Source organism: Brevundimonas sp. TWP1-3 (genome assembly GCF_049896085.1).
GTDB lineage: Bacteria > Pseudomonadota > Alphaproteobacteria > Caulobacterales > Caulobacteraceae > Brevundimonas.
In genome coordinates this window covers 1-113,337 of the sequence record NZ_JAFCTP010000003.1, presented here as the reverse complement: position 1 = coordinate 113,337, position 113,337 = coordinate 1, and the positions used below count along the sequence as shown (strand labels likewise).

The 113,337-nt window shown below is 66.2% G+C and carries 108 protein-coding genes, 2 tRNA genes and 1 riboswitch (1 of these 111 only partly in view); of the genes, 59 read left to right on the top strand and 51 right to left on the bottom strand.

Translation table 11 applies throughout. From position 1 onward, the window contains the following. The 4 genes from ACP693_RS16945 to topA all read right to left on the bottom strand — a co-directional run. A protein-coding gene (locus tag ACP693_RS16945; protein ID WP_426016480.1) for a low molecular weight protein-tyrosine-phosphatase crosses the window boundary here: on the bottom strand, positions 1–158 show its 5' end (the start). Its footprint begins 304 nt before the window's first position; the window shows 158 of its 462 coding nt (coding positions 1–158); its start codon is at positions 156–158; the stop codon falls past the left edge of the window. Positions 159–195: 37 nt separating this feature from the next. Continuing rightward, the gene (locus tag ACP693_RS16940) at positions 196–786 is read right to left on the bottom strand and encodes a hypothetical protein (protein WP_426016482.1); all 591 of its coding nucleotides are present in this window, start codon (positions 784–786) and stop codon (positions 196–198) included. Positions 787–832: 46 nt separating this feature from the next. Then, entirely contained in the window at positions 833–2,725 is a 1,893-nt protein-coding gene (gene mutL / locus ACP693_RS16935) for a DNA mismatch repair endonuclease MutL (protein WP_426019562.1), read from the bottom strand. Between the two features lie 198 nt (positions 2,726–2,923). Then, a complete protein-coding gene (gene topA / locus ACP693_RS16930) occupies positions 2,924–5,560 on the bottom strand; it encodes a type I DNA topoisomerase (RefSeq protein ID WP_426016484.1) in 2,637 nt (878 codons plus the stop codon). A 138-nt stretch (positions 5,561–5,698) separates the two neighbouring features. Here topA and ACP693_RS16925 point away from each other — a divergent pair, with 138 nt between their 5' ends. Next, a complete protein-coding gene (locus tag ACP693_RS16925; protein WP_426016486.1) occupies positions 5,699–5,893 on the top strand; it encodes a hypothetical protein in 195 nt (64 codons plus the stop codon). Here the strand turns inward: ACP693_RS16925 and dprA are convergent. After that, complete coding sequence (gene dprA, locus ACP693_RS16920; protein WP_426016488.1) at positions 5,890–6,963, bottom strand: DNA-processing protein DprA; 1,074 nt, start codon at positions 6,961–6,963, stop codon at positions 5,890–5,892. The genes ACP693_RS16925 and dprA overlap by 4 nt on opposite strands. Beyond that, positions 6,960–7,598: a glycerol-3-phosphate 1-O-acyltransferase PlsY gene (gene plsY / locus ACP693_RS16915; protein ID WP_426016490.1), complete on the bottom strand. Its 639-nt coding sequence runs from the start codon at positions 7,596–7,598 to the stop codon at positions 6,960–6,962. Before plsY ends, dprA begins: the two co-directional genes overlap by 4 nt. Positions 7,599–7,725: 127 nt before the next feature. On the opposite strand from plsY, the gene ACP693_RS16910 reads away from it, so the two are divergent. Continuing rightward, complete coding sequence (locus tag ACP693_RS16910; RefSeq protein WP_426016492.1) at positions 7,726–8,658, top strand: glycerophosphodiester phosphodiesterase family protein; 933 nt, start codon at positions 7,726–7,728, stop codon at positions 8,656–8,658. A 3-nt stretch (positions 8,659–8,661) separates the two neighbouring features. On the opposite strand, the gene ACP693_RS16905 is transcribed toward ACP693_RS16910, so the two are convergent. From ACP693_RS16905 to ACP693_RS16875, 7 genes are all read right to left on the bottom strand, one after another. Continuing rightward, positions 8,662–9,576, bottom strand: a complete 915-nt coding sequence (locus tag ACP693_RS16905) for an alpha/beta hydrolase (RefSeq protein WP_426016494.1) — start codon at positions 9,574–9,576, stop codon at positions 8,662–8,664. A gap of 137 nt (positions 9,577–9,713) precedes the next feature. Then, entirely contained in the window at positions 9,714–10,037 is a 324-nt protein-coding gene (locus ACP693_RS16900; protein ID WP_426016496.1) for a GIY-YIG nuclease family protein, read from the bottom strand. Between the two features lie 63 nt (positions 10,038–10,100). Next, positions 10,101–11,372 (bottom strand): dihydroorotase, encoded by a 1,272-nt coding sequence (pyrC, locus tag ACP693_RS16895; RefSeq protein ID WP_426016498.1) that lies wholly within the window; start codon positions 11,370–11,372, stop codon positions 10,101–10,103. 145 nt (positions 11,373–11,517) lie between these two features. Continuing rightward, entirely contained in the window at positions 11,518–12,498 is a 981-nt protein-coding gene (locus tag ACP693_RS16890; protein WP_426016499.1) for an aspartate carbamoyltransferase catalytic subunit, read from the bottom strand. A gap of 52 nt (positions 12,499–12,550) precedes the next feature. Next, positions 12,551–13,474, bottom strand: coding sequence for an AEC family transporter (locus ACP693_RS16885; RefSeq protein ID WP_426016501.1), 924 nt, complete (start codon positions 13,472–13,474; stop codon positions 12,551–12,553). Beyond that, the gene (gene ruvX, locus ACP693_RS16880) at positions 13,471–13,950 is read right to left on the bottom strand and encodes a Holliday junction resolvase RuvX (protein WP_183195670.1); all 480 of its coding nucleotides are present in this window, start codon (positions 13,948–13,950) and stop codon (positions 13,471–13,473) included. The genes ACP693_RS16885 and ruvX overlap by 4 nt, the downstream gene beginning before the upstream one ends. A gap of 59 nt (positions 13,951–14,009) precedes the next feature. Continuing rightward, positions 14,010–14,588 (bottom strand): hypothetical protein, encoded by a 579-nt coding sequence (locus ACP693_RS16875; RefSeq protein ID WP_426016503.1) that lies wholly within the window; start codon positions 14,586–14,588, stop codon positions 14,010–14,012. A gap of 430 nt (positions 14,589–15,018) precedes the next feature. On the opposite strand from ACP693_RS16875, the gene gatC reads away from it, so the two are divergent. Both gatC and gatA read left to right on the top strand, forming a co-directional pair. Further along, entirely contained in the window at positions 15,019–15,306 is a 288-nt protein-coding gene (gene gatC / locus ACP693_RS16870; RefSeq protein WP_426016505.1) for an Asp-tRNA(Asn)/Glu-tRNA(Gln) amidotransferase subunit GatC, read from the top strand. Between the two features lie 2 nt (positions 15,307–15,308). Then, positions 15,309–16,787, top strand: coding sequence for an Asp-tRNA(Asn)/Glu-tRNA(Gln) amidotransferase subunit GatA (gene gatA / locus ACP693_RS16865; RefSeq protein WP_426016507.1), 1,479 nt, complete (start codon positions 15,309–15,311; stop codon positions 16,785–16,787). 44 nt (positions 16,788–16,831) lie between these two features. Here gatA and ACP693_RS16860 read toward each other — a convergent pair whose 3' ends face one another. Further along, complete coding sequence (locus tag ACP693_RS16860) at positions 16,832–17,164, bottom strand: hypothetical protein (protein ID WP_426016509.1); 333 nt, start codon at positions 17,162–17,164, stop codon at positions 16,832–16,834. 97 nt (positions 17,165–17,261) lie between these two features. Here ACP693_RS16860 and gatB point away from each other — a divergent pair, with 97 nt between their 5' ends. Continuing rightward, on the top strand, positions 17,262–18,764 hold the full coding sequence (gene gatB / locus ACP693_RS16855) for an Asp-tRNA(Asn)/Glu-tRNA(Gln) amidotransferase subunit GatB (RefSeq protein WP_426016511.1): 1,503 nt from the start codon (positions 17,262–17,264) through the stop codon (positions 18,762–18,764). A gap of 132 nt (positions 18,765–18,896) precedes the next feature. On the opposite strand, the gene ACP693_RS16850 is transcribed toward gatB, so the two are convergent. From ACP693_RS16850 to ACP693_RS16840, 3 genes are all read right to left on the bottom strand, one after another. Then, positions 18,897–19,199: a hypothetical protein gene (locus ACP693_RS16850; protein WP_426016513.1), complete on the bottom strand. Its 303-nt coding sequence runs from the start codon at positions 19,197–19,199 to the stop codon at positions 18,897–18,899. 334 nt (positions 19,200–19,533) lie between these two features. After that, the gene (locus ACP693_RS16845) at positions 19,534–20,637 is read right to left on the bottom strand and encodes an RcnB family protein (RefSeq protein WP_426016514.1); all 1,104 of its coding nucleotides are present in this window, start codon (positions 20,635–20,637) and stop codon (positions 19,534–19,536) included. A 162-nt stretch (positions 20,638–20,799) separates the two neighbouring features. Continuing rightward, positions 20,800–21,384 carry an RcnB family protein gene (locus ACP693_RS16840; RefSeq protein ID WP_426016516.1) on the bottom strand — a complete coding sequence of 195 codons (585 nt, stop codon included), beginning with the start codon at positions 21,382–21,384 and terminating at the stop codon, positions 20,800–20,802. Positions 21,385–21,712: 328 nt separating this feature from the next. Here ACP693_RS16840 and ACP693_RS16835 point away from each other — a divergent pair, with 328 nt between their 5' ends. Further along, positions 21,713–22,018, top strand: coding sequence for a sel1 repeat family protein (locus ACP693_RS16835; protein ID WP_135195394.1), 306 nt, complete (start codon positions 21,713–21,715; stop codon positions 22,016–22,018). 10 nt (positions 22,019–22,028) lie between these two features. On the opposite strand, the gene ACP693_RS16830 is transcribed toward ACP693_RS16835, so the two are convergent. After that, positions 22,029–22,763 carry a polysaccharide biosynthesis/export family protein gene (locus ACP693_RS16830; RefSeq protein WP_426016518.1) on the bottom strand — a complete coding sequence of 245 codons (735 nt, stop codon included), beginning with the start codon at positions 22,761–22,763 and terminating at the stop codon, positions 22,029–22,031. Between the two features lie 122 nt (positions 22,764–22,885). On the opposite strand from ACP693_RS16830, the gene ACP693_RS16825 reads away from it, so the two are divergent. From ACP693_RS16825 to ACP693_RS16810, 4 genes are all read left to right on the top strand, one after another. Continuing rightward, entirely contained in the window at positions 22,886–24,325 is a 1,440-nt protein-coding gene (locus ACP693_RS16825; protein ID WP_426016520.1) for a GumC family protein, read from the top strand. 47 nt (positions 24,326–24,372) lie between these two features. After that, a complete protein-coding gene (locus ACP693_RS16820) occupies positions 24,373–25,074 on the top strand; it encodes a hfsB (RefSeq protein ID WP_425984167.1) in 702 nt (233 codons plus the stop codon). Between the two features lie 99 nt (positions 25,075–25,173). Next, a complete protein-coding gene (locus tag ACP693_RS16815) occupies positions 25,174–26,838 on the top strand; it encodes an FAD/NAD(P)-binding protein (protein ID WP_426016522.1) in 1,665 nt (554 codons plus the stop codon). 11 nt (positions 26,839–26,849) lie between these two features. Beyond that, complete coding sequence (locus ACP693_RS16810) at positions 26,850–27,353, top strand: DUF1543 domain-containing protein (protein WP_426016524.1); 504 nt, start codon at positions 26,850–26,852, stop codon at positions 27,351–27,353. Between the two features lie 9 nt (positions 27,354–27,362). Here ACP693_RS16810 and ACP693_RS16805 read toward each other — a convergent pair whose 3' ends face one another. From ACP693_RS16805 to ACP693_RS16790, 4 genes are read right to left on the bottom strand one after another with little or no spacing between them, the layout of a single operon-like run. Next, on the bottom strand, positions 27,363–28,295 hold the full coding sequence (locus ACP693_RS16805) for a glycosyltransferase family 2 protein (RefSeq protein WP_426016526.1): 933 nt from the start codon (positions 28,293–28,295) through the stop codon (positions 27,363–27,365). Between the two features lie 2 nt (positions 28,296–28,297). Next, on the bottom strand, positions 28,298–29,230 hold the full coding sequence (locus ACP693_RS16800) for a glycosyltransferase family 2 protein (protein WP_426016528.1): 933 nt from the start codon (positions 29,228–29,230) through the stop codon (positions 28,298–28,300). After that, positions 29,227–30,687 carry a lipopolysaccharide biosynthesis protein gene (locus ACP693_RS16795; protein ID WP_426016530.1) on the bottom strand — a complete coding sequence of 487 codons (1,461 nt, stop codon included), beginning with the start codon at positions 30,685–30,687 and terminating at the stop codon, positions 29,227–29,229. The genes ACP693_RS16800 and ACP693_RS16795 overlap by 4 nt, the downstream gene beginning before the upstream one ends. Next, positions 30,684–32,168: an exopolysaccharide biosynthesis polyprenyl glycosylphosphotransferase gene (locus tag ACP693_RS16790; RefSeq protein WP_426016532.1), complete on the bottom strand. Its 1,485-nt coding sequence runs from the start codon at positions 32,166–32,168 to the stop codon at positions 30,684–30,686. The genes ACP693_RS16795 and ACP693_RS16790 overlap by 4 nt, the downstream gene beginning before the upstream one ends. 126 nt (positions 32,169–32,294) lie before the next feature. Between ACP693_RS16790 and ACP693_RS16785 the strand changes: the two genes are divergently transcribed. Further along, positions 32,295–32,386, top strand: a tRNA-Ser gene (locus ACP693_RS16785). A gap of 81 nt (positions 32,387–32,467) precedes the next feature. Here the strand turns inward: ACP693_RS16785 and ACP693_RS16780 are convergent. Next, the gene (locus ACP693_RS16780) at positions 32,468–33,139 is read right to left on the bottom strand and encodes a hypothetical protein (protein WP_426016534.1); all 672 of its coding nucleotides are present in this window, start codon (positions 33,137–33,139) and stop codon (positions 32,468–32,470) included. A gap of 339 nt (positions 33,140–33,478) precedes the next feature. Between ACP693_RS16780 and ACP693_RS16775 the strand changes: the two genes are divergently transcribed. Then, positions 33,479–34,012 (top strand): hypothetical protein, encoded by a 534-nt coding sequence (locus tag ACP693_RS16775; RefSeq protein ID WP_426016536.1) that lies wholly within the window; start codon positions 33,479–33,481, stop codon positions 34,010–34,012. Between the two features lie 118 nt (positions 34,013–34,130). Here ACP693_RS16775 and ACP693_RS16770 read toward each other — a convergent pair whose 3' ends face one another. The 3 genes from ACP693_RS16770 to ACP693_RS16760 form a co-directional block, all read right to left on the bottom strand. After that, positions 34,131–34,352 (bottom strand): hypothetical protein, encoded by a 222-nt coding sequence (locus tag ACP693_RS16770; RefSeq protein WP_426016538.1) that lies wholly within the window; start codon positions 34,350–34,352, stop codon positions 34,131–34,133. A 539-nt stretch (positions 34,353–34,891) separates the two neighbouring features. Then, the gene (locus ACP693_RS16765) at positions 34,892–36,268 is read right to left on the bottom strand and encodes a sensor histidine kinase N-terminal domain-containing protein (RefSeq protein WP_426016540.1); all 1,377 of its coding nucleotides are present in this window, start codon (positions 36,266–36,268) and stop codon (positions 34,892–34,894) included. Continuing rightward, positions 36,265–36,927: a response regulator transcription factor gene (locus ACP693_RS16760; protein WP_346497299.1), complete on the bottom strand. Its 663-nt coding sequence runs from the start codon at positions 36,925–36,927 to the stop codon at positions 36,265–36,267. The genes ACP693_RS16765 and ACP693_RS16760 overlap by 4 nt, the downstream gene beginning before the upstream one ends. Before the next feature lie 83 nt (positions 36,928–37,010). On the opposite strand from ACP693_RS16760, the gene ACP693_RS16755 reads away from it, so the two are divergent. The 8 genes from ACP693_RS16755 (at position 37,011) to ACP693_RS16720 (ending at position 50,241) form a co-directional block, all read left to right on the top strand. Then, positions 37,011–38,087 carry an ABC transporter substrate-binding protein gene (locus ACP693_RS16755; RefSeq protein ID WP_426016542.1) on the top strand — a complete coding sequence of 359 codons (1,077 nt, stop codon included), beginning with the start codon at positions 37,011–37,013 and terminating at the stop codon, positions 38,085–38,087. A 207-nt stretch (positions 38,088–38,294) separates the two neighbouring features. Then, positions 38,295–38,382, top strand: a riboswitch (glycine riboswitch). A 174-nt stretch (positions 38,383–38,556) separates the two neighbouring features. Continuing rightward, complete coding sequence (locus ACP693_RS16750; RefSeq protein ID WP_426016544.1) at positions 38,557–41,256, top strand: TonB-dependent receptor domain-containing protein; 2,700 nt, start codon at positions 38,557–38,559, stop codon at positions 41,254–41,256. Between the two features lie 90 nt (positions 41,257–41,346). Further along, positions 41,347–43,287: a S9 family peptidase gene (locus ACP693_RS16745; protein WP_426016546.1), complete on the top strand. Its 1,941-nt coding sequence runs from the start codon at positions 41,347–41,349 to the stop codon at positions 43,285–43,287. A gap of 30 nt (positions 43,288–43,317) precedes the next feature. Then, positions 43,318–44,313 (top strand): amidohydrolase family protein, encoded by a 996-nt coding sequence (locus ACP693_RS16740; RefSeq protein WP_426016548.1) that lies wholly within the window; start codon positions 43,318–43,320, stop codon positions 44,311–44,313. A gap of 127 nt (positions 44,314–44,440) precedes the next feature. Then, positions 44,441–44,968 carry an RNA polymerase sigma factor gene (locus ACP693_RS16735; RefSeq protein ID WP_426016550.1) on the top strand — a complete coding sequence of 176 codons (528 nt, stop codon included), beginning with the start codon at positions 44,441–44,443 and terminating at the stop codon, positions 44,966–44,968. Further along, entirely contained in the window at positions 44,965–45,909 is a 945-nt protein-coding gene (locus tag ACP693_RS16730) for a FecR family protein (protein ID WP_426016552.1), read from the top strand. The genes ACP693_RS16735 and ACP693_RS16730 overlap by 4 nt, the downstream gene beginning before the upstream one ends. Before the next feature lie 104 nt (positions 45,910–46,013). Then, entirely contained in the window at positions 46,014–49,043 is a 3,030-nt protein-coding gene (locus tag ACP693_RS16725) for a TonB-dependent receptor (RefSeq protein ID WP_426016554.1), read from the top strand. Positions 49,044–49,122: 79 nt separating this feature from the next. After that, positions 49,123–50,241: a pectinesterase family protein gene (locus ACP693_RS16720; RefSeq protein ID WP_426016555.1), complete on the top strand. Its 1,119-nt coding sequence runs from the start codon at positions 49,123–49,125 to the stop codon at positions 50,239–50,241. Between the two features lie 37 nt (positions 50,242–50,278). Here the strand turns inward: ACP693_RS16720 and ACP693_RS16715 are convergent, their stop codons facing one another. Together ACP693_RS16715 and ACP693_RS16710 are read right to left on the bottom strand one after the other, a co-directional pair. Further along, positions 50,279–51,022, bottom strand: coding sequence for an IS6 family transposase (locus ACP693_RS16715; RefSeq protein ID WP_426016557.1), 744 nt, complete (start codon positions 51,020–51,022; stop codon positions 50,279–50,281). Between the two features lie 174 nt (positions 51,023–51,196). Then, the gene (locus ACP693_RS16710; RefSeq protein ID WP_426016559.1) at positions 51,197–51,922 is read right to left on the bottom strand and encodes a fatty acid desaturase; all 726 of its coding nucleotides are present in this window, start codon (positions 51,920–51,922) and stop codon (positions 51,197–51,199) included. A 79-nt stretch (positions 51,923–52,001) separates the two neighbouring features. Here ACP693_RS16710 and crtY point away from each other — a divergent pair, with 79 nt between their 5' ends. The 3 genes from crtY to ACP693_RS16695 are packed head-to-tail and all read left to right on the top strand — an operon-like array spanning position 52,002 to position 55,590. Further along, positions 52,002–53,180 carry a lycopene beta-cyclase CrtY gene (gene crtY / locus ACP693_RS16705; protein WP_426016561.1) on the top strand — a complete coding sequence of 393 codons (1,179 nt, stop codon included), beginning with the start codon at positions 52,002–52,004 and terminating at the stop codon, positions 53,178–53,180. Further along, complete coding sequence (locus ACP693_RS16700; protein WP_426016563.1) at positions 53,180–54,661, top strand: phytoene desaturase; 1,482 nt, start codon at positions 53,180–53,182, stop codon at positions 54,659–54,661. Before crtY ends, ACP693_RS16700 begins: the two co-directional genes overlap by 1 nt. Then, positions 54,658–55,590, top strand: a complete 933-nt coding sequence (locus tag ACP693_RS16695) for a phytoene/squalene synthase family protein (RefSeq protein WP_426016565.1) — start codon at positions 54,658–54,660, stop codon at positions 55,588–55,590. Before ACP693_RS16700 ends, ACP693_RS16695 begins: the two co-directional genes overlap by 4 nt. A gap of 4 nt (positions 55,591–55,594) precedes the next feature. On the opposite strand, the gene ACP693_RS16690 is transcribed toward ACP693_RS16695, so the two are convergent. The 4 genes from ACP693_RS16690 to ACP693_RS16675 form a co-directional block, all read right to left on the bottom strand. Next, positions 55,595–56,662 (bottom strand): ABC transporter permease, encoded by a 1,068-nt coding sequence (locus tag ACP693_RS16690; RefSeq protein ID WP_426016567.1) that lies wholly within the window; start codon positions 56,660–56,662, stop codon positions 55,595–55,597. Next, positions 56,659–57,576 carry an ABC transporter ATP-binding protein gene (locus tag ACP693_RS16685; protein WP_426016568.1) on the bottom strand — a complete coding sequence of 306 codons (918 nt, stop codon included), beginning with the start codon at positions 57,574–57,576 and terminating at the stop codon, positions 56,659–56,661. Before ACP693_RS16685 ends, ACP693_RS16690 begins: the two co-directional genes overlap by 4 nt. Further along, positions 57,566–58,462 carry a polyprenyl synthetase family protein gene (locus ACP693_RS16680; protein WP_426016569.1) on the bottom strand — a complete coding sequence of 299 codons (897 nt, stop codon included), beginning with the start codon at positions 58,460–58,462 and terminating at the stop codon, positions 57,566–57,568. Before ACP693_RS16680 ends, ACP693_RS16685 begins: the two co-directional genes overlap by 11 nt. Before the next feature lie 142 nt (positions 58,463–58,604). Beyond that, a complete protein-coding gene (locus ACP693_RS16675) occupies positions 58,605–59,126 on the bottom strand; it encodes a sterol desaturase family protein (RefSeq protein WP_426050122.1) in 522 nt (173 codons plus the stop codon). Positions 59,127–59,170: 44 nt separating this feature from the next. Between ACP693_RS16675 and ACP693_RS16670 the strand changes: the two genes are divergently transcribed. Beyond that, complete coding sequence (locus tag ACP693_RS16670) at positions 59,171–59,911, top strand: sterol desaturase family protein (protein ID WP_426016572.1); 741 nt, start codon at positions 59,171–59,173, stop codon at positions 59,909–59,911. A 7-nt stretch (positions 59,912–59,918) separates the two neighbouring features. Here the strand turns inward: ACP693_RS16670 and ACP693_RS16665 are convergent, their stop codons facing one another. Together ACP693_RS16665 and ACP693_RS16660 are read right to left on the bottom strand one after the other, a co-directional pair. Continuing rightward, complete coding sequence (locus ACP693_RS16665; protein ID WP_426016573.1) at positions 59,919–61,250, bottom strand: sigma-54-dependent transcriptional regulator; 1,332 nt, start codon at positions 61,248–61,250, stop codon at positions 59,919–59,921. After that, positions 61,250–63,004: a sensor histidine kinase gene (locus tag ACP693_RS16660; protein ID WP_426016575.1), complete on the bottom strand. Its 1,755-nt coding sequence runs from the start codon at positions 63,002–63,004 to the stop codon at positions 61,250–61,252. Before ACP693_RS16660 ends, ACP693_RS16665 begins: the two co-directional genes overlap by 1 nt. A 319-nt stretch (positions 63,005–63,323) precedes the next feature. On the opposite strand from ACP693_RS16660, the gene ACP693_RS16655 reads away from it, so the two are divergent. From ACP693_RS16655 to ACP693_RS16640, 4 genes are all read left to right on the top strand, one after another. Further along, the gene (locus tag ACP693_RS16655) at positions 63,324–64,676 is read left to right on the top strand and encodes a dicarboxylate/amino acid:cation symporter (protein ID WP_426019564.1); all 1,353 of its coding nucleotides are present in this window, start codon (positions 63,324–63,326) and stop codon (positions 64,674–64,676) included. A gap of 102 nt (positions 64,677–64,778) precedes the next feature. Continuing rightward, complete coding sequence (locus ACP693_RS16650) at positions 64,779–66,176, top strand: OprO/OprP family phosphate-selective porin (RefSeq protein WP_426016576.1); 1,398 nt, start codon at positions 64,779–64,781, stop codon at positions 66,174–66,176. 137 nt (positions 66,177–66,313) lie between these two features. After that, a complete protein-coding gene (locus ACP693_RS16645) occupies positions 66,314–68,827 on the top strand; it encodes a TonB-dependent receptor (protein WP_426016577.1) in 2,514 nt (837 codons plus the stop codon). A 10-nt stretch (positions 68,828–68,837) separates the two neighbouring features. Further along, complete coding sequence (locus ACP693_RS16640; RefSeq protein WP_426016578.1) at positions 68,838–70,508, top strand: alkaline phosphatase D family protein; 1,671 nt, start codon at positions 68,838–68,840, stop codon at positions 70,506–70,508. Between the two features lie 77 nt (positions 70,509–70,585). On the opposite strand, the gene ACP693_RS16635 is transcribed toward ACP693_RS16640, so the two are convergent. Next, a complete protein-coding gene (locus ACP693_RS16635) occupies positions 70,586–71,941 on the bottom strand; it encodes an MFS transporter (protein WP_426016580.1) in 1,356 nt (451 codons plus the stop codon). A gap of 210 nt (positions 71,942–72,151) precedes the next feature. On the opposite strand from ACP693_RS16635, the gene cyoA reads away from it, so the two are divergent. From cyoA to ACP693_RS16600, 7 genes are all read left to right on the top strand, one after another. After that, positions 72,152–73,381 carry a ubiquinol oxidase subunit II gene (gene cyoA / locus ACP693_RS16630; protein WP_426016581.1) on the top strand — a complete coding sequence of 410 codons (1,230 nt, stop codon included), beginning with the start codon at positions 72,152–72,154 and terminating at the stop codon, positions 73,379–73,381. Between the two features lie 13 nt (positions 73,382–73,394). After that, positions 73,395–75,398, top strand: a complete 2,004-nt coding sequence (gene cyoB, locus ACP693_RS16625; protein WP_426016583.1) for a cytochrome o ubiquinol oxidase subunit I — start codon at positions 73,395–73,397, stop codon at positions 75,396–75,398. A 3-nt stretch (positions 75,399–75,401) separates the two neighbouring features. Further along, positions 75,402–76,028 (top strand): cytochrome o ubiquinol oxidase subunit III, encoded by a 627-nt coding sequence (gene cyoC, locus ACP693_RS16620; protein WP_426016584.1) that lies wholly within the window; start codon positions 75,402–75,404, stop codon positions 76,026–76,028. Further along, positions 76,025–76,420: a cytochrome o ubiquinol oxidase subunit IV gene (cyoD, locus tag ACP693_RS16615; protein WP_135195410.1), complete on the top strand. Its 396-nt coding sequence runs from the start codon at positions 76,025–76,027 to the stop codon at positions 76,418–76,420. Before cyoC ends, cyoD begins: the two co-directional genes overlap by 4 nt. 82 nt (positions 76,421–76,502) lie before the next feature. Further along, positions 76,503–77,186 (top strand): SURF1 family protein, encoded by a 684-nt coding sequence (locus ACP693_RS16610; RefSeq protein ID WP_426016586.1) that lies wholly within the window; start codon positions 76,503–76,505, stop codon positions 77,184–77,186. Continuing rightward, positions 77,183–78,505 carry an ATP-binding protein gene (locus ACP693_RS16605; RefSeq protein ID WP_426016588.1) on the top strand — a complete coding sequence of 441 codons (1,323 nt, stop codon included), beginning with the start codon at positions 77,183–77,185 and terminating at the stop codon, positions 78,503–78,505. Before ACP693_RS16610 ends, ACP693_RS16605 begins: the two co-directional genes overlap by 4 nt. Beyond that, positions 78,502–79,038, top strand: a complete 537-nt coding sequence (locus tag ACP693_RS16600; RefSeq protein ID WP_426016590.1) for a response regulator transcription factor — start codon at positions 78,502–78,504, stop codon at positions 79,036–79,038. Before ACP693_RS16605 ends, ACP693_RS16600 begins: the two co-directional genes overlap by 4 nt. Here the strand turns inward: ACP693_RS16600 and ACP693_RS16595 are convergent. After that, positions 79,035–79,472, bottom strand: coding sequence for an HIT family protein (locus ACP693_RS16595; RefSeq protein WP_426016591.1), 438 nt, complete (start codon positions 79,470–79,472; stop codon positions 79,035–79,037). The genes ACP693_RS16600 and ACP693_RS16595 overlap by 4 nt on opposite strands. A 108-nt stretch (positions 79,473–79,580) precedes the next feature. Between ACP693_RS16595 and ACP693_RS16590 the strand changes: the two genes are divergently transcribed. After that, positions 79,581–79,940, top strand: coding sequence for a phage holin family protein (locus ACP693_RS16590; RefSeq protein WP_425984096.1), 360 nt, complete (start codon positions 79,581–79,583; stop codon positions 79,938–79,940). On the opposite strand, the gene ACP693_RS16585 is transcribed toward ACP693_RS16590, so the two are convergent. The 3 genes from ACP693_RS16585 to ACP693_RS16575 all read right to left on the bottom strand — a co-directional run bounded on the left by ACP693_RS16585 (position 79,937) and on the right by ACP693_RS16575 (position 83,266). Beyond that, positions 79,937–81,703 (bottom strand): response regulator, encoded by a 1,767-nt coding sequence (locus ACP693_RS16585; RefSeq protein WP_426016593.1) that lies wholly within the window; start codon positions 81,701–81,703, stop codon positions 79,937–79,939. The genes ACP693_RS16590 and ACP693_RS16585 overlap by 4 nt on opposite strands. A 70-nt stretch (positions 81,704–81,773) precedes the next feature. Further along, the gene (gene cobS / locus ACP693_RS16580; protein ID WP_409715214.1) at positions 81,774–82,778 is read right to left on the bottom strand and encodes a cobaltochelatase subunit CobS; all 1,005 of its coding nucleotides are present in this window, start codon (positions 82,776–82,778) and stop codon (positions 81,774–81,776) included. A 59-nt stretch (positions 82,779–82,837) separates the two neighbouring features. Continuing rightward, a complete protein-coding gene (locus ACP693_RS16575) occupies positions 82,838–83,266 on the bottom strand; it encodes an organic hydroperoxide resistance protein (RefSeq protein WP_425984091.1) in 429 nt (142 codons plus the stop codon). 136 nt (positions 83,267–83,402) lie between these two features. Here ACP693_RS16575 and ACP693_RS16570 point away from each other — a divergent pair, with 136 nt between their 5' ends. Then, positions 83,403–85,817: a penicillin-binding protein 1A gene (locus ACP693_RS16570; protein ID WP_426016595.1), complete on the top strand. Its 2,415-nt coding sequence runs from the start codon at positions 83,403–83,405 to the stop codon at positions 85,815–85,817. Between the two features lie 94 nt (positions 85,818–85,911). Then, a protein-coding gene (prfB, locus tag ACP693_RS16565) for a peptide chain release factor 2 (RefSeq protein WP_346496077.1) occupies positions 85,912–87,034 on the top strand; the annotation gives its coding sequence in 2 pieces (ribosomal slippage) (positions 85,912–85,980 and positions 85,982–87,034; 1,122 coding nt in all). A gap of 66 nt (positions 87,035–87,100) precedes the next feature. Here prfB and ACP693_RS16560 read toward each other — a convergent pair. The 5 genes from ACP693_RS16560 to ACP693_RS16540 form a co-directional block, all read right to left on the bottom strand. Continuing rightward, positions 87,101–87,640, bottom strand: coding sequence for a bactofilin family protein (locus ACP693_RS16560; RefSeq protein WP_426016597.1), 540 nt, complete (start codon positions 87,638–87,640; stop codon positions 87,101–87,103). Positions 87,641–87,754: 114 nt separating this feature from the next. After that, positions 87,755–88,219: a peroxiredoxin gene (locus ACP693_RS16555; protein ID WP_426016599.1), complete on the bottom strand. Its 465-nt coding sequence runs from the start codon at positions 88,217–88,219 to the stop codon at positions 87,755–87,757. A 126-nt stretch (positions 88,220–88,345) separates the two neighbouring features. After that, complete coding sequence (tyrS, locus tag ACP693_RS16550) at positions 88,346–89,599, bottom strand: tyrosine--tRNA ligase (protein WP_426016601.1); 1,254 nt, start codon at positions 89,597–89,599, stop codon at positions 88,346–88,348. Between the two features lie 337 nt (positions 89,600–89,936). Further along, complete coding sequence (locus ACP693_RS16545; protein ID WP_426016603.1) at positions 89,937–90,152, bottom strand: DUF4287 domain-containing protein; 216 nt, start codon at positions 90,150–90,152, stop codon at positions 89,937–89,939. Beyond that, complete coding sequence (locus tag ACP693_RS16540; RefSeq protein ID WP_426016605.1) at positions 90,149–90,565, bottom strand: VOC family protein; 417 nt, start codon at positions 90,563–90,565, stop codon at positions 90,149–90,151. The genes ACP693_RS16545 and ACP693_RS16540 overlap by 4 nt, the downstream gene beginning before the upstream one ends. 105 nt (positions 90,566–90,670) lie before the next feature. Here ACP693_RS16540 and ACP693_RS16535 point away from each other — a divergent pair, with 105 nt between their 5' ends. From ACP693_RS16535 to ahpF, 4 genes are all read left to right on the top strand, one after another. Continuing rightward, the gene (locus ACP693_RS16535) at positions 90,671–91,177 is read left to right on the top strand and encodes a DOMON-like domain-containing protein (RefSeq protein WP_426016606.1); all 507 of its coding nucleotides are present in this window, start codon (positions 90,671–90,673) and stop codon (positions 91,175–91,177) included. Next, the gene (locus tag ACP693_RS16530; RefSeq protein ID WP_426016608.1) at positions 91,174–92,376 is read left to right on the top strand and encodes an exo-beta-N-acetylmuramidase NamZ family protein; all 1,203 of its coding nucleotides are present in this window, start codon (positions 91,174–91,176) and stop codon (positions 92,374–92,376) included. The genes ACP693_RS16535 and ACP693_RS16530 overlap by 4 nt, the downstream gene beginning before the upstream one ends. Before the next feature lie 265 nt (positions 92,377–92,641). Continuing rightward, positions 92,642–93,205 (top strand): alkyl hydroperoxide reductase subunit C, encoded by a 564-nt coding sequence (ahpC, locus tag ACP693_RS16525; RefSeq protein WP_426016609.1) that lies wholly within the window; start codon positions 92,642–92,644, stop codon positions 93,203–93,205. A gap of 147 nt (positions 93,206–93,352) precedes the next feature. Continuing rightward, entirely contained in the window at positions 93,353–94,939 is a 1,587-nt protein-coding gene (ahpF, locus tag ACP693_RS16520) for an alkyl hydroperoxide reductase subunit F (RefSeq protein WP_426016610.1), read from the top strand. Between the two features lies 1 nt (position 94,940). Here ahpF and ACP693_RS16515 read toward each other — a convergent pair whose 3' ends face one another. From ACP693_RS16515 to ACP693_RS16505, 3 genes are all read right to left on the bottom strand, one after another. Next, positions 94,941–95,192: a hypothetical protein gene (locus ACP693_RS16515; RefSeq protein ID WP_426016611.1), complete on the bottom strand. Its 252-nt coding sequence runs from the start codon at positions 95,190–95,192 to the stop codon at positions 94,941–94,943. 56 nt (positions 95,193–95,248) lie between these two features. Next, the gene (gene chrA, locus ACP693_RS16510; protein ID WP_426016613.1) at positions 95,249–96,448 is read right to left on the bottom strand and encodes a chromate efflux transporter; all 1,200 of its coding nucleotides are present in this window, start codon (positions 96,446–96,448) and stop codon (positions 95,249–95,251) included. Between the two features lie 156 nt (positions 96,449–96,604). Beyond that, positions 96,605–97,012 carry a RidA family protein gene (locus tag ACP693_RS16505; protein WP_426016614.1) on the bottom strand — a complete coding sequence of 136 codons (408 nt, stop codon included), beginning with the start codon at positions 97,010–97,012 and terminating at the stop codon, positions 96,605–96,607. Positions 97,013–97,141: 129 nt separating this feature from the next. On the opposite strand from ACP693_RS16505, the gene ACP693_RS16500 reads away from it, so the two are divergent. Then, positions 97,142–97,723 (top strand): TetR/AcrR family transcriptional regulator, encoded by a 582-nt coding sequence (locus ACP693_RS16500; protein WP_426016616.1) that lies wholly within the window; start codon positions 97,142–97,144, stop codon positions 97,721–97,723. A gap of 43 nt (positions 97,724–97,766) precedes the next feature. Here the strand turns inward: ACP693_RS16500 and ACP693_RS16495 are convergent, their stop codons facing one another. After that, entirely contained in the window at positions 97,767–98,417 is a 651-nt protein-coding gene (locus tag ACP693_RS16495; protein WP_135195434.1) for an alpha/beta hydrolase, read from the bottom strand. 158 nt (positions 98,418–98,575) lie between these two features. Between ACP693_RS16495 and ACP693_RS16490 the strand changes: the two genes are divergently transcribed. From ACP693_RS16490 to ACP693_RS16450, 9 genes are all read left to right on the top strand, one after another. Beyond that, entirely contained in the window at positions 98,576–99,058 is a 483-nt protein-coding gene (locus ACP693_RS16490; RefSeq protein ID WP_426016618.1) for an Rrf2 family transcriptional regulator, read from the top strand. Then, on the top strand, positions 99,055–100,194 hold the full coding sequence (locus ACP693_RS16485) for a cysteine desulfurase family protein (protein WP_426016619.1): 1,140 nt from the start codon (positions 99,055–99,057) through the stop codon (positions 100,192–100,194). Before ACP693_RS16490 ends, ACP693_RS16485 begins: the two co-directional genes overlap by 4 nt. Then, positions 100,194–101,660, top strand: a complete 1,467-nt coding sequence (gene sufB / locus ACP693_RS16480) for a Fe-S cluster assembly protein SufB (RefSeq protein ID WP_426016620.1) — start codon at positions 100,194–100,196, stop codon at positions 101,658–101,660. Before ACP693_RS16485 ends, sufB begins: the two co-directional genes overlap by 1 nt. Positions 101,661–101,866: 206 nt before the next feature. Next, the gene (gene sufC, locus ACP693_RS16475; RefSeq protein ID WP_426016622.1) at positions 101,867–102,616 is read left to right on the top strand and encodes a Fe-S cluster assembly ATPase SufC; all 750 of its coding nucleotides are present in this window, start codon (positions 101,867–101,869) and stop codon (positions 102,614–102,616) included. Further along, positions 102,613–103,635 carry a Fe-S cluster assembly protein SufD gene (sufD, locus tag ACP693_RS16470; RefSeq protein ID WP_426016624.1) on the top strand — a complete coding sequence of 341 codons (1,023 nt, stop codon included), beginning with the start codon at positions 102,613–102,615 and terminating at the stop codon, positions 103,633–103,635. Before sufC ends, sufD begins: the two co-directional genes overlap by 4 nt. Next, positions 103,614–104,852: an aminotransferase class V-fold PLP-dependent enzyme gene (locus ACP693_RS16465; protein ID WP_426016626.1), complete on the top strand. Its 1,239-nt coding sequence runs from the start codon at positions 103,614–103,616 to the stop codon at positions 104,850–104,852. Before sufD ends, ACP693_RS16465 begins: the two co-directional genes overlap by 22 nt. Positions 104,853–104,856: 4 nt before the next feature. Then, the gene (locus ACP693_RS16460; protein WP_159850384.1) at positions 104,857–105,246 is read left to right on the top strand and encodes an SUF system Fe-S cluster assembly protein; all 390 of its coding nucleotides are present in this window, start codon (positions 104,857–104,859) and stop codon (positions 105,244–105,246) included. A 13-nt stretch (positions 105,247–105,259) separates the two neighbouring features. Further along, on the top strand, positions 105,260–105,649 hold the full coding sequence (locus ACP693_RS16455) for a HesB/IscA family protein (RefSeq protein ID WP_135195444.1): 390 nt from the start codon (positions 105,260–105,262) through the stop codon (positions 105,647–105,649). 1 nt (position 105,650) lies between these two features. Beyond that, a complete protein-coding gene (locus tag ACP693_RS16450) occupies positions 105,651–105,998 on the top strand; it encodes a TfoX/Sxy family protein (protein ID WP_426016628.1) in 348 nt (115 codons plus the stop codon). Positions 105,999–106,007: 9 nt separating this feature from the next. Here ACP693_RS16450 and ACP693_RS16445 read toward each other — a convergent pair whose 3' ends face one another. From ACP693_RS16445 to ACP693_RS16435, 3 genes are read right to left on the bottom strand one after another with little or no spacing between them, the layout of a single operon-like run. Continuing rightward, complete coding sequence (locus tag ACP693_RS16445; protein WP_426016630.1) at positions 106,008–106,205, bottom strand: hypothetical protein; 198 nt, start codon at positions 106,203–106,205, stop codon at positions 106,008–106,010. Further along, entirely contained in the window at positions 106,202–106,348 is a 147-nt protein-coding gene (locus ACP693_RS16440; RefSeq protein ID WP_426016632.1) for a hypothetical protein, read from the bottom strand. Before ACP693_RS16440 ends, ACP693_RS16445 begins: the two co-directional genes overlap by 4 nt. Positions 106,349–106,407: 59 nt before the next feature. Further along, positions 106,408–106,536, bottom strand: a complete 129-nt coding sequence (locus ACP693_RS16435; protein ID WP_255451491.1) for a hypothetical protein — start codon at positions 106,534–106,536, stop codon at positions 106,408–106,410. Positions 106,537–106,817: 281 nt separating this feature from the next. Between ACP693_RS16435 and lon the strand changes: the two genes are divergently transcribed. The 7 genes from lon (at position 106,818) to ACP693_RS16400 (ending at position 112,947) form a co-directional block, all read left to right on the top strand. Next, entirely contained in the window at positions 106,818–109,214 is a 2,397-nt protein-coding gene (lon, locus tag ACP693_RS16430) for an endopeptidase La (protein ID WP_426016634.1), read from the top strand. A gap of 100 nt (positions 109,215–109,314) precedes the next feature. After that, entirely contained in the window at positions 109,315–109,590 is a 276-nt protein-coding gene (locus ACP693_RS16425) for an HU family DNA-binding protein (RefSeq protein ID WP_426016635.1), read from the top strand. A 33-nt stretch (positions 109,591–109,623) separates the two neighbouring features. Then, a tRNA-Val gene (locus ACP693_RS16420) sits at positions 109,624–109,700 on the top strand. Between the two features lie 85 nt (positions 109,701–109,785). Beyond that, entirely contained in the window at positions 109,786–111,621 is a 1,836-nt protein-coding gene (locus ACP693_RS16415) for a DUF6538 domain-containing protein (RefSeq protein WP_426016636.1), read from the top strand. 226 nt (positions 111,622–111,847) lie between these two features. After that, positions 111,848–112,177 (top strand): hypothetical protein, encoded by a 330-nt coding sequence (locus tag ACP693_RS16410; protein WP_426016638.1) that lies wholly within the window; start codon positions 111,848–111,850, stop codon positions 112,175–112,177. Then, positions 112,178–112,384, top strand: a complete 207-nt coding sequence (locus ACP693_RS16405) for a helix-turn-helix transcriptional regulator (protein ID WP_426016640.1) — start codon at positions 112,178–112,180, stop codon at positions 112,382–112,384. It begins immediately after the preceding gene. 89 nt (positions 112,385–112,473) lie between these two features. Continuing rightward, positions 112,474–112,947 (top strand): hypothetical protein, encoded by a 474-nt coding sequence (locus ACP693_RS16400; protein ID WP_426016641.1) that lies wholly within the window; start codon positions 112,474–112,476, stop codon positions 112,945–112,947. Positions 112,948–113,337 lie beyond the last annotated feature (390 nt).

Here is a 113,337-nt window from a genome sequence, read left to right as displayed (position 1 = left end):
TCCGGCGGCTCGCCCGCATGCCAGTCCCCGGTCCCGGCAGAATCGACGATCAGATCGAGGCGGAGCCGCTCCGCCTCGGCGCGCAGGGCGGCCTCGGCGAGGGGAGAGCGACAGATGTTGCCGAGGCAGACGAAGAGGATGGAGGGCTTATTGGGCATGATATCCCCAGAATACACGTCTACTTTGTTAACAGTATCAATTTCCCCGTTGACCGATCTCTGCCTCGATTGCCCGAGCTAAGGCATCTAGAGTGCTGCGAAGTTCTTCAAGAACAACACGGGTTGGAGCACCTGTTTTGAGGGCGTCATTAACTCGACTAGTGACCCCAGATAGAGGCTCGTTCAGTCTTTCGCCAAGGCGATAGGCCAAGTCTGGGCTATTAATCTGAATTGCAGTTAGCCAGCGAAAAATAGCTGCGATTTGCAGGTTGGCTTGCGCGTAATGAGTGGTCAGATCATTTAGCCCATGGGCTGGAAGCATTAGGTTTGTGACGCCAATGCGAAGCGGCGCGTTATAGAACTGGTCGTCGCTGTCAGGTGAATTCCGTTCAATGCTGCGCTTAAGTTTATTCATTGTAGATTCGAGAGTCTCAACGTGACCCTCGAGATGCGATAGCTGCTCAAGCTGATGTGGCCTTAGATGAGGCTTGGCCGCCGGAGCTGGATTGGGCCAAACTGCTTTATAGGCTTGCACTGCGCCGAACACGACGCTGATCGCGCTCATCGCCAAACTGGCAATAGTAAATGGATCTGGATCTATGAGCTGTGAGTTTTGGCGGTTCGTCACGACGATGCTCCCATATTAAAACTTTTCTGCAACGCCATTGCAGCAATTACCGCCGCCCGAACAGCTTCTCCAGATCGTGCAGCTTCAGCTCCACATACGTAGGCCGTCCGTGGTTGCACTGGCCGCTGTGCGGGGTGGCTTCCATCTGGCGGAGCAGGGCGTTCATCTCGGGGGCCGAGAGGACGCGGCCGGAGCGGACGCTGCCGTGGCAGGCCATGGTGCCGCAGATGGCGGCGAGGCGTTCCTTGAGCGACAGGGCCTGGCCGTGTTCGGCCAGATCATCGGCGATGTCGCGGATCAGGCCCTGGACATCCGTGTCGCCCAGCATGGCCGGGGTCTCGCGCACCAGGACGGTGCCGGCGCCGAAGGCCTCGATGATCAGGCCCATCTCGGCCAGTTCGTCGGCGCGCGAGGCGACGCGTTCGGCCTCGGCGGGGTCCAGATCGACCACCTCGGGCGTCAGCAGGGCCTGGCGGGTCACGGACCCCTCGGCCATCTGGGCCTTCATCCGCTCATAGACCAGCCGCTCGTGGGCGGCGTGCTGATCGACGATGACCAAACCATCGTGGGTCTGGGCCACGATATAGTTGGCGTGCAGTTGGCCCCGCGCGGCGCCCAGGGGGTAGTCGAGGGGGTCCTGGGGGGTGGGGTGAATAGTGAGTAGTGAGTCGTGAGCGGACGGGTCGCGCGCGGCCGGCTGCTGGGGCCATGAGGGGCCGTCCCAGCTGGGTTCGACGCGGGCACTGCGTTCGTTGAGGCCGGGGATGATCTGGGCGGCGGCGGCGGGCTGGGACCAGCCGGTCCAGCCGCTGAAGCCCTGGGCCGAGGGGGCGCTGGGGCTGTAGGCGGGGCCGGAGCCTAGGCCGGTGTGGGGCTGGAAGCTGGACAGCGTATCGGCGGCGACGGTGGTGCTGGCGCGGTGGCCGGCGGCGTGCAGGGCGTGCCTCAGGGCGCCGACGATCAGGCCGCGCACCAGGGCCGGATCGCGGAACCGGACCTCGGCCTTGGCAGGGTGGACGTTGACGTCGACATAGAGCGGATCGATGTCCAGGAACAGGACGGCGGCCGGGTGCCGGTCCCTGGCCAGGAAGTCGGCATAGGCGCCGCGCAGGGCCCCTTGCAGCAGCCGATCCTTCACCGGGCGGCCGTTGACGAACAGATACTGATGCGCCGCATTGCCGCGCGAATAGGTGGGCAGGCCGGCGTAGCCCGACAGGCGCACCCCGTCGCGCTCCTGATCGATCAGCAGGGCGTTGGCCTCGAAGTCGCGGCCCAAGAGGGCGGACAGGCGTTTCAGCCGGCCCTCGTCGCCGGGGTGTTCGGCGGGCAGGCGCAGGGTGACCTTGCCGTCCAGCGACAGGGTGAAGGCGACGGCCTCGTGCGCCATGGCCTGACGCTTGATCTCCTCCGAGATGGCCATGGCCTCGGACCGCTCGGACTTCATGAACTTGAGCCGGGCGGGGGTGGCGTAGAAGAGGTCGCGCACCTCGACCCGCGCGCCGTGCGGGCCGGGGAAGGGGGCGGGCGCCAGGGGACGGGTCTCGCCGCCCTCGACCGTGATGGCCCAGGCGTCGGTTTCTTCGCGGGATCGCGTGGTGATCGACAGGCGCGCGACCGAGCCGATCGAGGGCAGGGCCTCGCCCCGGAAGCCCAGGGTGTGGATGCGCAGCAGGTCCACGTCGCCGGCGTCGTCAGGCTCCAGCTTGGACGTGGCGTGGCGTTCGATGGCCAGGGGCAGTTCGGCCTTGGGGATGCCCTTGCCGTCGTCGGCGATCAGGATGCGCGACAGGCCGCCGCCGTCCGCCTGGATCTCGATATTGCGCCCGCCCGCGTCTAGGGCGTTCTCGACCAGTTCCTTGATGGCGCTGGCCGGCCGCTCGACCACCTCGCCGGCGGCGATGCGGTTGACGGTTTCGGGGGAGAGGCGGCGGATGGGCATGAGGGCAGGAAGATAGGGGGCGGGGGGGATTCGCGCCATGAGTCAGGCGTCCTTCTCCCCTTGGGGGAGAAGGTGGGGCCGCAGGCCTCGGATGAGGGGGTTCTGTCCGCCTCGGTACGGTGAGGGGGAGACTGCGTGTGGCAGCCCCCTCATCCGTCTCGCTGCGCGAGCCAACTTCTCCCCCGAGGGGAGAAGGGATTACTCGGCGGGCTTGGTCTTTTTAGCGGGCGCCTTCTTCGCCGGAGCCTTCTTGGCCGCTGGCTTCTTCGCAGCAGCAGCCTTTTTCGGGGCTGCGGCCTTCTTGGCGGCGGGCGCCTTTTTCTTGGGCGCGGCGCCGGCCTTGGCGGCGAGCAGGGGCAGGGCGTCTTCCAGGGTCAGGTCTTCGGGCGCCGTACCCTTGGGCAGGGTGGCGTTGATCTTGCCGGATTTGACGTAGGGACCGAAGCGGCCGGCCATGACGTGGATCGGCTCACCTGTCTCCGGGTGGGCGCCCAGGTCCTTGAGCGGGGCCGTGGCGGCGCCGCGACCGGGACGACCGGCGCGCTTCTCGGCCAGCAGGGCGACGGCGCGGTTCAGGCCGACCTCGAACACCTCGTCGATGTCCGAGACGTTGGCATAGGTGCCGGCGTGCAGGACGAAGGGCCCGTAACGGCCCAGGCCCGCCGTGATCATCTTGCCGTCCTCGGGGTGGACCCCGACCTCGCGCGGCAGGGCCAGCAGACGCAGGGCCTGGTCCAGCGACAGGGAGGCGGGCGACCAGCCCTTGGGCAGGGACGAGCGTTTGGGCTTGTCGCCCTCGGGCGGCGTGATTTCGACATAGGGGCCAAAACGACCGATCTTCAGCTGCACCGGCTGGCCCGTCTCCGGGTCGATGCCCAGTTCACGGTCGCCGCTCTCGGCCGACCCGTCTTCAGCCGACGGGCTGGCGACGGGGCGGGTGTATTTGCAGTCCGGATAGCGTTCGCAGCCGATGAAGGCGCCGAACCGGCTGGTCTTCAGGCTGAGCTGGCCGATGTGGCACAGGGGGCATTCGCGCGGGTCGGAGCCGTCTTCCTTGGCCGGGAAGATGTGGGCGCCGAGGCTTTCGTTCAGGGCGTCCAGAATGGCGGTGGTGCGCAGTTCGCCGGCGGCCTGGGTCGCGGCGTGGAAGTCCGACCAGAACTCGCGCAGCAGCACCTTCCAGTCCAGCTGACCGGCCGACACCTCGTCGAGGCGCGTCTCCAGCGCGGCGGTGAAGTCGTATTCGACCCATTTCCGGAAGAACTGCTCCAGGAAGGCCGTGACCAGCCGTCCCTTGTCCTCGGGATAGAAGCGGTTCTTGTCGACGCGGACATATTCGCGGTCGCGCAGGGTGGACAGGGTCGAGGCGTAGGTCGAGGGGCGGCCGATGCCCAGCTCTTCCAGTTTCTTGACCAGGGTGGCTTCCGAATAGCGCGGGGGCGGTTCGGTGAAATGCTGGTCGGTGCGGATGGCGTCGACCTTGGCCTTGGCGCCTTCCTTGAGCGCGGGCAGGCGGCTGGTGTCGTCGCTCTCGTCCTCTTCCGCGCCCTTCTGCTTTTCGTCGCGGCCTTCTTCATAGACGGCCATGAAGCCGTCGAAGGTGACGACTTGGCCGGTCGCACGCAGGCCGGTCAGGCCGTCGGGCGTCTCGATATCGACTGTGGTGCGGTCCATCCGGGCCGCCTCCATCTGGGAGGCGACCATCCGTTTCCAGATCAGCTCGTACAGACGCTGAAGATCGGATTCGAGGCGCAGACTGTCGGGGTGGCGGGCGATGTTCGTCGGCCGGATCGCTTCGTGCGCTTCCTGAGCATTCTTGGCCTTGGTCTTGTAATAGCGGGGTTCTTGCGGAACGAAGGCCGGGCCGAACGCCTGGCTGATGACCTCGCGCGCCTGGGCGATGCCCTCGGGCGTGGTCTGGACGCCGTCGGTCCGCATATAGGTGATCAGGCCGCCGGTCTCGTCCACGCCCTCATACAGTTTCTGCGCCGCCTGCATGGTGCGCTGGGCGGAAAAGCCCAACTTGCGCGAGGCTTCCTGTTGCAGGGTCGAGGTGGTGAAGGGCGGGGCCGGGTTGCGGCGGACGGGCTTCTTCTCGACCGAGTTGATGGTGAAGTCGCCGGCGTCGATGGCGGCGCGGGCGGCGGCGGCGGTCGCCTCGTCCTTGATGTCCAGACGCTGGATTCGCTTGCCCTCATGCTTGACCAGGCGGGCGGTGAAGGGCGGGCTGTCGGCGTTCAGGTCGGCCTCGACGGACCAGTATTCCTGGGCCTTGAACTTCTCGATCTCCATCTCGCGATCGACGACGATGCGGAGGGCGACCGACTGGACGCGGCCGGCCGAGCGGGCGCCCGGCAGCTTGCGCCACAGCACGGGAGAGAGGGTGAAGCCGACGAGGTAGTCCAGGGCGCGGCGGGCCAGATAGGCGTTCACCAGCTCCATGTCGATCTGGCGCGGGGCGGCCATGGCGTCGAGGACGGCGGACTTGGTGATGGCGTTGAAGGTGACGCGCTCGACGTGCGTGTCCTTCAGCACCTTCTTCTTGTTCAGCACCTCCAGCACGTGCCAGCTGATGGCTTCCCCTTCGCGGTCGGGGTCGGTCGCCAGGATGACGCGGTCGGCGCGCTTGGCGGCCTCGGCGATTTCGGACAGGCGTTTGGCGCCCTTGGCGTCGGCCTCCCAATGCATGGAGAAGTCGTCGTCGGGCAGGACCGAGCCGTCCTTCGACGGCAGGTCGCGGACGTGGCCGTAGGAGGCCAGGACTTCGTAGTCCGGGCCGAGATACTTATTGATGGTCTTGGCCTTTGCGGGGCTCTCGACGATGACGAGGTTCATATCTGTCCGGTCTCGGGAAGGGGCGCGAACGTGGTTGGAGCGGGGCCGTGTGTCAATCGCACCTGTCGTCTTACAGCCCAAGGTAGTTGTGTTTTAATGAAGCGCGGTTAGATTGTGAGGCTGGCAACGGAGGCGATCATGGCGACGGCACACCCCCAATCGGCGAGCGCGCCGGAGTTCCGATCCGACATCAAGGCGGCGGCCTTTCCCACGCGGGAATACATCGGGGCCATGGCGCTGGAAATGGCCCGGCTGGCGCGCGACGAGGGAGACGCGCGGCTGGCGGGGATGCTGGAACAGGTCGCGGGCGTGGCGGGGCATCCGCCGGTCTAGGTGGACGCCAGCCCGCCGGGCAGCAGGTCGGCGCGGCCGGTCAGGCTGAGTTCCAGCAGGGCGGCGGCGACCTGGGAGACGGGGATGTTGAGGGCGCGGGCGATCTCGTCACGCGGCGTCGGGGTCGGTGACAGCAGGGCGGCGACGCGGTCGAGGAGGGCGTCGTCGATATCGCCGTCGAATCGCATCGGATCGGCAGGCGGCTCGCGCAGGGTGCGCAGGGTGTTGAAGGCGCGGTCGATGTCCTCGATCCCCTCGCACAAGATGGCGCCCTGACGCAGCAGCTCGTTGGGGCCGCGCGCGCGGGGATCCAGCGGCGAGCCGGGCACGGCGAAGACGTCGCGGCCCTGTTCGGCGGCGAGGCGGGCGGTGATCAGGGAGCCGGATCTGATCTCGGCCTCGACCACCACGACGCCGCGCGACAGGCCCGAGATGATGCGATTTCGGCGGGGGAAGTCTCTAGCCTGGGCGCGGGCGCCGACGGGGCTTTCGGAAACGATGCAGCCCTGATCCGTCAGGCGGGCGTAGAGGTCTGCGTGTTCGGGCGGATAGATGTCGTTCACCCCGCCGCCCAGGACGGCGACGGTCCCGGTGTCCATGCTTCCTTCGTGGGCGGCGGCGTCGATGCCGCGCGCCATGCCCGAGACGACGACATGGCCGGCCTGACCCAGCTGTTGCGCCAGGCCGCGCGCGATCCGCTGACCGCCGGCCGAGGCGATGCGGGCGCCCACGATGGCGACGGCGGGTTGGTTCAGCAGGCCGGCGCGGCCGCGCGTCCACAGGATGGGCGGGGGCGGATCGAGGGCCGCCAGCAGCTCGGGATAGTCGGCGTCGCCGAGCACCAGCAGACGGGCGCCGATGGCGTCGCCGGCGGCCAGCTCACGCTCGACCGCCTCGACCGGCGGGGGCGTGGAGGCGGCGCCGGACTTGCGGATCAGATCGGGCAGGGCGTCCAGCGCGCCGGCGGCGGACCCATAGCGGCCGAGGAGTTGGGCGAACGCGACGGGGCCGATGCGGTCGGTGCGGGCGAGCCGCAGCCGGGCGAAGCGTTCGGCCGGGCTCAGGCTCACGCCTTCTTGGCCCCGATGCGCGGTTCCTCGCCCTTCAGCAGCCGGGCGATGTTCTGGTGGTGACGCACCCAGATCAGGACGGCGGCGAAGACGGTCAGGGAGAGGATGGGCAGGCCCACCGGCAGGCCGACCACAGCGAGCGGCAGCAGGGCCAGCAGCGGCGCGGTCGCCGCCGAGATCAGTGCCGCCAGCGAGGAATAGCGGAACAGGAAGGCGCTGATCAGCCAGACGGCGCCCGCCATCAGGCCCAGGGGCCAGGCGGCGGCGAGCAGCAGGCCATAGAAGGTGGCGACGCCCTTGCCGCCCTTGAAGCCCAGCCAGACGGGAAACAGATGGCCCAGGAAGGCCGCGCCGCCGGCGATGGCGCCCGCGACCTCGCTGTCGAACAGATGGCGCGCGATCAGCAGGGCCACGGCGCCCTTGCCGGCGTCCAGCAGCAGGGTGGCCAGGGCCAGATCCTTGCGGCCCGTGCGCAGGACGTTGGTCGCGCCGATATTGCCCGAGCCGATATTGCGCACGTCGCCGGCGCCGGCCGCGCGCGTGATCACCACGCCGAACGGGATCGAGCCGAGCAGATAGCCGCCCAGCGCGACGAGCGCCAAGGTCCCGATCGCGGGGCCCACCAGATCCTGCACGTTGATTCGCTCCCCGCGTGTCGTTGCGGCAAAATGCGTCGGCGCGCGGCGCGGAGCAAGCGCGATCCGACCTCTTGACCCGACGATCGGCGCAGCGTCTGGTCCGCCCGCCTTGCCGGAGACTGTCATGACCCGAATCCCCGCCGCCGTCGCCGTGATCCTGATGCTTTCCACGGCAGGTTGCGTCGGCGCGCCGCCTGTCGGTTCAACGCCTGCCGCAGGGCCGGCTTTGGCCGCCTATTTCGACTGCGTGCGCGACGGCGGCGTGGCGATCTCGGCGCATCGGGCGGTCTCGGCTATGGATCAACCCGAGAACTCCATCGCCGCCATCGAGGCGACCGGACGGGCCATTCCCAATGCGATCCTGGAACTGGACGTCGTCCTGACCAAGGACCGGCATCTGGTGCTGATGCACGACGAGACGATGGATCGGACCACCACCGGGCGCGACCGGGTCGCGGACCTGACCCTGGCGCAGGTGAAACAGGCGCGGCTGAAGGCGTCGAACGGCGCCCTGACCCGCGCCGCGCCGCCGACCCTGGGCGAGGCGCTAGACGCCGCCGGGCGCGTCGGGGGCATCGCCAGCATCGACCTGAAACCCGCCGACGGCGAGACGACCGTCGATCTGGCGCGGGCGGTGATCGATCAGGTGCGCCGCTCGCGGGCGTCAAACCGGGTTATCCTGATCACCTATAACGAGGCCGATGCGCGGGCCGTGGCGGCGATGGCGCCGGAGATGATGATCTCGGCCGGGCTGAGCGGCGTGGACGATCTGCAAGGGCTGAACGCGCCGCAAATCCTGGCCTGGACCGGGACGCGCGAGGAACGGCCGGCCCTATGGCGCGCCCTGCGCGATGCCGGCGTCGAGGTGCAGTTCGGCACCCTGGGCCGGGAAGGCGTGCGCCGCGACGACCGCTACGCCGCCGACGGCGACGTGTCGGAATACCGCGAACTGGTGCGCCAGGGCGTGACGGTCATCGCCACCGACACGCCGCTGGCGGTCAAGTCGGTGCTGGGCGCCGAACTGGCCAAGGCGGCGACGTGCGAGCGGGTGCGCTGATCTTCAAGGTTTTGCGGGGAGCACCGTCATCAGGGCGCGGGTGAAGCCGACGGGCGCCACGGTCAGGTGATCTTCGTCTGCCAGGACCGTCGATCTGATGGTCAGACTGGGATAGGCGCGCGATTTCAGGATGCGTTCCATCGTGCGGACATCGGCCACCATGTCTGCGCCTGACGTGTTGCGACGGTCTGAACCGGGGACTTCCCATCCGCCGATGTACATGAAGACGTCGGCGGGCAGGTCGCGGTGGGTGCGGGCGTAGTCGGCCTCCATCCCCATGATGTGGCGCTTGTCGTACCAGAAGGACGGGCTGCCCAGGACATAGGCGTGAAACAGGCCGGGGTCGGTGAACAGAATCTGCGCGCCCAGCAGGCCGCCGTAGGAATGGCCCAGCAGGATGCGACGCGTGGGATCGGCGCGGAAGCGGTTCTCGACGAAGGGAAGGGCCTGGGTCTTCAGATAGGTCTGATAGGCGGGACCGCCGCCGTGAACGAGAGAACTGGCGCTGCGCGGGCCGTTTTCGGTTGGCGTGTAGTCGCGATTGCGGCTGACCGTGCCGCTGTCGCCGCGCGAATAGGACAGGCCGACCAGGATGAACTCCTCGACCACGGGGCCGTCCAGGTTCACGCGCCGCGCGATCTGGCGGATGATCGGGAAGGCGTAGTCCGCGTCGGTGACGTAGAGGACCGTATAGCGACGCTGGGGGCTGGTCTCGTAGCTGGCGGGCAGGCTGACGAAGACCTGATAGTCGCGGCCGGAGACGGGGTCCGGCACGGTCCAGACCTGGGTTCCCGTCAGCACATAGGGCGCGCCCTCGGCCGGGGCGTCGGGGGCAGGCGAGGACTGGGCGTCGGTCTGTTCCGAACAGGCTGCACCGCCGAACGCGAGGAGAGCCAGACCCAGTGTGACCATCTTCATCGGCGAATCCTTCAAAGCTATGCTGTGGTCAGCCTTGAAGACGAATGAGGCGGCAAGTCGGCCCTAGAACATGAAATCCGTCACCCTCGGGCTTGTCCCGAGGGCCTACGGTTAGGCTGTTTCTGGCGTCAACTGTTCTACTCAGGCCCATGCCGCCAGACCGGTGGCGCATTCCAGACGAGGGACAGGTCGTCCCAGTTCGGATTTTCCCGCTCGATCAGGTTGAACTTCCAGTGGCGAAGATACCGCTTGATCGATTTCTCGCGTTGAATGGCCGTTGTGACGCGTTCGTGAGGCTCGAACCAGACGAGGCGTTTGAGGTCGTGATCCTTCGTAAAGCCGGGGATTGCGCCTGCCTGATGTTCGCTGACGCGCCTGTACAGATCGCTGGTTACGCCGACATACAGAGTGCCTCGTATGCCATTCGTCATGATGTAGACGGCGACCAGCCCTCGTTCCATGAGCGGAGTGTTGTCAGGCGTGGGCCCTCGGGACAAGCCCGAGGGTGACGGGTTTTTTTGAGTTCAGTGAACCTTACGACCACCGACCCAGGTTCCGATCACCTTGCCCTGGAGCCTGCGGCCGTCGAACGGGGAGTTCTTGGATTTGGAGTGCAGGGCGTCGGCGTCGACGATGATCGGCGCGCCGAGGTCGAACAGGACAAGGTCGGCGGGCGCGCCTTCGGCCAGGACGCCGGCGTCGAGGCCCAGCAGGGCGGCGGGGCCCTGGGTCAGGGGGCGCAGCACATCCAGCAGGTCCAGCCCGTCCTCGTGGTGCAGGGTCAGGGCGGCGGGAAGCAGGGTTTCCAGGCCGATGGCGCCGGGCGCGGCCTCGGCAAAGGGACGGCGCTTGTCCTCGGCGGGGGCGGGGGCGTGGGCCGAGGTGATGACGTCGATCAGGCCTTCGCGCACCGCCTCGATCAGGGCCTGGCGGTCCGCCTCGGATCGCAGCGGCGGGTCCAGCCGGTAGAAGGTGCGATAGTCGCCGGTGTCCACCTCATTGAAGCACAGGTGGTTGATCGAGACGCTGACGGCGACCTCCAGCCCCTTGGCGCGGGCCCGGGCCAGGGTCTCCAGCGCGCCCTCGGTCGAGATCTGATCCACCAGGAACCGGGCGCCGGTCTGTTCGACCAGGGCCAGGTCGCGCTCCAGCCCGATCCGCTCGGCGATGGCCGGGCTGCCGGACAGGCCCAAACGCGTGGCCAGTTCGCCGGAGGCGGCGACGGCGCCTTCCGTCAGCCAGGGATCGGACGGGCGGCAGGCGATCAGGGCGTTGAAGGCGGCGGCGTAGCTCATCACCCGTTGCAGGGTGCGGCTATTGACGATGACCTTGTCGCCGTCGGTGAAATACAGGGCGCCGGCTTCGTCCATCAGGCCGATCTCGGCCATCCGCTGGCCGTCCAGGGCCTTGGTCGCCGCGCCGGCCGCCCGGACATTGACCAGGTCCAGAGCGGCGCCGCGCCGCTGGATGAAGTCGATCATCGCCGGGTCGTCGACGGCGGGGTCGGTGTCGGGCTGGACGACGATGGTCGTCACGCCCCCGGCCGCGGCGGCCAGGCTGGCGGACTTCAGCGTTTCCTTGGGCTCGGCGCCCGGTTCGCCGGTCTTCACCCGAATGTCGATCAGGCCGGGCGCGAGGCACAGGCCGTCCGCGTCGATCACCTGATCGGCGTCGATGGGCGATGCGCCGTGAACGACACGAACGATGCGGCCGTCCGCGATCAGTACGCCGCCGGGACCGTCGTAGTCCGTGGCGGGGTCGAGCAGGCGGGCGTTGAGGATTGCGATCGTACTCATTTCCGTCACCCTCGGGCTTGTCCCGAGGGCCCACGGCGAAGGCGGCTCGGCTGTTGGATGGCGGAGACTGAGCGGCGGGCGCTCGTGTGGCGGACAGGTGGGCCCTCGGGACAAGCCCGAGGGTGACGGATGTTTTTGGGGTCCATCACTTGTCTCCCCAACGGGCGGAGAGAGAGGCCAGCACGGCCATGCGGGCGGCGACGCCCATCTCGACCTGATCCTGGATCAGGGAGACGTTCAGGTCGTCGGCCACGTCGGAATCGATCTCGACGCCCCGGTTCATCGGGCCGGGATGCATGACCTTGGCGTCCGGCTTGGCCCAGGCCAGCTTCTCGCGATCCAGGCCCCAGAAGCGGAAATATTCGCGGGTCGAGGGCACCAAGGCGCCGGCCATCCGCTCCAGCTGAAGCCGCAGCATCATCACCACGTCGCAGCCAGCCAGCCCCTCGCGCATGTCGTGGAACACCTCGCAGCCCCAGCGGTCGGCGTCGCCGGGCACCAGGGTCGGCGGGCCGATCAGGCGCACCCTCGCGCCCATCATCTGCAACAGGGCGACGTTCGACCGCGCCACGCGGCTATGGGTGATGTCGCCGCAGATGGCGACGGTCAGGCTGGTCACATCGCCGAACGCGCGGCGCATCGACAGCAGGTCCAGCAGGGCCTGGGTCGGGTGTTCGTGGCGACCGTCCCCGGCGTTGACGACGGCGCACCCGACCTTCTGGCTCAGCAGCTCCGCCGCGCCCGAGGCCGAGTGGCGGATGACCAGAATGTCCGGCTTCATCGCGTTCAGCGTCACCGCCGTATCGATCAGGGTCTCGCCCTTCTTCACCGAGGACGAGCCGACCGGCATGGTCACGACATCGGCGCCCAGCCGCTTGGCGGCGATCTCGAACGAGGAACTGGTGCGGGTCGAGTTCTCGAAGAACAGGTTCACGACCGTGCGGCCGTGCAGCAGGTCCAGGGCCTTGGAAGACTGGCGATTGAAGTCGACGAAGGCGTCGCCGAGGTCCAGCAACTGCGGCGTCACATACGGATTGAGGTCCGCTGCGGCGAGGAAGTGGGGTTTCGGGAACGGGACCAGCCGATCGCGGATGGTCTGGTCGGTGACGTCTGAGGGCTGGGTCATCGAGACGCGGCTATAGGCGTGACTCGGTCTGAACGCCAGTGTCGGGCGTCAGTCAGACGAAATGGAACAGCGCCAGAAGGATGGGGATGACCACGGCGCTGCCCACGGTGGTCAGGGCGATGACCCCGGCGATCAGGGGCGCGTCCCCGCCCATCTGGCGCGCCAGGATGTAGGAGGCGGCCGAGCCGGGCGCGGCCCCGCAGATCAGGGCGATGCCCTGGGCCAGGCTGTCGCCGCCCAGGGCCCAGGCGATGAACCACATCAGGGGCGGCATGACGCCCAACTTGACCAGGGTCACGGCGGCGATGGTGGTGCGGCTGCGCTTGACCTCGGCAAACGAAAGCCCCGCCCCGGCGACGATCAGCCCCAGCGGCAGGGCGGCGGCGCCCAGCAGATCCATCGCATCCGACAGGCCGGGGATCAGGGGCACGCGCAACAGGTTCAGCGCCAGGCCGATCAGGCAGGCCAGCAGGATGGGGTTGGCGATCATCGACTTGGCCAGCCCCAGGGCCGAGGGCTCGCGTCGCAACGACCCCCATTTGGCCAGCACGGCGACACAGGCGATATTGGTCACCGGAATGATGAAGGCGATGGCGACCGCCGCCATGGCCGTGCCCTCCGAGCCATAGACCGACTGGATCACCGGCACGAAGACGAAGCTGTTCCAGCGGATCACGCCCTGGAAAACGCTGGTGTAGGCCGGGCCGTCCAGGGTGATCAGCGGCTTGGCCGCCAGGGTCGCCGCCGCCACGATCAGGGTCGCCCCGACCGCCGCCGCGCCCGCGACGGTCGCGCCGCCGCCGGCCAGGTCCGCATGCCAGATCGCGGGGATCAGGAAGCTGGGATAGAAGATGTTGATCGACAGCTTCTCGATCGGCCGCCACGCCTCGTCGGGCAGGAAACCGGATTTTCGCAGCCCATAACCCAGGGCGATCATCAGAAAGACCGGCAGGACGCCGGCGATCAGGGCCGTCAAACCCAGGTCGCCTGATCCCGCACCCGATCCAGCGCCCCTTGCAGAATCCAGGCGGCGGCGGTGCGGTCCACGACCTGGGCCCGGCGCTTGCGGTTCAGGTCCAGGTCCTCGATCAGAAACCGCTCGACCGCGCTGGTGGATAGCCGCTCGTCCCAGAAGGCGATGTTGACGGGCCGCAGACGCTCCAGATTGCGGGCGAAGGCGCGGCACGACTGGGCGCGCGGCCCCTCGGTCCCGTCCATATTGGCGGGCAGGCCGATCACCAGGGCCGAGACCTTGCGATGGGCCATCAGCTTGAACAACTGCTCGGCCTCCAGCGTGAACTTGGACTTGCGGATCAGCTCCAGCGGCGAGGCGATCAGGCGCGTGGCGTCCGACACGGCGACGCCGATGGTCTTCTCGCCCAGATCCAGCCCCATCCACGGCGTGTCGGGCGGGCAGGCGGCGGGTAGGTCGAGGAGGTCGAGAACGGGCACGGCCTGCGGTTAGGACCGGCGCGGCCCTAAGTCAAAGGTTGTGGCTTCGGGAAGCGGCGTCAGGGGCGACAGTCGCGGCTGTAGGCCTCGTCGTAAGGCTTGTCGAAACAGGCGATCAGGCCGTCCAGGACGTCCAGGTTCATGGGCCACTTCAGCGTCACGCCGTACTTCTCTCCGAACGCACGGGCCGATTCTTCGAAGTACGCCGGCGCCGGCGTGGCGGCCAGCCGGGTGCGCGCGGCCTCCAGGCCGGCGCGATCACGGTTCAGAAAAGCGACGGTTCCCAGCGCATAGTCATGAAATCCGTCCGTCTGAAACGCCGGGTTCACACCGGCCATCAGCAGGCGCACCGCAGGCTGAGTCTGGCCAAGCGAGGCCCTCACCTGTCCCTCGTGCCAATAGTTGGTGTGAAGCTCGCTCTGGGTCAGGTCGCCCCAGTGTGCTTTGCGATAAGCCGCCAACAGATCAGCCGCCGTCTCGCGACATTCCTCACGGGCCCCCAACGGACGCCAGCCTCCCTCCATGTCCTGATCGAAAGCTTGAGGCGACAGGGCCAGCATCGCCTCCTTGTCATAGGTGCAGGGCGTGGGCGCGGGGGCAGACTGCAAGACGGCGGCTGCGATGGCGGCGAGGAGCATGGCGTGCCCTGTAGTTGCGCGAAACCAAAGCAAGACGTGTGACTGTGGCGCCAATGCGGCCGGACGTTTGGCGCTCGCCGCCCATGCTGCATCTCGTCCTGCTGGGGCGCAGACCGTGTCGGCGGAGCGACATGGCAGGCCCGGAATTTATTTGTCCATCATGCCGATGTACGGCGTGGCAAGGCTTTCAGGCTCATTTTGCGTGCCCAACCCATCGGCCTTCCTGGCGCGGCTATAGTGTCCGGTCGTAAACGCGGGAGGGTGCGATGAGGTGGATTTGGCAGGTTTGGCGCTTTGTCACCCTGTTTTCACGCCAAGGCGCCCGGCGCGACCTGGGTACAGGCGAACACCGCCTCGTTCTTGTGAATCCGCGCCTGTGCCGCTAATCCCGCCCCCTAGACCCCTTTATCGACGTGCATTGGAGGGCCGCATGGCCATCGACGCTGCGACGGTGCGCAAGGTTGCGCATCTCGCCCGCATCAAGACCCCCGAGGATCGGCTGGAGCCGCTGGCCCAGGAGCTGAACGGCATCCTGCAGTGGATCGAACAGCTGAACGAGGTCGATGTCGACGGCGTCGGGCCCATGACCTCGAACGTCGCCCAGCCCCTGCGCCTGCGCGAGGACGTGGTCACTGACGGCGGCAAGATCGACGCCGTCCTGTCCAACGCCCCGAAGTCCGCCGACGGCTTCTTCGTCGTGCCCAAGGTGGTCGAATAGTCATGAGCGACCTGACCAAACTGACCCTCAAGGGCGCCGTCGATGGCCTGAAGGCCAAGGACTTTTCCTCGGCCGAGATCACCCAGGCCTTCCTGACCAATATCGAGGCCGCCAATCCGACACTGAACGCCTATGTCGAGGTGACGGCGGACAAGGCCATGGACATGGCGCGCGCGTCCGACGCCCGCATCGCCGCCGGCGAGGGCGGGGTGCTGGAAGGCGCGCCGCTGGGGATCAAGGACCTGTTCTGCACCGAGGGCGTGCAGACCACGGCCGGCTCCAACATGCTGCGCGGCTTCGTGCCGCCTTATGAATCGACCGTGACCGCCAATCTGTGGCGCGACGGGGCGGTCATGCTGGGCAAGCTGAACATGGACGAGTTCGCCATGGGTTCGTCGAACGAGACCTCGGCCTTCGGTCCGGTCAAGAACCCGTGGAAGTCGGCCAACTCCAACGCCGAACTGACGCCGGGCGGATCGTCGGGCGGTTCTGCCTCGGCCGTCGCCGCCGACCTGTGCCTGGCCGCGACCGCGTCCGACACCGGCGGTTCGATCCGCCAGCCCGCCGCCTTCACCGGCACGGTCGGGATCAAGCCCACCTATGGCCGCGCCAGCCGGTTCGGCATGGTGGCCTTTGCGTCCTCGCTGGACCAGGCCGGCCCGATCACCAAGACGGTCGAGGATGCGGCCCTGTTGCTGCAATCCATGTGCTCGTTCGACGCCAAGGATTCGACCAGCCTGGACGTCCCGACGCCCGACTGGACCCAATCGGTCGGCAAGTCGGTCAAGGGGCTGCGCATCGGCGTGCCGCGCGAATATGTCGTGGACGGCATGCCCGCCGAGATCCAGGCCCTGTGGGACCAGGGCGTGGCCTGGCTGAAGGACGCGGGCTGCGAGATCGTCGAGATCAGCCTGCCGCATACCAAATACGCCCTGCCGACCTATTATATCGTGGCTCCGGCCGAGGCCTCTTCCAACCTGGCCCGTTACGACGGGATGCGGTTCGGGCACCGGGCGGATCAGTTCAGCTCGCTGGACGACCTGTACGCCACGTCGCGCGCCGAGGGCTTCGGCAAGGAGGTTCAGCGTCGTCTGACCATCGGCGCCTATGTGCTGTCGGCCGGCTTCTACGACGCCTATTATGTGCGTGCACTGAAAGTCCGTCGCCGCATCGCCGAGGACTTCGACAATGTCTGGGGCCAGGTCGACGCCATCCTGACCCCCTCGACCCCGTCGGCCGCCTTTGCTCTGGGGGACAAGCAGATCGACCCCCTGACCATGTATCTGAACGACGTCTTCACCGTGACGACCAACCTGGCCGGCCTGCCGGGCATCTCGGTCCCTGCCGGCGTGGACGCCGGCGGCCTCCCGCTGGGCCTCCAGGTCATCGGCAAGGCCCTGGATGAGGCGACGGTGTTCCAAGTGGGCGCGGCGCTGGAACGCGCTGCGGGCTTCACGGCCAAGCCCGGCCAGTGGTGGTGAATTAAAGAAAAGGGCCGGCGAGATCGCCGGCCCTCCGTTATTGATCAAGACGCCGGAAGCGCCTTCAGATCCGCGTCGATCGCCGCGATCTTCTCGTCGGTGATGTTGCCCTGGGAGTAGGGCGCGACCTGGCGAAGGGTCATGCCCTTGAACTGGCCATAGGCGGGATGCTTATCCATGCCGGGCAGGTGCTTCTCCAGCACTGCCTTGGTCGCCGGATCGTTGACCAAGGCCTCGATCGGGCTGTCGATGGTGGGATGCGCAGCGTGGTGCTCGTCATGTGCGTGTTCTGGCGCAGGGGCGGGAGCGGTCTGGGCGGAGGCGGCGCCGGCCAGCAGCAGGGCGGCCGCCGCAGTGGCGATCAGGGTCTTGGTCATCGGATTCTCCATTGAGGCGACCGATGTTGAGCGCGATTTCGCGACACCCTCAAGACACCCCCTTTCTCGCCGCCGACGACGGCGCTAGGACGAAGCCATGACCGACACTGTTCCGAACTCGAAAACCATCAAGGGCCGCACCGGCGATTGGGAAATCGTCATGGGGCTGGAAATCCACGCCCAGGTGGCGTCGAAGGCCAAGCTGTTCTCCGGCGCCGCCGTCGGCTTCGGCGCGGGGCCGAACGAGCAGGTGTCGCTGGTGGATGCGGGCTTCCCCGGCATGCTGCCGACGCTGAACAAGCACTGCGTCGAACAGGCGGTGAAGACCGGCCTGGGCCTGCGCGCGCAGATCAACAAGCGCAGCCAATTCGACCGAAAGAACTACTTCTATCCCGATCTGCCGACCGGCTATCAGATCAGCCAGCTCTATTACCCCATCGTGGGCGAAGGCGTGGTCGAGGTGGAGGCCGAGGACGGCAGCTTCTTCAACGTCGGCATCGAGCGGCTGCATCTGGAACAGGATGCGGGCAAGCTGATCCACGACCTGTCGCCGACCGAGAGCTATGTCGACCTGAACCGGGCCGGCACGGCGCTGATGGAGATCGTCTCTCGCCCCGACCTGCGCACGCCGGAAGAGGCGGTGGCCTACGTCAAGAAGATCCGGACCATCCTGATCTATCTGGGCACCTGCGACGGCGACATGGAGAAGGGCAATCTGCGCGCCGACGTGAACGTCTCGGTCTGCCGTGCGGGCAACTACGAGAAGTTCAAGGCCAGCGGCGATTTCAGCTTCCTGGGCACGCGCTGCGAGATCAAGAACGTCAACTCGTTCCGCTTCATCTCCCAAGCCATCCAGTATGAGGCGCGCCGCCAGATCGAGATCCTGGAGGACGGCGGCTCGATCACTCAGGAGACGCGCCTGTACGACCCTACGGCCGGCGAGACGCGCTCGATGCGGTCCAAGGAAGAGGCGCAGGACTATCGCTACTTCCCCGATCCCGACCTGCTGCCGCTGGACCTGGAAGAGGCCTGGATCGCCGAGATCAAGGCGTCTTTGCCCGAACTGCCGGACGACAAGCGCAAGCGTCTGATGGCCGACTACGGCCTGTCGCAATACGACGCCATCGTGCTGATCTCGGAACAGGCCAAGGCGGATTATTTCGAGGCCGCCGCTAAAGGGCGCGACGCCAAGCTGGTCGCCAACTGGGTCACCAACGAGGTTTCGGCGCGCCTGGCGGCGGACAACAAGGACTTCAGCGAGAACACGCTGCCTGCGGCCCATGTGGCGCAACTGGTCGAGCTGATCGAGACGAACGTCATCTCGTCCAAGATCGCCAAGGAAGTGTTCGATCACGTGTGGAACGGCGAGGGTTCGCCGGCCGAGGTGGTCGAGAAGCACGGCCTGAAACAGGTCACCGACACCGGCGCCATCGAGAAGGCCGTGGAGGAGATCATCGCCGCCAACCCCGACAAGGCGGCTGCGGTCGCCGAGAAGCCTCAGGCCCTGGGCTGGTTCGTCGGTCAGGTCATGAAGGCCACGGGCGGCAAGGCCAATCCGGCGGCGGTCAACGACATCCTGAAGGCCAAGCTGGGTCTTTGATGCTTGGGGGCTGCGGCCCCCAAACCCATAGCTGGTAGCTAACGCTCGCGACGCGGTCGCTCGCTGCTTGAGCGACGCGTTCAACTAAAAAGGCCCCGCGGATCGCTCCGCGGGGCCTTTTCAGTTCCGGGCTCAGGCCGACGGGGGCGTGGGCGGGGTCGGCGGTTCGGGGGGAGCCGGCGGTACCGGCGCATCCGGATCGGTGGGCTCCGTCGGCTCGGGGGGCGGCGGCGGCGCAGGTTCCTCGACGGGCGGGGGAGCCGGCGGCGCGGGCGGCGTTGGGGCGTTCGGATCCCACGTCGGCGGGGGCGCAGGATCTTGCGGCTTCTGTTGATCGACGGGGGGCGGCGGGGGAGGCGCGGTCGGGGCTTGCTGAGCCGTCGCGGCGCCGGCCAGCAACAGCGAGGAGGCCAGGGCGGTCAAGGCGATCTTCATAGGACTATCCTTTGCGTGAAAGTGCGTCTTGAAGGCGTTCGGGCGTCGTCGGGGATGACAACGGCAAGCAGGCTCGGACCCTAACGAGGCCGTTTTTCGTCCTCGGTCCGTGGAGTAGTTTTGGGGCGTGGATGTTGGAAAGCGTCTGACAATCAGTTGGCCAAATGCGTTCGTGTGGGGCGGGGATACATGCCGATGCAGTCGCGCATGAGGTCGCGACGCAGCCGTCCAAGGTCACGGCAGGGCCATGTTTGGGCGTTCGGAGACGCGCTGAAGGACGAAAAAGCCCGACAGCCGGGGGCCGTCGGGCTAAAGCTTCGAAATCGTCAGGCGATCACCAGCGCCAAGCGTCACGGATGACATCGACAATATAGCCGTCGTATTCGTCGATCAGATAGATGGTGTTGTCGACGGAAACCCAGCGCGTGCCCTCGGGCGGATAGCCCAGGCCATAGGTGCGCCAGTCGTTCAACTGATAGCGCCAGAAGGTGTCGGGCAGATACTGGCCGACCGACCATGTGCGGTTCCAATACGAGCGCGGGACGCTGTAATAGCCCCAGCCCGGCGCGAAATAGAAGCCGGCGCGGACGCCGCTGTAGCCTCTGAAGCGGTTGTCGTTCCTCCACCAGTCCGAGCGGTGGTTGCGATAGAAGTCACGCCGCCACCGGTCCCCGTTGAAGCGCTGGCGGAACTCGCGATGCTGGCGATCGCGGTCGCGGCCGGTGTTCCAGCCCGAGCCGGGACGGTCGGGGCGTTGACCGCCCGCGTTCGGACGGTCGGGCCGGTTCCATCCGCTGCCGGGACGATCCGGGCGTTGGCCGCTGGTGCTGGGGCGATCAGGACGGTTCCATCCGCCGTCAGGACGGCCGGGGCGTTGGCCGCCCGTATTGGGGCGGTCAGGCCGGTTCCAGCCACCCTCGGGCCGGTCGGGGCGTTGACCACCGGTGTTGGGGCGATCAGGACGGTTCCAGCCACCCTCAGGCCGGTCGGGGCGTTGACCAACAGTGTCGGGACGGTCCGGGCGTTGGCCGCCCGTGGTCGGACGGTCCGGCCGGTTCCAGCCGCCTTCGGGCCGTTCTGGACGTTGGCCGCCGGTGCTCGGACGGTCAGGACGGGTCCAGCCGCTGGGGCGGCCGTTGCTGGTCTGAGGCCGCTCCGGTCGTGCGCCGGCTGTCGGGCGTTCCGCTTGGCCCGTGCTGGTCTCGGGCCGGCTCGGGCGAGACGGAAGCGGCCGCTCGGATTGTTCCGGGGCCGAGGCGAATGGACGCGAGGGACGGTTCTCGCGCGAAATCTGGGGACGCTGCGGACGGTCGGCGTCGCGGTTCGGGCGTTCACGACGCGGCTGGTCTCGCTGTTCCTGAGCCAGGGCCTGAACGGGCGCCGCGAGCGGGCCGGAGACGGCGGCGATGGCGGTGAAAGCCATCAGGAGGCGTTTCATGGTCTTTGGTTCCTGCACGCCGGTTCTCCGGCGGCTTGAGACGATTATCGGCCGGTGGCGATGAACCCAGGCTGAACAACGTTCGCAATCAAGGTGCTGCACGAAAAACAGAACCCCGCAGACAAGGCCTGCGGGGTCCGAGACGTCGATCTGTCGTGCGGTCTAGTAGACGCCGGACAGGACGCTGGCGATCAGGCCGCTGGCGACGGCGATCAACAGGATGTCGTTGCCGGCGTGGACGTAGCGATAGCCGCGGGGGGCTTGGCGAAGGCCGTAGACGTAAGGATCGCGCACATAGTAGCTGCGATACTGGTGGGGCAGGTAGCCACCCGTGCGCCAGCGATAGCCGCTGTAGCGCGGCTCGACGCGGTAGTAGCCGTAGCTGGGCGCATACCAGTAGCCCGCGCGCGGACCATTGTAGCCACGGAAGTCGGAGCGCCCGCGCCACCAGTTGCTGTTGTTGCGATCCCAGCGGTCGTTGCGCCAGTCACGGCGGTCGTCACGGCGCTCGTCGCGATAGTCACGACGGTCGTCGCGGCGGTCCTGACGATAGTCCTGGCGGTTGTCGTAGCGGCCGTTGCGCCAGTCGCGGTTATCGTTACGGCGTTCCTGACGGAAATCGCGGCGGTCGTCGCGGCGATCCTGGCGATATTCGCGGCGGTCGCGATCCTGCGCCTGGACGAGCATCGGCACGGCCGTGGTCGACAGGGCGATGGCGACGACGGCGGCCTTGGTGAGGCGGTTCATCTTCGTGCTCCATTCTGGGCCGCCGACGGAGATGCCGAACCGACCCGTTAATGACGTTGAAGGTCGGATTCCGCGCCTGAACGCCCGCTGAACGATCGCGTCAGGTTTGCACGGCCGCGTCGCGGCGGGCGCCTGGGCGATGCGGGCAGTCGTAAACGAAAGATTTCCGAGAGATTTCCGAAGCCTGAAACCCGCCGGAAGTATTCATTCCTGCTTTACTGAAAAGTCCGCAAGGGCCATTCGCCCGTTAACTTTAACTTCAAACCACGGGTATTTGATGGCGTCTCAGAGGCGGGCCCAGAATGGCGCCCGATCAGGAGATACGGTGATGACCGCGCAAGAATTGGCGCACGACCTGCAGGCCCCGCAAGACGGTCTGCCGCTGCCGACCCCGGACATGTCCGGCGACGACCTGTTCAAACTGGGCATGATGTATTCGGCCGGTTCGGGCGGTTGCCCGATGGACCGGGTGTCGGCCCACATGATCTTCAACCTGGCGGCCATGAAGGGCTCGATCGAGGCGCGCGTCTATCGCCGCGAGATGAGCATGGAGATGGAGCGCGAGGAGATCGCCGAAGCCCAGAAGGCCGCGCGGCGCTACATCGACCAGGGCGTGGTTCAGCTGGTCGCCTGAAGCGACCCGTTCAGAACTGTGCGAAGCCGCTGCCGTTCGATCCGTTGATCGAATAGCTGAAGCCGATGGGCAGGGCGGCGCGCACCTGGGTGAAGAAGGCCGCCAGTTCGCCCAGGGTCGAACGCGGCACGAAGATGATGTCGCCCCGGCGCAGGGGAACGACCTCGCCGCGACGCGGACGCAGGTCAACGACGCGCATCATGCGCGACCCGCCCGGACCACGACGGATCAGGGCCACGCTGTCCTGGCGTGACGTGGGCGCGAAGCCGCCGGCCTGGATGACCGCCTGATAGGCGTCCAGATCGCCGATCATTTCGAAGACGCCCGGCGTGCGAACCTCGCCATCGACCCAGACACGGATCGGGCCGGCCTGGCGCAAGGTCAACTCGACCGTAGGCCGCACCAGTTGCGGCGCATAGGCCGCCGAGACGACCTGCTGCAGCTGGGGCAGGGTGCGATCCGCCGCCATGACCGATCCGATCAGGGGCAGGGCGATCCGGCCGTCCGGGCCGATCCTTACCGTGCGGGTCAGTTCCGAGGCCGTGGGGGTGGCCACCTCGATCTCGTCGCCGGGATAGAGCAGATATTCCGGCTCCTGATCCGTCCAGTCGGCGAAGGGAATGCCGGGATAGTCGCCGTTCATCGGGCGTTCGACGCGCTGCGGGCCGCTGGCGCACGCCGCCAAGGACGCGGCGAGGGAGGCTGAACCCAGGGTCAGCAGGAACAGGCGGCGATCTGACAGCATGAGAATCGGTCGGCCTCGACGAGGAGATTTGAGGCAACCTCGCCGGTTATGGGTAATCATCGGTTAACGCCGGTGGGCGAAGGGTGGCGAGAACAAGCCTTTCAAGGGATTCGGCCCGCTCTATGCGTTCCACGGCACACGTCACGGCAAGACCACGCTACGGCGTGCTGGACGTCATCGGCCTGCTGTTCCGCGAGCTGTTGCTGATGATCGTGGTCTTCGTCGTGATCCTGGCCTTGGGTTTCGCGGCGGCGATGACGCTGAAGAAGAGCTATACCGCCACCGGATCGGTCTTCGCCGGGGTGGGGCAGGAATACGTCTATCAGCCGCGCGTCGGCACAGCCGAGCGGGGCCAGGCGCCGCAGGGCGACGAGGTCGCCAACTCCGAAGCCGCCATCCTGGGATCGGGCGCGGTGCGTCAGAAGGTGGTCGAGGCCCTGGGCCCCGCCGCCATCCTGGGCGAGGCGCCCAAGGTCGGACCGCAGAAGGCCGAAGCCGCCGCGCGGCGCGTGATCGGAACCAGCCTGGACATCGCCACCGCGCCGGGCAGCGCTGTGATCCGCCTCAGCTACAAGGCCGACGATCCCGAGCAGGCGGCGCGGGTGCTGAATACCATCATCGAACAGTATCTGGTCTATCGCCGCGAGGTGTTTCAGGACAAGACGCCGGCCATCGCCAGTCAGCGCGTCGCTTTCGAGGACGAGCTGGGCAATGCGGACCGGGCCTATGAAAACTTCCTGATGTCCAACGACATCGGCGATTTCGCAGCGGCCAAGGCGACGCTGGCGGCGACCTATCAGACGATCTTCACCGACCGGATGTCGACGCAGAGCCTGTTGAACCAGACCGCCCAACGGCTGAACACCCTGGTCGCGCAGCAGGCGGGCACGCCGGCGGAAGTGGCCCTGCAACAGGATCTGAACATTTCGGCCCAGGATCAGGTGCTGCAACTGCGCACCGAGCGCGAGCAGCTGCTGTCGCGCTATCAGCCCGACGCCCAGCCGGTGAAGGACATCGAGGCCCGGATCAGCCAGCTTCAGGCCTATGTCGCGACCGGCACGGCCGTGGGCGCCAAGGAAGTCCGCACCGGACCGAACCCCGTCTGGACCGAGCTGGAGACGACGCGGATCAATACGCGGGCCGAGCGGGACTCGCTGGCGGCGCGGCTGGCGGTCCTGGATCGGCAACTGAACGACATTCGCGCCCGCCAGACGCGGCTGACCGCGCTGGAGTCCGAGAACTCGACCCTGGCCGGCAATCGCGAGGTGCTGAGCGCCTCGATCCGCGAGTTCCAGCAGCGCGAGACCCAGAGCCGCGCCGACAACGCCCTGGTCGCGGCCGGCGCCGACAATGTCACCGTCATCGAACGCGCCCAGCCGCCGTCGACGGGCAAGAGCCTGAAAATTCCACTGCTGGCGGCGGTCTTCCTGTTCGCGGGCTTTACCGCCTTGTGCATCGGCCTGCTGCGGGTCTTCACGCGGCGTGGCTTCACCACGCCGGCCTCGATGAGCCGGACTCTGGACATGCCGGTTCTGGCCGTCGCGCCCGCCAAGGCGGCGTAACCAAAGCCGTGCTAGGCTGAGGGCTTAGGGAGCGCCTTGGCGATTCGATGGTCGATCTGACTTCAGAAATGGCGGGCCTTTGGGCGGCGCTGGGACCGGCGCCGGCGCATCGCGCGCGCGTGATCCAGTTCGCCTCGGCCGCGACCGGCGAGGGCGTCTCGACCGTGGCGCGCGAGTTTGCGCGTCTGGCGGCCGTGCGGGCGAGAAAACCCGTCTGGCTGATCGACGGCGACCTGGCCCAGCAGGGACAACTGGAGACCGTCTCGGCCGAGCCGGATCGGTTCGGTCAGGTCGGCAAGGCGGCGCAGGCCTCGCCTGACGGATCCAGCTTCTACGCCGTGACGCCGCGCGTGACGGGGCGCGACGGCAAGCCGGTGCCGGATTCGCGGTTGCTGACGGCGCGATCGTGCCTGGGCGGACGGCTGTGGGTCACGCATTTTCACATGGAGGCGCTGCGGTCCGGGCACCGGGTCGAGGCGATCGGAGAGCCCCGCTACTGGGAGGCGCTGCGGCCCCATGCGGACACCATCGTCATCGACGCCCCTGCCGCCGACCGCAACGACATGGCGATCATCCTGGCGCCCTTTGTGGATATGACGGTGCTGGTGGTCGCGGCCGAGAGCACGGCGGCCAGCGCCCCGGTCATCCTGCGCGACGAGATCGAGGCTGTGGGGGGGCGGATCGCCGGGGTGGTCATGAACCGCTCGACCTACAAGCCGCCCAGCTTTTTGCAGCGGCTGACGGGCTGACAGTGTACGATTCCGCAAGTTCGCGTAGGAAATTAGTGGGTTGAGCTGAAAGCTGACGGATCTGCGGCGCCTTTGCGCGCGTCGCGCATTGTGGGGGCCATGACCACGTCAATCGCCTTCGTAGGAGCCGGGCCGACAACCCTCTATGCTCTGCACGCCCTCCTCGCTGAGGGCGCCGGTTCGGCGCGCATCACCGTCTTTGAGGCAAACAAGGTCGCCGGGTGCGGCAGTCCTTACAGTCCGGACTGGAACGATCGGGCGATGCTGTCGAACATCGCCAGTATCGAGATCCCCCCTCTGTACGACACTCTGGCGGACTGGCTGGGCGCACGGACGAGCACCGAGCTTGAGGCGCTGGATATCGACCGCGCTTCGCTGGACGAGCGCACCTTCGTGCCGCGCATCGCCCTGGGCCAGTATTTTGAAAGCCAGTTCGCGATCATGGTGGAACGGGCCCGGGCCGCGGGGGTCATGATCGACGTCAAGACGGGCTGTCGCGTCGTCGACGCCGCGAACAGAAAGGCGGGCGTGGAGTTGTCGTTCATGTCCCCGCCCTCGCGGCGAACGACCAAGGCGGTGTTCGATCATGTCGTTCTGGCGACCGGTCATCAGTGGCCATCTCGCCAGCATGCCCAGCCCGGCTATTTTCTCAGCCCGTGGCCGGCCTCGGTCCTCGCGGAACTTCCAGCGACGACCGTCGGCATCCGTGGCTCGTCCCTGACAGCCATCGACACGACGGTCGCGCTGGCCACGTCGCATGGCGAGTTCGTCCAATGCGACGGACGGCTGGTTTATCAGTCGATGCCGGGGGCGGACGGCTTTCACATCACCATGATGTCGCGCAAGGGCCTTCTGCCGGAGGCCGATTTCTACTTCCCCTTGCCGCATCCGCCGCTTGAGCATTGCACCCCCGAGGCGGTCGCGGCCGCAGTGAACAGAGGCCCGGCGGGGCTGCTTGATGCGGTCTTCGATCTGTTTCGAAGGGAATTGATCCAGATCGATCCCGGCTACGCCGCCGAGACAGGACTGGACCAAGCCACGCTGGAGACGTTCGCCGAGGCGTATTTCGCCCGGCGCGCAGCGGTCGATCCCTTCGTTTGGGCCGCCGCCAACCTGAAGGAGGCGCGGGCGAACCACACGGCTCAGGTCACCGTGCCGTGGCGCGACGCCATCCTTCGCATGCACGAGATCGTCGCCGTCATCGTCCCTCATCTGGATACAGGCGAGTTCGACCGTTTCAGCCGCGTGTTCAAGCCGATCTTCGTCGATATCTATGCCGGCGTGCCGCATGAATCGATCGAGCGAATGCTGGCCCTGCACGCGGCGGGCAAGCTTGAGGTTCTGGCGGTCGGCGACGACTATGCGGTCGATACGCGTTGCCCTGAGGGCGGGGCGCGCGTGACGATCGGTGGGGCGACCCGGCACTTCCCCGTCTTCATCGAGGCGACGGGACAGCCGGCGCTGGGCGGCATCCAGTTCCCGTTCCTGTCGCTGCTGGAACAAGGAATCGTCCGAGACGAGGTCGCCAATGACGCGCCGGATGTCGTCAGGGGGATCGCCGTCGATGATCTGTTCCGCCCGGTCAGTGCGCCGCTGCCCATGGACCGACTGTTCTGTCTCAGCCTGCCCTTCCTGATGGGGCGCTATCCCTTCGCGCAAGGCATCACCAGTTCGCACGAGATGGGCGGGATCGTCGGTCGGCGACTGGCGTTGATCATGAATACCGCAAAGCCTGCGGTCGATCTCGCCGAGACGGCGGCCTGACGTGAGGATAAATGAGACTTTTTGCGATCTATATCGGCGGAGAGCATCCGGGCGCGAACATTGAGGTGCATGACATGCGTTTCATCGCCGCGCCGACAATCGAGGCGACGCATGAGACATTGCTCGCCCAGTGGTGGGGGCGTGAGGGTACGCTGCACATCGACTGCTGGTCGGAGCTTTCGCAAGCGGACGGCTATGAGATCAGCCTTCTGCCCGAGCCCTACGAGGGCAAGGAAAAACTCTATTACGTGAACCTCGGGGGCTATGACGGCGTGGCCTTCGCCGAGCAGCACCGGAATGTCTTCGTCGTCGCCGACAGCCTGCCTGCGGCCAAGGCTCGCGCCATCAAACAGGCGACGGGATGGACCGACGCGCATCGCGACGAAATGTACGAGGCAGAGCAGGCCTTCGCACTGGACGATGCCGCTCAGGCCGAACGGCTACATATTCACCTGAAGCCGAGCCTGATGACCGGCGATCCAAACTTCACCTGCCATTATACTCCGATCCGCTGAACCGCGAGGTCAGGCTTCAGGGCGGCCGAGCATCGCTGAGCCATAGAGTTTCGGCTCGAATCCATTGGTCCAAAGTACCTTGCCGAGGCCCCGGGCGCAGCGGTCGTAGGTGTGTGCGCGGTCGGGGCGGCGCAGGAGGGCGGACGCGAGCGACAGGGCGCCCCAGACGCCGGTCTGGGCCAGGCCGACCAGCATCCATTTGACGACGCCGGGCCAGTCGCGGCGGGCGGCGGCCATCTGGGTCGGGCTCTGGCCATAGGCGAAGGCGCGGGTCAGGGCGTAGTTCAGGGTGGCGCGGTGGGGCGGGGCGAACTCGTCCGCCCAGGCCTCGGCGGCCCAGCCGAACCGGCCGCCACGCGCCGAAACGGCCGTGAAGAGCCGGTCGTCCTCGCCCCCCGTCTCGTTCATGGCGATATCGAAGGGCGCGTCGCCGGGCAGGGCGGTCGCGCGCACCATCAGACTGTTGCCGCAGCCGTGGATGACGTCGGTCAGGCCGGTCTCGCGCGGGCCGTCACGGCCGAAGAACCGCTCCAGATAGGTGGTGGTCCAGCCGGTGTCAGCCGGCACACGCCCGCGAATGGGGCCGAAGACGACATCGGCGCCGGTCTGGCCTTGCGCGTCCAGCAGGGCGGCGAGCCAGCCGGGCGAGGCGGCCTCGTCGTCGTCCAGGAAGGCGATCAGGGGCGCGTCGGTCGCCGACAGGCCGATGTTGCGAGCGGTCGCCACGCCGGGGACGGGGGCGTGGACGTAGGTCAGGGGGACGGGCGCCTCGCCGCGCAGGCGCTCGATCAGGACGGCGGCGGAACCTTGCGGGTCGTTGTCGGCGATGACGACGGCGGCGACGCGGTCCAGCGATCCAGTCTGTACGAAGACGGAGCGCAGAGCGCGCTCCAGGCTGTCGGGGCGGCGCAGGGTGGGGATGATGACGGCGACATCGCGCATGGTCAGACGGCGTCCGCATAGACGGCGGCGCGGTAGAGCCTGAGCGCGAAGGCGCGGGCCTTGACCGGCAGGACCGTCGTCAGGGCGGCCTGTTTCATCAGGCGGCGCGCCAGGGGCAGGGCGGGCAGGCGTTTCAGGGCGCGCGCGGCCTTGTAGCTGGGATAGGTCTGGACGATGGCGGGATGCAGGGCGACGACGCGGGCGAAGTTGCCGGCGCCCTGGTCGAACTTGCGCGCCAGATCCTCGACGGTATCCAGGCCCATGTGGGTGGCGGGATTGTCGATGTGGACGACGGGGAACCGGCGCGAGACGCGCATGGCCCACTCCACATCCTCCCAGCCCCAGCCGCTGAAACCGGGATCGAACGATTCGGCGGCGAAGACGTCGCGGCGCACCAGCAGGTTGGAGGTGTAGACGTATTTCTCGGGCGTCAGGGCGCGCTGGGACGCCGGCAGGCATTCCGAGGCGCCGGACAGGGCGCGGTGGACGGCGAACCGCGCGTCGGTCGGGGCCTGATCGAGAGAAAAGCCGCCAAAGGCCACGGCGGGCGCGTCCTGGGCGAACAGGCGCAGCCAGGTTTGAAGGAAGATCGGGGTGTCGGGCCGCATGTCGCTGTCGAGGAACAGATAGGCTTCGCCTCGGGCGGCGGTGGTGAGGCGGTTTCGTCCCCTAGCCCGGCCCTCGTTGGCGACCAGGCTGATCAGGCGCACGGGCAGTTCTAGGGCGTCGAGGGTCGCCTGAAGCCGCGCCGTCAGATCGGCGTCGGCGGTGCCGTCGTCCAGCAGGATCAATTCGACCGCACCGGACAGGGCGGAGGCCTCGGTGTCCAGCCGGCGCAGCAGGGCCTGGGGATCGTCGCGCAGGAAGGGGATCAGGACCGAAATGGTCGGCTTCGCCTGCGACCAGGCGGCGTTGTCGTGGATATGGGCGCTCATGCCGTCACGCTCAGGCGCGCGCGGATCAGGCGCATTAGCACGTCGCGGACGCCTGCGGCGTTCAGCGTCAGGGCGACGACGGCATAGACAACTCCACCCACGCCGGCATCCAGCATCAACTCCACGAACCCGCCGATGGGCGGCAGCAGCCAGACCACCCCGGCCATAACGGTGGAGGCTATTCCACACCGAATCAGCGCCTCCCACGGCATCGGCAGGGCGATGGCGCGGCGGCTGAGTAGCAGGCAGGCGATCAGGCCGATGGCGAAGCTGGCGGCGGTGGAGACGGCGGCGCCGAGGACGCCCAGCCGGGGGATCAGAATCAGGTTCAAAGCGACGTTGCACAGCGCCGGAATGGCCATGGTGACCAGCAGCAGGCCGGTCTTCTTGCCCAGGGTGAAGCCGAAGCCGAAATAATAGGCGATCATGCCGGACAGGAAGGACGAGGCCGCGATCCACGGCGTGACCAGCGCAGCGGCGGCGCGCAGATCCTGGCCGATCATCAGTTCCGCCATCGGTCGTGCGACCATCGACAGACCGACGGCGGCAGGCAGGCCGATCAGGATCAGGGTCGATCCCTGCTCCAGCGCCGTGCGACGCAGGGCCTCGCGGCCCCCGCGCTCCAGCGCCATGACCATGGCCGGCGCCCCGGCCGCGCCCAGCCAGATGAAGATGACGTCCAGGGTGCGGTTCGCCAGGCTGTAGCTGGCGTGATAGGCGCCGACCGCCCCGGCATCCATGAAGGCGGCCAGCAGGAACCGATCCGTTGAGGCCAGCACCACGGCCAGCGTCAGCGACGCCGCGATGGGATAGCCGTAGGCCGCATAGGCCTTGAGCCGCGCTCGATCAACCGTTCCGCCGGTCGCCTGGCGCAGCTCGCCGGGCAGGATGAAGGGCAGGGCGAACAGGGGGGCGATGGCCAGGCCCAGCAGGGGCGAGGCCGCGCCGGCCCCGGCGACGGCGAACCCTGCGCCGACCAGAAAGCCCAGAATGGAGACGCCGATGTCGACACGGGCGGCCTTGGACACCTCGCCTGCCGCCCGGAAACGCTCCTGCGCCAGCTTGGCCAGGTTGCGGACCGGCGCGCCGGCCAGGCCGAAGGCGACGGCGATCTTGAGCGCAGGCGGCAGGGGCGCCAGCCACACCACCAGGGCGGCGATGGGGGTGAAGACGGCGATGATGGCGAAGGAGGTACGGTACAGGCTGGCGAAATGGGCGGCCAAGCCCTGGGGCGTGCGCTCGGCCGCCCAGAAGCGGGCCATCGACGCCTCCAGCCAGCTGAAGGTCACGGTGTGGGCCAGGGTGGTGACCGAAAACGCCAGGGCGTAGTGGCCGAAGTCGTCGGGGCTGAGCAGGCGCGTGAAGACGAAGATGGTCAGGAACCCGACCACCCCCTGGACGATCTGGGCCGGCAGATAGCCCCAGACGCCGCGCCAGAACATGCGCTGTTCGCTCAACGCACGGCCGCCCGGTCGCCCAGCAGGACGGGGATGGTGACGGCGATGACCCACAGGTCCAGCCAGAAGGACTGGCGTTCGATATATTCGATGTCCAGCTGGACGCGCTCACGCACCTGGGCCTCGGTGTCCACCGGCCCGCGCGATCCCTTGATGGCGGCCCAGCCGGTCATGCCGGGCTTGATGCGGTGGCGGTGGGCGTATTCGGCGACCAGCAGGGCGGACTCGGTCTCGCCGGTCTTCATGCCGATGGCGTGGGGGCGGGGACCGACCAGGGACATCTCGCCCGACAGGACGTTGAAGATCTGGGGCAGCTCATCCAGGCTGGTGGCGCGGATGAAACGGCCCACGCGGGTGACGCGGTCGTCGCCGGGGCAGACCTGGCGGCTGGCGGTGGCGTCGGCGGCGTCATGACGCATCGAGCGGAACTTCCACACCACGATGGTCTCGTGATTGAAGCCGTGGCGGCGCTGGCGGAAGAGGATCGGACCCGGGCTGTCCAGACGCACCGCCAAGGCGACCAGGGCCATGATCGGGGCGGCGACCACCAGGGCGACCGCGCCGATCAGCAGATCCTGCATCCGCTTGTTGAAGGCCCGCCTATCGGAATCGGCCGGCCCGTCCAGCGACGCCAGCGGCGCATTGGCCAGCCGGTTCAGCACGCCGTCACGACCCAGTTCCGAATCGACCAGCACCGTCAGCGGATTGGGCAGGGCGTTCAGACGTTGCGTCAGATCGCGCACCCGCTGACCCGCATTGGGATCGATGGCCAGGACAATCCGGTCCACATAGGGGGTCATGCGATGGGTCAGCAGGGCGTTGGCGTCGCCCAGCACCGGCACGCCGGCGACGCTGTCCGGCGAACGGGCCAGCCGATCGTCGAACACGCCCAGCACATTCATGTCGCGCCGCTCCAGCGCCCGCTCGATCAGAGTCTGGGCGTTCCGGGTGGCGCCGACGATGACGATATTGGGCGACAGGGCGCCAAGACGCCGCCAACGGGCGATCACCGCCAGCCACAGCCCATGCAGCACGATCAGGGCCGCTGTCGTCGTCAGCGCCCAAGGCGCGACGATGTCCAGAGCCGGTCGATCCAGCAGCCATCCCAGGATCAGGGCGACGCCGGCCGAGACCACGCCGACCCCCGCAACCCCTGCCAGATGCAGGGTCCAGGGCGTGTCGCGACCGAATCGATAAAGCTGCAGCGCCCGCATCGACACGAGGACCAGCACTGCGCCTCCGATGACGGGTGCGGCGTCGCCGACGGTGATGTCGGCCAAGCCCATGGGCTGGATCGCCAGGATCGCGCCCAAAGCCAGACCGACGACCACCAGCACATCGACGAGCCTGAAATAGTGGGCCGACAGCCGCACGGTCGACCGCTGGCGCGCATTCAGCCACACCTCAGGGCGGAACGGCCCACGCGAGGCCCGCCCCTTGGGCGGCGCGTCGGCGGCGAGACTGGCGGGGCGGTCGAGCAAAGGGCGATCCAGAGGCGAAGAACGGCCGCGACATTGCCGGTATCGCCTCTATGTCGCGTTAACGTGGACACTTTCGCCCGAACCGGATTGCGCGACGCATCAGCCTCCGCTATCGACGCCGTCGCAGGAGACGTGGCCGAGTGGCTGAAGGCAACGGTTTGCTAAATCGTCGTACCCCGTAAGGGGTACCGAGGGTTCGAATCCCTCCGTCTCCGCCATTTTCTTTTAAATACAATGAAATCAACCGCTTAAGGCGGGTGGGCGGGCGGCTGTGTGACGCTTTGTGTGACACGTATCGCTTAGCCGAGGGCCTCTGCGATCTGCTGCTGATTCCATCGGGCGTCGATGAAGGGGCAGGGGTAGTTTGGCCCTACTTCATCCTCTTCAGCGCTTGCGAAGAATGTCCGCGCTGCCTCATGTAGATTTGCGGGGATGATCAGGAAGGCGACATCATCGGATGTGAATCGAAGGTCGCCTATGTGCCGCCATTCGCGTTCCCATTCGAAGTTGTAGTTGCCTCCAACAGCATCGACGAATGGCGTCATTGACCAGATGGGCGCGTTAGGATTGCCTCGTCCTGCGGCCATGAGCGCATGAACGCTGTGATATAGCGGCTGATCTCGGTAGGCGTAGAGAATGGGGTTGCCGCCACGAGAGACAATGAAGCTCTTGCGAAAAACGATGCCTAGTTCGGAGCGTCTATTTGCGATCCGTCCAAGGTAATGGAGCGGAGTTTCGCTGAAGCACACGGTCCTTTGTGAGCTAGGATCAGGAGCATTTTCCCTCGCGATGCCGAAACTGTTGAATGCCCGGATCACTTGTCCGCTGAGGATGCCCATAATCGTGTCGTAGTCTGAGCGGCCATCATACTGTTTGGCAAAATGCACCACGTAGTCGGACATATCCGGCCACGACGGATTGTTGGTCTGAACCAAGTGGGCGGAACGGTTAGCGACGGGAACGATAGCCATAAGGTATCATGACCTATCCAAATCGGCCCGCCGAGATGGAAAGTGGATAAGTGAACAAACAGGCAACATTTGTCTTTGAGCGATATGGGCCATGTGGTTTGCTTGCTGTCGGTCGTGGCTGACGGAGGCGAGAATGAACCTGGACGAAGAGACTGCCCGCATCTTGGACACTCTCAAGGGAGTGGACCTGTCGAGTTCCGATGGTCGTGCGGGGATTGGTAGACTGCTGGCAGAAATCGAACGCCGCGCGCCTGGTGCTATCCTACAATCGGCGTCCCGGATCGAGCTGCGTCGCGTCGTTCGATGCAATGTCGCTGCGATAGAGCATGAGGCGAACCTATGATGGTTCCGAAGGAATGGCGGGCTGTCATCAGCCCGTGGACGCCGGATCAGGACTTGGCGAGGGTGCTGATGCTTCGCGCTTCCATCCTATGGAGCTACAGCCACATTGAGCAGAAGCTGACCTATCTGGCGATCCGCTGTTCGCATGAATCGGAGTATCGCGACCTTGCAGAGAAACCGCCATTCACCCCGGCATCAAGGATCAAGTTCCTTCGCAGAGTGCTGGATACGCAAGGCCCTCTTTCAGCAAGCCGATCCTTGGGCCTTTCGATCCTTGATCGGTTCGATCAGGGCCGGGACATTCGGAATCAAATGGCCCACGCGGACATGAGCGTGCTTCCCGGAATAGCCCGTTTCGATGAAATCGTTATCTCGAACGGCGAGATCGTCCACCGGGACACGCCCTATTACGCGGGCCAGCTTGAGCGGATAGCCATCAAGGCGGCGAGGTTCAGTAAGGCGATCCAGCGCATCCACTACAAGCTGTTTCAAGATACCCCTCTGTCATCAGATGAGGAATCGGAAGGCTAAGCCGAGCCGTTTCAAGGAACCTTCGCGTTGACCTCACTTTGAGCATCTTGGATGCCACCAAGGATGTCTACGAGGCTTGTTTTAATGAACTCGCGCAGTTCCACAGTTTCTCTCCCGTTTAGCTTACGGCGGTATATGTGGCGTTGATCGCGTCGGCGAAAGGGTCCCCGCCTTTCGATCCACCCTTTGTCACATCCCGGCTCTTCGCGGCCATGCCGAGTTTGATCGCGGTCGCTTCGGCGCTGACCTGTAGAACGGGACCGAGTTCGCGCCACAACCTTTGACGCGCCACATCGGCGAGGTTCGGGTCGTTGAGCGCGCCCACTTCCTGAGCGGCCAAACGTCCACGACGGCTGAAGTCAAATCCTGCGACCCAAGCCGCATCAGGGAAATTGTCAGGGAATCATAGCGCCGAAGATTTCGCGCCACGCCGACAAGACGGTCGCGCTGACGTGATCATTCTTGGAGACAGGGAGCGGGTTTTTTTTCATTTCGACGCCGATAATCGTGTCGTAGGGTCCAGCCCTGCTTCAAGCACTCTTTCGAGCAGCGTCGATGCAAGCGGCTGGGTCATGGTCGGGCTCAATTCTGAACGCTACAGCTTTCCGGTGGAATTCCTACAAGGGGGCTGAGCCAATAAGCTTCAGTGTTGCGCCGCCAAGATAAGAGCTAGATTCTAGTTTTGGCGAACAGCTTGTGCGGCCGACTGGCGTCGAGTTGCTAACAAGCAATTACCGATGTCTGGAAACCTACCAATGTCCGGTCCTGGCGCTTTTCCGAAATGAGAGTGCAGGGCGATTTGCGCCTAAGCGGCATTTGCGGAGATGGGACCGGTCGCTGAAATCCATTCAGCTTCGCCGAAAACTTAGGCCAATATCCTTAGGTAAGAAGTCGAAAGACAATCCCTCCAACTAGGCCAGATCTCTTCCCGCCGCGATTGCACAGTTTGAACTGCGCGCCTTGAGCTTGGGCCAAGGTGTGAACGATCGCCAGGCCGAGGCCGGAGCCGGACGCTTGAGATGAGGCGGCGCGGAAGAAGCGGTCGGTAAGGTGGGGAAGCGTGGCTTCGTCGACGCCTGGGCCGTGATCCCAGACGCAGACCGCACCCGTCGTTTGAACATGCACGATCACAGGCGGTTCGCCGTGGTGGAAGGCGTTGTCGATCAGGTTGAGGATCTGTTCGGTGATGAGGTCTTCGGCGCCGAGGACGGTCACCGGTTCGGCAGGAAGACGAAGACGCATGGCGCCGGCAGGAAAGCTGCGACGCTCACGGGCGGCCTGGCAGGCGCGGCGTGCGGCGCGGCCGAGGTCGGCGGAAGACTCGATGCGGGCGCCGTCGGCGCGGGCCGTTGACAGCAGTTGTCCGACGAGGCGCGTCATGCCGCTGACGGCGTCGCGAGAATCGGCGAGCAACCGTCTCTCCTGATCCGTCCAGGGACGAGAAGAGCCTGCGAGAAGTTCGAGATTGGCGGACACCACCGACAGCGGCGTGCGCAGTTGATGCGAGGCGTCGGCTGCGAACCGCTGAATGCCGGAGGTCGAGGTCTCCAGCCGCGCGAGCAGATGGTTGAAGGCGTTCAGGACCGGCCAGAATTCGCGCGGGGCCAGATCGACATTGGTCGGGGCGAAGTCGGCTGAGGGGCTGGGCCGTCGCGTCAGGTCGTCGATCAGACGTTTGAGCGAGTTCAGGCCCCATTGCAGCGCTGGCCAGATCAGCAGAGCGGCCAGCACGACCAAAAGGCCAGGGAGAAGCAGCATGCTGCGGTAAAGCTCGCGCAGGCTGGCGCGGCGGGAGTCCAAACTTTGGGCGACCGAGACGCGGATGGGGGCGTCGCGGCCGGGGATGATCAGTGTCTGTTGCGCCATCCGCACCGAAACGCCCCGGACCGACAGGTCTGCGAAGACCGGGCGGTCCGCTTGGGCCTGAGCGAGGTTGGGCAGTTCTGGATAGCCAGTGACGAGCCAGTCGCCTTCGCGGACGCTGTAGAAGACGGCGTCACGCTCGGGGCCGTCCAGGAGGGCCAGGGCCCAAGGTTCCACGTTCACGGTGATGCGGTCATCCGCGACCGACACGGTCTCGCGGATCGTTTGCAGCGCGCCTGCCAGCAACCGGTCTGCATTGCTCGCCACCACCCGCTGGGCCGTCCAGGCGCCGACCGCCAGAACGACGACGGCGAAGATCGCCAGCGGAACCACCTGTGCGATCAACAGGCGCGTGACCAGGCTGTGGGAACGGGCAGGCCGGGCGCGGCTCATGGATCGAGACGATACCCGCGACCACGAATATTGGTCACCGCAGGACCGTCGGGCTGAAGCTTGCGACGCAGCCGTCCGACGTGGATTTCCAGCGCATTGAGGGACGGTGCCTCGTCCTGCGGGAAGACCTCGGCGGCCAGCAGGTCGCGGTCCACCACCTGTCCCGGCCGAGACGCAAGGACGCGCAGGGCGGCCCATTCGCGGGGGCGCAGAGCAAGGTCTCGGTCGTTGACCAGGGCGCGGCCGGTGCGCCAGTCGCAGAAGAGGGTTCCGACCACGACCGCGCCGGCGGCCTGTCCCTGACGCCGGCGCACGATGGCGCGCAGGCGCGCGACCAGTTCCGACGGAGCGAACGGCTTGACCAAATAGTCGTCGGCCCCGAGGTCTAGGCCCGCAACGCGGTCGCCGAGCGCGTCGCGCGCCGTCAGCATCAGAACCGGCGTCGACGATCCTCGACGCCTCAGGGTTCTGAGCACTTCGAAGCCGTCGATGTCGGGCAGGCCGATGTCCAGGATGGCGGCGTCGAAGACCTCTGCGCTTTCGAGCTGCAAGGCCTGTTCACCGCTGTCGATACAGCTTGCCTCGAACCCCGCCTCGTGAAGACTGGCTTCAAGTGAATGCCGCAGCGCCTTGTCATCTTCGACGACGAGTATTCTCATGGCGACGGAATGGGGCGACGGATCATGCGCGACACCATAGCCAGAAAGCCGGAGCGGTGAAGACGGATCGACGACATCTGCTGATGGGTCTGGCGGGAGGCGTCGCCGGATTGGGCGCCGCCGCCTGTTCGTCGGAACCGGAGGGGGCGGGCACCGCGCAGCGGGTCCGCTGGCTGGCGCGTCGCGAAGGGGCGCTGCACATCCTGACCAACACCAGCCTTATGGGGCCGGTACTGGAGGCCTTTCGTCGTCGCTGGCCCGGGATCAGCGTGCGTCTGGAAGACATAAACTCCACCCGGATCGCCGAACAGGTTCGCGCCCTGGCGGACGCTGGGCGGGACGGGCCGGATCTGGTCTGGAGCACGGCGATGGACGTGCAGGTCAAGCTGATCAACGACGGCTATGCCCAGGCCTACAAGTCCCCGCATCGGGCGGCGATGCCAGACGGGTCGGTGTGGCGCGACCAGGGATATGGGCTGACCGCCGAGCCGATCGTGTTCGCCTATAATAAGGGCCAGCTTGCGGGCGATGTCGTGCCCCGCAGTCACGCGGATCTGCTGCGGTTGCTCAGGACGCGGCCTGACGTCTTCGACGGACGCGTCACTCTCTATGATGCGGAACGCAGCGGCGTGGCCCTGATGCAGTTGTCGGCGGACGTGCAGATCTATCCCGACGCCTGGCCGTTGATGGAGGCGCTGGGCGCGCAGCGTCCGCGACTGGACACCTCGGGGCAGAGGATGATGGGCCAGATCGCCGATGGGCGGATGGTGTTCGCCTATAATATGAATCGGTCTTACGGCGAGTCCTGGGCCGAACGTGTTCCCGAGATCGGGCTGATCACGCCTGACGACTATCATCTGTCCGTTTCGCGGGTGGCGTTCATTCCGCGCAACGCCGCGCATCCGAATGCCGCGCGGCTGTTCCTGGACTTCCTGCTGTCGCGCGAAGGCCAGCGGGTGATCGGAGCGCTGGGTGTTCGGCCGGTGCGCGACGATGTCGATGCGCCCCTGCGACCCGCGTCGCCCGGCGTTCGGCCTATCCGTGTGGGGCCGGCCCTGCTGGCCAATCTGGATCAGGCGCGCCGCGCGACCCTGCTGACGCGATGGGACGCCGCGATGCGTCTTGGCGTCAGGGCGCCCTCGGATCCCGCCGCGCCCTGAGCGTTCCTGTGGATAAGTCCACAAAGTCCTAAACCCGCCTTTCTGTCACGCCGCCGTCACCGCCCCACGAGCTGCCGTTCTAGCGCGACCATAAACGATGCGCGCCGATCTTGAAGAGCAACGAAATGCGAACATGGCGCTTGTTGCCGCAATAAAATTGCGGTTTTCACGTATTTGACACCAGTCGCGGGGTCGATCTTACTCAGCTTCAGCAAGGCGGGAGAGATCGGCTCCGGCCGACGCCGAAGGCGCAACCGCCCCGGAAACGCTCAGGCAAACGGACCGTCTTGCTGAAGGAACGCTGGAGAGAAGGACGGGTCCGGGGGATCCGCCCTCGCCGAAGGAGAAACGGGTCGCAAGGCCCCGAAGCTCTCAGGCCTGATGACAGCGGGGGCGAAACGACGCCGCAGAGCGTCGCTCGCGTCAGACACCCCTGGGGAGGGGCGTCATCTTTATGAGGACCATCGCCTTGTCTCGTCTCAACCGCCATCTGACCACCTGCTGCAGCGCCATCGCCCTTCTGTCGTGCGCCGGGATCGCTCACGCACAGGACGCCCAAACCGCTCCAGAGGCCGCCGCCTCGGTGGACGACATCGTCGTCACCGCGTCCCGGATCGACCGGGCCGGCTTCCAGGCGCCCACGCCCACCATCCATCTGACGGCTGAGGATCTTTCGGTCGGCGCGCGCCAGAACATCGCCGCCGCGCTAAACGACATGCCTCAGTTCAAGGCCAGCAGTTCGCCCCAGACGACCGGCACCAACACAGGTGCGGGCAATGCGCCGGTCGATCTGCGCGGCCTGGGGATCAACCGCACGCTGGTCCTGATCGACGGGCGTCGGGTGTCGAGCGAAAACGACCTCAACAGCATTCCGTCCGTTCTGGTGAAGAGCGTGGACGTCGTCACCGGCGGCGCATCCGCAGCCTGGGGTTCGGGCGCCGTCGCCGGCGTTGTGAACATCGGCATCGACCGCTTCTTCACCGGCGGCAAGCTGGGCGCCGAATACGGCATCTCGTCCTTCGACGACGCCGAGCAACAGCGGTTCGAGGCCGCATGGGGCACGCCGTTCGCCAACGGCCGCGGTCATTTCGTGATCGGCGGCGAATATCTGGACAACGACGGCGTCGTTCCCAAGACCTCGCGTCCGGCCATCGGTCGCTGGGCTCAGGTCTCGAACGGCGCAGGCGCGTTTGTCACCGTTCCCAACGTCGGCTTCTCCAACGCAGCCTACGGCGGTCTGATCGTGTCCGGCGTGAATGCTGGCAAGGTGTTCAATCCCGACGGCACGCTGCGCGCCTTCAACTATGGCACGGTGGTCGGCACAAATACGGTTGGCGGCGAGGGACCGTCGAACGACGATCTCAGCCCCCTGGTCACGCCCCAGCGTCGCTACGCCGCTCTGGCCAGCGCCACCTACGAACTGGCCGACAAGCTGCGGCTGACGGCCGACGTCCGTCACTCGCGGATGTGGAACAACTACATCTGGTTCGGCGATCACAACCGCGGCAATCTGACGATCAAGAACGACAACGCCTTCCTGTCTGCGGCGATCAAGCAGCAGATGGCGGCGGCGGGCCAGACCTCCTTCACCATGGGCCGCTTCAACTCCGACCTGTCCTATTCTACGATCGATTTCGAGCGTGTCACGACCCAGGCGACCATCGCCCTGGACGGCGAGTTCGGCGACAACTGGCGCTGGGGCGCCTACTACAGCCACGGCGAATACGAGAATAATATCGACACGCCGGGCTTCCTGCTGACCACCAACTACGCCCAGGCGGTCGACTCGGTCATCAGCCCCGTCACCAATCAGCCCGTCTGTCGCGTGACCCTGACCAACGCCAACTCCGGCTGCGTGCCGATCAACCTGTTCGGCCTGGGCGCGCCGTCTCAGGAAGCCATCGACTATGTCACCGGCACGCCGCAACAACGGACCACGACGAAGCTGGATGTCGCCGGCGTCAGCCTGCGCGGCGAGCCCTTCAGCCTGCCGGCGGGGGATGTCTCGATCGCCGTCGGCCTTGAGGCCCGCAAGGAGCAGACCGATCAGCGCGTGGGTGAACTGGACGCCGCCAAGGCGTTCCAGACCTTCAGCTTCTCGGCCATGTCGGGCGAGTTCACCGTCAAGGAAGCCTTCGGTGAAATCCTGGTGCCGATCGTTCGCGACCTGCCGGTGTTGAACAATCTGGAATTCAACGCCGCAGCGCGTATCTCTGACTATGACACCACGGGCTCGATCTGGTCGTGGAAGGTCGGCGCGACCAACGAGTTCTTCCCCGGTTTCCGGGGGCGCATCACCCAATCGCGGGACATCCGTTCGGCCAACCTGACCGAACTCTACACCACCACCACGACCGGCTATAACAACATCAACGACCCCTTGAAGGGCCAGACCGTCTACACGCTGAACAACGGCGGCGGTAACCCGAACCTGGCGCCGGAAACGGCGGACACCCTGACGCTGGGACTGACCTATTCGCCCCCGTCGATCCCCAGCCTGAACATGTCGGTCGACTACTACAACATCAAGATCGACGATGTGATCACCACGATTGCGCCCCAGGATCTGGTCAGCCGCTGTTTCAACGGCAACACCGCCCTGTGCGCCAATGTCGATCGTGACACCTCGGGCAATCTGATTCGCACGCGGTCCACCTATGTGAACCTGGCCGAGTATCACACCGACGGCATCGACGCCGAAGTCTCCTATTCGTCCCCGGCGGACCTGTGGGTTCCGGGCGCGACCGGACGGGTGCAGATGCGCCTTGTCGGAACCTGGGTGAACAGCCTGACGACGGACGACGGCATCTCCGAGATCGAATACGTCAAGTCGCAGGGTTATGCCTTCGGCCTGGGCGTGCCGGAACTGCGGGTCAACGCCAGCCTGGGCTGGCAAGGGGAGGTGTTCGGCGCAAACCTGCGCGCCCGCTACATCTCGGAGGGCGTCTACAACAGCACCGTCAAGATCGTGAACAACGACATCGACGCCTTCACCTATGTCGATCTGGGGCTGACGGCCGATCTGGCCCACTACGGCGCCGACGGCGTCGAGCTCTACGCCAATGCGACCAACCTGTTCGACAAGTCGCCGCCGGATGGTTCGCTCTTCTCTCCGTACTACGACGTGGTCGGTCGGTACGTCACGGTAGGCGCGCGTTACCGCTTCTAGTTCGGGTAGCGCGCTCCAGGTCGCCGGCTTCGTTCTCCCGATCAGGAGCCGGCGACCCCTTCTTCTTTCCCCCAGTTCACGGTCCGAATGATGATCTCTCGTCTCCCGCTGGCGCTTGCGCTCGCGCTGTCTGCAGCGCCCGCCGCCTTCGCCGAAGCGCCCAAGCCGGCTGCGATCGTGGCCGATGGCCTGCCGGCGGTGCCGGACGATCTGGTCGCTGCGACCCAGCCCTATCTTCAGGCGCGTCGCGCCGCCTTCATGGGGTGGAACGCCGCAGACCGGTCCATGCTGATCAAGACCCGGTTCGGCGCCACGGACCAGCTTCACGTCGTCGCCGGTCCCGACGGAGCCCGCACCCAGATCAGCTTCGAGGCGGAGCCGATCGTGGGCGGCGCGTTGTCGCCTTCCGGCCAGACCCTGCTGGTCCAAAAGGACAATGGCGGGGATGAGTTCTATCAGCTCTACACCCTGTCCGGCGGCCGGCTGAATCGCATCACCGACGGCAAGAGCCGCAACTGGTTCGGCGCCTGGAGCCCGGATGGCAAGCGGGTCGGCTATGCCTCGTCGCGACGCAACGGCGCGGACATGGACCTGTATGTCGTCGATCCCGCCGACCCCTCGACCGACCGTCTGGTGGCGCAGGTTTCGGGCGGCGGCTGGAACATCGCCGACTTCTCCGGGGATGGGGCCAAGGCCCTGGTCCTGAACCGGATGTCGATCAACATCGCCGTGGTCTATGAACTGGACCTGGCGTCCGGCCGGATGACGCCGCTGACGGATCCGGCGGCGCAGGTTTCTTATGTCGATCCCAAATATGCGGCCGACGGCACGGTCTGGGCGACATCCAACAAGGACAGCGACTTCCTGCGCCTGGGGCGGATCGGACAGGGCGGTTTCGCGCCCGTCAGCTCCGAGACCCGGTGGGACGTTAGTGATTACGCACTGGCGCCGGACGGCAGCTTCATCGCCTATGCCGTGAACGAGGCGGGCGTCTCGCGGCTCAAGGTCATGGATGTCGCCACGGGCGCCGTCCGTGTCGTCACGGGCCTGCCGGAGGGCGTCATCCCCTACACCATCGGCCCCGCCATCGACATCGCCCCCTGGGGCGCGATCGGGCTGAGCCTGTCCTCCGCCCGCGTGTCGGGCGACGCCTTCTCCATCGATCCGACGACCCTGGCGGTCACCCAATGGACCCACAGCGAGACCGGCGGCCTGGACCCCGCGATCAACATCGAGCCCAAGCTGGTCGAGGTGAAGAGCTTCGACGGCGAGACCGTGTCCGGCTTCCTCTATCAGCCCGATCCGGCCAAATTCCCCGGCAAGCGCCCCCTGATCGTCGACATCCACGGCGGACCGGAAGGCCAGACCCGTCCCGATTTCCTGGGCTCTCAGAACTATCTACTGAACGAACTGGGCGTGGCGATCTTCTTCCCCAACGTGCGCGGGTCTTCCGGCTACGGCACACGGTTCGTGAACCTGGACAACGGCCCGTTCCAGCGCGAGAATTCGGTCAAGGATATCGGCGCCTTCCTCGACGTGCTGGAGGTCAATCCGGACCTGGACGCCTCGCGGTTCGCCGTGACCGGCGTCTCGTACGGAGGCTATATGTGCTACGCCACGGCGGTGCATTACAGCGACCGGCTGAAGGGGGCGAACTGCTACGTCGCCATCTCCAACTTCGTCACCTTCCTGGAAAACACCCAGTCGTATCGCCGCGACCTGCGGCGCGTGGAATACGGCGATGAGCGTGATCCGGTGCAGCGCGCGCAACTGCAGGCTATCTCGCCCCTGACCAGCGTGGACAAGATCACCATTCCGCTGCTGGTCGCCACAGGCGGCAACGACCCCCGCGTCCCGGCGTCCGAAGCCGACCAGATCATCAGCGCCGTGCGCGGCAACGGCGGCACGGCCTGGCACCTGCTGGCGCAGAACGAGGGGCATGGTTTCCACAAGAAGGAAAACGAGGACTACTATTTCTGGACCAGCCTGTTGTTCTGGAAACAGACGCTGCTGGGCGACGCCGCGCGCTGAGCTCCACCGGCGCGTTTCAGAAATCTATCCATGACCTTCAAATGCATCGTCGCGGCGAGCGCGGTTTCGGCCGCGCTGCTTGCGGCGCCCGTGATGGCGCAGACCCGCACGCCGGTTCACACCGACCATCACGTCCACGTCCATTCGCCGGCTATTCTCGAGATTTTGCCGGCCTATTGCAGCAGTCCGGGACGGCTCGGCGCGTGCGACCCGGCCTTCGTCAGACCGCTGACAGCCGATGCTCTGCTGGCGGATATGGACGAAGCGGGGGTGCAAACGGCCTGGATGATGTCCACGGCCTATCTGGCTGAAAGCCCGATGATGGTTCCCCCGCTGGCCGACGCCGCGACGCGGGTTCACGACGCCAACGCCTTCACCGTCGCTACGGCGGCGGCGCACCCGGGGCGACTAGTCGCCTTCGTCTCGGTCAATCCGCTGACGCCCGAAGCTCTGGCCGAAATCGAGGCGTGGAAAGACGACCCCTACGCCCAGGGATTGAAGCTGCACCTGACCAACTCGGATGTCGATCTGCGCAATCCCGACCACGTTCGTCGCCTGGCGGCCGTCTTCGAGGCCGCATCGGACGCCCGGCTGACCATCATGATCCATATGCGCACCCGGGCAGAGGGCTATGGCGCGCCCGAAGTTCGCATCTTCGTCGAACAGGTCCTGCCCCGCGCCCGCAACGTCCCTGTGGTCATCGCCCATTCCGGCGGCTGGGGCGGCCTGGACGCGAACACCTGGGACGCGCTGGAGGCGTTTCGATACGCCCTGGCGGACCGGCCTGACACATTTCCCAACCTCTACTTCGACCTGGCCCAGGTTTTCGACGCCGATACGTCGCCGGAAAACCGGGCGCGACTGGTCGAGGTCATGAGAAGCATCGGCGTCGAGCGTTTCGCGCCAGGTTCCGACTGGCCCTTCTCCGGGTCTTTGGACGGCTATCTGAACGACGCGATGGGGTCTTTGCCGCTGTCGTCACAGGAAGCGGCTGCCCTGCGGCAAAGACGCGTCGCGGTGAGATAGCGAGCCGAATGGCGTCCGCAGCCTCGACGCTTTGACGGAAAGTTCGTCCGCGCGCATCGTGCTCCCAACGGGGGAGCGACGGTAGGTGCAAGGCGGCGGGGAATCGGAACGGGCGCGGGTTCGCTGGTTGGCGCGCGAAATCCTGCCCCATGAGCAGGACGTGCGCGTCTGGCTGAAGCGTTCGCTCGTCACGTCCAATGATGTCGATGACGTCGTTCAGGAAGCCTATTGCCGACTGGCGAACCTCAAGGCGGTCGAACAGATCGAAAGCCCGCGGGCCTATTTCTTTCAGACGGCGCGGTCCGTGGTGCTGGAGCAGATGCGGCGCGCCCGGATCGTGCGGATAGACGCCGTGACGGAAATCGACGCCCTGCGCATCGAGTGGGACGAACCGTCGCCCGAGCGTATCGCCGGGGGGCGCAAGGAACTCGAACGCGTAATGAAGATCGTCGCCACATTGCCGGAACGCAGCCGGCGCATCTTCGAGATGCGCCGGATCATGGGGCTGTCGCAAAAGGAAATCGCGGTTCAGCTGGGCGTGACCGAAAACGTGGTCGAGAACGAAGCCGCGCGGGGGCTGAAGGCGGTTCTGGCCGGCTTGGCCAAGGCGGATTCCCAAGTCCATGCGTCGTCGAGCGGGGAACGGCGCGCATGAACCGGGAAATCTCGACCGAAATCGACGCCGTCGCCGCCGAGTGGGCCGCTCGGCTTGACGCGGGCGCGTTGGGCGCTGGGGACCAGATCGCATTGAACGACTGGCTCGCAGGCGACAGCCGTCGTCAGGGCGCCTTGTGGCGGGCGCGGGCGGTCATGACCCTGATGGTCGATCCTGTGTCGGAGGCGAAGGCGCGCCAGACGCCGGCAAAGCTCGACCGCCGCATCATGTTGGGCGGTTTTGGCCTGGCGGCGGCGGTCGCCGCCGGCGTCGTGCTGACGCCGGTCTTGTCGCGACAGCGTTATCGCACCTTGGTGGGAGAGATCCGTCGGGTGCCGTTGGCGGATGGGTCGATGGCGGCGATCAACACCGATACGACGCTGGATATCCGCTTCCAGAAGGCCGAGCGCGCCGTGACGCTGGACCGCGGCGAGGCCTGGTTCCAGGTCGCAAAAGATCGGTCGCGTCCGTTCGTCGTGGCGGCAGGCGACATTCGGGTTCAGGCGGTCGGCACCGCCTTCTCCGTCCGCCGCAAGGCCGGCGGGGCTGAGGTTCGGGTGACCGAAGGCGTTGTGGAGGTCTGGAGCGACAAGGGCGCCGGAGGACAGCGTCGCCGCGTCGTGGCCGGCGAACAGGTCTTCGTCAGCGATCAGGCCGGCGCCTCCAGCCCGGTCAAGCGTCCGCTGGAGATGGATCGCGCCCTGTCGTGGCGGGACGGCCAGATCGTTCTGGATGGTGACACAATCGCCGCTGCGGCCGCCGAGTTCAATCGCTACAACGGCCGCAAGATCGTGATCGTCGATCCCGATCTGGAAGGCCGCACGGTCGTCGGCTGGTTCCGCACCAACGAGCCGGAAAGCTTCGCCGAGGCCGTCGGCGTCGCCCATGGTGCAGGGGTGACGGTCGGAAATGACGTCATCATGCTGGGCGGGGCGAAATAAATCTTTTGATCCGGCGACGGAAAGTCGATCGCCGGACATCGAGACTCTTGGAACCCTCGCAGAAGGGTCCGGGAACCAGGAAACAGAAAAGGGAGGGCCGACGCATGGCCATGTCGCGAAACCAAGGCGCGAGGGCGTCGCTGATGATCGCCGTCAGCACGATGACTCTGGCCGGCGCTGGCGCCGCCCAGGCGCAAGACAGGCAGTTCAATGTTCCGGCGCAACCCGCCTCGACCGGCGTGGCTGCATTTGCACGTCAGGCCGATCTGCAGGTTCTGGCTTCGACGGATGCGGTCGCCGGACAACGGACCGCCGCCGTGCAGGGCGTCTATTCCGTCAATCAGGGCCTGAACCAGCTTTTGCAGGGCAGCAATCTTGTCGTGGCGTCCAACAACGGACGTACGGCCGTTCTCGCCGGCGCGACCGTGGCCCCGCAGACCGCCGCCCAGGGGAGCGAAGTCGAAGACCAGGCCGACGAAGTCGAAACTATCGTGGTAACCGGTTTCCGTGCCTCGTTGGGCAGTGCGCTGACGGCCAAGCGTCGGGCAAACGGCGTCGTCGATGTGATCAAGGCCGAGGACATGGCCGACTTCCCCGACGCCAATCTGGCCGAGTCCATCCAACGGGTGCCGGGCGTCTCCATCGCGCGCGACGCCGGCGAAGGCCGTCAGATCACGGTGCGGGGCCTGGGACCGCAGTTCACGCGTGTCCGCATCAATGGCGTCGAGGGCCAGAGCACGGCGTCGGGCACCGACAGTTCGGGCGGGGCGAACCGTAACCGCGCGTTCGACTTCAACGTCTTTGCGTCCGAGCTTTTCAACAGCATCACCGTGCGCAAGACCGCCTCGGCCGAGACTGAAGAAGGTTCGCTGGGCGCGACGGTCGATCTGCAGACCGGGCGACCCTTCGACTATGCCGGCGCCAATCTCGTGCTGTCGGGCCAGTACGGCTACAACGACCTGTCGCGCAAATGGGACCCAAGGTTCGCCGCGCTCGCCAGCAACACCTGGATGGACGGCCGGCTCGGCGCACTCGTGTCGGTCGCCTACACCAAGCGTCAGTTGTTGGAAGAAGGCCACGGCTCCGGCGGCTGGCTGAACGGCACGGAGGCCGGCGGTTACAATCCCGCGTCGCCCTTTGCCGATGCAAGGCGGGCCGATGTCTATACGCCGCGCTTCCCGCGCTACGGACGGCTCACCCATGATCAGGAGCGTCTCGGCCTGACCGGTTCAGTGCAGTTCCGCCCGCAGGAACAAACGCTGATCAACCTCGATCTGCTCTATTCCGACTTCAAGGCGACGCGTCAGGAGAACTGGCTGGAGGCCCTGTCCTTCGCCCGTAACGCGTCCCAGGGCGGACGGCCGGAAATCATCGTGCGCGACGGCGTCATCGATGCGAACGGGGACATGGTCTATGGCCTGTTCGACGACGTCGATGTGGAGACCGAGACTCGCTACGACGAGCTGGACACCAAATACACCCAAGGCACGCTGAGCATCGAACATGCGTTTAGCGACCGGTTCCGCGTCAAGGGTCTGATCGGCTATTCCACGTCCGACTTCGATAACCCGATCCAGATGACGGTGATCCTGAATCGCGAGAATTCGGACAACTACTTCTACGACTATCGGCAGAACCGCGACGCGCCGCTGATCGGCTTCGGCTACGATGTCACCGACCCGCTGGCCTATAATTTCGGAGCCGCGCGTTCGGAGATCCGCCTGCGTCCGCAGGGCGTGACGAACACGATCAAGACGGCGCAGCTCGACGGAGGCTTTGACCTGACGCCGTCGCTGACGCTGAAGGCGGGGGTGAACTACAAGGAATATGAGTTCGATTCCTGGGCTCTGGCGCGGGTCAACGAGGGCGTAGTGCCCCAACTGCCCGCAGGTGTGACCCTGACCAGCCTGACCGAGCTGGTCAGCGGCTTCGGACGCAATCTGGGGGCGCCAGACGGCACGGTCACGAACTGGATCGCACCGAACCTCAACGCCTTCGCGGACCTGTTCAACATCTACAGCGGCACGGGTCTGTTCGAACTGAGCGGCGCATCGAACGCCAATGCACGGGGCAATATCCGCAATGTGACCGAGAAGGACTCGGCCGCCTATCTCCAGTTGGACTTCGATACGGAGCTCGGCGGTATTCCGGTGCGGGGCGACATCGGCGTTCGTTATGTGAAGACGAAGCAGAGCTCGACCGGCTATCAGCTGGTCGCCGGCGCCGCCCAGCAGACGACGGTCGATCGCGACTATGACGACGTGCTGCCGGCACTGAACCTGACGGCCGAGGTCACGCCGGACTTCCTGCTGCGCTTCGGTGCGGCCAAGGTCATGACGCGTCCCAATCTCGGCAGCGTAACGCCGGGCGGAAGCCTGAGCACGGTCGGCGTGTTCAGCGTCAGTTCGGGCAATCCGTATCTGGATCCCATTCGCGCCACGACCTACGACCTGTCGGCCGAATGGTATTTCGCCCCGGACGCTCTGCTGTCCGTTGGGCTCTTCTACAAGGACATCGAAAGCTACATCCAGACCTCGCGGATCTCGCAGCCGTTCAATCAGTCAGGCCTGTCGCCGGACTTGCTCAACGGCCTGGGCGTGTCGCCCAGCGATGTCTTCCTGTTCAGCCAGCCGGTCAATACGGAGGGCGGGCCGCTGAAGGGGATCGAGATCAGCTATCAGCAGCCGTTCACCTTCCTGCCTGGGCCGTTCGACAATCTCGGCGCCATCTTCAACGTCACCCTGGTGGATTCGAAGATCAGCTACATCTCGTCGCGGTCTCCGTCGGGCTTCGTCGAAAACGACCTGCTCGGCCTGTCGAAGACCGCCTACAACGCCACCCTCTATTATGAGGACGACCGGTTCAGCGCCCGTGTGTCGGCCGCCTATCGCGATCGCTATCTGACGGCGGTGCCCAGCGGCACCAGCACCAATGATATCGACGGGGTGCGCGAGATCGTGACGGTGGACGCCTCGGCCTCCTACGCCCTGACCGATCGCATCAAGGTGACGTTCGAAGGGTTGAACCTGACCGACGCCTTCAACGAGCAGTACACCGACAGCCGCCGCGACAGCATCTACGTCTATTCGCACACGGGACGACAGTACAACTTCGGCGTCCGCTACACCTTCTAAGACACTCCCAACTCCCCCCGGGAGACTGGGCGCTGGGCGGTACGCCGGCCGGCGCCCTCTTTTTCAATTCGGAGCCGCCATGATCCCGCTGGTCTCACGTCGCAACCTGTTGGCTGCTGGCGCCGTCCTGCCCATGATAGCGTCGACGCCATCATGGTCGGCTGCGACAGCATTCGACGCGGTCATCTGGGCCGGCCCCGGCGACCGTCAATTCGAGGCGCCCGTCTATCCCAGCCTGTCCGCCGCCATCGCCGCCGCGCCGGCTGACGGACGAAAGCCGTTCCGTATTCTGGTGACCCGCGGAATCTGGACCGAGCAGGTCGTCGTCGACAAACCCTTCATCCATTTGATCGGCGAGGATCGGGCGGGGTCGGTGATCAACCACCTGGCGGCCTCGGGACTGGCGGCGCCGGATGGCCGGATGTGGGGCACGTTCCGCACACCGACCCTGTTTGTGCGGGCGCCCGATTTCCACGCCGAGACTTTGACGATCAACAACGCCTTCGACGGTCTGGCCGAGATGACCAAGCCGAACGGCCTGCATTCGCACAATGGGGCAGGGCCGCAGGCCGTGGCCCTGATGATGGACAAGGGGTCGGACCGCGCCGTCGTCCGCAACTGCGATATTCTCAGCTATCAGGACACCCTGTTCCCCGATGCAGGCGCGACGCTGTTCGATCGGTGCCTGATCACAGGCAGTTATGATTTCATCTTCGGAGGCGGGCGGGCCTGGTTCGAACGCTGCGAAATTCGCTCACGCTTGCGGCCCGCCGATCCGGTCGAAGGCTATATCGTCGCGCCAAGCACGCCGATCGAACAGGCTTACGGCTTCGTCTTCCACGAGTGCCGCCTGACCAGAGATGATGGCGTCGCCCGACATTCCGTCTTTTTAGGACGGCCGTGGCGGCCCTCCAGCGCCTTCCCGGATGGGCGGTATGGCGACCCCCGCTTCGTCGGGGCTGCGACCTTCCTGAACTGCTGGATGGACGACCATATCGCGCCGGCCGGCTGGACCGAGATGTGGTATACGGGACGCGACGGCAATCCGCGCACCATGCTCCAGCCTGAAGACGTCCGCTTTGCCACCTTCGGCTCGCGCGGGCCCGGTCGGGCGGAGTTCTCACGTGGTATGCGCCTGACGGGGGCGCAGGCTGAACGGATCAAAAAGGAGATGGTGTTCGCAGTGCTGTCAGCTTAATCGAGGCGGCCCGCAACTTGCCCAACCCGACGACATCTCAGGCGACAGCGACGGCCCACGCCGCATCCGCCCACGCCGCATCCGCCCAGGCGCGGAAAAGGCGCAGGGTTGGTTGGCTGATGAGATGTCTCTGGGTGTAGAGTGTATTGTAGATCGCGGCGTGGGTGGTGAGGAAGTGCTGCGCTGAAGCCTGGGACTTGAACAGCTGCTGTTGCCGCTCTCGCCGGCCGATGGGCAGATGAGAGTTGTCCGCCCGATAGTTCTCTCGCAATCGGCCTGGGGAATGCAGATGGCGCAGGCCAAGCTGGCTCAAAGTCGCTTGGTATGATGCGAGGCCATCGGTCACGATCTTTTCTGGCTCAACAGGCTGGTTTCGCAGCAGACGCCGGAGCAGTTTTAAGGCCGCATTGGTATCCCGTCGTGGCTGAACGATGACGTCCAGCACTTCGCCCTCGTCATCCACGGCGCGCCAGAGAAACATGCGCTTTCCACCGATCAAGCAAACAAGCTCGTCGAGGCACCAGCGGGGAGAGGGGGAGAGGGGAGAGGGGAGAGGGGAGAGGGGAGAGGGGAGAGGGCGAAGCTTCTTCAGCCGTCGTGCGATCTGAGGTCCGAACTTGATCGTCCAGCACCTGATCGTCTCATAGCTGACGTCGATTCCGCGCGCGGCCATTAGCTCTTCAACGTCGCGAAGGCTGAGGCTGAAGCGAAAGTAGAGCCACACGGCCTGCCGGATCACCTTCGATGGGAAGCGATGGCGCTTGAACGATAGCGGCTTCACGAAATGCGATCTCCGATCAGACTCTTAGGGGTTCGAAGTGGAGACAGGTTAGCGTTAGACTGACAGCACCGCCATCCTCTCAAGAGAATCCTGGATTGGCGACCTGAGACATGATCCAGGCGGTTGCTCCGTTTACGATTTCTGACGCTGAGGCGACGGACCCGCTCTCTTTATCTAGCTGAACAATCGCCACCAGGGCTTCCACGGGGTCAGATGGTGTTCGTGGTGGCGGCCGAAGTGGAAGCAGGTCAGCAGGGACAGGACGGGGCCGAACGGGCTGCTGCGGGCGTTGTGGTGGTCGGGGAAGGCGTCGTCGGCGTGGCGGTGGGGCAGCCAGGTGCCGAAGGTGAAGAGCTGGAGCGCCGAGAGCAGGGCGGGGGCGGCCCAGAAGACCAGAAGGTTCGGGACGTGCGCGCCCAAGGCGAAGACGGCGATCAGGACCAGCAGGGTCAGAACGGCCAGCTCGCGCCAGCCGAAATAGGTGCGGAAGAAGCCGTAGAACCACGGAAGAAAGGCGCGCGGGGCGTCGGCATGGAAGTCGGGATCGTCCGGCGTGCCGGGCGCGGCGTGATGGCCGTGATGGGCGGTCTTCAGCGGCGTGAACCGGAAACCGGCGTAAAGGCCCAGGACCAGGCTGCCGACCGCGACGTTCAGCCTGGGCCGGCCTGGCGCCAGCGAGCCGTGCATGGCGTCGTGCGCGACGATGAACAGGCCCACGGACAGCCAGGTCTGGATCGCCACGATCAGCGGGACGATCAGAAGGCTCCACGCCGTCCAGCGGTGGAAATAGACGCCGTAGATATGCAGAGCCAGCCAGGCCGACGCGATCATCCCGGCGAGCGTCAGACCGATCAGGGTCTGGTTCGGGACGATCCGAGGCGCAGGGGAGACGGCGGACATGGCGCGACACTAGCGCACTGTGCGCGGGTAAGCATCCTGTTCGCTTGCCGCATCCGTCGTCGCGTGCCACCTGTCGGGAATGCAGGCCGACGCCTTTGACACCTCCGGGGCTGACCTCCTTCTGATCGGCGGCGGCCTCGCCAACGGTCTGTTGGCGCTGCGCCTGTCGCAGCTTCGGCCCGACCTGGATGTCCGCATCGTCGAGGCGGCCGAGACACTGGGCGGCGTGCATACCTGGTCCTTCTTCGAAGGTGATCTGACGGCGGCGCAGCACGGCTGGATCGACCCCTTGGTCGTGCATCGCTGGCCCGGCTATGCAGTTCGGTTTCCGCAGTTCGAGCGCAATCTCTCCACCGGATACCGCAGCGTGACGGCCGAACGGTTCGCGGCGGTGGTCAGCGCGGCCTTGCCCGGCCGCATCATGCTGGGGGCGCCGGTCGTGTCGGTGTCCGAGACCGAGGCGGTGCTGGCCGACGGTCGTCGGCTGAAGGCGAGGGCGGTCATCGACGGGCGAGGGCCGGTCGCCACGCCGGACCTGGCGCTGGGCTTCCAGAAGTTCGTCGGGCAGGAGGTTCGACTGGCGGCGCCGCACGGCCTGACCGCACCCATCGTCATGGACGCCCGCGTCGATCAGGCGGGAGGCTATCGCTTCCTCTACACCCTGCCGTTCGACGACCGGACCCTGTTGATCGAGGACACCCGCTATACCGACGGCGCCGAGCTGGATCGCGATGTATTCCGGCAAGGCGTGCGCGACTATGCCGCACAGCAGGGGTGGGTCATCGAGACGGTCCTGAGGGAGGAGGACGGCGTCCTGCCCGTGGCCCTGGACGGCGACATCGCCGCGCACCTGACCCGCATGGGGCCGACGGCGTTGAGCGGCCTGCGTGCCGGACTGTTTCATCCGACGACCGGTTATTCCCTGCCGGACGCGGTGCGTCTGGCCGATCATCTGGCGGACCTCTGGGCGAAAGATTTCCAGGGTGCGAGCCTGGCCGCCGACATCCGACGCCATGCGCAGGACGTATGGGCCGGGCGAGGTTTTTATCGGTTGCTGAATCGGATGTTGTTTCGCGCGGCGCGCCCCGAAGAACGATACAGGGTGCTGGAGCGGTTCTATCGTCTGCCTCAACCCTTGATCGAACGCTTCTACGCCGCCGGATCCACCTTCGCCGACAAGGCGCGGATCCTGAGCGGAAAACCCCCGGTGCCCCTGGGCGCCGCACTGACCTGTCTGGTCGAAAAAGGACGTGCGTGATGCGGGCTGCAGTGATCGGATCGGGCTTCGGGGGGCTGTCGCTGGCCATACGGCTGCAGTCGGCGGGCATTCAGACCACGGTGTTCGAGGCGCGCGATCTGGCGGGCGGCCGGGCCTATGTCTTCAAGGACAAGGGCTACACCTTCGACGCCGGTCCCACCGTCATCACCGATCCGTCGGCGCTGGAGGAGCTGTTCGAGGCCAGCGGGCGCAAGCTGTCGGACTATGTCGAACTGCTGCCGGTCGCGCCCTTCTATCGGCTGTGCTGGGAAGACGGCGACGTGTTCGACTACGTCAACGATCAGGACGAGCTGGATCGCCAGATCGTGGCGCGCAATCCGGCCGACAAGGAGGGCTATCGCAAGTTCCTGGGCTATTCCGAGGATCTGCTGAAGGAAGGCTATCTGAAGCTGGGGGCCGTGCCGTTCCTGGACTTCGCCAGCATGATCAAGGCGGCGCCCGAACTGATGCGGCTTCAGGCCTGGCGGTCGGTCTATGACAAGGTGGCCAGCTTCATTCAGGACGAGCACCTGCGCCAGGCGTTCAGCTTCCACTCCCTGCTGGTCGGCGGCAATCCGTTCGCGACCTCGTCGATCTATGCGCTGATCCATGCGCTGGAGCGGCGCTGGGGCGTGTGGTTCCCGCGCGGCGGCACCGGCGCCTTGATCCAGGCCATGGTGCGCCTGCTTGAGGACCTGGGCGGCGAGGTGCGGTTGAACAGTCCGGTCGAACGGATCACCATGGCGAACGGTCGCGCGACCGGGGTGGTCTTGGGCGGCGAGGCCCTGGCCTTCGACATGGTCGCCTCGAACGCCGACGTGGTTCACACCTATCAGCGCCTGCTGGGCCAGGAGCCGCGCGGTCGCAAGGAGGGCGCCAAGCTGGCGTCGCGGCGCCATTCCATGTCGCTGTTCGTCATCTATTTCGGCCTGAAGCGGGTTCACCCGGAGGTCCGCCACCACACGGTGCTGTTCGGCCCGCGCTATCGCGAGCTGATCGCCGAAATCTTCAAGGGGCCGGACCTGCCCGACGACTTCTCGCTGTATCTGCACGCGCCGACGCGGACCGATCCGTCGCTGGCGCCCGAGGGCTGCGACGCCTTCTATGTGCTGGCGCCCGTGCCGCACCTGGCGTCGGCGGATATCGATTGGGAAGTCGAGGGGCCGCGCTATCGCGACCGGATTCTGGCCTATCTGGAAGAGCGCTACATCCCCGGCCTGACGGCGGACCTCGATACCTGCCGCATCTTCACGCCGGTCGATTTCCGCGACCAGCTGAACGCGCACCAAGGCTCGGCCTTCTCGCTGGAGCCGATCCTGACCCAGAGCGCCTGGTTCCGGGTTCATAATCGCGACGACCAGATCCCCAACCTGTATTTCGTGGGCGCCGGCACCCATCCCGGCGCGGGCGTGCCCGGCGTGGTCGGCTCGGCCAAGGCCACGGCCGCCCTGATGATCGAAGGCGCGAGGCTGCCGGCATGACCGACGCCGTCCTGGACCACAGCCGTCAGGCGATGGAGCAGGGCTCCAAGAGCTTTGCCGCCGCCGCGCGCCTGTTTCCGGCGGCGATCCGCGACGACGCCTGGATGCTGTATTCGTGGTGCCGACACTGCGACGACGAGATCGACGGCCAGGTCCTGGGTCACGGCGCGGTCGGCATCGATCCGGTTCTGGCCAGCGAAAAGCTGGTCGAACTGCGCGCCCGCACGGCGGCGGCTCTGGCCGGCGAGCCGCAGACCGACCCGGTCTTCACCGCCTTCCAGCGCGTGGCGGATCGTCATTCCATCCCGGCCGAGGAGGCGATGGACCTGTTGCGCGGGTTCGAGATGGACGTGGTCGCACGGCGTTACGACACGCTGGAGGACACGCTGGACTATGCGTATCACGTGGCGGGCGTGGTCGGGGTGATGATGGCCCGGATCATGGGGGTCGAGGACGCGCCCACTTTGCGCCGCGCCCAGGACCTGGGGCTGGCGTTTCAGCTGACGAACATCGCGCGCGACGTGGTCGAGGATGCGAAGGGCGGGCGGGTCTATCTGCCGGGCGCCTGGCTGGACGAGGCCGGGGTGCCGCGCGATCAGGTCGATCAGCCCCAGCACCGCGCCGCCGTCGCCCGCACCGCCCAGCGCCTGGTCGCGGCGGCCGAACCCTTCTACGCCTCGGCCCGGTGGGGCCTTCGCGATCTGAATCCGCGTTCGGCCTGGGCCATCGCCACGGCGCGCGGCGTCTATCGGTCGATCGGTCGCCATGTCTCGCGCGCCGGGCCGGCGGCCTGGGACGGTCGGACCTCGGTCGACAAGGCGGGCAAGCTGATGCTGCTGGGACGCGGCGGTTTGATCGCCCTTTGGTGCAAGACGCTGGACGCCTGGCGCGAACCGCCGCCGCGTCCAGCCCTTTGGACCCACGTCTGAGCGTTCAGCGCGCCGCGCGCCGCCGTTCCAGAACGAGCGATACGCCCAGCCCCGCCGCGCCTAGGGCCGCCAGAACCGCCCAGCCGGCGATTACGCCCGGCGTGAACTCGGCCCGCCAGATCACGGCCTGATAGGCCTCGATGGCCCAAGCGTGCGGGGTGATCCAGCCCAGGGCGCGGAAGGCCTCGGGCATCAGGAAGCGCGGCGCCATCGACCCGCCCAGCGCCGCCAGCAGCAGGACGACGAAGGTGGTCAGGGGCTGGGCCTGTTCGCGCGATCGACAGGCCGCCGTCAGCGCCAGGGCCAGGCCCGCCGCCGAAGACCCGACCAGAACCGCCGTCACGGCCGCCGCCGCCGCCTGCCATGGCGCGAGGTCAGGCAGCTTGGTCCAGGCCGCGACGAAGACGGCGGCCGACTGCATTACCCCCACGACCGTCAGCCATCCCGCCCGCCCGGCCAGGATCGGCGCCAAGCCGCCCCTCGCCAGCGCCAGTCGCGCCTGAAGCCCCGAACGGCGCTCGTCCAGTCCGCCCATGGCCCCGTGCATGGCGGCGAAAAAGACGAACATCACGCTGACCGCCCCGGCGTAATAGGCGGCCTGGACATCGCCGGTCGGACCGACCTGCACCGTCGCGACGCGCGTGGTGGGCGGCGCGACCTGGCCGGACAGGGCCGCCGCCATCGGCTCCAGCCGCGCCTGAAGCGCCGCCGCCGCCACGTCGCGACCGGCAGCGGACACCACGACGACCTGGGGCGGGCGTCCGACCGAGGGGCGGATCAGGATGCCGGCGTCCGCGCGACCGTCGATCACCGCACGCGCCAGCTCACCCGCATCCTCGACCGTGCGCAGCCGGGCGCCCATGTCGCGCGCCAGGGCGTCGTGCATCGCCGCCGTCGCCGGGGTGCGCGCCGCATCGTGCATCACCACGGCCGTGTCGATCTCGCCCCGCGCGCCCGCGCCGAAGATGGCGGCGAACAGCAGATAGACCAGGGGCGGCAACAGCAGCGTCAGCACCACCCCGGCCCGGTCGCGCCAGAAACCCCTGGCCCAGGCGCCCGCCACGGCCATCATGACGACGCCCCCGACAGATGCGCGACCAGATCGTCCAGCCCCGGCCGGCGAACCGCGACCTCGCCCCCCTCGCCATCGACCACGGCGGCCAGCATCTGGGCGACGGCGAGCGCATCGTCGCAGAGGCGACGCCATTCCAGCCTGTCGTCGGCCTGGGTCAATCCGGCCTGGGCGAACCATTGGGCGGCGGCGTCCGAGGCCGGCCGCGTCAGGCGGACGCTGAGCAGCCGCGCCGCGCCGAAGGCTTGGTGCAACAAGGCGTTCGGCGGCCCTTCCGCCAACAGCCGACCCTGCGCCAACACGCCGATCCGGTCCGCCGTATCGGACACGAAGACCGCGTCGTGGCTGATCAGCAGGCAGCCGGCGCCCGCCTTGACCGTCTCGCGCAGGGCGGCGGACAGGACGCCGCGCGTGCCGGCGTCCACCCCTTCCGTCGGCTCGTCCGCAATCAGCAATCGGGGCTGTCCGACCAGGGCGGCGCTCAGGTTCGCGCGGCGTCGCCAGCCGCCGGACAGGGTGCGCACCGACTGATCCGCGCGCGGGCCGCAGCCGGTCAGGTCGAGGGCGCGGTCCACCGCCGCGCGGCGGTCGTCGCGCGCGACCCCGCAAAGCCGCGCCGTCACCTCGACATTCTCGCGCGGCGACAGGGCGGGAAACAGGGCGCTGTCCTGGGGGGCCAGGCCGATGCGCGCGCGCGCCTGAGTTCCGTCGCCCACCGCCACGCGCCCCCGGCGCACGGGCAGCAGGCCGCAGGCGACGCGCGCCACCGTCGACTTGCCCGCGCCGTTCGCGCCCAGCAGGGCATAGACCTCACCCGCATTCAGGGTCAGGCTGAAATCCCGCAGCACCGACCGTCCGTCATAGCCGGCCTCTATTCCGTCCAGGACCAGCGCCGGCGCGACGCTAGATCCCAAGATCGGCCTGCTGGAAGAGATCGAGGACATAGAGGGTCAGGGGGCTGTCATGCCCGACCGCCTCGGCCGCCCTGGACAGGGACTGGCGCACCGCCGCGCGGACGCGCCCTTCGCCCCACAGATCGACGAAGGTGGTCGTGTCCTGATCCTGTCCCACGTCCTTGCCGACGGCGCTGGTGGTCGAACAGGCGTCCAGCAGATCGTCATAGAGCTGGAAGGCGAAACCCACCGACTCGCCGAAGGCCGACAGCCGGGCCAGGTCGTCGGCGTCGCCCCCGCCCAGCAGGCCGCCGCCGCGCACCGTCGCCACGAACAGGGCGCCGGTCTTCAGGTCGTTGATCTGACGCAGGGCCACGGCGTCCCGCTCACTCGCGTCGTCGCGCAGGTCGCGCATCTGCCCCTCGGCCAGACCGTCGAAACCGACGGCCTGCGTCAAAAGGTCCAGGGTGGCCACCCGCGTTTCGGCCGGCAGCCGGCTTTGCAGGATCAAGCGGGTGGACTGGTTGAGCAGGGCCACCGCCGCCAGCACGGCCGCATCCTCGCCATGGCGGCGATGCAGCGTTGGCTGCCCTCGCCGCAGGACCGCATCGTCCATACAGGGCAGGTCGTCCAGCACCAGAGACGCGGCATGCACCATCTCCAGCGCACAGCCGTAATCCAGCGCATCGTCGGGACGCCCGCCCACTTGGGCCGCGGCCAGCATGGCCAGGACCGGTCGGACCCGTTTGCCCTGTCCCAGCAAGGCCTCGCGCGCCGCCAGCGACAGCAGGCTGTCTGACGACGGCGCCAGTTCGGTCAGGCGTGACTGGACCCGCAGACGCAGGTCGTCGGGCGCGCAAGGTTCGCATGCCACAGGCGGCTGGGGCCTCGCGCCGACGATCGCCATACAGGTCTCCTGGTGTCGCCGACCGTCGCGTTGCGACGACGATCCGAACCGTTGTGATCGCATACGGCATCACGACCGCGTCGGATGCAAGCCGCCGTCGCCGTGTTTCCCGGTCAGGAGAGACTCAAGAAAACCGGCTGGCTCAGACGCTATTGGTCGAAGAGCCGCGCTTCTGGGTCAGTTCGGCCTTCAGCGCCCGCGCCGACCGCACCCACAGAAAGCCGAACGAGACGCAGCCTTCTTTCGTCCGCACCGCGTGGTGCAGGCGGTGGGCCTGGATGCGCCGCGTCCAGAAGCCTGACCGGCCTTCGACGCCGGTCGGGAATCGCCGATGCACCAGGCCGTCGTGGAAGTAGAAATAGATCATCCCATAGGCCGTCACGCCCAGGCCGATCGGCAGTGCCCAGGCCCAGACGTGCAGGCCCAGCGCGATCAGGACGATCGCCGGCGCCGCGAACACCACGGCGAACAGGTCGTTCTTTTCCAGAACATCGTCGTGCGGTTCGTGGTGGCTGCGGTGCCAGTCCCACAGCAGGCCGTGCATGACGTAGCGATGCATGGCCCAGGCGAAGACCTCCATCCCGAAGACGGTCACAAGGAACAGCAGGATCATCACCGGCAAGGCCATGATCGCATCATAGGCGGTTTGAACAGCGCCCGCCACGACTTGACCCGGACATATGTTTGGCCGTCTGTGCGCCCATGTTGATGGACCTGCTCGTCACGACCCTCGCGCTCAGCCTGATCATCGGCTTGCGCTATCTGCTGGTCGGCGTTGCGACCCACTGGCTGTTGTGGGCCGGGCCGGGGCGGGGGCGCCAGCTGAACCACAAGGCGCCGTCCGGAAAACGCATCCGCGCGGAAATCGTCGCCTCACTGATTTCCTGCCCGATCTACGCCCTGCCGGCCGCCCTGGTGCTGGAGCTTTGGAAGCGGGGCGGGACGGCGATCTATGGCGATATTCACGCCTGGCCGCTGTGGTGGCTGCCGGTCAGCTTCGTCGTCTATATGCTGGCCCACGACGCCTTCTACTATTGGGTCCATCGGGGGCTGCACCACCCGCGCGTCTTCCCCTGGGCCCATGCCGAGCACCATCGGTCGCGCGACCCCAGCGCCTTCGCCTCCTTCGCCTTCGATCCGGCCGAGGCCGTCGCCACCGCCTGGTTCCTGCCGACGCTGGCCCTGTTCGTGCCGATCCATTGGGGCGTGGCGCTGGCCCTACTGACCCTGATGACCGCCACGGCCGTGTTGAACCACGCCGGCCGCGAGGTCTGGCCCGCGTCCTGGCTGAGCCGCGCGCCCCTAAGCTGGTTCATCACAGCCACCCACCACGACGCCCATCACAAGCGTTTCAACGGCAACTACGGTCTCTATTTCCAGATGTGGGACCGTTGGGCCGGAAGCGAGATTTCACAGCGACGCGACACTTCGGCTGATCGTCCGCGATAGCGCAGCTTCACCGGAAGGCGGCGGGTTTCAATCCATGTCGCTGGAGCTTGTCGTAAAGGGTCTTTCTGGGAACCTGGAGTTCATTGAGGACGGCGCCGATGTCGCCGCGATGGGCGTTAAGGGCGTCGCGCAGCAGTTCCGCTTCGAAGCGGTTCATTCGTTCCGGCAAGCTAAGGCCCTGCTCGTGAGGACGCGACGCGTCATCCAGCGACAGGGCGACGCGTTCTGCGAAGTGGGCCAGTTCGCGGATGTTGCCGGGCCAGTCGGCCTCGACCAGCAGACGCCGAACATTGTCGCCGACGGCAGGCGGTTCGATCCCGTGGCGATCGGCCGCGCGGCGCAGGAAGTGGGCGAAGAGCAGGGGGATGTCCTCGCGCCGTTCGCGCAAGGGCGGCACACGCAGCCGCACCACGTTCAGCCGGTAATACAGGTCTTCGCGAAAGGCGCCCGTGCGCGCCGCCTCGCCCAGGTCTATCTTCGAAGAGGCCAGAATCCGCAGGTCCAGGGCGCGGGGTTCGTTGGCGCCGATGGGGTGCACCTCGCGTTCCTCCAGCACCCGCAGCATCTTGACCTGGACGGCTAAGGGCATGCTCTCGACCTCGTCCAGGAACAGGGAGCCGTTATGCGCCCGCTCCACATGGCCGACGCGGCGACGCAGGGCGCCGGCGAAGGCGCCCAGCTCATGGCCGAAAAGTTCGCTTTCGATCAATCCATCGGGCAGGGCGCCGCAGTTGACCGCGACGAAGGCGGCCAGCCGGCGTCGGCCGCCGTTGTGAAGGGCGCGCGCGACCGCCTCCTTGCCGGTTCCGGTCTCGCCCTCGATCAGCACGTCCATTCTGGCGTCGGCGATCTGGGCGATGGTGGCGCGAAGGGCGGTGATCGCGCGAGATGACCCGGCCAGCGGCAGCTCCTGCCCGCCATCCGAGGCCATGGCCAGCAGGCGGCGGTTCTCCAGCACCAGGCCGCGTTTCTCAAGCGCCCGGTTCAGGCTGTCCTGAAGGCGTTCGAACGGGAAGGGTTTGGCGACGAAATCATAGGCGCCGTCTTTCATGGCCGCCACGGCGTCGGTGATGTCGCCGTGGCCGGTGATCATGATGACCGGCAGGGCGGGGTCCAGCGCCTGCAGGCGACTGAGCAGCTGGCGGCCGTCCAGGCCGGGCATCCGCAGGTCGGTGACGACGACGCCGGGGAAGTCGGCGTCGATCCCCCTCAGCGCTGGCTCGGCGCCGGCGAAGGCGCGCACGTCATAGCCTTCCAGCGTCAGGCGCTCGACCAGGGCCTGGCGGAAGTCGGCGTCGTCCTCGATCAGGGCGACGGCGTTGGGGCGGGCGAACTCCATCAGGCGATCCTCAGCGTGGCGACGAAGGTCGCGCCTTCGCCCTCGTCGATCAGGTCAAGCTCACCGCCGAAACCGGCGATCAGATCCCGACAGATAACCAGGCCAAGGCCCAGGCCATTGGCGCGGGTGGTGACGAAGGGGGTGAACAGCTGGGCGCGCACGGCGGGCGGCACGCCGGGGCCGTTGTCGGAAATGATAAGGCGAACACGGTCGCCCTCGCGCGTGACCTTCAGCATCAGCCGTGGCCGGTCGCGGCCTTCCAGCGCCTCGGCGGCGTTCTTGACCAGGTTGACGATCACCTGTTCCAGCCTGAAACGGTCGGCGCGTACGGTGACGTCGGCCTCGCCCTCGCGGATCAGTTCGACGCCGCCCTCGTCCAGCCGACCTCTGATCAGCAACAGGGCGCCGTGAATGGCGTCTTCCAGCCGGACCACGCCGATCTTGGGGTCCGACTTTCTGGAGAAGATCCGTAGCCCTTCGGTGATGGCGCCGATGCGCTGGGTCAGGTCGCCGATACGCGCCAGGGCGCCGCGCGCCTTTTGCGGCTCGTCGCGGTCCAGCAGGACGCCGGCGGTTTCGGCCTGGGTCTGGATGGCCGCGACCGGCTGGTTGATCTCATGCGCCACGCTGGCCACGATCTGGCCCAAGGCCGCCAGCTTGCTGGCCTGGACCAGTTCGTCGCGAAGCAGTTCGCGAGCGGTCTCGGCGCGGCGGCGCTCCTCGATCTGGCGGTTCAGGGCTGCGTTGGCGTCGCGCAGTTCGCGAGTGCTTTCGTCGATCCGCCGTTCCAGCTCCAACCGGGCGAGTTCATCGGCGCGGCCGCGCACCAAGGCCAGCTGGCGACGGCGCAAGAGAAGCACGATCACGCCGCCTAGAAGGACAAGCACAAGCACTGCAAACGCGCGGGCGGTCGTGACCGCAGTCTCGATGGCGCCGCGCGTCGGAGACAGCAGATGCAGGGTCCAGCCGGGGGTCTCTGTAGCGACTGCGGCGTGCATCCAGGTCTGCCTGGGGCCATCGACGGACGTCTGGACCAGACGCGGACGATCGCCTGGCGGAGGGCTGAAGGGGAGGGGGCGGAGAGCCTGGGGCTGAAGCGTCTGGTCCGTCAGCGTCAGGCGTCGGCGATGCGCATCCAGCGCCTTGGTTGTCCGAAACCGCCAGTCCGGCACGCTCGTGATCAGGACGACGCCTCCGGGACCGACGACGAAGGCCGGTTCGCCCGACGCGCGCCATTCGGCCTCCAGGGCGTTGAACTCGACCTTGACGACCACAACGCCCAGGGGGCGGGCGTCAGGTCCGTCCACACGGCGCGCAAGATAAAGACCGGGGCGACGCGACACCGTGCCCAGGGCGAAAAACTCGGCCTGGCCATCGCGCATCGCATTGATGAAATAGGGCCTGAAGCTGTAGTCCGCACCGACGAAGCTGGTGGGCAGACGCCAGTTGCTGGCGGCTCGCGTTCGGCCATCGACCCCGATGACGTAGATGGCGGCGGCGCGTGTCTGGCTCGCCAGACCTTCAAGTTTCTTGCTGACGCCATTGCCCGCAGTATCCGGCCCGGCGGTCAGCAGATCGGCGATGTCGGGATCTCCGGCCAGGGCGACAGGCAAGGAGCGATGTTTTTCCAGCTCGCTGCGCAGGACGGCGGCATGGAGCGCGGCCGCAGCATCGGCCTGGCGAGCCAGTTCTGCCGTGGCGTCGCCGCGGGCGGCCTCGCCGGCGCCGAATGCGATGACGGCTGTGATCAGCATCCACCCGACAGCGAGCGCCAGCCAAGTTCGTCGGGTCTGGTTTACGCAGGCATCGATGGAAGCGGATGTCGTCATCGCGCCACTGTGCGGATTATCGCACTAACTCGCTAGTCCCTTGCGCGAAAAACCGCACCAGCACCAGGTGTTGCGAAAGCCGATGCAGAAAAAAATCAACTAAAACAACGTATTGATAAAGTTCGGGTCTCGGTTTCTGCCTGTGGTCGAAATCACGGATTGTGGGTCGAACGGAGCGTGGCGAAGACCGCGCCCATCGAGGAAACCGCGAGATCGCGTTCTCGCCCATCAGGAGCCTATCGTGATCCAGATATCGTCAGAGGCCGCGCCCGTGGTCCGCAAGCCCTTCTATCGGCATCTCTACTTCCAGGTTCTCCTCGCCATTTTCGCCGGCGGCCTCATTGGGCATTTCTTCCCCGCGTTCGGCGAGAGTCTGAAGCCGCTGGGCGACGCCTTCATCAAGCTGGTGAAGATGATCATCGCGCCGGTGATCTTCCTGACCATCGTCACTGGCATCGCCGGGATGCGCGACATCGGCCGGGTCGGCCGGGTCGCCGCCAAAGCCTTCGCCTACTTCCTGACCTTCTCGACGCTCGCACTGATCATCGGCATGATCGTGGCCAACCTGGTTCAGCCGGGCAACGGGCTGAACATCGATCCGGCCAGCCTGGATGCGAGCGCGGTCTCCAAATATTCCGAACAGGCGCACGAGACGACCATCGTCGGCTTCCTGACCAGCATCATCCCAGACACGTTCGTCAGCGCCTTCTCCGAAGGCAACATCCTGCAGGTGCTGTTCGTCTCTGTGCTGTTCGGCCTTGCGCTGGCCATGATCGGCGATGTCGGCAAGCCTGTCCTGAACTTCCTGGAATCGATCAGCACGGCCTTCTTCAAGCTGGTCGCCATCCTGATGAAGGCTGCGCCGATCGGCGCATTCGGGGCCTTCGCCTTCACCATCGGAAAATACGGCATCGGCTCGATCGCCAACCTGGCCGCGCTGGTCGCCACCTTCTATGCGACCGCCGCCATCTTCGTCGTCGGGGTGTTGGGCCTTGTCGGTTGGGCCAACGGCTTCAACATCCTGAAGCTGATCCGCTATCTGAAGGAAGAGCTGTTGCTGGTGCTGGGCACTTCCTCGTCCGAGGCGGCCTTGCCGAGCCTGCTGCAGAAGATGGAGCGGGCTGGCGCCTCCAAGTCCGTGGTCGGCCTGGTCGTGCCGACGGGTTATTCGTTCAATCTGGACGGCACCAACATCTATATGACGATGGCGGCGCTGTTCATCGCACAGGCCCTGAACATCGACCTCAGCCTTCAGGACCAGATCGTGCTGCTGCTGGTCGCCATGCTCAGCTCCAAGGGCGCGGCGGGCATCACCGGCGCCGGCTTCATCACCCTGGCGGCCACCCTGTCGGTCGTGCCGGCCGTGCCTGTCGCGGGCATGGCGCTGATCCTCGGCATCGACCGCTTCATGAGCGAATGCCGGGCCCTGACCAACTTCATCGGCAATGCGGTGGCCACCATCGTCGTGGCCCGGTGGGAAGGCGATCTGGACCGCGACGCGCTGCGAGACGCTTTGAACGGCGCGCCCCGTCCGATCGCGGCTCAGCCCGATCCGGCCGCCGGACCCGGCGACAAGGCGCTCATCACCGCCGACTAAGGCGTCTTCAAGAGGGTAGGCGGCGTCAGAGCGCCGTCTGCCCTCGGCGCGCAACGCCATGCAGCGCTGACCAATCCCGCAATCGCGAATTTCAGGTAGATCATGCACATTCACCGCTCTTTCGCGGCGGGTGTCGGCCTTGCCGCGCTCGCCACCTCCGCCTTCGCCCAGTCGGCGCCGTCCGCCGACGAGATCGCCGCTCTGCGCGCTCAGGTGCAGGCCCTGTCCGCCCGCCTCGAACAGCTTGAGGCCCAGTCGCGGACGGCGGCTCCGGTTCAGACCGCACCCGCCGTCGCAGGATCCCCGGCCGCCGTCGCGCCGCGTCCGGTTCAAACCGCCGCCGCGACGGCCGCGCCGGCTCCCGCGCCTGTCGATTGGGCCACGGGCCTCCCTGAACTGCGCAGCCCTGACGGCGCCTTCAGCTTCAAGCCGCGCATCCGCATCACGGCCGACCTGTCCAACACATTCGGCTCGGACTTCGATGGTCGCAACCTCACCACGACCGAGTTGCGCGGCCTGCGCCTGGGCGGCCAGGGCAAGATCGCCGGCGGCTTCACCTACTGGATCGAAGCCGACCTCGCCGACAACGCCGTCAGCGTCGCCAACGCCTTCGTCGCCTATAACACCAAGATCGGCGGCCGCGACCTGGAGGTCTCGGCCGGCCAGCGCCTGAACGACCGCGGCGTCGAGGGCGGGACGGCGGAAGACGTGGTTCCCTTCCTGGAACGCAGCCTGATGGTCTCGACCATCGGTCCGGAACGCGGCGCCTATGGGGTCGGCGTGACCTCCAAACTGACCGGCAGCGTCTGGCACGCTTCGCTCTCGGTGACCGGCGACGCCATCAGCACCGGCACAGCCAATGACAGCGTCACCCTGATGGGCCGCACCCACTGGTCGCCGTTCAAGACCGACGCCGGCTTCCTGCATCTCGGCGGCTGGGGCTTCGTCGAGGACCTGACGCCGAACGCCTCGGTCGCCTCGCGCAGCCTGGTCGTCTCGTCGCGCAGCAACGACAATCTGCGTCTGTCGGGCGGAACGATCGCCGATCCCAAGGGCAGCAAGGGCCTCGGTCTGGAACTGGGCGGCGTGCATCGCTCGGGCTGGCTGATGGCCGAAGGCGGCAAGCGCGTCGTCGAGACCGCCGCGCGCGACTTCGATCAGGACGCCTACAGCCTCTCCGCCGGCTTCTTCATCACGGGCGAGAAACCGCCGCTTTCGCCCCGCACCGGAACCTGGGGCCGACCCAAGGTGCTGAACCCGCTGGGGACCGACGGCTACGGCGCGGTCGAGATCGTCGGCCGCTACGACACCGCCGACTACAGCGACAACCCGACCGGCGGCGAAGCCGACACCTGGTTGCTGGGCGTCAACTGGTACCCCACGAACAACACCCGCGTTTCCGCCCACTGGAGCGCCTGGTCGGTCGATAACCGCACCGGGACCTTCATCGGCGACGACAGCGGCAACACCGCCACCGTCCGCGTCCAGACCGCCTTCTGACGACCTTCTAGATCAGTAGGCGGATCAACCGTCGCCGCATCGTCTCGACCTCGTCGTCAAGGCGATGCGGGGATGTCGTCGCCCCGACATGGGCGCGGCGTAGGCAGCCCCCAGATTAGTCGAATCTGGGGGATCAGATGTCCAAGACCACATTGAAGACGCGCCTGCTGGCGGCCGCGACCCTGACGGGCGCCATGACGGCTGGATCGGCCGCATGGGCGCAGGAGCAGGCGCAGGTCAGCAGCGTCGAAGACGTCATCGTCACCGCGCAGCTGCGTGAGCAGAAGACCATCGACGTGCCGTTCGCCCTGACGGCCTATTCGGGTCAGTTCCTGGAAGACCTGGGCATTCAGGAGTTCGAACAGCTGTCGGCCTTCGTGCCGGGCTTCCTGGTTCAGAACCAGTCGCCGAACAATCCGGGCTTCGTGATGCGCGGCATCACCTCCGATTCCGGCGCCGCGACCTCCGAGGCTCGCGTGTCGGTGTTCCAGGACGGCGTGTCTATCTCCAAGTCGCGGGGCTCCTATGTCGAGCTGTTCGACCTGGAGCGCGTCGAGATCGCCAAGGGGCCGCAATCGACCCTGTACGGGCGCGGCGCCCTGATCGGCGCGGTCAATCTGGTGCAAAACCGCGCGCGTCCCGGCGAGACCGAAGCCTATGCCAATATCGAGGCCGGCAACGACGGCTACCGCATGGTTGAAGGCGCGCTGAACCTGCCGGTCGGCGAGACCGCAGGCCTGCGCCTGGCCACGCGGCTGAAGACGCGCGGCGGCTCGGTCGAGAACCTGCGGGGCGGCGAGGATTTCAACGCCATCGAAACCCGCGCCTTCCGTCTGTCGGGCGCCTGGACGCCGTCGGACGCGATGCGGTTCGACGTGATCGGCAACTACCAGAAGGACAACGCCTCGGGCACATCGTTCAAGTCCATCGCCTATGCGCCGGCCGATCCGAACACCGGCGCCGTGCTGGGCGGCAAAGAACCGTGGGAGGGCGCGGCCCTGACGCGGGGCGCCGCGTTCGACGGCGGCAAGGCGCTGGGTCTGGACCGCGAGGTCTGGGGCGTGACGGGTCTGGCGCGCATCGACCTGAACGCCGCCTGGAGCCTGAACGCGACCACGGCCTATCGCGAGTTCACCAACTACGAGACGTTCGACGCCGACGGCGTGTCCCTGCCGCTGCTGACCGCGGCCGAGGATACGCACGGCGAACAGTGGAGCCAGGACCTGCGCCTGGGCTTCGACAATGGCGGTCGTCTGACGGGCTTCGTCGGCGCCGGCTGGTTCCATGAGGAAGGCTACCAGCGCACCCCGACGCAGTTCGACGAGCGCCTGATCCTGGCCCAGCTGTCGGGGCTGCTGGACGGTTCGCCCACGACGGTCGGCGACCGGACGCTGCCGCTGGCCGCCTATCCGGCCATCGCCCAGGCCGCGCTGGGCGGTCTGCTGACGCCGCTGGGCGCCGGCGCCTTCGCCACGCCGATCGCCGCCAATCTGAAGTCGGCCCATATCGAGACGCCGATCAACAGCTCGGAACTGACGTCCTATGACGTCTTCGCCGACGCCACATACGCCTTCACCGACCAGTTCGAAGTGTCGGCGGGCGTTCGCTACACCCGCGACGACAAGACGACGGGCTTCGCCAACTCGGTCCAGAGCCGTTCGACCCTGGGCGCCCTGCTGGCGTTGCAGGCCGGCGCCATTCCGGCGGCGCAGGTTCCGACCTTCCTCGGCGCCCTGGCCAACCCGGCCTATCTGGCCATTCCCGCCAGCGCCTTCCCGCTGTTCGGCCTGATCGCCCAGCCGACCGCCAACAATGGCGACTTCGCCTATTTCGACTCCGAGGATGACGGCGTGACCTGGCGTCTGACGGCGCGCTACGCCTTGAGCGACGACACGAACGTCTATGCCAACTATGCGCGCGGTCGCCGCCCGGAAGTGATCAGCGCCTCGGCCCCGTCGGCGCCGCTGGGCTCGCCCCGCTTCGCAGCCGTCGATGCCGAGACGGTCGACAGCTATGAGGTCGGCGCCAAGTCGTCGCTGCTGGACGGTCGCCTGCGCGTCGATGGCGCGGTGTTCCTGTACGACTATCAGAACTTCCAGACGACGGTTCAGGAAGGCACGACCTTCATCGTCACCAACGCCGGCGAGGCCAAGTCTTATGGCTTCGAGACCCAGGCCAACTTCGCCGTCACGTCGAACTTCGACCTGTTCGCCACCTATGCCTACAACCACTCGCGGTTCGAGAACGGCATCTACGACGGCAACCAGTTCCGCCTGTCGCCGGACAACGCCGCCTCGATCGGCGCGACCTGGCGCCTGCCGGTCAGCGGCGGCGAGATCGCGGTTCAGCCGACCTACACCTGGCAGTCCAAGGTCTTCTTCAGCGACGACAACGACCTGCCGGCGCTGCAGAGCCGCAACATCGTGCCCGACCGGGTTCAGGACGAGTATCAGGACGCCTACGGCCTGCTGAACCTGCGTGTCCGCTACACCCCGGACTCGGGTGGCTGGGGCGTCGAAGCCTTCGGCGAGAACGTGCTGGACGAGGAATACATCAAGGACGCCGGCAATACGGGCGACGGCCTAGGCATGCCGACCTTCATCGCCGGACGGCCTGCGTCGTACGGCCTCGTGTTCAAGCTGAAGCTCTGAGGATCTGACGATGAAAATGGATCGCCGCAGTCTTCTGGGTCTTCTCGGCGCGGGGGCGGCGTCGCCAGCCGTTGCGCAGGCGACCAACACCGGATCGGTCGCCTTCCTGCATGGGGTGGCCAGCGGCGATCCCGACACGCGTTCGGCCGTCTTCTGGACCCGCGTCACCCCGGCCGATCCGTCGGTCGGGGAGGTCGCCGTGGTGCTGGAAGTCGCACATGACGCCGGGTTCGGCGACATCGTGCGCCGCTCGACCGGCCTGCGCGCGCGGGCCGAGCGGGACTTCACCGTCAAGCACGACCTGGACGGCCAGGGTCTGGAGCCGGGGGCCGAGTATTTCTATCGCTTCGTCGCCAATGGCGTGACCTCGCCGGTCGGGCGGGTGCGGACCTTGCCTGAGGGTGCGACGGCTGATCTGGCCCTGGCCGTGGTGTCGTGCCAGCTTTATCCTGGCGGGCTGTTCAATGCCTATGACGCCCTGTCGAAGCTGGATCGGCTGGACGCCGTCGTCCACCTGGGCGACTACATCTACGAATATGGGGCCGAGCCGTCCGACTATGGCATGAGTTCGGGCGCGGCCCTGGGGCGGGTTCCGCAGCCGCCGCACGAGATCGTGAGCCTGGCCGACTATCGGACGCGCCACGCCCAGTACAAGAGCGATACCGACCTGCAGGCCGCCCATGCCCGCGCGCCCTTCATCTGCGTGTGGGATGATCACGAGGTGGCCAACGACGCCTGGATGATGGGCGCCGAGAACCATCAGGCCGAGACCGAGGGCGACTTCGCGACCCGCAAGACGGCGGCCCTTCGCGCCTATTACGAATGGATGCCGATCCGCGAGCCCAAGGCCGGCGCGCTGAACGAGGCGATCAACCGCAGCTTCGACTTCGGCGACCTGGCCAGCCTGGTCATGGTCGAGACGCGACTCCTGGCGCGCGGCGAGCAGATGACTTTCGCCGACATCCCCAAGACGGCGGAAGGCGCGCCGGATGTCGCGGCGTTCGAGGCGCTGCGCCAGGCGCCGGACCGCGACCTGCTGGGCGAGCGTCAGCGTCAGTGGATCGGCGAGACGTTGGCCCGCTCCAAGGCGGCGGGGCGTCCGTGGCAGATCCTGGGCAATCAGGTGGTGATGGCCAAGGTCAAGGGACCGGACATCTCGCGCATGATGCCGCCGGAGCAGGTCCAGCAGATGCTCGCGAGCCTGGCGGACGATGTCCGACCGCAAATCGAGGCGGCGATCCAGCTGTTCAAGCTGGGCCTGCCGTTCAATCTGGACAGCTGGGACGGTTATCCGGCCGGGCGCGAGCGCCTGTACGAGACCTTTGCGGCGGCGGACGTGACGCCCATCGTCCTGGCGGGTGACAGCCATGCCTTCTGGGTCAACGAACTGCATGACAGTGCAGGCGCGCGCCGGGCGGTGGAGTTCGGCACGTCATCGATCTCAAGCCCGTCGCCGGGCGACCATGTCGGCGGCCTGCCGCTGGGCGTGGCGCTGTCGGCGGCCAATCCTGAGGTCAAGTTCTGTGATCAGACATCCAAGGGATATGTGCTGCTGAACGTCGCCCGAGATCAGGTCGTCGGCGAGCTGTGGGCCGTATCGACCATCGCCGCCAAACCCTATGAGCTGAAGAAGGTGAAGACCTTCGCCGTCTCGCCGCAGAGCGACCTGACGGAAGTCTGACCAAACCCATAGGCCCAAAAGCGACACGGCCCGCAGGCGACTGCGGGCCGTGTTTTTTGTGCGCGGTGAAGCGGGGATCAGGCCGGCTTGGCGCGGTCCTTGTCGGAGGAGCTGCGGGCCAGTTCGCGGTTCAGCCACAGAGCTACAAGTGTGCAGATGGCGCCCGACAGCAGATAGGCGCCGGCGGCGATCAGGCCGAACTGGCTGGAGATCCACAGGGCCGCCAGCGGGGCGAAGCCTGCGCCGAAGAGCCAGGCCAGGTCCGATGTGAGGGCCGAGGAGGTGTAGCGATGGGTCAGGCTGAAGCTGGACGCCACCGGACCCGAGGCCTGACCGAACGACAGGCCCAGCAGGATGAAGCCGGAGATCATGAAGGTCAGCTCGCCCGCCGCCCCGCCGTTCAGCAACTGCGGCGCAAAGCCCGAGAAGGCGGCGATGCCGGCGGCGGTGATCGCCAGCAGGGTGCGGCGGCCATAGCGGTCGGCCAGCACACCCGACGCCAGGATAGCGATCAGGCCGAACACAGCGCCCACCATCTCGATCATCAGAAAGCGCACAGGCGTCTCGTTGGTGAACAGGAAGACCCACGAGAGCGGGAAGACCGTGACCATGTGGAACATGGCGAAGCTGGCGAGGGGGGCGAAGGCGCCGATGGCGATCTTGGGGCCTTCGGCGCGCAGGGCCTGCGACACGGGGGTGGGCTGAAGCTCGCGGGTCTCGAACAGCTTCTGGAAGGCGGGCGTCACCACGATACGCAGGCGGGCGAACAGGGCGACCACATTGATGGCGAAGGCCACGAAGAATGGATAGCGCCAGCCCCAGTCCAGGAAGTCGGGGGCCGACAGGGTGTTCAGGAAGAAGGCGAACAGGGCCGAGGCGACCAGCAGGCCGATGGGCGCGCCGAGTTGCGGGATCATGGCGTACCAGCCGCGCTTGCCCTCCGGCGCATTCAGCGCCAGCAGCGAGGCCAGACCGTCCCAGGTGCCGCCCAGTGCGACGCCCTGGCCGATGCGGGTGAGGGCCAGCAGCACCGGCGCCCACATGCCGATGCTTTCATAGCTGGGGATGAAGGCGACCGACACGGTGGAGGTGCCCAGCAGGAGTAGGGCGGTCGTCAGCTTGGCGCCACGCCCGAACTTGCGGTCGATGGCGATGAACAGGACCGTGCCCAGCGGGCGGAACAGGAAGGCGAGGGCGAAGATCGCAAACGACAGCAGCGTGCCGCCCACCGCGCCCGCGTAGGGGAAGATCAATTGCGGGAAAACGACCACCGAGGCGATGGCGTAAACAAAGAAGTCGAAAAACTCGGAAGTTCGGCCGATAATGACGCCGATGGCGATTTCGCCCGCATCCACCTTGCCATGGTGGTGCGAGTTTATCTTGGCGGCGTCGCGTTCCAGCGACTCTGACGAGGGGGTCGTCGAGGCGGACATGGGCTTGGTCGCTCCGTGTGAGACAGGATTATCAGGCGTACGGCCGATTGCCGCATTATGACCGGGCGCCCTTTGCGATGAAAGCGGCCTCAAGAGGATAGGACAGATTGTCCAATGTCGTTCCAGAACGAAGCTGACTATCCCGCAGCCTACGAACGCCAACCGTCGCGGCGCCTCCCCCTCGCCCGATGCTTTTCGATTGGATCCGCCTTGCGCCGTCTGCGCCTACTCCTGCTCGCGCCCCTCGTGGCCCTGCTGTCGGCCTGCAATCTGGTCGTGCTGAACCCTGCCGGCGACGTCGCCGCCCAGCAGGGCGACCTGCTGATGATCTCCACGCTGCTGATGTTGATCATCATCGTGCCGGTGATGGCGCTGATCGTCTTCTTCGCCTGGAAGTATCGGGCGTCGAACAAGGAGGCCGAGGCCGAGTATCAGCCCGACTGGGATCACTCCACGTCGCTGGAGCTGGTCATCTGGGCCGCGCCGCTGATGATCATCATCTGCCTGGGCGCCCTGACCTGGGCCGGCACCCACCTGCTGGACCCCTATCGTCCGATCGACCGGATCAAGCCGGGTCAGGCCGTCGACGAGAGCGTCGAGCCGCTGCAGGTCAACGTCGTCGCGCTCGACTGGAAGTGGATGTTCATATACCCGCAGTACGGCATCGCCACGGTCAATGAACTGGCCGCGCCGATCGACCGTCCGATCCGTTTCCACATCACCTCGTCCTCGGTGATGAACAGCTTCTACATTCCCGCCCTGGCCGGCCAGATCTACGCCATGCCGGGCATGGAGACGAAGCTGCACGCCGTGATCAACCGTCCGGGCGAATACGAAGGCTTCTCGGCCAACTACTCCGGCGACGGCTTCTCCAACATGCGCTTCGCCTTCCACGGCCTGGACCAAGCCGGTTTCGACCAGTGGGTGTCGGGCGTGCGCCAGGGCGGCCAGACGCTGGATCGCGATCAGTATCTGGAGCTGGAAAAGCCCAGCGAGAAGGTGCCTGTCCTGCACTTCGGCGCCGTCGATGGCGCGCTGTGGGACGCCATCCTCAACATGTGCGTCGAGCCGGGCAAGATGTGCATGGGCGAGATGATGGCCATCGACCGCCAGGGCGGCCTGAGCATGGCGTCGGTGCGCAACACCATGCCGCTAGTTTACGACAAATACGCCGGGCGCGGTAAGTCGCCGGCCTATTTCGGGTCGAACGAAAGCTACGTCATGACCATCTGCACACCGTTGCAAGCCGAGGCCGCCGCCGCCGACCGCATGCGTCGCGCGGAACTGGACACCGTCGTCGGTCCCACCAGCCTGGAGCGTCTGACCGGGCAGGGGCTGTCGCCCAAACAGACCCCCATGGCCTCGCTGACGACCCTGGCCCGCAATCCCTTCGCTACGGGGCCGGTTCCGACCGACATCCGTTCCGCCCCCAACGCCTGAGCGAACACAGTCGATGAACGCTGACCAACTCATTCCGCTAATCTTCGGGCGCCTCACGTGGGAGGCGCTGCCTCTGCACGAGCCGATCCTGGTCGTGACCATGTCCGTGGTCATACTGGGCGGCCTCGCCCTGTTCGGCGCCCTGACCTATTTCAAGATGTGGGGCTATCTCTGGAAGGAGTGGTTCACCACCGTGGACCACAAGAAGATCGGGATCATGTACATGATCCTGGGTCTGATCATGTTCGTGCGCGGATTCGCCGACGCCATCATGATGCGTATCCAGCAGGCCATGGCCTTCGGCGGGTCCGAGGGGTATCTGAACGCCCACCACTACGACCAGATCTTCACCGCCCACGGCGTGATCATGATCTTCTTCGTGGCCATGCCGCTGGTGACCGGGATCATGAACTATGTCGTGCCGCTGCAGATCGGCGCGCGCGACGTGTCCTTCCCCTTCCTGAACAACTTCAGCTTCTGGATGACCACGGCGGGCGCCATCATCGTCATGGCCTCGCTGTTCGTGGGCGAGTTCGCGCGCACCGGCTGGCTTGCCTATCCTCCGCTGTCGGGCATCGGTTACAGCCCCGGCGTCGGTGTCGACTATTACATATGGGCGCTGCAGATCGCGGGGGTGGGGACGACACTGTCCGGCATCAACCTGATCGCGACCATCGTGAAGATGCGCGCGCCGGGCATGGGCATGATGAAGATGCCCGTCTTCACCTGGACGTCGCTGTGCACCAACGTGCTGATCGTGGCCTCCTTCCCGGTTCTGACCGCCGTTCTGGCCCTGCTGACGCTGGACCGTTACGTCGGCACCAACTTCTTCACGAACGACTTCGGCGGCAACCCGATGATGTACGTGAACCTGATCTGGATCTGGGGTCACCCCGAGGTCTACATCCTGATCCTGCCGCTGTTCGGCGTCTTCTCGGAGATCGCCTCGACCTTCTCGGGCAAGAAGCTGTTCGGCTATACCTCGATGGTCTACGCCACGGTCGTCATCACGATCCTGTCCTACCTGGTCTGGCTGCACCACTTCTTCACCATGGGCTCGGGCGCCTCGGTGAACAGCTTCTTCGGCATCACCACGATGATCATCTCGATCCCGACCGGGGCCAAGATCTTCAACTGGCTGTTCACGATGTACCGGGGGCGGATCCGCTTCGAACTGCCGATGATGTGGCTGATCGCCTTCATGCTGACCTTCGTGATCGGCGGGATGACGGGCGTGCTGCTGGCGGTGCCGCCGGCCGACTTCGTGCTGCACAACTCGCTGTTCCTGGTGGCGCACTTCCACAACGTCATCATCGGCGGTGTGCTGTTCGGTCTGTTCGCGGCGATCAACTTCTGGTGGCCCAAGGCCTTCGGCTTCAAGCTGGACAAGAAGTGGGGCCTGATCAGCTTCTGGTGCTGGGTGCCCGGCTTCTGGCTGGCCTTCCTGCCGCTGTATGTGCTGGGCCTGATGGGCGTGACGCGCCGGATGCGGGTGTTCGACGATCCGTCGCTGCAAATCTGGTTCGTGATCGCCGCCATCGGCGCGGGCGTGATCGCCCTGGGCATCGCGGCCATGTTCATCCAGTTCGCCGTGTCGATCATCAACCGCGACAAGCTGCGCGACGTCACGGGCGATCCGTGGGGCGGCCGCACGCTGGAGTGGGCGACGTCCTCGCCGCCGCCCGCCTACAACTTCGCCGCCACGCCGGTCATCCATGACGCCGACGCCTGGTGGGACATGAAGAAGAAGAACTATCAGCGCCCGCTGACCGGCTACAAGGCGATCCACATGCCGTCGAACACGGGGGCGGGGATCATCATCTCGGGCCTGTGCCTGGTGATGGGTCTGGCGCTGATCTGGTACATCTGGTGGCTGGCGGCGATCAGCTTTATCGGGGTGCTGGCCGTCTCGATCGGGCACACCTTCAACTACAAGCGCGACTACTACATCCCCGAGGATGAGGTGCGCGCAACCGAAGAGGCGCGCACGCGCGCCCTGGCCGGAACGGAGGCCTGATCCATGAGCGCGACCACGATCAAGCTCGACGACCCCACCGTCTTCCACCTGGAAGAGGAGCCGCATCACGAGGAAGGCTCCAGCACCATGCTGGGCTTCTGGCTCTATCTGATGAGCGACTGCCTCATCTTCGCGATGCTGTTCGCCGTGTTCGGCGTCTTGGGCGGCAACTACGCCGCCGGGCCGGGACCCAAGGAACTGTTCGACCTGGAGCTGGTGGCGATCAACACCGCCATGCTGCTGTTCTCGTCGATCACCTACGGTTTCGCCATGCTGGCGATGGACAGGAACAACCAGCGTCAGACCCTGATCTGGCTGGCGATCACGGGCATGTTCGGCCTGGCCTTCCTGGGCATCGAACTCTACGAGTTCGCGCACCTGATCCATGAGGGCGCGACGCCGCAACGCAGCGCCTTCCTGTCGGCCTTCTTCACCCTGGTGGGCACCCACGGCCTGCACGTCACCTTCGGCATCATCTGGCTGGTGACGCTGATGGTTCAGGTCAGCATGAAGGGCCTGATCCCCGCCAACAAACGCCGCCTGATGTGCCTGTCGATGTTCTGGCACTTCCTGGACGTCATCTGGATCGGCGTCTTCACCTTCGTCTATCTGCTGGGCATGCTGCGATGAGCGCCGACAAGAACGACCACTCGCCCGAGTCCCACGACGCGGACCACCTGGGCCACGAGGGGCACAATCACGGCTCGTTCAAGAGCTATATGATCGGGTTCGTCCTGTCGGTGATCCTGACGGCGATCCCGTTCGCCCTGGTGATGACCGGCGTCCTGCCGACCCAGGCGACGGCGCTGATCGTCATGGGCTTCGCCGTGGTGCAGATCGTGGTCCACATGATCTACTTCCTGCACATGAACTCGAAGTCCGAGGGCGGCTGGATCATGCTGGCGCTGATCTTCACCATCATCGTCGTCGTCATCGCCCTGTCGGGTTCGCTGTGGGTCATGTACCACCTGAACACCAACATGATGCCCATGACACACGACATGACGAACATGGGCAGCTGAGGTCGAGATCACCGACACGTCTTCAGCCCCGGCCCCCGATAAGGCCAAGCGCTCACGACCGATCCGCCTCGTCGTATCGGTCGTGGGGCTGGTCTTGTTCGTCGGCTTTCTGGCCTTGGGCGGTTGGCAGATTCAGCGGCTGGCCTGGAAGACGGACCTGATCGCCCAGGTGGACGCCCGCATCCATGCGCCGGCTGTGCCCGCGCCGGGACCGGGGCAGTGGCAGACCGTCACGCGACAGGACGATCAGTATCGTCGCGTCGTCATGCAGGGGGTCTTCGAGCACGACAAGGAAACCCTGGTTCAGGCTGTGACCGATGCGGGCGGCGGCTTTTGGGTCATGACGCCGCTGGTCGATGCGCGCGGCTTTACCGTCCTGATCAACCGCGGCTTCGTGCCTGCCGGACGGCGCGATCCGGCCGCTCGCGCCGATGGACAGGTCATGGGGCCGCAGACCATCGTGGGGCTGCTCAGGATCACGGAACCCAGGGGCGGCTTCCTGCGCGCCAACGACGCCGCCGGCGACCGCTGGCGCTCGCGCGACGTGGCGGCGATCGCGGCGCGGCGTGGCCTGACGAATGTCGCGCCCTATTTCATCGATGCGGACGCGACGCCCAATCGGGGCGGCTGGCCGCTGGGCGGACTGACGGTGATCCGGTTCGCCAACAGCCACCTGGTCTATGCCCTGACCTGGTTCGGCATGGCCTTGCTGACGCTGGTCGGCCTTTGGCTGTTCCTGCGCGACGGCCGGCGCAACCGTCCATGACCACGGCCCTGCAACGGCTGCTGGGGCTGGGGCTCAGAGGCGGCGTCGCCTCGCACGGCGGGGCCAACCGGCGCAACATGCTGCTGCTGATCCAGCTGCGCTGGCTGGCGGTTGCCGGGCAGATGGCGACGATCCTGCTGGTCCAGTATGTGATGCGGATCCCGCTGCCGGTGCTGTGGCTGCTGGCGGCGCCGGCCGGGCTGGTGCTGGTCAATCTGATCAGCGCACCGCTGACCGCGCGCCGCGAGGAGGTCGAGGATCAGGCCCTGATGATCGCCCTGCTGGCGGATGTGGCGGCCCTGACCTGGCTGCTCTTCCTTACGGGCGGGGCGGCCAATCCGTTCGTGGCGCTGTATCTGCTGCAGGTCGTGCTGGGGGCCGTGCTGCTGGCCCCCGTCTATGCCTGGGCCCTGATCGCCATCACCAGCCTGTGTTTCGCGGGGCTTGGCCTGCATTCCCAGCCGCTGAACCTGCCCCCGGCGCGCGAGGATTCGCTGCTCAGCCTGTATCTTCAGGGCAGTTTGATCTGTTTCGTCCTGATGGCGGTGCTGCTGGTGCTGTTCGTCACCCGGATCAGCCAGAACCTGCGCGAGCGCGATGCCTCCGTCGCCGCCATGCGTCAGCAGAACGCCGAGCACGACCACATCGTCCGCATGGGCCTGCTGGCGTCGGGGGCCGCGCACGAACTGGGCACGCCGCTGGCGTCACTGTCGGTGATCCTCAGCGACTGGAAGCGGATGCCGGCCCTGACCCAGGATCCCGATCTCGTTCAGGACATGACGGTGATGCGGGCCGAGGTCGAGCGCTGCAAGGCCATCGTCACCGGCATCCTGATGTCGGCCGGCGAGGCGAGGGGACAGGCGCCCGAGCGCACCACCCTGCGCGCCTTTGTCGCCGATGTCGTCGCCAGCTGGAACGGCGACGGCGTGGCCGTGCAGATCCGCGACGAACTGGCCCAGAACCCGTCCATCATCGCCGACCCGGCCCTGCGCCAGGTGCTGGGCGTGCTGTTCGACAATGCTGTAGAGGCGGGGGCCAGGCGCATCGCCGTCACTACGACGCGGACGGACGACACGCTGGGCATCGCCGTGCGAGACGACGGGCCGGGGTTCCCGGCCGTCATCCTTCAGGCCTGGGGCAAGCCCTACAACTCGACCAAGCCCCGTGCGGGCGCCGGCCTGGGGCTGTTTCTGCTGATGAATGTGATCCGGTCGCTGGGCGGTCGGGTCGAGGCTTCCAATCCCCCGGCCGGCGGCGCAGAGGTGCGGCTGACGTTGCCGCTGTCGGCGTTGGCGCCCAAGGACGAGATCGCTCCATGACCGATGAGGCCAGACTGCTGCTGATCGTCGAGGACGACGAATCCTTCTCGGCCACCCTGCGACGCTCGTTCGAACGGCGCGGCTATGCCGTCGTCAGCGCCGCCAGTCCCGACCAGATGATCGAGGTGCTGAAGACGCATCGCCCCGGCTATGCGGTCGTGGACCTGAAGCTGGGCGGTCACTCGGGCCTGACCTGCGTGGAGGCCCTGCACGCCTTCGATCCGGAAATGAACATCGTCGTCCTGACCGGCTTCGCCAGCATCGCCACGGCGGTCGAGGCCATCAAGTTGGGCGCGCGCCACTATCTGGCCAAGCCCGCCAGTTCCGACGACATCGAGACCGCGTTCGGGCGGGCGGACGGCGACGCCGAGACGCCGCTGGGCACGCGCCCGACCTCAATCAAGACCTTGGAATGGGAGCGGATCCACGAGACGCTGGTGGAGACCGACTTCAACATTTCGGAGGCGGCGCGCCGTCTGGGCATGCACCGCCGCACCCTGGCGCGTAAGCTGGAAAAGCGGCGCGTGACCTAATCCAGCGCGGCCGCGATCCGGTCGGCCAGAGCCTGCAAGGTCGCCGTGTCGGCCATGGGCGCATGGCCGTGCCCCTTCATTTCCCGGTCGGCCCAACGCGGCACGATGTGGAAATGCAGGTGGAACACCGTCTGTCCGCCCGCGTCGCCGTTGAACTGAAGGATGGCCAGACCCTCTGGCTGCAACGCCTTCTCCACCGCCTTGGCCGTGCGTTGCAGGGCGGCGGTCATGCGGGCCAGAACCTCCGGCTCGACCTCCAGCAGATTGCGGGCCTTAGACTGTTTGGCGATGATCAGGACGTGGCCCTCCGACTGCGGGAAGACGTCCATGAAGGCCAGGACGTGGTCGTCCTCCCACACCTTCACCGAAGGGATGTCGCCGCGCAGAATCTTGGCGAAGATGTTGTTCGGGTCATAGGCGCCGTGCAGGCTCATGGGCGGTCTCCGTGCGGTTTAGGCGTTGGATAGCAGCGGCGGCCACGAAGGGGGAGCCTTCGCGGTCGCCGTGCATTATGGTCACGCTTGAACAGAACGAGGCACGACATGATCCGTTTCATCATCCAGGCGCTGGTCACCATGGCAGGCCTGTGGCTGTCCGCCCGTTTCGTGCCGGGCGTCGACTTCACCAGCACGGGATCGCTGATCGCAGCGGCCATCATCCTGGGGCTGGTCAACGCCTTCGTGCGGCCGATCCTGGTGGTGCTGACCTTCCCGATCACCGTGGTGACCCTGGGCCTGTTCCTGCTGGTGGTGAACGCCGCCATGATCGGGCTGACCTCCATCTTCCTGGACGGCTTCCGGGTCGACGGCCTGTGGGCCGGCATCGGCGCAGCCATCGTGACCGGCGTGGTCAGCTGGATCGCCGGCGCCTTCATCGGCGGCGGCGAAGAGGCGCGCCGTTAGGCGTCCACCGCCACGGCGCCCAGGATGACGCTCTGAAGAGCGGCGATCTCGATGGGCTTTTTCAGCACCCCGTCGGCGCCGGCCGCCCTGTAGCGCGCGACATCCTCGTCGAAAACATTGGCCGTCAGCATATGGATCGGCGTGCGCAGGCGGCCGGATGCGGCCTGTTCGGCGCGGATGGCGATCAGCGCCTCCACGCCATCCATGACGGGCATCATCACGTCCATCAGCACGAGGTCGAAGGTCTGGTCGCGGACGGCGGCGACCGCCTCCTGTCCGTTCTCGACCAGGGTCAGATCGACGCTGAACGGTTCGAGCAGCAACGTCAGCAGCTTGCGATTGGCGGGGTGGTCTTCGGCGGCCAGGATTCGTGGCGCCTGACTTGAGGCGACCGGCGCAGGTGCGGCCGGCGAAGTAGGCATGGATGCCGGCGTCGCTCGGTCGGCGGTGAAGCGGAACCAGAAGACAGCGCCTTGCGGGCGCGCCGACCGGACGCCCAGCGCGCCGCCCAGCGCCTCGACGCTGGCGCGGCACAGGGCCAGGCCCAGGCCCGAACCGCCCGCCGCGCGCCCGGCTGGGAGCTGTTCGAAGGGTTGGAAGATGCGCTCGCGCCGGTCCGCCGGCACGCCAGGCCCCTGGTCGTGGACTTCGAAGTCCAGGTCGATGCGCCCGTCGGGGGCGGGCAGGGCGCGGGCCAGGATACGGATCGTTCCGTTCGGCGTCAGCTTCAACGCGTTGGACAGATAGTTGATCAGCACCTGTTCGACCCGCGCCTCGTCGGTCATGACGACGAAATGCTCTGGCGCGCCCTGGCGTTCGATCTCCAGCGTCAGGCCCAGTTCCTCGACGCGCGAGCGCCAGACGCGGGCGATGGCGTCCAGCCGTTCGGAGAGATCGACGGGGGCGAGCTGGAGGTCGTCCTGGCCGGATTCGATCTTGGAGATGTCCAGGGCGCCGTTCAGCAGCCTCAGCAGCATGCCGCCTGCGTCCGCCATGTCTGTGACCACGGCGGCTTCCGCCGCAGGGCGTGGACGGCCGCGCAGCACCTCGGTCAGTCCCAGGATGACGTTCAGGGGCGTGCGGACCTCATGGCTGATCATCGCCAGGAAGCGGGACTTGGCCTTGTTCGCCCGTTCGGCGGCGGCGCGGTTCACCTCGGCCTCGGCCAAGGCAGCGCGGATTTCGCGCGAGCGTTCCGTGACGGTGATCATAAGATCGATGGTCTCGCGGTCGCTGCGCCATTGACGCCAGGCGGCTGCGCTGACGCCTATGACGAACAGGGCCACGGCGCCCAGAAGGCGGGGGTCAGAGCCGATCTGATACGAGGCGATCACCATGGCGGCGATCGACGGCGGCAGAACGGCGGCGGCGAAGCTCGCGCGGCTGATATGCACCTGATGGGCGCCGACCATCAGATTGCCGGCCAGCAGCAGGCGAAGATAATCGAGATGTTCAGGTTCGGCCTGCCAGGCGGCGAGGATGAACACGGCGTTGTGGCCGGCCAGACATAGGGTGATGATTTCAGCCGACAGTCGGAATCTGCGCGCCGCGCCAGGCGCGTCGGGTCGGGCGAGGGCGGTTTGAACCGCATGCCAGAGCGGGACATAGAGGCCGAATTGGAAGAGCGCGAAATTCGCCGCCCATCCCCATCCCAGCACCCAGAAGGTCAGGAGAACGATGGCGGCGATGGTGGCCAGCCGCACCGGGAACATGTCCCGGTACCGCTCGGCATAGGCTTTTAGGTAATCTGTACTGTCGGCCACGACGCCATGTCCCCTCTTCAAGCTTGGCCATAAGCCAGGGAGCTTAACGAGGCATCAACCGTGGATGGGATCAGCCGATCTTCACCCGCGTCGCCGCTTCCGGCAGGTCCTCGCCGAAGGCGCGCTGGTAGAACTCGGCGATGGTGGGGCGTTCCAGTTCGTCGCACTTGTTGAGGAAGGTCAGGCGGAAGCTGAGCGCCAGGTCGCCGTTGAAGATCAGGGCATTCTGGGCCCAGGTGATGACGGTGCGGGGCGACATGACGGTGGAGATGTCGCCGTTCATGAAGGCGTTGCGGGTCATGTCGGCGACGCGGACCATGGCGGCGATGCGGCGGCGGCCCTCGGCGTCCGACCATTCGGGCACCTTGGCGGCGACGATCTCGGCCTCGACGTCGTGGTCGAGGTAGTTCAGCGTCGTGACGATGTTCCAGCGGTCCAGCTGAGCCTGATTGATCTGTTGCGCGCCGTGATACAGGCCCGTGGTGTCGCCCAGGCCGATGGTGTTGGTCGTGGCGAACAGGCGGAAATGCTTGTTGGGGCGGATGACGCGGTTCTGATCCAGCAGGGTCAGGCGGCCTTGGGCCTCCAGCACGCGCTGGATGACGAACATCACGTCGGGACGGCCGGCGTCGTATTCGTCGAACACCAGGGCGATGGGGCGTTGCAGCGACCAGGGCAGTATGCCCTCGCGGAACTCAGTGATCTGCTTGCCGTCCTTCAGGACGATGGCGTCCTTGCCGATCAGGTCGATGCGGCTGACGTGGCTGTCCAGGTTCACGCGAACCAGCGGCCAGTTCAGGCGGGCGGCGACCTGTTCGATATGGGTCGACTTGCCGGTGCCGTGATAGCCCTGGACCATGACGCGGCGGTCGAAGGCGAAGCCGGCGCAGATGGCGATGGTCGTCTGCGGATCGAAGCGGTAGGCCTCGTCGATCTCGGGCACATGGCTGTCGCGCTCGGCGAAGCAGGGCACGGTCATGTCGCTGTCCACGCCGAAGGCCTCGCGCAGGGTCACGCGGCGGTGCGGTTCGAGCGTCAGCAGGGGATCGGGGGAGGCGTCGAGCGGGGAGGTCATGGACCTCATCTAGAGGCGCCGCGCGCGCGGCTCAACACGCGCGCGGCCCTTCGTGTCGCTTATTTCGCGCTGAGGCGAACATCCACGTTGCCGCGGGTGGCGTTGGAGTAGGGGCAGACCTGGTGCGCCTTCTCGATCAGGTCGTCGATGACGGTCTGCTCCAGGCCATGATCGGTGACGGTCAGGTCCACGTCGAGGTTGAAGCCCTCGCCCTTGGTGTTCTTGCCGAAGCCGACGCCGGCGGTGACCTTGGTGTCGGGGCCGACGGGCGTTCCGGCCTTGCCGCTGACCAGGCGCAGGGCGCCGAGGTAGCAGGCGGCGTATCCGGTGGCGAACAGCTGTTCGGGGTTGGTCCCGTCGCCGCCCTTGCCGCCCATTTCTTTTGGCGTGGACAGCTTGACGTCGATCTTGCCGTCGTCTGTGGCCGAGCGACCGTCCTCGCGGCCTCCGCCGGAGGCGGTGGACTGGGCGCGATACAGAACTTCCATGGCAGGCTCCTTGGGTTGGGATGCTTGAGATGGGGTCTTAACGGTAGACGGGTAGGGGGCGTTGCACGCCCGCTCTAGCAATCGACCGGCGACGCGGGCTAAAGCACCCTTTCGGGGCGCGTCGTCGGAGTACGCAGTGAAGATTGCCGAACGCTGGTTCGTGTGGGCGGGCATGGTTCTGCTGGGCGGCATCGCCCTGGCGGGGCTTGTGGTCGCCGTCTATGCGGCGTGGCTGTTCCACGACCTGCCCGATGCGTCGGAGCTGGCGGATTATCGCCCGCCGACCGCGACGCGCGTCTATGCCGGCGACGGCACCCTGATCGGCGAGTTTTCGGACGAGCGCCGAATCTATGTCTCCTACGACCAGATTCCGACGCCGGTGATCCATGCCTTCCTGGCCGCCGAGGATCGTAACTTCTTCCAGCACGGCGGCATCGACGTGGGCGGCATCGGCCGCGCGTCGATCAAGAACGTCTTCAACCTGGCTCAGGGTCGCCGGCTGGAAGGCGGTTCGACCATCACCCAGCAGGTGGCCAAGAACGTCCTGCTGACCAACGAATCGAGCCTGAATCGCAAGCTGAAGGAAGCCATCCTGGCCAATCGCCTGGAGGCGACCCTGTCCAAGGAGCAGATCCTCGAACTGTATCTGAACGAGATCTTCCTGGGTTATCGGTCGTTCGGCATCGCCTCGGCGGCCTACAACTATTTCGGCAAGTCGCTGGGTCAGTTGACGCCGGACGAGGCGGCCTTCCTGGCGTCCCTGCCCAAGGGGCCCAACAACTATCACCCCAAACGCCACCCAGGCGCGGCCAAGGGCCGTCGTGACTGGGTGCTGGGCGAGATGGAGCAGAGCGGCTGGCTGACGCCTGCCGAACTGATCGCCGCCCGCGCCAAGCCGCTGGTCACACGCGATGCGCCCCAGCGTTCGGACTATAAGGACGCGGACTTCTTCGTGGAGGAGGCCCGTCGTCAGGCCGCCGCCAATCCCCAGTTCGGCGAGCAGCTACGCGCCGGCGGTTTCTACATGCGCACGACGCTGGATCCCACGCTGCAGACGGCGGCGCGTCAGGCGCTGATGCAGGGGCTGGAAAACTATGACCGGCGTCACGGCTGGCGCGGCGGTTGGGGCACCACCGACTTCGCCGACGGCTGGCAGGCGGTCGCGCTGAAGGAACAGGCGCCGCCCGAACGCCGCACCTGGCAGCCCGCCGCCATCGAGAGCGTCAGCGGCAACACCGTGCGCATCCGCACCGCCCGCGACGACAAGACCGGCACGCTGCTGGCGGCGGATGCGGCCTGGGCCAACGCCAATCGCCAACTGAAGCGCGGCGAGCTGATCTTCGTGGAGCCCAAGGGCGGCCAGTACGCCCTGAAACAGGTGCCGCGCGTCAACGGCGCCTTGGTGGCCATCGAGCCGCAGTCGGGTCGCGTGCTGGCCATGGTCGGCGGCTACTCCTATGCACTGTCCAGCTTCAACCGGGCCACCCAGGCGCGGCGTCAGCCCGGTTCGGCCTTCAAGCCCTTCGTCTATGCGACGGCGCTGGAAGGCGACTTCACCCCGGCCTCCATCGTGCTGGATGCGCCGATCAGCTTCGCCGGCGGGGCCAACGGCCAGCGATGGACGCCCGAGAACTACAGCCGTCAGTACTATGGCCCGCAGACGCTGCGGCGCGGGCTGGAGCTGTCGCGTAACGTCATGACGGTGCGGCTGGCCCAGTCGGTCGGCATGAAGAAGATCGTGGATCAGTCGGCCAGAATGGGCATCCCCGGCCTGACGCCGAACCTGTCGGTGTCGCTGGGCGCCGGAGAGGTGACGCCGCTGGAGATCACGGCCGCCTATTCCGCCTTCGCCAACGGCGGGCGGCGGGTCACGCCCTATCTGATCGACTATGTCCAAGACCGCGACGGCGAAACCATCTTCCGAGCCGACAACCGCAGCTGCCGCGAATGCGGACGCGGCTTCTCGGGCCAGGAATCGCCCCGCCTGCAACAGCGTGGGATCCAGGTTATCGACCCGATCACCGCCTATCAGATGAGTTCCATGCTGGAAGGCGTCGTTCAGCGCGGCACTGCCGCCAGCGCGCGCGGACTGGGCCCGTGGGTTGCCGGCAAAACGGGCACGACCAACGAGTATCGCTCGGCCTGGTTCGTGGGCTTCACCACCGACATTGTGGTCGGCGTCTTCATCGGCTTCGACGACAACCGGTCGCTGGGTTCCGGCGAGGCGGGCGCCTCGGCCGCCGTGCCGGTCTTTACGGAGTTCATGCAGACGGCGCTGAAGGAACGGCCCGCCCGGCCCTTCGTGCGGCCTAAGAACGCCATCTTCCGCACCGTCAACGGCATTGAGGAAGCCTTCCGCCCCGGCACCGAGCGTCAGGCCCCGCCGCCTGCGCCGACCGGACCGGTGCAGCCCACCGGACCGCAGAACTACTACGAGGTCATCCGACGCGAGCAGGAGGCCGCGAGCGGCGCTCCGGCTACTGCACCGGCGCCCACCGCACCGCCGCCGCCGAAGAAGGCGCCGGCCGAGGACTTGAGCGGATTGTACTGAGGCTCTAGGTAGGCCCATCGAACGGCGCGTCCTCGGGCGCGCCGTTTTCCTTTCATCCGCCCTGTTCGAGGGCGTTGTGTCGCTGGAGAATGCGATGAGACCGGATGTCGAGGCCATGAAGGCCGACATCGAGCAGAGCGTCGCTCTGCTCAGGAGGCGTCTTTGACTGGGATGTCGCTCTAAGAAAGCTCGATGAGCTGAACGCGCGGGTCGAGGACCCGACGCTGTGGGACAAGCCCGAACAGGCCCAGGCCGTCAGCCGCGAACGCTCGCAGCTGGAAGCCAAGATCAACACCGTCAAGGCGATGGAGCAGGACCTCGAAGACGGGGTGATGCTGGCCGAGATGGCGGACGAGGAGGGCGACGAGGGCGCGCTGGAAGACGCACGCGCGTCGCTGCGTGGCATCAAGGAACGGGCCGCCCGCGCCGAGCTGGAAGCCCTGCTGTCCGGCGAGGCCGACGGCAACGACGCCTATCTGGAAGTGAACTCAGGCGCCGGCGGCACCGAGTCCAACGACTGGGCCGGCATGCTGCTGCGGATGTATTCCCGCTGGGCCAAGGCGCACGACTATGAGGTCACGATCGAGGCCTATGAAGAGGGCGAACAGGCGGGGGTCAAGTCGGCCACCATCCTGATCTCTGGCCCGAACGCCTATGGCTGGCTGAAGTCGGAATCAGGCGTGCACCGGCTGGTGCGCATCAGCCCCTATGACGCGGCGGCCAAGCGGCACACCAGCTTCGCCTCCATCGGGGTGTCGCCGGTCGTCGACGACGCCATCGAGATCGACATCAATCCGTCGGACGTGCGCACCGACACCTACCGGGCCTCGGGCGCGGGCGGCCAGCACATCAACAAGACCGACTCGGCCGTGCGCCTGACCCACGTCCCGACCAACACCGTCGTGGCGTGCCAGGCCGGCCGCTCGCAGCACCAGAACCGCGAACAGGCGTGGAAGATGCTGCGGGCGCGTTTGTACGAACTGGAACTTCAGAAGCGCGAGGCCGTGGCCCAGGCCCTGGCCGACGCCAAGACCGACATCGGCTGGGGTCATCAGATCCGGTCCTATGTCCTGCAGCCGTATCAGATGGTGAAGGATCTGCGGACCGAGGTGGAAACCTCGGACACGCAAGGGGTTCTGGACGGCGACCTGGACGCCTTCATGGGCGCGGCCCTGGCGGCCCGGGTCGGCGAGACGCGCGGGTCCAGCACGGACTAAGAAAAAGGGGCGGCCCGCTGGGCTGCCCCTTTGTTTGTTGGATATCGGCCTTGCGGCCTGCCTTGGTCAGGCCGGGGTCTTGGCCTCGGGCTTGTCCGTCTTGGCGGGCTTTTCGGGGGCTTCCAGCATGGCGGCGCCGGGCGTGTCGCGCTTGGCCTGGTTGCAGCGGCCCTGGAACCAGGCGCCCTGGTCGATGGACAACTGCTCCTGGGTGATGTCGCCCTCGACGCGGGCGGTGGCGTAGAGCTTGACCTGTTTGGCCACGATGGCGCCCGTGATGCGGCCGCGCACGTCCAGCACGTCGGCGTGGACGGTGCCTTCGACCGCGCCGCCTTCGCCGATGACGACGCGGGCCACGCGGACGTCGCCCTTCAGATTGCCTTCGACCTGAAGCTCGCCGGCGCCGGAGATGTTGCCTTCGTACTTCACCCCGGCCGCCAGGGTGGACAGATTGCTGGACCGGGTCGCCGGGCGGGCCGGTTCAGGCGCGCGGGCGGCGAGCGTCGCCGCCGGCAGGTTGGGGGTCGGCGACGGCGTTGGTTCAGGCGCAGGCGGAATGCCCAGCCCGGTCGATCCGCTGTCGTAGGATTTGCTCTTGGTGAACATGGTGCGCTCCGCATCTGCCAGCCAAGGCCGGCCAAGCCCCTAGTAGCCCTGAAGGCCACTAGGCCTTGGGCGAGGCCTGAAGGTCAAGCATCGCTTCCGAACCATGGTCGTCGATCACAGAGCCTTGACGGCCTCCAGCACGGCGGCGGCGTGGTCGGCGACCTTCACATTGCGCCAGGCGCGGGCGATCCGGCCCTCGGCGTCGATCAGGAAGGTGGCGCGCTCGATGCCCATATATTCGCGACCGTACAGCTTCTTCTGGACCCAGACGCTCCAGGCCTCGCAGGCCGCGCCGTCCTCGTCCGAGGCCAGGACGACGGAGAGGTCGTATTTGGCTTTGAACTTGTCGTGCTTCTTCACCGTGTCCTTGGACACGCCGATGACGGGGACGCCCAGAGCGGCGAAATCGGGGGCCAGGGCGGTGAAGTCCTGGGCCTCGCGCGTGCAGCCGGTCGTGTCGTCCTTGGGATAGAAGTAGACGACGACGGGCCTGCCCTTCAGCGCGGCGAGGGTGATGCGACCGCCGCCGTCCGTGGGCAGGTCAAGGGCGGGGGCGGGTTGGCCTTCGGTGGCGGACATGGGCATCTCTCCTGCCGTCATCCTCGGGCTCGACCCGAGGATCGGATGGTGGTCGTGCAGTGCGTCGCCCGTTCGCACGAGCGGCGGAAGGTCCGGCCCTCGGATCAAGTTCGAGGGTGACGGGGCTTAGGTAGGTCGAACAAGCACGATTTTCTTCTTGCCGGCCGCCAGCTTGATCACGCCGTCCTTGAGGTCGGCCTCGGTCAGCAGTTGGGCGCCGTCGGCCACGGGGGCGTCGTTCAGGCGTAGGCCGCCGCCCTGGGCCAGGCGGCGGGCCTCGCCGTTGGAGGCGGTCAGGCCGGCCTTGGTCACGACGGCGGCGATCATGGCGCCGTAAACCTCGGCCGAGGGGAGTTCGACGGTCGGCAGGTCGGCGGAGACCTGACCCTTTTCGAAGGCGGTCTCGGCGGCGGCGCGGGCCGTGGCGGCGGCTTCGGCGCCGTGCAGCATGGTGGTGGCGGCGTCGGCGAGGGCCTTCTTGGCGTCGTTGATGGCGGCGCCTTCCAGCGCTTCGTAGCCGGCGATTTCGTCGTCCGACAGGTCGGTGAACAGACGCATGAAGCGCCCCACGTCGCCGTCCTCGGTGTTGCGCCAGTACTGCCAGTAGTCATAGGGCGACAGGGCGTCGGCGTTCAGCCAGACGGCCCCGCCCACGGTCTTGCCCATCTTCTGGCCCGAGGCGGTCGAAAGCAGGGGCGTGGTCAGGCCGAAGGCGGCCTTCTGGTCCACCTTGCGGGTCAGTTCGACGCCGTTGATGATGTTGCCCCACTGGTCCGACCCGCCCATCTGAAGCGTGCAGCCATAGCGACGGTTCAGCTCCAGGAAGTCGGTGGCCTGCATCAGCATGTAGTTGAATTCGAGGAAGGTCAGAGGCTGTTCGCGTTCGAGGCGCAGCTTGACTGAGTCGAAGCTCAGCATGCGGTTGACGGTGAAGTGAGTGCCGTAGTCGCGCAGGAAATCCAGATAGCCCAGCTTGGACAGCCATTCGTCGTTGTCGACCATGATGGCGTCGGACGGGCCGTCGCCGAAGGTCAGGAACTTTTCGAACACGCCCTTGATGCCGGCGATGTTCTCGGCGATCCGCTCCTCGGTCAGCAGGGGGCGCTGGGTGTCCTTGAAGCTGGGGTCGCCGACCTTGGTCGTGCCGCCGCCCATCAGGACGATCGGCTTGTGCCCGGCTTGCTGAAGGCGGCGCAGCAGCATGATCTGGATCAGGTGGCCGACGTGCAGCGACGGCGCCGTGGCGTCGAAGCCGATATAGCCGGTGACCACGCCGCTGGTCGCGGCCGCATCCAGCTCGGCCGGATGGGTGATCTGATGGATATAGCCCCGCGCCTGCATGGTGCGAAGGAAGTCGGACTTGAATGGGTGTTCGGTCATGGCGGAGGCTCCGTTAGCAGGGATGCCGACGGTCGTCTTCCCCTTCTAGGCTGGCGGGTGGGGGTGGGAGGCGATTCAGACGGTGGGGCGAAAAAACAGCGTCTGAATAGTGCAATTCGTCTGAAATCGGTCGGGGGCGAAATTGCACTGCACCCGAAAAAACAGTGCAAAGTGCAATTAAACTGCAATTGAGCGGTCCTCTGCGAAGATGGGCGGCCGAGATTATACATCAGCCGAGAACGGCGATGGGTAGAGCGTCGAATTTCAGTATTTCCGCTGATTTCATTGGCGAATGTTCAGCGAGATATGCGGGTTGGCGCCAGTTTGACGACCGAAGCTACTTTAGACCGTCCTGCGCCAGGGTGTGGGCGACCACCGCGTTGGCATGGCCATGGCCCAGGCCATGCGTGTCCTTCCGGATGGCGACCAGCTCCATGTGTCGCGCAGGATAGGCGTCGCGGATGATCTGCTCCCAATGCGAGATCGGCTGGCCGTATTTTTTCTCGATGGACGGGAAATAGGACGCTGGGCCTTGGACGATGTCGTTGGTCATGAGGTCGTTTCTGATCGCAGCCTAGAAATAGGGTTCGTCGGTGAGGCGCTGAGAGATCCACCAGATCGTGCCGGCCGGATCGCGACGCCGGACTGTCGGTCGCCGTAGCGCATGTCGGACGGCGCCATGATCAGCTCGGCGCCCGCCTGGACTGCGTGGTCGGTGGCGGCGTCGGCGTCGTCCACATAGAGATAGAGGGCGGCGCGGCTGGGCGGAAAGGCGTCCGAGGCCTCGCTGATCATCAGGGTGGCGCCGGAAAGCTGAATCTGGGCGTTGGCGATGCGGCCGTTCGGCGTCAGGCTGCGGCCGAGTTCATCGGCGCCGAAGGCGTTCTGGAGGAAACGGATGTAGTCGCTCGCGCCGGCGACGAACAGATAGGGGGCGACCCCCGCAAAGCCCTTCGGAATTCGCATCTTGATCTCCTTTGCCGACGGCATCCTATCGCGAGGGCTCGCAAATGTCCTGGTGGGCGATCGGGCGGGCGTTGACCGGCGTCAAGCCTTCGCTACGAAGGACGGATGCGTCTGCCACTGATCCCGCACCCGACCTCGTCTCCCGCCGGGCTGACGCTGGATGTCGAGGCGCGACGCGTGGGGCGCGTGTTGAGCCTGGAGTATGGGCTGGCCGGGCCGGTCGAGATGGTGCGCTGGCCGCAGGCGAAGGCGCGGGTGCGGACGGACGAGCTGTGGCGGAGGACCTGTTTCGAGGCCTTCGTGCGGACGGCGGACGGCTATGTCGAATATAATGTGTCGCCGTCGGGGGCCTGGGCGGCCTATCGGTTCGACGGCTATCGCGAGGGGATGCGGGCGCTTGAGATCGCGCCGCCCTTCATCGTGACGCGGATGGCGCCGGGGCGGTTCGGACTGACGGTCGATGTGGAACTGCCGGAGGATGCGACGGGCGCCGTCGGGCTGACGGCGGTGATCGAGAGGCTGGACGGGGCGATCGCCTATTGGGGGCTGGCGCATCCCTCGGATAAGCCGGACTTTCATCATCCCGACTCGTTCGCGCTGGAACTGCCATGAATTTCGGTCTCGACCGCCTGCTGTCCGACGACGCCCTGAGGGCGCAACTGAAGGGTCGCCGCGTGGCGCTGCTGGCGCATCCGGCGTCGGTGACCAAGGATCTGATCCATGCGGTGGACGCCCTGGCCGCCTGTCCCGAGATCGAACTGACCGCCGCCTTCGGGCCGCAGCACGGGATGAAGGGCGACCTTCAGGACAATATGATGGAAAGCCCGGATTATCGCGATCCGGTGCACGGGTTTCCGGTCTTCAGCCTGTATGGCGAGGTGCGTCGGCCCAGGGACGAGTGGATGGAGACGTTCGACGTCATCCTGATCGACCTGCAGGACCTGGGCTGCCGCATCTACACCTATGTGACGACGCTTCTGTATGTGCTGGAGGCGGCGGCGAAACACGGCAAGACGGTGTGGGTGCTGGACCGGCCCAATCCGGCGGGGCGGCCGGTCGAGGGGCAGACGCTGAAGCCCGGCTGGGAGAGTTTCGTCGGGGCGGGGCCGATGCCGATGCGGCACGGGATGACCATGGGCGAACTGGGCCTGTGGTTCATCGACCAGTTCAAGCTGGATATGGATTATCGGGTGGTGGAGATGCAGGGCTGGGCGCCCGAGGCGGGGCCGGGCTTCGGCTGGCCGCTGGGCGAGCGGGCCTGGGTCAACCCCAGCCCGAATGCGCCGAACCTGTCGATGGCGCGGGCCTATGCCGGCACGGTGATGCTGGAGGGGGCGACCGTGTCGGAAGGACGGGGCACGACCCGGCCGCTGGAGCTGTTCGGGGCGCCGGACATCGATGCGCGGGCGGTGATCGCCGAGATGTGGGCGCTGGCCCCGGAATGGCTGGGCGGCTGCGTCCTGCGCGACATGTGGTTCGAGCCGACCTTCCATAAGCATGTCGGCAAGCTGTGCAGCGGGGTTCAGATCCATGTCGATCACCCCGGCTATGACCATGCGGCGTTCAAGCCGTGGCGGGTTCAGGCCCTGGGGTTCAAGGCGATCCGGCGGCTGTATCACGACTACGATCTGTGGCGGGATTTTCCGTATGAGTATGCGTTCGGGAAACTGCCCATCGACGTGATCAATGGCGGACCGGGGCTGCGGGAATGGGTGGACGACGCGGCGGCGGGGGCGGGCGATCTGGATGCGGCGACGCGGCCGGACGAGGCGGCGTGGGAAGAGGCGAGGCGCCCGTTCCTGCTGTATTGAGGATGGCTGACATTCAGCCCTCTAATCTCGTCATCCTCGCCCTTGTGGCGAGGATCCATACTCCCGGTTTTCCCGTTCGTGACTTCTGTCCAAGCACCGGGAGTCTGGATCCTTGGGACAAGCCCAAGGATGACGGTGAGTGTGGGATGCCAGCGAGACCGCTATAACCAAAATCTATTGTGCATCTGCAAATAAGTGATTGGGCTTATTTGTTGCGGTGCGGTAGGGAGAAGGCCTCCCAACCACTCTGCATTGGATTTTCCGCATGGCCCTGATCAACACGACCATCAAACCCTTCACGGCCGAGGCCTACAAGAACGGCAAGTTCCTGACGGTCACGGACGCCGATGTGGCGGGCAAGTGGGCGATCTTCTTCTTCTATCCGGCCGACTTCACCTTCGTGTGCCCGACCGAGCTGGAAGACCTGGCCGATCACTATGAGGCTTTCCAGAAGCTGGGCGTCGAGATCTATTCGGTGTCGACCGACACCCACTTCTCGCACAAGGCCTGGCACGACTCGTCGCCGGCCATCGGCAAGATCAACTACACCATGCTGGGCGACCCCTCGGGCCAGGTGACCAACAACTTCGACGCCATGCGTCCGGGCGTGGGCCTGGCCGATCGCTCGACCTTCCTGGTCGACCCGGACGGCGTGATCCAGTTCACCGAGACCACGTCGGAAGGCATCGGTCGCAACGCCGCCGAACTGCTGCGCAAGGTCAAGGCCGCCCAGTACGTTCGCGCGCATCCGGGTGAAGTCTGCCCGGCCAAGTGGGAAGAAGGCGAAGCCACTCTGGCGCCGTCGCTCGACCTCGTCGGCAAGATCTAAGACTGAACGACGCCTATCGGGTCCGGCCTTCGGGTCGGACCCACCCGGCCGCCTCCCTGTCTCGTGGGGGCCGGACGCTATCGCGCGGGCCTCGCCGGGATCGGCTGGAAGGCGGCGCGCCACCCCTGAAAATTCGAGGACTGCCCCATGCTGGACGCCAATCTGAAATCTCAGCTTGAGGGCTACCTCAAGAACATCGTCCATCCGGTCGAACTGGTCGCCTCGCTGGGCGCCGGGCCGAAGTCGATCGAGCTGAAGACCCTGCTGGAGGAGATCGTCTCGGTCTCGCACGGCAAGGTCGAGATGGGCCGCGACTATGACGACGAACGTCAGCCCAGCTTCCTGATCCGCCGCAAGGGCACGGACATCGGCGTGCGGTTCGCGGGCATTCCGCTAGGCCACGAGTTCACCTCGCTGGTGCTGGCCCTGCTGCACGTCGGCGGCCACCCGTCCAAAGCGGCGCAGGAGCTGATCCAGCAGATCAAGGACCTGGACGGCGACTATGTGTTCGAGACCTATTTCTCGCTGTCGTGCCAGAATTGCCCCGACGTGGTGCAGGCCCTGAACCTGATGAGCGTCATCAACCCCCGCATCAAACACGTCGCCATCGAGGGCGGCCTGTTCAAGGACGAGGTGGACGAGCGCAAGATCATGGCCGTGCCGACGGTCTTCCTGAACGGCGAACTGTTCGGCCAGGGCCGGATGGAGCTTGAGCAGATCGTCGCCAAGCTGGATTCGGGCACCGAGGCGCGCGCGGCCGAGAAGATCAAGTCCAAGGACCCGTTCGACGTTCTGGTGATCGGCGGCGGCCCCGCCGGGGCGGCGGCCGCCATCTATACGGCGCGCAAGGGCATCCGCACCGGGATCGCGGCCGAACGATTCGGCGGCCAAGTGCTGGACACCATGGCGATCGAGAACTTCATCTCAGTGCCGCACACCGAAGGCCCGAAACTGGCCGCCCATCTGGAACAGCATGTCCGCGAATATGAGGTGGACCTGATGAACCTGCAGAAGGCGGCCAAGCTGGTGCCGTCCAAGGTTCCGGGCGGTCTGCACGAGGTCGTGCTGGAGAACGGCGCGTCGCTGAAATCGCGGACCGTCATCCTGGCCACCGGCGCGCGCTGGCGCCAGATGAACGTGCCGGGCGAGGATCAGTACAAGAACAAGGGCGTGGCCTATTGCCCGCACTGCGACGGGCCGCTGTTCAAGGGCAAGCGCGTGGCGGTGATCGGCGGCGGCAACTCGGGCGTCGAGGCGGCCATCGACCTGGCGGGCATCGTGGCCCATGTGACCCTGATCGAATACGACAGCGAGCTGCGAGCCGATGCGGTGCTGCAACGCAAGCTGGCGACCCTGCCGAACGTGCGCATCGTCACCTCGGCCCTGACGACCCAGGTGCATGGCGACGGCGAGAAGGTGACGGGCCTGTCCTACAAGGACCGCAACTCGGACGCCCATCACGACGTCGATCTGGAAGGCATCTTTGTTCAGATCGGCCTGGTGCCTAACACCGAATGGCTGAAAGGCGCCGTGGGCCTGACGCCGCGCGGCGAGATTGAGGTGGATCATCGCGGCGAGACCTCGCAGCCCGGCATCTTCGGCGCCGGCGATGTGACGACCGTGCCCTACAAGCAGATCGTCGTGGCGATGGGCGAGGGCTCAAAGGCGGGGCTGGCGGCGTTCGACTACATGATCCGCACCGTGCCGGCGGAACAGGTCGTCGAGGCGGCGTGATCTATCCGGGCCGTGCGAACCTGCGTCGCACGGCCCGCCCGATCTCGAACAGGATCGCCCAGGCCAGGGTGACGACGAAATAGACCCAGCGTGCGGCGAGCACGATCAGCAGCGGGACCGCCCACAGCACGGCCCAGACGTAATAGGGCAGGTCGGAATGGGTGACGGCGCGCAGGATCAGCGCCACACCGAACATCGGCAGGGTCAGCAGCAGATAAGGCTTAATCGGAAGACGGCCGATTGCCCTGTTCAACCGGGCCGTCTGTCTGGAGGATGTAGACGCGGGCGTTTGCCGTTGGGCCGGCTTCGTCATCGGAACAGCCCCCATCCCGCCAGGGCTGACAGGGCGAGGACCACGGCCGCAGCGTAGCGGCTCTTCCAGAACCACACCGCCGCGAAGGCCGTCGCAAAGATCAAGAGCGCGATGGGGACCGACGGTGCACGCTGGAGCGTCGTCAGTCCCAGCTGAAGGCTGGTCGCGGCAATGATGCCGACGACGGCGGCGGCGACACCGGCCAGCACGCGATGCAGGCGTTCGTCGGCGACGACCGCTTCCAGCCGCTCATAGAAGATCATCGAAAAGGCGAAGGCGGGCAGGAAGACGCCGGCCGTCATCGCCAGAGCGCCCATCCACCCGCCCGCGACGAAGCCGACGAAGGTGCAGAAGATGACCAGCGGCGCGGGAATGACGCCCGCGAAGGCCAGGCCGTCCAGGAAGGTTCCGTCGTCGATCAGGCCGCGTCCGACGGTGTCCGCCCGGACATAGGGAATGGCTGTATAGGCGCCGCCGAAGGTCAGGAGACCGGCCTTCAAGCCGGTCCAGAGCATGGCCCACGCGGTCGGATCTGCGGATGTCGCGGCGCCTTGCGCGTCCATGGGTGTCGTCCAGAGGTGAAGCGCCACGGCGGCGGCAAGCGCGATCGCCATAACGATGACGGCGGGGATGCGCCGTCCGGCCTTGATGAAGGCATAGGCCGCGCCGCCGGCGATGAGGACGATCCAGAAGCCGGTCTCCGCCAGGGTGGCGACGAAGCCGATGGCGGCAACGGCCCAGAGCCAGCGATCCTCAAGGATATGCGCGCCGATCTTGTGGACCGCGCGCATGACGACCGCCACGACCGCCGACTGCACGCCCAGGAAGGCGCCGGCCAGCAGGCCCATGACCGGGGTCAGCGACACATAGGCCCAGCCGATGCCCAGCATGATCAGGAAGCCCGGCAGCATGAAGCCGAGGCCCGCCAGCAGGCCGCCGATGCGTCCCTTGGCGCGCATGCCCAGATGCACGCACAGCTCGTGCGCCTCGGGTCCCGGAAGGACCTGAAGGACCGCCAGCAGCCGATTGAAGTAGGCGCTGGACATCCAGCCTTCCTGTTCCACCAGATCGCGGCGGATCATGGCGATCTGCGCTACCGGTCCGCCGAAGGCCAGAACGCCGAAGCGAAGGAAGCGGAGAAACAGAGCCGCGTAGGACAGGGAGGGCGGGGGGGGCTCTTGATCGCTTGGGGTCACAGGCCGTGCTCCAGTTCACACCCTTCGGTGCGGAAAAAGGAGCGGAGCTTGGACGCCAAGGCGTCTGATAGGGCGTCCGCACGGCCCAGTCAGGCAGCCTAATGCTGATCCCAGCCTGTTCCAAGCGTCGTCTGCATCAAGCCGCCTCCGCGCCGGTCAGGTCGTCTGAGGAATGCGTGCGATCACCTTGATCTCGAAGTCGAACCCGGCGAGCCAGTTTACGCCGACCGCTGTCCAATTCGGGTAGGGCGCCGAAGGAAAGGCGCGCGCCTTTGCGGCCATGACGGTGTCGAACTGTTTTTCAGGATCGGTATGGAAGGTGGTGACATCGACGATGTCGTCTAGGCCCGCCCCCGCCGCCGCCAGCACGGCCTTCAGATTGTCGAACGCCAGCTGGACCTGGGCGGCGAAATCGGGCTCGGGCGAGCCATCCTCGCGACTGCCGACCTGGCCGGAAACGAAGAGCAGGTCGCCGGAGCGGATAGCGGCGGAATAGCCATTGATGTCGTAGAGGGCCTGACGGCCGGCAGGGAAGACGGCGTCTCGGGTGGTTGGGGCGGTCATGGGGGCGGTCCTTGATTTTCATGTCCAGGGCGCGGCGTTGATATACGCTGCGTATGTCATTAGATCGGACGATACGGCGCGTATGTCAAATTTACATACGGATCGTATGTGAACACGGAGTTGGATTTGGTGACGCGATCAGAGAAGGTCGAGGAAACGAAGGCGCGGCTTGTCGTAGCGGCCCGCCAGGCCTTTGCGACCCAGGGCTATGCCGCAGCGTCGATGGACGATCTGACCGCCGAGGCCGGCCTGACGCGTGGCGCGCTCTATCATAATTTCGGCGACAAGAAGGGCCTGCTGCAGGCGGTAATCGACCAGATCGACGCGGAGATGCTGGTGCGGATGCGCGCGGCGGGGGAGGGGCTGTCGCCCTGGGACGCCTTCGTCGCCGAGGGCGTCGCCTATATCGAAATGTCGCTGGAGCCGGAAATCCAGCGCATCATGCTGCTGGACGGGCCGGCGGTGCTGGGCGATCCCTCGCGGTGGCCCAATCAGACGGCGTGTCTGCGCACCACGACCCAGATGATCCAGGCGTTGATCGACGATGAACTCGTCAAGCCCATGAATGCGGAGGCCGCAGCCCATCTGGTGAACGGCGCCGCGCTGAACGCTGCCTTGTGGGTGGCCGCAGCCGATGAGCCGGAAAGGGTCTTTGAAAGCGCCATAGACGCTTTCCGGCATCTTGTCGGAGGGCTGTTGCGGCGCGTCTGACGATCAGAACGTCTTGGCTTTCACGGCCTGCACCAAACCCTCGTCAGGCCGGCTTTTCTTCCAGACGCTTGTCCAGATAGGCGCCGACGCGGCGGTCGACGGCGCTCATGTGGTCCTGCCAGAAGTGGCTCGCGCCTTCTTCCAGTTCGTAGTCGATGATGATGCCCTTCTGGGTGCGCAGCTTGTTGACCACGCGCTCGACCTCGACCGGTGGGACGACGGTGTCGGCGGTGCCGTGCAGGAACAGGCCGGACGCCGGGCAGGGGGCCAGGAAGCTGAAATCGTACATGTTCGACGGCGGCGAGACCGAGATGAAGCCATCCGTCTCGGGGCGGCGCATCAGAAGCTGCATGCCGATATAGGCGCCGAACTGATAACCGCCGACCCAGGTCTGGCTGGCGCCGGGATTGTTCGTCTGAAGCCAGTCGAGGGCCGTGGCGGCGTCAGCCAGCTCGCCGATGCCCGAATCGAACTCGCCCTGCGACTTGCCGACGCCACGCGAATTGTAGCGCAGGGTGGCGAAGCCGCGCTGCTGGAACAACTGGTGCAGGGTGACCGTCACCGGGTTGTTCATATGCCCGCCCGCCTTGGGGTGCGGGTGCAGGATCAAGGCGATCGGGGCGTTCGGGCGCTTGCCCGGGGAATAGCGGCCTTCGATGCGACCGGAGGCGCCGGGCAGGATGACTTCAGGCATAGGGGCTCTGGAATCCGTTGAACTGTCATTTCGCAGGTGCGTAATACTTGACCAAGGAGGTGGGACTTTCTAAGTCCCTCCGCAAGCACGCCGCCTTCGCGAAGGCGCGGGTTCTAGCACAAGAGCCCCGAAAAGCGCGCAATTTTTGAAGGTGCGAAATGCGTCTGTCGACCAAGGGACGATACGCCGTGATGGCGATGGCCGATCTGGCCAAGAACGGACGCGGCGAGAGCGGCGAAATCCGGGCGGTTTCGCTGGCCGAGATCGCCGCGCGCCAGGAGATTTCGCTGAGCTATCTGGAGCAGTTGTTCGCCCGGCTGCGCAAGAGCGAGCTGGTCAAGAGCGTGCGCGGACCCGGCGGCGGCTATCGCCTGGCCAAGGATGCGCACGAGACGGTGGTGGCCGAGATCGTGCTGGCCGTGGACGAGCCGATCCGGGCGACGCGCTGCGTGGCGCACGGGTCGCCCAAGGGCTGCATGCTGGCTGGCGAACGCTGCATCACCCATAATCTGTGGGAAGATCTGGGCGACGAGATCCATCGCTATCTGGCCGGGGTGTCGCTGGAGGATGTGGTGATGAACCGCACGGGCCAGCGTCGTCGCAATGTCGAACAGCCGCAAGCTGTCGGGGTGGCGGCATGAGCGGCGTCTATCTGGATTATAATGCGTCGGGCCTGGTGCGGCCGGAAGTGTTGGAGATCATGGCGCGCGCCCTGGCCGACAACGGCAACCCGTCGGCGGTCCATGCGGCCGGACGGCGGGCGCGGGCGCGGGTCGAGACGGCGCGGGCCCAGGTCGGCGATCTGGTCGGCGCCGATCCGACGGCGGTGGTGTTCAACAGCGGCGGTACGGAAGCCAATGCTCAGGGCATCGCCAGCGCCTTGGCGGCGGGATGCGAGCGTCTGATCGTCTCGGCGACCGAACATCCATGCGTGGCCGAGGCGGCGGCGAATGCGGGCGCGCCCGTCGAAGTGCTGCCGGTCGATGTGAACGGCGTCGTCGATCTGGACTGGTTGGCGCAGGCGTTGGCGCGTTCGGGCCGGGCCGTGATCGCGATCCATCATGCGAACAACGAAAGCGGCGTGATCCAGCCGATCGTCGAAGCCGCCGCTTTGGTGCGCGCGGCCGGTGGCTGGCTGCACGTCGATGCGATCCAGTCGGCGGGCAAGATTCCGGTCGATATGCGGGTGTTGGACGCCGACAGCCTGACCCTGTCGGCGCACAAGCTGGGCGGGCCGCAGGGCGTCGGGGCGCTGATCCTCAAGGAAGGCGTGTCGGGCGTTCGCATTCTGCACGGAGCGGGGCAGGAGCGGGGCCTGCGCGCCGGGACCGAGAATGTGCCGGGCATCGCGGGTTTCGGCGTGGCCGCCGACTGCGCCGCGCGGGATTTGGAGGCGATGCAGTCGCACGTCGGCTGGCGCGATGCGGCCGAGGTTCGGGTCAAGGCTGCTGGAGCGACCATCATCGGCGGCGACGTGGCGCGCCTGCCCAACACCCTGTTCATGGCGGTCGAGGGTTGGGACAGTCCTCAACAGTTGATTACGCTTGATCTGGCGGGGGTCATGGTGTCGGCGGGGTCGGCCTGTTCGTCGGGCAAGGTCAAGCCGTCCAAGACCATCAGCGCCATGGGATTGAACGCTCTGGCGACCGGGGGTGTGCGCGTTTCCGGCGGCTGGGGAACGAACGAGAACGACTGGGTGCGGTTCGCCGACGCCTGGGTCGCCGCCTACAACAAGCATAAGACACGCGCCGCCGAGCGCGTGAGAGAGGTCGCCTGATGGCCGCCGTCAAGGAAACCATCGACGCCGTCGCCGCACTGGAGAAGTACGAGCACGGCTTCACTTCGGACATCGAGACGGAATATGCGCCGCGCGGCCTGAGCGCCGAGATCGTGCGCTTCATCTCCGAGAAGAAGGGCGAGCCGGAATGGATGCTGGAATGGCGCCTGGCGGCCTATGAGCGCTGGCTGGCGATGGAAGAGCCGACCTGGGCGGCGGTGAAGTATGAGCCAGTCGACTATCAGTCGCTGTTCTACTATGCGGCGCCCAAGCAGAAGGAAGGACCGAAGTCGCTGGACGAGGTCGATCCCGAGATTCTGGAAATCTACAAGAAGCTGGGCATCCCGCTGAAGGAGCAGGAGGTGCTGGCGGGTGTGCAGGGCGCGCCGCGCGTGGCGGTGGACGCCGTGTTCGACAGCGTCTCGGTGGTCACCACCTTCAAGGAGGAACTGGCCAAGGTCGGGGTGATTTTCATGCCGATTTCCGAGGCCTTGCGCGAATATCCTGAGCTGGTGCGTCAATATCTGGGGTCGGTGGTGCCGGTCTCGGACAACTATTTTGCGGCGCTGAACAGCGCGGTCTTTTCGGACGGGTCGTTCGTCTACATCCCGCCGGGCGTGCGCTGCCCGATGGAGCTGTCGACCTATTTCCGCATCAATGCGTCACAGACGGGGCAGTTCGAGCGGACCCTGATCATCGCCGACAAGGGCAGCTATTGCTCCTATCTGGAGGGCTGCACCGCGCCGATGCGCGACGAGAACCAACTGCATGCCGCCGTGGTCGAGATCGTGGCTCTGGACGACGCCGAGGTGAAATACTCGACGGTCCAGAACTGGTATCCCGGCGACGCCGAGGGCAAGGGCGGCATCTACAACTTCGTCACCAAGCGGGCCGATTGCCGGGGTGATCGCTCGAAGGTGTCCTGGACCCAGGTCGAGACGGGTTCGGCCGTGACCTGGAAATATCCGTCCTGCATCCTGAAGGGCGACGACAGCTCAGGCGAGTTCCACTCCATCGCCATCACCAACGGACATCAGCAGGCCGACACCGGCACCAAGATGATCCACTTGGGCAAGAACACCAAGTCGCGGATCATCGCCAAGGCGGTGTCGGCGGGCAAGTCGGACTCGACCTATCGCGGCCTGGTCTCGGTGCATCCAAAGGCGACGGGGGTGCGCAACTTCACCCAGTGCGATTCCTTGCTGATCAGCAAGGAGTGCGGCTCCCACACCATCCCCTATATCGAGGCCCGCAACGGCTCTGCCCAGCTGGAACACGAGGCGACGACGACGCGTCTGAGCGACGACCAGATGTTCTACGCCCAGCAACGCGGCCTGTCGCAGGAAGAGGCGGTGGCCCTGCTGGTCAACGGCTTCGTCCGCGACGTGATGCAGAAGCTGCCGATGGAGTTCGCGGTGGAAGCGCAGAAGCTGGTGGCGATCTCACTTGAGGGGAGCGTGGGGTGATGTCTGATTGGCAACCGCCTCTAACGAAAGCTGGCGAGGACTACGCCGCAATCTGCAAGTCATCAGACAGCCAGAACAAGGGCGAACACTACACTCTGTCATATGCCTTATGCGAGCTTGTCGGCTCGCTTCATTACGCCGGGTTCGATCACGACCGAATCCGAAGCGCGCTTCGACGCGCGTCTGAAACGCATTGGGTTAAGTGAATGCTCTCCATCTCCAACCTCCACGTCTCCGTCGGCGAAAAGCCGATCCTCAAGGGTCTGACGCTCGACGTTCCCGCGGGCGAGGTGCACGCCATCATGGGGCCGAACGGGGCCGGGAAGTCGACGCTCGGTTACGCCCTGTCGGGGCGGCCGGGCTATGAGGCGACCGAAGGCGCGGTCGAATGGGCGGGCGAGGATCTGCTGGCGCTGGACCCGGCCGAGCGGGCGGCCAAGGGCGTCTTTCTGTCCTTCCAGTATCCGATCGAGATTCCCGGCGTGCCGGCCCTGACCTTCGTGCGCACGGCGTTGAACGCCCAGAAGCGCGCGCGGGGCGAGGAGGAGGTGGCGGCGCCGGCCTTCCTGAAGCTGGTCCGCGAGGCGTCCAAGGCGCTGAAGATGGACTTCGACATGCTGAAGCGGCCGTTGAACGTCGGCTTCTCCGGCGGCGAGAAGAAGCGGATGGAGATCCTGCAGATGGCTCTGCTGGAGCCGTCGCTGCTGATCCTGGACGAAACGGATTCGGGCCTGGACATAGACGCCCTGCGGATCGTGTCGGAGGGGGTGAACGCCCTGCGTCGTCCTGACCGGGCCATGCTGGTCATCACCCACTATCAGCGCCTGCTGGACTACATCAAACCGGACCGGGTGCATGTGCTGGCCGGTGGGCGGATCGTGGCCTCGGGCGGGCCGGAGCTGGCGCATCAGTTGGAGGCGGAAGGGTACGACAAGTATCTTCTGGAACAGGCATGAGCGCGGCTTTCGCCATCGACCTGACCGACGCCGAAACCTTTCCGTCTCGGCGGACGGAGGCGTGGAAATACAGCGACCTGAAGCGCTGGCTTCGCGCGGCGCCCGAGCCGTCGGGCACGGCGGCGGTTGGGTGGCCAGGGCCGTTTTATGATCTGGGCGGAGAGGCGATCGTCTTCGCCAACGGGCGCGCGGTTGGCGTGACCGACTTCATCGCCTCGGGCGAGCAGACGCTGCGGCTGCGCTATATCTCCGACGCGGTCGGGACGGGCCACACGGCCGGGGCGCGGGTCTCGGCGCGCGCGGGCGCCAAGCTTCTGCTGCTGGAGACGCACGAGGGCGCGGGTTCTGCCTATGTGGCGCACAATACGCTGGAGCTGGACGTGGCGGCCGGCGCCGAGGTGACGCGCGTCGTCCTGGTCGAAGAGCCGGAGGACGCCATCTCCATCGCCGAGGCCCATGTGAAGGTTGAGGCGGGCGGCGTCTATCGCCAGACCATCGTCACGACCGGCGCCAAGCTGCAACGGATCGAGACCCGCATCACGCATTATGCCCAGGGCGCGCAGGTCCAGGCCGACGGCCTGTATCTGCTGAACGGATCGCGTCACACCGACCTGACCAGCGTGGTGCGCCACGTCGAGCATGACGGCGCGACCAGCCAGTTGATCAAGGGCGTGGCGCGCGACACGGCGCGCGGCGTCTTCCAGGGCAAGATCGTGGTCGAGCGCGGGGCGGACGGCACGGATGCGCGCATGGGCCATCACGCCCTGATCGCGTCGGAACGGGCCGAAATCGACGCCAAGCCGGAACTGATCATCTATGCCGATGACGTGCAGTGCGCACACGGCAATACGGTGGGGACGCTGGACGAGAGCGCCCTGTTCTACATGCAGCAGCGCGGCATTCCGGCCGAGGAGTCCCGCGCCCTGTTGACGCAAGCCTTCCTGATCGAGGTCATCGACCGGATCGAACATGAAGGCGCGAGAGAGGTGGCGCGGGAATGGCTGACGGCTCGGTTGTGAAGACATTTGACCCCTATGCCGTGCGGGCGCAGTTCCCGATCCTGTCGCGGCAGGTGAACGGGAAGCCGCTGGTCTATCTGGACAATGCGGCCTCTGCCCAGAAGCCGCGCGCGGTGATCGACGCCCTGGTCGCGACGATGGAGGGCGGCTACGCCAACGTCCACCGTGGCCTGCATACTCTGTCGAACGAGGCGACCGAGGCGTTCGAGAAGGCGCGAGAGATCGTTGCCCGCTTCCTGAACGCCGAAAGCCCCGAACAGGTCGTCTGGACCAAGGGCGGCACCGAGGCGATCAACCTGGTGGCCAATGGGCTGGGCCTGTCCATCCAGCCGGGCGACGAGATCCTGGTCTCGGAGATGGAGCACCATTCCAACATCGTGCCCTGGCATCTGCTGAGGGAACGGCGCGGGGCGGTGCTCAAATGGATTCCGGTGCTGGACGACGGCTCGCTGGACATGGCCGCCTATGCCGAGCTGCTGGGGCCGAAGACGCGCATGGTCGCGGTCACCCATATGTCGAACGTGCTGGGCACCATCAATCCGGTGGCCGAGATCACGCGACTGGCGCATGCGGCCGGCGCCCAGGTGCTGATCGACGGGTGCCAGGGGGCGGTCCATGCGACGCCGGACGTGCAGGCCATCGGTTGCGACTTCTATGTCCTGACCGGCCACAAGCTGTTCGCCCCGACCGGCATCGGCGCCCTGTACGGCAAGGCCGAGGCGCTGGAGGCCCTGCCGCCGTATCAGGGCGGGGGCGAGATGATCGAGACGGTCGAGCGGGACCGCGTGACCTATGCCAAGCCGCCGCATCGGTTCGAGGCGGGGACGCCCCCGATCCTGGAGGCCATTGGCCTGGGCGTGGCGCTGGAGTGGCTGGCGCAATACGACCGGGCGGCGGTTCAGGCGCATGAGCATGCCCTTTACCAGCACGCCGTGGATCGCCTTCAGGGGCAGAACTGGCTGCGGATCCTGGGGCAGGCGGAAGGGAAGGGCGCGATCCTGACCTTTGCCGTCGAGGGCGCGCACGCCCATGACGTCGCCCAGATCATGGACCGTTACGGCGTGGCCGTGCGGGCCGGTCTGCACTGCGCCGAGCCGTTGTCGAAAAGAATGGGGGTGACGTCGAGCACCCGCGCCTCCTTCGCCCTATATAACACCGTGGAGGATGCTGACGCCTTCGTGGATGCGCTGATCAAGGCGCGGAACTTCTTCGTGTAAGCCGATGACAGATCAACCTATTCAGGACAGCGACGCCTTCAAGGACGCCTGGGATGAACCCCAGAAGAGCGCCCTGTCGCAGGCCGAGTTGGATACGCTGACCGATCAGCTGATCGAGGCGTTGAAATCGGTCTATGACCCGGAAATCCCGGTCGATATCTATGAGCTGGGCCTGATCTATCGCGTGGACGTCAATGACGACCGCGACGTGGTGGTGGACATGACCCTGACGGCGCCCGGCTGTCCGGTCGCCGGCGAAATGCCTGGCTGGGTCGAGACGGCGGTCGAGAAGGTCGAGGGCGTGCGCAGCGCCAAGGCCAATCTAGTGTTCGACCCGCCGTGGGACAGCTCCAAGATGAGCGACGAGGCCAAGCTGGCCCTGAACATGTTCTGATGGATATGTTCTGATGACCGATCTTCAAACCACATCCCGTCCCCGCCGCCCGCGCCCCAAGGCCGTGACCCTGACGGACGCCGCCGCCGAGCGCGTGCGCGAAATCCTGGACAATGCCGAGAACGATCACATCGGTCTGCGGATCGGGGTTAAGAACGGCGGTTGCGCGGGGCAGGAATACACCTTCGCCTATGCCGACAGCGTTGGGCCGCTGGACGAGGTGGTCGAGGACAAGGGCGTCACCATCCTGATCGAACCCAAGGCCGTGCTATTCCTGATCGGCACCGAGATCGACTACGAGACGACGCGACTGGCCTCCAAGTTCGTGTTCAATAATCCGAACCAGACCGACGCCTGCGGTTGCGGCGAGAGCGTCACCATCGTTCCGGTCGCCGCCGACTGACATGGCTTACGACGCCAACTTCGGCGAATGGGTGCGCGAGCATTTTCACGATCTCGGTCGGCTGGAGATCAAGCGTATGTTCGGCGGGGCGGGGGTCTATGCCGCCGGCGTCATGTTCGCCCTGCTGGATGACGGCGTGGTCTGGCTGAAAGGCGACGAGGCGTTGGGCGAGGCGTTCGTGGAGGCTGGCTCGCGTCAGTTCACCTATCCGACCAAGGACGGGCGAACGATGAGCATGGGCTATTGGACCCTGCCCGAGACGGCTCTGGACGACCCCGACGAGGCGGTCGCCTGGGCGCGGCGGTCGTTGGCGGTTGCGGTTCGCAAGGCGTCAAAAAAGACCCGATAGCCTCTATCTCTATGAGCCCGGCACGATCTGGATGGCATGCCCTGAATGGGCTTCCGCCTCGGCCCTTGCGCATTGGACGGCGCTCTTGGCGTCGGTGAAGACGCCTTCGAACAGACCGTCGCTGGAGGTGACGCGCCAGCGGCGGCCGACAGGCTGGATCGTAAGCGTCTCGATGGCTGGCGGCGACGGGGGAGGCACCGCGATCATTGCGTGCGCCTGTGCTGGTCGCGGTTCAGGCGGTCGGCCTCGGCCTGCAATCGTGCAGCCAAGCGTTCGGCAGACGCGCGGTCGGGCAGGGGGCGGGTCGTGGCTCTGTTGACCGCCACCGCCCAGCCGCTTGCGCGGGCCACCACCCTGTATCGTCGGGGTGGGACGGGGGCTGCGGCCCCGCCTTCGACATGGCCCTGCATCATCGCGACGGCCCCCGAGGAATCGGCGCACCGAACAGGGCGCCGATGAAGGTCATCGCCATCTGGACGGAGGTCGGCTTTGGGGCGGGGCGTTTCAACGATTCCGCCAGCAGGTGGGAACGGCTCATGGGTCATCTCCTTGGACCCCAAACAGACGCCCGAACCCCGTAAAGCCGCCATGTCGAAAGCGCCGCGCCGCATAATGCGGGCCTAAATCAGCGCGATCGCGGGCGTTGCGACCACGCAGATGTGGGCGGTTCATCGGTCACGCTTGAACCGTGGGTCTTTCAAACCACATACTCATCCGAACGCCGTCGGAATCGACGGGCCGTCATGCGCCGGTCAGGCCTCTTGCCTGGCGGACCGTGGCGGCGGGCCGGAGATGATCAATGGCCCAGGAGTACGCATCATGACTGAACCAAAGATCCTGCCCGTCCTGCCGCTGAGAGACATCGTCGTCTTCCCGCACATGGTCGTGCCGCTCTTCGTGGGCCGCGAGAAGTCCGTGAAGGCGCTGGACGAAATCATGAAGGGCGAAAAGCAGATCCTGCTGGCGACCCAGAAGAACAGCGTCGACGACGATCCGTCGCCTGACGCCATCTATCCCATCGGCGTGCTGGCCACGGTGTTGCAACTGCTGAAACTGCCCGACGGCACGGTGAAGGTGCTGGTCGAGGGTAAGGGCCGTGCGCGCCTGACGCGATTCACCGACCGCGAGGAGTATTTCGAGGCCGAGGCCGTCGAGATCGAGGATGAGCCGGGCGATGCATCGCAGACCGAAGCCATGCTGCGCGCCGTCGTCGAACAGTTCGAAAACTATGTGAAGCTGAACAAGAAGGTCCCGCCCGAGGCCCTCAGCTCCATCCCCCAGATCACCGACGCCTCCAAGCTGGCCGACTCGGTCGCCGCCCACCTGTCGGTCAAGATCGCCGATAAGCAGGGCCTGCTGGAAACCTTCGACGTGCCCAAGCGGCTGGAGAAGGTCTATGGCCTGATGGAGGGCGAGATTTCCGTTCTGCAGGTCGAGAAGAAGATCCGCTCGCGCGTGAAGCGCCAGATGGAGAAGACCCAGCGCGAATATTATCTGAACGAGCAGATGAAGGCGATCCAGCGCGAACTGGGCGAGACCGACGACGCGCGCGACGAGATCATGGACCTGGAGAAGCGCATCCGTAAGACGCGCCTGTCCAAGGAAGCTCGCACCAAGGCCGAGGCCGAGGTCAAGAAGCTGCGCAACATGAGCCCGATGTCGGCCGAATCGACGGTCGTCCGCAACTACCTCGACTGGCTGCTGTCCGTGCCGTGGGGCAAGGCCAAGCAAAAGCCGATCGACCTGGTCAAGGCCGAGGAGATTCTTGAGGAGGACCACTTCGGCCTGGAGAAAGTCAAGGAACGGATCGTCGAATATCTGGCCGTCCAGGCCCGCACCGGCAGCCTGAAGGGGCCGATCCTGTGCCTCGTCGGCCCTCCCGGCGTCGGCAAGACCTCGCTGGCCAAGTCCATCGCCAAGGCGACCGGGCGTGAATATGTCCGCATGTCACTGGGCGGCGTGCGCGACGAAAGCGAGATACGCGGTCACCGCCGGACCTATATCGGCTCCATGCCGGGCAAGATCATCCAGTCGATGAAGAAGGCCAAGACCACCAACGCCTTCGTCCTGCTGGACGAGATCGACAAGCTGGGGTCCGACTGGCGCGGCGATCCGTCCTCGGCCCTGCTTGAGGTGCTGGACCCAGCCCAGAACTCGACCTTCGGCGACCACTATCTGGAGGTGGATTACGACCTGTCCCAGGTGATGTTCGTGACCACGGCGAACAGCCTGAACATGCCGCAGCCGCTGATGGATCGGATGGAGATCATCCGGGTGTCGGGCTACACCGAGGACGAAAAGGTCGAGATCGCCAAGCGGCACGTCCTGCCCAAACAGCTGACGGACCATGGTCTGAAAGCCGACGAGCTGATCGTGCCGGAAAACACGATCCGCGACCTGATCCGCTACTACACCCGCGAAGCCGGCGTGCGGTCGCTTGAACGCGCCCTGGGCGGTCTGGCGCGCAAGGCCGTGCGCGAGATGGCCAAGACGGGCGCCAAGTCGATCACCGTGGATGACGCCAAGCTGGCCGAATATGCCGGCGTGAAGAAGTTCCGTTACGGCGAGACGGACGAGGAGGATCAGGTCGGCATCGTGACGGGCCTGGCCTGGACCGAGTTCGGCGGCGACATCCTGACCATCGAGGCGATCAAGATGCCTGGCCGGGGTCGCATGACCGTGACCGGCAATCTGAAGGAGGTGATGAAGGAGTCGATCTCCGCCGCCGCCTCCTATGTCCGCTCGCGCGCTCTAGCCTTCGGCGTCAAGCCGCCGTTGTTCGAGAAGACGGACATCCACGTCCACGTGCCGGACGGCGCCACGCCCAAGGACGGTCCGTCCGCCGGCGTCGCCATGACCGTGGCCATGGTCTCGGTCCTGACGGGCATCCCGATCAGGAAGGACATCGCCATGACCGGCGAAATCACCCTGCGCGGTCGGGTCACCGCCATCGGCGGCCTGAAGGAGAAGCTGCTTGCGGCCCTGCGCTCTGGCGTTAAGACGGTGTTGATCCCGCAGGAGAACGAGAAGGACCTCGCCGACGTGCCGGACAACGTAAAGTCGGCGCTGGAGATCGTGCCCATCTCCACGGCGGACGAGGCCCTGAAATGGGCTTTGGTCGGTACGCTGACCCCGGTCGAATGGGACGAGGCGACGGACCCTCTACCGGCGCAGTTGCCATTGCTTGAAGGGCCTGCCGCCGCCGTCAGTCACTAGGCTGAGTTGAACAGGAAGCGCCGCCGGTGAGCATGCCGGCGGCGTTTTCGTTTTTGACGCAACCGTCGATCTGCCCTTTAGTGATTCGTTCGGAGGACAGATGACCAAAGCGGAACTGATCGGCCGAATGGCCAGCGCGGCGAACATCAGCCGCGACCAAGCCAAGTCGGCGCTTGAGGCCTTCACTGATGGCGTGGCCGAAGCCTTGTCGGACGGCCGGGACGTCAAGCTGATCGGCTTCGGCAGCTTTGTGGCCGTGGACCGCAAGGCCGGCGTCGCCCGCAATCCTCGGACTGGGGCCGCCGTGGCGCGCCCTGCATCCCGCACCGCGCGCTTTCGTGCTGGGGAAGGTTTGAAAAGCGCCTTGAACGGTTGAAGTCCAACGGGCATAAGCCCGGCTCTGCATTGAGGGCGGCTAGCTCAGCTGGTCAGAGCATCTCGTTTACACCGAGAGGGTCGGCGGTTCGAACCCGTCGCCGCCTACCACTTCTCCGAATACCCCTTTGAAATCAATCTATGCTTGATGTAGAGGGTTTTCACGCCCTAAAAAGGGGCATTGAGGGGCATTGGAATGGCTGAGACGCCTACCATCGAAGGCCTATTCCAGAAGGTCCTCGGTGGCGTCTGGTACGTCCGTCGTGCCATCCCCGTCGCTCTGCGTCCGCATTTCGGTGGCCGTGTAGCATTCAAAGCGTCCACCAAGACCCGCGACCACGGGCGCGCGATGCACCTGCGTAACCGATTCTGGGCAGAGTGGACCGACGAACTCAATTATGCGGCGCGGCTGGGTTCCGGGCGTCCGATGGACCTCGCGGAAGTAGAGTCCGAAATCGAATTTTGGCGTCGAATGCGCTGCGCCTCTGCGGCGGGCACCGATGTGGAGGAGCGCCACGGCGGCAAGCCCGCGCCGTGGCCGATCACCTCCGGCGCGAAGGGGTGGGGTGATTGGTTCTTTGGAGCCGTCTATGAGCGCGCCCCGGCCGACGCTGTCTGGCGTCAGCCGCGCGAGCGGGGAGCGGCGATGTCTCATACGACAGGCCTGTTGCTAGGGGGGCTTCAGCGTGCGGCGCGGCTTCCTGACGCCTGGGCCGAGGTGGATGGGTTGGACGACGCTCTGGACGCGGTCGTGGCTCACCTCACCACCGGCGATGAACCCCGCCTAATCCCCCGCGCGGTGCGCGTCGCTGCCCGCCAGACTTTCGCACGTGCGGCGCTTGAGGTGGTCCAGCACGAGGAGGCCGAGCGCCGCCGTGCCGACGCCATCCTGACTGCATTGGATGCGGTTGCTGCGGACACCGCCCTAATCCGGGTCGTGCCCTCTGTTCAGCCCTTTACCCCGCGCGAAGGCGACAAGACCATTCAGCAAGTGCTGGAGGCCTTCAAGGCGGACCAGAACAGCCCTGCCTTGTGGCAGAAACAATACGGCCATATCAGCCGCGCTCTGAGCGAGATCATCGGCGCCGACAAGCCGATCCGCGCCCTGACGCGGCTGGACGTGCGGGATGTTCGACGGTTCCTGGAGACGGTCCCCACACACGTCTCCAAGAAAGGGATCTTCAAAGGCAGGTCGATGATCTGGGCGGCAGAACGCGCGGCACTGGATGGCCTGCCGACGCTCGCGCCGAATACGGTCAGATCGTACCTTGTCGCGCTTAAGGGCATTTGTGATTTTGCGGCCGATCCCGTGCGCGCCTGGCTAGACGAGAACCCGGTCGAGAAGGAGGTGCCTCCAAAAAAGGCGATGACTCGACGTCACGGCCTCACGTCGGAACAACTTGCCCTGGCGTTCGACGCCTTGGCGGATGAGCGCGAGGCCGACTCTGGTAACTTCTGGGTCCCCGCCGTCCTAGCCTTTATGGGTGCCCGCGCGAACGAGATCGCGCAACTGCATATCAGCGACGTCCGACAAGAGAAGGGCGTCGCCTTCCTCGACCTCGATCACTTCGACGCTGATGGCCGCCGTCTTGATCGACGGCAACTTAAGACAGAGGCGTCGGCGAGGTGCATACCAATCCACAAGGCGCTGATCGACGCCGGATTCAACGATCTGGTAGCTCGGCGGCGAGAGGCAGGAGAGGAACGGCTATTCCCTGACCTCAAGGCAAACTCCCTCGGATACTATACGCACGAGGTCTCCCGCCGGTGGGGCAGGACCCTGGACCGGGTCGGGCTAACGATGCCAGCCTTGACCCTTCATAGTTTGCGCCACGGTTGGAAGGACGCCGCCGCTCAGGCGCGGTTGCCGGGCACACTGATCGCGGCCTTGGGCGGTTGGACGGGGCGGGCGGTCGGAGAGGCTGATAGCGCCATGCACGGCTATGGACGTGCGACCATCGCCAATGTCCCAGGCAATTCAGTCCTGATGGACCAGGTGCGGTTGGGCAATTTTGTCTTGCCCACAGCTTGATGGGTTGAGGTCCTAGGCACAGTTCTATGCGGCCTGTCAACGTGTTAATTTGACAAAGGCTGTTCGATCGTGTAGGGTTCGTGGAGATCGAAGCCGGGGGCCGGTAAGGTCTAGCCCACAACCCTACACCGAGTCAGCCTTTTGGCCGCCGATGAAGCGGGTTTGGTTATCATTCCAATCCTGTCCACCTAGACACCCAACGCCGCAGGCTGGCGAAGGACTACCCTTGACAACTGACTCTGAAATCATCCGTCTCCGGACGGAAAACTCGCGTTTGCTCGCTTGCGCTCTGGTGCGCGAGGTCCCTGATCTTCTTGATACGGCTATTGCCGACCTCGCCGCCGCTCTTATCCGCGACCATGGCCTCGAATTCATCAGCGGCCGCCCGATCTTCATCGCCGGTGGTAACTTGAGCGACGCCGTCGAGGCTGCCCGCGCCGCCAATCCGCATTACTTCAAGACCCACGGGCTGGATGCAGCCCAAGCCTCGGCTCTGGCCCCGCGCCCGATGTCCGCGTCGGCCAAGCTGGCGCTGGCGAACGGCGAGGGGAACTAGATGGCTGATCATATCGAACTGGTGGATTGGGACGCTTTCGCCGATCGGGTGCCGACCCTGACTCAACGTATCGCCGAGCGCATGGCGCGTCGGGGCGAGTTCCCAACCCCTGTGCGCTTCTCGCCCCGCACGCCGCCTCTATGGCGTGCGGTCGATGTCGAAGCCTGGATCACGGAGCGCCTGCGCGTGGGCGAGGTGGCGGCATGACTACCGCTCAAGAACCTACCCGCCAAACGCGCCGGCGTGGTCGCGCCGTGAAGGCGGCGCCGTCGTCAGTGTCGGCGACCGTGGCCACGATGCCGAATACAACTACGGCGATGACGGTTGCGACGACGCCGACCCGTTTCGGTTTGGGCGTCGTCCTCGAACACGCTGTCTGCGAGAGCCTGAACGCGGTAGGCGTCCCCACCGACACGTCCAACTGGCTGGGTCTGCCGGGTCAGCCTGCCGAAATCTTGTTCCGCCGCGCCGTCGCGCATCTCTGTGCTGCCCTGCAAGGTCAGCATTACGGGGTCGGATACTGGACGGCTGACCTTGAACCGGCTGGCGATGACCAGAACGGGCGCTACCGCGTGCTGATCGGTGACGCCTGGGTCACCACCGTTCAGGCTGTGACCTTCCGTGCTCGCTCCGTCGAACTGCAAGGCGTGACGGTTCACCTCTCGGCGAAAAATGCGGGCCGCCGCGTGGTTCGCCTCCTAGCGCAGGCTGCCGCTTCGACGCTGGTCCCAGCCCGCCGTGAGGTCTCGATGTTTCCGGCGCCCCAGTGACTCCGACGCCGCCCATCACCCGCGACGCCGAAGGCCGACGTCGCGGGTGACCCCAACCACGCACGGGCAGCACGGACGCCCTGCGGACCTGAAGGCCGACAACGCTGGCGCCCTGCCTGACTTGAATTTCACAAATCGCCGCAATGGCCGTGGCGAGGGTGCAAGCGACATCGACCCGTTGGTGTCCGGAGTTCTGGATGCGCCTGACCTGGACGACGCGCGCACTCGGCACGACCTTGCGCGCGGGGTTCTGCTCTTCCTCACCGGGGGGGGGGGGGGGGGGGGGGGGGTAGTTGCCCCCGGGGGGGGTTGGGGGGGGGGTGTGGCCCCCCCCAAGGGGGGAAACCCCCCCCCCCCCGCGGCACGCAAGGCCAATGCCACAGACCAAAA

Coding starts and splice junctions, on each gene's coding strand:
- ACP693_RS16825 (WP_426016520.1), top strand. CDS start 22,886: ATGCGTTCCACGGCACACGTCACGGCAAGACCACGCTACGGCGTGCTG.
- ACP693_RS16445 (WP_426016630.1), bottom strand. CDS start 106,205: ATGATCGCGGTGCCTCCCCCGTCGCCGCCAGCCATCGAGACGCTTACG.
- gatB (WP_426016511.1), top strand. CDS start 17,262: ATGACCGACACTGTTCCGAACTCGAAAACCATCAAGGGCCGCACCGGC.
- ACP693_RS16600 (WP_426016590.1), top strand. CDS start 78,502: ATGACCGATGAGGCCAGACTGCTGCTGATCGTCGAGGACGACGAATCC.
- ACP693_RS16905 (WP_426016494.1), bottom strand. CDS start 9,576: ATGAAGATGGTCACACTGGGTCTGGCTCTCCTCGCGTTCGGCGGTGCA.
- ACP693_RS16450 (WP_426016628.1), top strand. CDS start 105,651: ATGGCTTACGACGCCAACTTCGGCGAATGGGTGCGCGAGCATTTTCAC.
- ACP693_RS16840 (WP_426016516.1), bottom strand. CDS start 21,384: ATGAACCGCCTCACCAAGGCCGCCGTCGTCGCCATCGCCCTGTCGACC.
- ahpC (WP_426016609.1), top strand. CDS start 92,642: ATGGCCCTGATCAACACGACCATCAAACCCTTCACGGCCGAGGCCTAC.
- ACP693_RS16590 (WP_425984096.1), top strand. CDS start 79,581: ATGATCCGTTTCATCATCCAGGCGCTGGTCACCATGGCAGGCCTGTGG.
- ACP693_RS16530 (WP_426016608.1), top strand. CDS start 91,174: ATGAATTTCGGTCTCGACCGCCTGCTGTCCGACGACGCCCTGAGGGCG.
- ACP693_RS16835 (WP_135195394.1), top strand. CDS start 21,713: ATGACCGCGCAAGAATTGGCGCACGACCTGCAGGCCCCGCAAGACGGT.
- ACP693_RS16700 (WP_426016563.1), top strand. CDS start 53,180: ATGCGGGCTGCAGTGATCGGATCGGGCTTCGGGGGGCTGTCGCTGGCC.
- ACP693_RS16650 (WP_426016576.1), top strand. CDS start 64,779: ATGCACATTCACCGCTCTTTCGCGGCGGGTGTCGGCCTTGCCGCGCTC.
- ACP693_RS16815 (WP_426016522.1), top strand. CDS start 25,174: ATGACCACGTCAATCGCCTTCGTAGGAGCCGGGCCGACAACCCTCTAT.
- tyrS (WP_426016601.1), bottom strand. CDS start 89,599: ATGACCGAACACCCATTCAAGTCCGACTTCCTTCGCACCATGCAGGCG.
- ACP693_RS16720 (WP_426016555.1), top strand. CDS start 49,123: ATGATCCCGCTGGTCTCACGTCGCAACCTGTTGGCTGCTGGCGCCGTC.
- ACP693_RS16560 (WP_426016597.1), bottom strand. CDS start 87,640: ATGTTCACCAAGAGCAAATCCTACGACAGCGGATCGACCGGGCTGGGC.
- ACP693_RS16660 (WP_426016575.1), bottom strand. CDS start 63,004: ATGCTGATCACAGCCGTCATCGCATTCGGCGCCGGCGAGGCCGCCCGC.
- ACP693_RS16595 (WP_426016591.1), bottom strand. CDS start 79,472: ATGAGCCTGCACGGCGCCTATGACCCGAACAACATCTTCGCCAAGATT.
- ACP693_RS16465 (WP_426016626.1), top strand. CDS start 103,614: ATGGCTGACGGCTCGGTTGTGAAGACATTTGACCCCTATGCCGTGCGG.
- ACP693_RS16780 (WP_426016534.1), bottom strand. CDS start 33,139: ATGGCTATCGTTCCCGTCGCTAACCGTTCCGCCCACTTGGTTCAGACC.
- lon (WP_426016634.1), top strand. CDS start 106,818: ATGACTGAACCAAAGATCCTGCCCGTCCTGCCGCTGAGAGACATCGTC.
- ACP693_RS16575 (WP_425984091.1), bottom strand. CDS start 83,266: ATGGAAGTTCTGTATCGCGCCCAGTCCACCGCCTCCGGCGGAGGCCGC.
- ACP693_RS16640 (WP_426016578.1), top strand. CDS start 68,838: ATGAAAATGGATCGCCGCAGTCTTCTGGGTCTTCTCGGCGCGGGGGCG.
- ACP693_RS16800 (WP_426016528.1), bottom strand. CDS start 29,230: ATGAGCGCCCATATCCACGACAACGCCGCCTGGTCGCAGGCGAAGCCG.
- ACP693_RS16760 (WP_346497299.1), bottom strand. CDS start 36,927: ATGAGAATACTCGTCGTCGAAGATGACAAGGCGCTGCGGCATTCACTT.
- ACP693_RS16405 (WP_426016640.1), top strand. CDS start 112,178: ATGGCTGATCATATCGAACTGGTGGATTGGGACGCTTTCGCCGATCGG.
- ACP693_RS16860 (WP_426016509.1), bottom strand. CDS start 17,164: ATGACCAAGACCCTGATCGCCACTGCGGCGGCCGCCCTGCTGCTGGCC.
- ACP693_RS16710 (WP_426016559.1), bottom strand. CDS start 51,922: ATGTCCGCCGTCTCCCCTGCGCCTCGGATCGTCCCGAACCAGACCCTG.
- mutL (WP_426019562.1), bottom strand. CDS start 2,725: ATGCCCATCCGCCGCCTCTCCCCCGAAACCGTCAACCGCATCGCCGCC.
- ACP693_RS16400 (WP_426016641.1), top strand. CDS start 112,474: ATGCCGAATACAACTACGGCGATGACGGTTGCGACGACGCCGACCCGT.
- ACP693_RS16875 (WP_426016503.1), bottom strand. CDS start 14,588: ATGCTCCTCGCCGCCATCGCAGCCGCCGTCTTGCAGTCTGCCCCCGCG.
- ACP693_RS16680 (WP_426016569.1), bottom strand. CDS start 58,462: ATGGCGATCGTCGGCGCGAGGCCCCAGCCGCCTGTGGCATGCGAACCT.
- ACP693_RS16555 (WP_426016599.1), bottom strand. CDS start 88,219: ATGTCCGCCACCGAAGGCCAACCCGCCCCCGCCCTTGACCTGCCCACG.
- sufB (WP_426016620.1), top strand. CDS start 100,194: ATGGCCGCCGTCAAGGAAACCATCGACGCCGTCGCCGCACTGGAGAAG.
- ACP693_RS16605 (WP_426016588.1), top strand. CDS start 77,183: ATGACCACGGCCCTGCAACGGCTGCTGGGGCTGGGGCTCAGAGGCGGC.
- ACP693_RS16415 (WP_426016636.1), top strand. CDS start 109,786: ATGGCTGAGACGCCTACCATCGAAGGCCTATTCCAGAAGGTCCTCGGT.
- ahpF (WP_426016610.1), top strand. CDS start 93,353: ATGCTGGACGCCAATCTGAAATCTCAGCTTGAGGGCTACCTCAAGAAC.
- ACP693_RS16665 (WP_426016573.1), bottom strand. CDS start 61,250: ATGGAGTTCGCCCGCCCCAACGCCGTCGCCCTGATCGAGGACGACGCC.
- cyoD (WP_135195410.1), top strand. CDS start 76,025: ATGAGCGCCGACAAGAACGACCACTCGCCCGAGTCCCACGACGCGGAC.
- ACP693_RS16775 (WP_426016536.1), top strand. CDS start 33,479: ATGATGGTTCCGAAGGAATGGCGGGCTGTCATCAGCCCGTGGACGCCG.
- ACP693_RS16745 (WP_426016546.1), top strand. CDS start 41,347: ATGATCTCTCGTCTCCCGCTGGCGCTTGCGCTCGCGCTGTCTGCAGCG.
- cobS (WP_409715214.1), bottom strand. CDS start 82,778: ATGACCTCCCCGCTCGACGCCTCCCCCGATCCCCTGCTGACGCTCGAA.
- ACP693_RS16485 (WP_426016619.1), top strand. CDS start 99,055: ATGAGCGGCGTCTATCTGGATTATAATGCGTCGGGCCTGGTGCGGCCG.
- ACP693_RS16505 (WP_426016614.1), bottom strand. CDS start 97,012: ATGACCGCCCCAACCACCCGAGACGCCGTCTTCCCTGCCGGCCGTCAG.
- topA (WP_426016484.1), bottom strand. CDS start 5,560: ATGAACCTCGTCATCGTCGAGAGCCCCGCAAAGGCCAAGACCATCAAT.
- ACP693_RS16755 (WP_426016542.1), top strand. CDS start 37,011: ATGGGTCTGGCGGGAGGCGTCGCCGGATTGGGCGCCGCCGCCTGTTCG.
- ACP693_RS16810 (WP_426016524.1), top strand. CDS start 26,850: ATGAGACTTTTTGCGATCTATATCGGCGGAGAGCATCCGGGCGCGAAC.
- gatA (WP_426016507.1), top strand. CDS start 15,309: ATGAGCGACCTGACCAAACTGACCCTCAAGGGCGCCGTCGATGGCCTG.
- ACP693_RS16850 (WP_426016513.1), bottom strand. CDS start 19,199: ATGAAGATCGCCTTGACCGCCCTGGCCTCCTCGCTGTTGCTGGCCGGC.
- crtY (WP_426016561.1), top strand. CDS start 52,002: ATGCAGGCCGACGCCTTTGACACCTCCGGGGCTGACCTCCTTCTGATC.
- cyoB (WP_426016583.1), top strand. CDS start 73,395: ATGAACGCTGACCAACTCATTCCGCTAATCTTCGGGCGCCTCACGTGG.
- cyoC (WP_426016584.1), top strand. CDS start 75,402: ATGAGCGCGACCACGATCAAGCTCGACGACCCCACCGTCTTCCACCTG.
- ACP693_RS16805 (WP_426016526.1), bottom strand. CDS start 28,295: ATGCGCGATGTCGCCGTCATCATCCCCACCCTGCGCCGCCCCGACAGC.
- ACP693_RS16725 (WP_426016554.1), top strand. CDS start 46,014: ATGGCCATGTCGCGAAACCAAGGCGCGAGGGCGTCGCTGATGATCGCC.
- ACP693_RS16535 (WP_426016606.1), top strand. CDS start 90,671: ATGCGTCTGCCACTGATCCCGCACCCGACCTCGTCTCCCGCCGGGCTG.
- ACP693_RS16435 (WP_255451491.1), bottom strand. CDS start 106,536: ATGAGCCGTTCCCACCTGCTGGCGGAATCGTTGAAACGCCCCGCCCCA.
- ACP693_RS16925 (WP_426016486.1), top strand. CDS start 5,699: ATGGCGACGGCACACCCCCAATCGGCGAGCGCGCCGGAGTTCCGATCC.
- gatC (WP_426016505.1), top strand. CDS start 15,019: ATGGCCATCGACGCTGCGACGGTGCGCAAGGTTGCGCATCTCGCCCGC.
- ACP693_RS16910 (WP_426016492.1), top strand. CDS start 7,726: ATGACCCGAATCCCCGCCGCCGTCGCCGTGATCCTGATGCTTTCCACG.
- sufD (WP_426016624.1), top strand. CDS start 102,613: ATGAGCGCGGCTTTCGCCATCGACCTGACCGACGCCGAAACCTTTCCG.
- ACP693_RS16900 (WP_426016496.1), bottom strand. CDS start 10,037: ATGGAACGAGGGCTGGTCGCCGTCTACATCATGACGAATGGCATACGA.
- ACP693_RS16670 (WP_426016572.1), top strand. CDS start 59,171: ATGGACCTGCTCGTCACGACCCTCGCGCTCAGCCTGATCATCGGCTTG.
- ACP693_RS16820 (WP_425984167.1), top strand. CDS start 24,373: ATGGTCGATCTGACTTCAGAAATGGCGGGCCTTTGGGCGGCGCTGGGA.
- ACP693_RS16695 (WP_426016565.1), top strand. CDS start 54,658: ATGACCGACGCCGTCCTGGACCACAGCCGTCAGGCGATGGAGCAGGGC.
- ACP693_RS16830 (WP_426016518.1), bottom strand. CDS start 22,763: ATGCTGTCAGATCGCCGCCTGTTCCTGCTGACCCTGGGTTCAGCCTCC.
- ACP693_RS16425 (WP_426016635.1), top strand. CDS start 109,315: ATGACCAAAGCGGAACTGATCGGCCGAATGGCCAGCGCGGCGAACATC.
- ACP693_RS16455 (WP_135195444.1), top strand. CDS start 105,260: ATGACCGATCTTCAAACCACATCCCGTCCCCGCCGCCCGCGCCCCAAG.
- ACP693_RS16730 (WP_426016552.1), top strand. CDS start 44,965: ATGAACCGGGAAATCTCGACCGAAATCGACGCCGTCGCCGCCGAGTGG.
- ACP693_RS16645 (WP_426016577.1), top strand. CDS start 66,314: ATGTCCAAGACCACATTGAAGACGCGCCTGCTGGCGGCCGCGACCCTG.
- pyrC (WP_426016498.1), bottom strand. CDS start 11,372: ATGAGTACGATCGCAATCCTCAACGCCCGCCTGCTCGACCCCGCCACG.
- ACP693_RS16890 (WP_426016499.1), bottom strand. CDS start 12,498: ATGACCCAGCCCTCAGACGTCACCGACCAGACCATCCGCGATCGGCTG.
- ACP693_RS16845 (WP_426016514.1), bottom strand. CDS start 20,637: ATGAAACGCCTCCTGATGGCTTTCACCGCCATCGCCGCCGTCTCCGGC.
- ACP693_RS16495 (WP_135195434.1), bottom strand. CDS start 98,417: ATGCCTGAAGTCATCCTGCCCGGCGCCTCCGGTCGCATCGAAGGCCGC.
- ACP693_RS16765 (WP_426016540.1), bottom strand. CDS start 36,268: ATGAGCCGCGCCCGGCCTGCCCGTTCCCACAGCCTGGTCACGCGCCTG.
- ACP693_RS16460 (WP_159850384.1), top strand. CDS start 104,857: ATGACAGATCAACCTATTCAGGACAGCGACGCCTTCAAGGACGCCTGG.
- ACP693_RS16635 (WP_426016580.1), bottom strand. CDS start 71,941: ATGTCCGCCTCGACGACCCCCTCGTCAGAGTCGCTGGAACGCGACGCC.
- ACP693_RS16490 (WP_426016618.1), top strand. CDS start 98,576: ATGCGTCTGTCGACCAAGGGACGATACGCCGTGATGGCGATGGCCGAT.
- ACP693_RS16540 (WP_426016605.1), bottom strand. CDS start 90,565: ATGCGAATTCCGAAGGGCTTTGCGGGGGTCGCCCCCTATCTGTTCGTC.
- ACP693_RS16690 (WP_426016567.1), bottom strand. CDS start 56,662: ATGATGGCCGTGGCGGGCGCCTGGGCCAGGGGTTTCTGGCGCGACCGG.
- ACP693_RS16740 (WP_426016548.1), top strand. CDS start 43,318: ATGACCTTCAAATGCATCGTCGCGGCGAGCGCGGTTTCGGCCGCGCTG.
- sufC (WP_426016622.1), top strand. CDS start 101,867: ATGCTCTCCATCTCCAACCTCCACGTCTCCGTCGGCGAAAAGCCGATC.
- ACP693_RS16545 (WP_426016603.1), bottom strand. CDS start 90,152: ATGACCAACGACATCGTCCAAGGCCCAGCGTCCTATTTCCCGTCCATC.